The organism is Leptospira adleri (genome assembly GCF_002811985.1).
Taxonomy (GTDB): Bacteria; Spirochaetota; Leptospiria; order Leptospirales; family Leptospiraceae; genus Leptospira; species Leptospira adleri.
Genome location: NZ_NPDU01000003.1, coordinates 1 through 115343 on the forward strand (window position 1 = coordinate 1; position 115343 = coordinate 115343).

Annotated in this window: 100 protein-coding genes and 1 pseudogene (1 of these 101 running past the window's edge); 59 read left to right on the top strand and 42 right to left on the bottom strand. The window is 44.4% G+C overall.

Annotated elements, in window-relative coordinates; all coding sequences use genetic code 11:
• The 3 genes from CH376_RS01640 to CH376_RS01650 all read right to left on the bottom strand — a co-directional run.
• A partial coding sequence (locus CH376_RS01640; protein ID WP_133124659.1) for a TonB-dependent receptor plug domain-containing protein occupies window positions 1-1168 on the bottom strand: 1168 nt, incomplete at its 3' end.
• A gap of 13 nt (window positions 1169-1181) precedes the next feature.
• The gene (locus CH376_RS01645; protein ID WP_100786495.1) at window positions 1182-1883 is read right to left on the bottom strand and encodes an HmuY family protein; all 702 of its coding nucleotides are present in this window, start codon (window positions 1881-1883) and stop codon (window positions 1182-1184) included.
• Between the two features lie 19 nt (window positions 1884-1902).
• The gene (locus CH376_RS01650; RefSeq protein ID WP_100786496.1) at window positions 1903-2487 is read right to left on the bottom strand and encodes an LIC20153 family lipoprotein; all 585 of its coding nucleotides are present in this window, start codon (window positions 2485-2487) and stop codon (window positions 1903-1905) included.
• Window positions 2488-2684: 197 nt separating this feature from the next.
• Between CH376_RS01650 and CH376_RS01655 the strand changes: the two genes are divergently transcribed.
• Window positions 2685-3422 (top strand): leucine-rich repeat domain-containing protein, encoded by a 738-nt coding sequence (locus CH376_RS01655; RefSeq protein WP_167883197.1) that lies wholly within the window; start codon window positions 2685-2687, stop codon window positions 3420-3422.
• 12 nt (window positions 3423-3434) lie between these two features.
• On the opposite strand, the gene CH376_RS01660 is transcribed toward CH376_RS01655, so the two are convergent.
• The gene (locus tag CH376_RS01660) at window positions 3435-4175 is read right to left on the bottom strand and encodes a hypothetical protein (RefSeq protein WP_100786613.1); all 741 of its coding nucleotides are present in this window, start codon (window positions 4173-4175) and stop codon (window positions 3435-3437) included.
• Between the two features lie 218 nt (window positions 4176-4393).
• On the opposite strand from CH376_RS01660, the gene CH376_RS01665 reads away from it, so the two are divergent.
• Window positions 4394-5938 (top strand): peptidase M30, encoded by a 1545-nt coding sequence (locus CH376_RS01665; protein WP_100786497.1) that lies wholly within the window; start codon window positions 4394-4396, stop codon window positions 5936-5938.
• A 366-nt stretch (window positions 5939-6304) separates the two neighbouring features.
• Here the strand turns inward: CH376_RS01665 and CH376_RS01670 are convergent, their stop codons facing one another.
• The 4 genes from CH376_RS01670 to queA all read right to left on the bottom strand — a co-directional run bounded on the left by CH376_RS01670 (window position 6305) and on the right by queA (window position 11131).
• Window positions 6305-6613, bottom strand: coding sequence for a YbaB/EbfC family nucleoid-associated protein (locus CH376_RS01670; RefSeq protein ID WP_100786498.1), 309 nt, complete (start codon window positions 6611-6613; stop codon window positions 6305-6307).
• Window positions 6614-6739: 126 nt separating this feature from the next.
• Window positions 6740-8131 carry a hypothetical protein gene (locus CH376_RS01675; RefSeq protein ID WP_100786499.1) on the bottom strand — a complete coding sequence of 464 codons (1392 nt, stop codon included), beginning with the start codon at window positions 8129-8131 and terminating at the stop codon, window positions 6740-6742.
• A gap of 295 nt (window positions 8132-8426) precedes the next feature.
• Window positions 8427-10049 carry an AAA family ATPase gene (locus tag CH376_RS01680; protein ID WP_100786500.1) on the bottom strand — a complete coding sequence of 541 codons (1623 nt, stop codon included), beginning with the start codon at window positions 10047-10049 and terminating at the stop codon, window positions 8427-8429.
• A 44-nt stretch (window positions 10050-10093) separates the two neighbouring features.
• Window positions 10094-11131: a tRNA preQ1(34) S-adenosylmethionine ribosyltransferase-isomerase QueA gene (gene queA / locus CH376_RS01685; RefSeq protein ID WP_100786501.1), complete on the bottom strand. Its 1038-nt coding sequence runs from the start codon at window positions 11129-11131 to the stop codon at window positions 10094-10096.
• 140 nt (window positions 11132-11271) lie between these two features.
• Here queA and CH376_RS01690 point away from each other — a divergent pair, with 140 nt between their 5' ends.
• From CH376_RS01690 to CH376_RS01730, 9 genes are all read left to right on the top strand, one after another.
• Window positions 11272-12639, top strand: a complete 1368-nt coding sequence (locus CH376_RS01690) for a glycosyltransferase family 87 protein (protein ID WP_100786502.1) — start codon at window positions 11272-11274, stop codon at window positions 12637-12639.
• A 14-nt stretch (window positions 12640-12653) separates the two neighbouring features.
• Window positions 12654-13805 (top strand): glycosyltransferase family 4 protein, encoded by a 1152-nt coding sequence (locus CH376_RS01695; RefSeq protein WP_100786503.1) that lies wholly within the window; start codon window positions 12654-12656, stop codon window positions 13803-13805.
• Window positions 13802-14404: an LIC20162 family protein gene (locus CH376_RS01700; RefSeq protein ID WP_100786504.1), complete on the top strand. Its 603-nt coding sequence runs from the start codon at window positions 13802-13804 to the stop codon at window positions 14402-14404. Before CH376_RS01695 ends, CH376_RS01700 begins: the two co-directional genes overlap by 4 nt.
• 9 nt (window positions 14405-14413) lie before the next feature.
• Complete coding sequence (locus tag CH376_RS01705; protein WP_100786505.1) at window positions 14414-15793, top strand: hypothetical protein; 1380 nt, start codon at window positions 14414-14416, stop codon at window positions 15791-15793.
• A 97-nt stretch (window positions 15794-15890) separates the two neighbouring features.
• Window positions 15891-17306, top strand: coding sequence for an MBOAT family O-acyltransferase (locus tag CH376_RS01710; RefSeq protein WP_100786506.1), 1416 nt, complete (start codon window positions 15891-15893; stop codon window positions 17304-17306).
• 15 nt (window positions 17307-17321) lie between these two features.
• Entirely contained in the window at window positions 17322-18482 is a 1161-nt protein-coding gene (locus CH376_RS01715) for an SGNH/GDSL hydrolase family protein (RefSeq protein ID WP_100786507.1), read from the top strand.
• Window positions 18479-19876 (top strand): MBOAT family O-acyltransferase, encoded by a 1398-nt coding sequence (locus tag CH376_RS01720; RefSeq protein ID WP_100786508.1) that lies wholly within the window; start codon window positions 18479-18481, stop codon window positions 19874-19876. Before CH376_RS01715 ends, CH376_RS01720 begins: the two co-directional genes overlap by 4 nt.
• Before the next feature lie 9 nt (window positions 19877-19885).
• A complete protein-coding gene (locus CH376_RS01725) occupies window positions 19886-20953 on the top strand; it encodes a DUF1574 domain-containing protein (RefSeq protein ID WP_100786509.1) in 1068 nt (355 codons plus the stop codon).
• Entirely contained in the window at window positions 20950-21294 is a 345-nt protein-coding gene (locus tag CH376_RS01730; RefSeq protein ID WP_100786510.1) for a nucleotide pyrophosphohydrolase, read from the top strand. Before CH376_RS01725 ends, CH376_RS01730 begins: the two co-directional genes overlap by 4 nt.
• Here CH376_RS01730 and CH376_RS01735 read toward each other — a convergent pair whose 3' ends face one another.
• A complete protein-coding gene (locus CH376_RS01735) occupies window positions 21295-21708 on the bottom strand; it encodes an ExbD/TolR family protein (protein WP_100786511.1) in 414 nt (137 codons plus the stop codon). It abuts the gene before it with no gap.
• Window positions 21705-22229 (bottom strand): MotA/TolQ/ExbB proton channel family protein, encoded by a 525-nt coding sequence (locus tag CH376_RS01740; protein WP_100786512.1) that lies wholly within the window; start codon window positions 22227-22229, stop codon window positions 21705-21707. The genes CH376_RS01735 and CH376_RS01740 overlap by 4 nt, the downstream gene beginning before the upstream one ends.
• A 163-nt stretch (window positions 22230-22392) precedes the next feature.
• Here CH376_RS01740 and ubiE point away from each other — a divergent pair, with 163 nt between their 5' ends.
• The 3 genes from ubiE (at window position 22393) to CH376_RS01760 (ending at window position 26760) form a co-directional block, all read left to right on the top strand.
• Entirely contained in the window at window positions 22393-23133 is a 741-nt protein-coding gene (gene ubiE / locus CH376_RS01745; RefSeq protein ID WP_100786513.1) for a bifunctional demethylmenaquinone methyltransferase/2-methoxy-6-polyprenyl-1,4-benzoquinol methylase UbiE, read from the top strand.
• Window positions 23134-23624: 491 nt separating this feature from the next.
• The gene (locus CH376_RS01755; protein ID WP_100786614.1) at window positions 23625-25322 is read left to right on the top strand and encodes an LruC domain-containing protein; all 1698 of its coding nucleotides are present in this window, start codon (window positions 23625-23627) and stop codon (window positions 25320-25322) included.
• A gap of 43 nt (window positions 25323-25365) precedes the next feature.
• Entirely contained in the window at window positions 25366-26760 is a 1395-nt protein-coding gene (locus CH376_RS01760; protein ID WP_100786515.1) for a PrsW family glutamic-type intramembrane protease, read from the top strand.
• On the opposite strand, the gene CH376_RS01765 is transcribed toward CH376_RS01760, so the two are convergent.
• The 3 genes from CH376_RS01765 to rpmG form a co-directional block, all read right to left on the bottom strand.
• Complete coding sequence (locus CH376_RS01765; RefSeq protein ID WP_100786516.1) at window positions 26743-28806, bottom strand: hypothetical protein; 2064 nt, start codon at window positions 28804-28806, stop codon at window positions 26743-26745. The genes CH376_RS01760 and CH376_RS01765 overlap by 18 nt on opposite strands.
• Window positions 28807-29016: 210 nt before the next feature.
• Window positions 29017-29475, bottom strand: a complete 459-nt coding sequence (locus CH376_RS01770; RefSeq protein ID WP_100786517.1) for a TraR/DksA family transcriptional regulator — start codon at window positions 29473-29475, stop codon at window positions 29017-29019.
• Window positions 29476-29493: 18 nt separating this feature from the next.
• The gene (gene rpmG, locus CH376_RS01775; RefSeq protein ID WP_001206796.1) at window positions 29494-29658 is read right to left on the bottom strand and encodes a 50S ribosomal protein L33; all 165 of its coding nucleotides are present in this window, start codon (window positions 29656-29658) and stop codon (window positions 29494-29496) included.
• A gap of 280 nt (window positions 29659-29938) precedes the next feature.
• Here rpmG and CH376_RS01785 point away from each other — a divergent pair, with 280 nt between their 5' ends.
• Window positions 29939-31033 carry a helix-turn-helix transcriptional regulator gene (locus CH376_RS01785; protein WP_100786519.1) on the top strand — a complete coding sequence of 365 codons (1095 nt, stop codon included), beginning with the start codon at window positions 29939-29941 and terminating at the stop codon, window positions 31031-31033.
• A 987-nt stretch (window positions 31034-32020) separates the two neighbouring features.
• Here CH376_RS01785 and CH376_RS01800 read toward each other — a convergent pair.
• From CH376_RS01800 to CH376_RS01820, 4 genes are all read right to left on the bottom strand, one after another.
• Window positions 32021-32971: a bile acid:sodium symporter family protein gene (locus CH376_RS01800; RefSeq protein ID WP_100786522.1), complete on the bottom strand. Its 951-nt coding sequence runs from the start codon at window positions 32969-32971 to the stop codon at window positions 32021-32023.
• A 398-nt stretch (window positions 32972-33369) separates the two neighbouring features.
• On the bottom strand, window positions 33370-34527 hold the full coding sequence (locus CH376_RS01810) for an aminotransferase class V-fold PLP-dependent enzyme (RefSeq protein WP_100786524.1): 1158 nt from the start codon (window positions 34525-34527) through the stop codon (window positions 33370-33372).
• Between the two features lie 9 nt (window positions 34528-34536).
• Window positions 34537-35397 (bottom strand): ferritin-like domain-containing protein, encoded by an 861-nt coding sequence (locus tag CH376_RS01815; RefSeq protein ID WP_100786525.1) that lies wholly within the window; start codon window positions 35395-35397, stop codon window positions 34537-34539.
• A 61-nt stretch (window positions 35398-35458) separates the two neighbouring features.
• Window positions 35459-36085, bottom strand: coding sequence for a lysoplasmalogenase (locus tag CH376_RS01820; RefSeq protein WP_100786615.1), 627 nt, complete (start codon window positions 36083-36085; stop codon window positions 35459-35461).
• Window positions 36086-36172: 87 nt separating this feature from the next.
• Between CH376_RS01820 and CH376_RS01825 the strand changes: the two genes are divergently transcribed.
• The 19 genes from CH376_RS01825 (at window position 36173) to CH376_RS01920 (ending at window position 56646) form a co-directional block, all read left to right on the top strand.
• Entirely contained in the window at window positions 36173-37165 is a 993-nt protein-coding gene (locus tag CH376_RS01825) for a TerC family protein (protein ID WP_100786526.1), read from the top strand.
• Window positions 37166-37255: 90 nt separating this feature from the next.
• Window positions 37256-39142, top strand: a complete 1887-nt coding sequence (locus tag CH376_RS01830) for a methylmalonyl-CoA mutase family protein (protein WP_100786527.1) — start codon at window positions 37256-37258, stop codon at window positions 39140-39142.
• A complete protein-coding gene (scpA, locus tag CH376_RS01835) occupies window positions 39139-41337 on the top strand; it encodes a methylmalonyl-CoA mutase (protein WP_100786528.1) in 2199 nt (732 codons plus the stop codon). The genes CH376_RS01830 and scpA overlap by 4 nt, the downstream gene beginning before the upstream one ends.
• Window positions 41338-41350: 13 nt before the next feature.
• Entirely contained in the window at window positions 41351-42400 is a 1050-nt protein-coding gene (meaB, locus tag CH376_RS01840) for a methylmalonyl Co-A mutase-associated GTPase MeaB (protein ID WP_100786529.1), read from the top strand.
• A gap of 305 nt (window positions 42401-42705) precedes the next feature.
• On the top strand, window positions 42706-43086 hold the full coding sequence (locus CH376_RS01845; RefSeq protein ID WP_100786530.1) for an LIC20211 family lipoprotein: 381 nt from the start codon (window positions 42706-42708) through the stop codon (window positions 43084-43086).
• Entirely contained in the window at window positions 43055-43693 is a 639-nt protein-coding gene (locus tag CH376_RS01850) for a hypothetical protein (protein WP_100786531.1), read from the top strand. The genes CH376_RS01845 and CH376_RS01850 overlap by 32 nt, the downstream gene beginning before the upstream one ends.
• 61 nt (window positions 43694-43754) lie before the next feature.
• A complete protein-coding gene (locus CH376_RS01855; RefSeq protein WP_100786617.1) occupies window positions 43755-44063 on the top strand; it encodes a hypothetical protein in 309 nt (102 codons plus the stop codon).
• A gap of 11 nt (window positions 44064-44074) precedes the next feature.
• Window positions 44075-46603, top strand: a complete 2529-nt coding sequence (locus tag CH376_RS01860; protein ID WP_100786616.1) for a TonB-dependent receptor plug domain-containing protein — start codon at window positions 44075-44077, stop codon at window positions 46601-46603.
• 65 nt (window positions 46604-46668) lie between these two features.
• Window positions 46669-47118 (top strand): hypothetical protein, encoded by a 450-nt coding sequence (locus tag CH376_RS01865; RefSeq protein WP_420843516.1) that lies wholly within the window; start codon window positions 46669-46671, stop codon window positions 47116-47118.
• Between the two features lie 65 nt (window positions 47119-47183).
• Window positions 47184-47798: a MotA/TolQ/ExbB proton channel family protein gene (locus tag CH376_RS01870; RefSeq protein ID WP_100786533.1), complete on the top strand. Its 615-nt coding sequence runs from the start codon at window positions 47184-47186 to the stop codon at window positions 47796-47798.
• Between the two features lie 17 nt (window positions 47799-47815).
• On the top strand, window positions 47816-48220 hold the full coding sequence (locus tag CH376_RS01875) for an ExbD/TolR family protein (RefSeq protein WP_100786534.1): 405 nt from the start codon (window positions 47816-47818) through the stop codon (window positions 48218-48220).
• 18 nt (window positions 48221-48238) lie between these two features.
• A complete protein-coding gene (locus CH376_RS01880) occupies window positions 48239-48877 on the top strand; it encodes an energy transducer TonB (protein ID WP_100786535.1) in 639 nt (212 codons plus the stop codon).
• A 53-nt stretch (window positions 48878-48930) separates the two neighbouring features.
• Entirely contained in the window at window positions 48931-49533 is a 603-nt protein-coding gene (locus CH376_RS01885; RefSeq protein WP_100786536.1) for an SCO family protein, read from the top strand.
• A gap of 12 nt (window positions 49534-49545) precedes the next feature.
• The gene (locus CH376_RS01890; RefSeq protein ID WP_100786537.1) at window positions 49546-51138 is read left to right on the top strand and encodes a methyl-accepting chemotaxis protein; all 1593 of its coding nucleotides are present in this window, start codon (window positions 49546-49548) and stop codon (window positions 51136-51138) included.
• Between the two features lie 76 nt (window positions 51139-51214).
• Window positions 51215-51673 (top strand): LIC_20196 family exoprotein, encoded by a 459-nt coding sequence (locus CH376_RS01895; protein ID WP_100786538.1) that lies wholly within the window; start codon window positions 51215-51217, stop codon window positions 51671-51673.
• Between the two features lie 9 nt (window positions 51674-51682).
• Window positions 51683-54082, top strand: a complete 2400-nt coding sequence (locus CH376_RS01900; RefSeq protein WP_100786539.1) for a C1 family peptidase — start codon at window positions 51683-51685, stop codon at window positions 54080-54082.
• Between the two features lie 1109 nt (window positions 54083-55191).
• The gene (locus CH376_RS01910; protein WP_100786618.1) at window positions 55192-55749 is read left to right on the top strand and encodes a dihydrofolate reductase family protein; all 558 of its coding nucleotides are present in this window, start codon (window positions 55192-55194) and stop codon (window positions 55747-55749) included.
• A 248-nt stretch (window positions 55750-55997) separates the two neighbouring features.
• Window positions 55998-56258 (top strand): ribbon-helix-helix protein, CopG family, encoded by a 261-nt coding sequence (locus CH376_RS01915; RefSeq protein ID WP_100786541.1) that lies wholly within the window; start codon window positions 55998-56000, stop codon window positions 56256-56258.
• On the top strand, window positions 56236-56646 hold the full coding sequence (locus CH376_RS01920) for a type II toxin-antitoxin system VapC family toxin (protein ID WP_100786542.1): 411 nt from the start codon (window positions 56236-56238) through the stop codon (window positions 56644-56646). The genes CH376_RS01915 and CH376_RS01920 overlap by 23 nt, the downstream gene beginning before the upstream one ends.
• Before the next feature lie 206 nt (window positions 56647-56852).
• On the opposite strand, the gene CH376_RS01925 is transcribed toward CH376_RS01920, so the two are convergent.
• The 3 genes from CH376_RS01925 to CH376_RS01935 form a co-directional block, all read right to left on the bottom strand.
• On the bottom strand, window positions 56853-58205 hold the full coding sequence (locus CH376_RS01925; protein ID WP_100786543.1) for an EAL domain-containing protein: 1353 nt from the start codon (window positions 58203-58205) through the stop codon (window positions 56853-56855).
• 127 nt (window positions 58206-58332) lie between these two features.
• The gene (locus tag CH376_RS01930) at window positions 58333-59751 is read right to left on the bottom strand and encodes a UTP--glucose-1-phosphate uridylyltransferase (RefSeq protein WP_100786544.1); all 1419 of its coding nucleotides are present in this window, start codon (window positions 59749-59751) and stop codon (window positions 58333-58335) included.
• Entirely contained in the window at window positions 59739-60146 is a 408-nt protein-coding gene (locus CH376_RS01935) for a hypothetical protein (RefSeq protein WP_100786545.1), read from the bottom strand. Before CH376_RS01935 ends, CH376_RS01930 begins: the two co-directional genes overlap by 13 nt.
• A 51-nt stretch (window positions 60147-60197) precedes the next feature.
• On the opposite strand from CH376_RS01935, the pseudogene CH376_RS01940 reads away from it, so the two are divergent.
• Window positions 60198-60885 (top strand): annotated as a pseudogene (locus CH376_RS01940) (lipase family protein); the annotation flags it as partial.
• Between the two features lie 184 nt (window positions 60886-61069).
• Here CH376_RS01940 and CH376_RS01945 read toward each other — a convergent pair.
• From CH376_RS01945 to CH376_RS01955, 3 genes are read right to left on the bottom strand one after another with little or no spacing between them, the layout of a single operon-like run.
• Window positions 61070-61636 (bottom strand): FlgO family outer membrane protein, encoded by a 567-nt coding sequence (locus CH376_RS01945; RefSeq protein ID WP_100786547.1) that lies wholly within the window; start codon window positions 61634-61636, stop codon window positions 61070-61072.
• Window positions 61633-63765 carry a 7TM diverse intracellular signaling domain-containing protein gene (locus CH376_RS01950; RefSeq protein ID WP_100786548.1) on the bottom strand — a complete coding sequence of 711 codons (2133 nt, stop codon included), beginning with the start codon at window positions 63763-63765 and terminating at the stop codon, window positions 61633-61635. The genes CH376_RS01945 and CH376_RS01950 overlap by 4 nt, the downstream gene beginning before the upstream one ends.
• Window positions 63762-64988 (bottom strand): TraB/GumN family protein, encoded by a 1227-nt coding sequence (locus tag CH376_RS01955; RefSeq protein WP_100786619.1) that lies wholly within the window; start codon window positions 64986-64988, stop codon window positions 63762-63764. The genes CH376_RS01950 and CH376_RS01955 overlap by 4 nt, the downstream gene beginning before the upstream one ends.
• 298 nt (window positions 64989-65286) lie before the next feature.
• On the opposite strand from CH376_RS01955, the gene CH376_RS01960 reads away from it, so the two are divergent.
• The 4 genes from CH376_RS01960 (at window position 65287) to CH376_RS01975 (ending at window position 68204) form a co-directional block, all read left to right on the top strand.
• Window positions 65287-65793, top strand: a complete 507-nt coding sequence (locus CH376_RS01960; protein WP_100786549.1) for a chemotaxis protein CheD — start codon at window positions 65287-65289, stop codon at window positions 65791-65793.
• A gap of 6 nt (window positions 65794-65799) precedes the next feature.
• Window positions 65800-66651, top strand: coding sequence for an HDOD domain-containing protein (locus CH376_RS01965; RefSeq protein WP_100786550.1), 852 nt, complete (start codon window positions 65800-65802; stop codon window positions 66649-66651).
• Complete coding sequence (locus CH376_RS01970; protein ID WP_100786551.1) at window positions 66648-67187, top strand: shikimate kinase; 540 nt, start codon at window positions 66648-66650, stop codon at window positions 67185-67187. The genes CH376_RS01965 and CH376_RS01970 overlap by 4 nt, the downstream gene beginning before the upstream one ends.
• A 120-nt stretch (window positions 67188-67307) precedes the next feature.
• The gene (locus tag CH376_RS01975) at window positions 67308-68204 is read left to right on the top strand and encodes a tyrosine-type recombinase/integrase (RefSeq protein WP_100786552.1); all 897 of its coding nucleotides are present in this window, start codon (window positions 67308-67310) and stop codon (window positions 68202-68204) included.
• Window positions 68205-68420: 216 nt separating this feature from the next.
• Here the strand turns inward: CH376_RS01975 and CH376_RS01980 are convergent, their stop codons facing one another.
• From CH376_RS01980 to CH376_RS01995, 4 genes are all read right to left on the bottom strand, one after another.
• Complete coding sequence (locus CH376_RS01980) at window positions 68421-69854, bottom strand: MFS transporter (RefSeq protein WP_243394769.1); 1434 nt, start codon at window positions 69852-69854, stop codon at window positions 68421-68423.
• Window positions 69855-69977: 123 nt separating this feature from the next.
• Entirely contained in the window at window positions 69978-70784 is an 807-nt protein-coding gene (locus tag CH376_RS01985; protein ID WP_100786555.1) for an SDR family oxidoreductase, read from the bottom strand.
• 12 nt (window positions 70785-70796) lie between these two features.
• The gene (locus CH376_RS01990) at window positions 70797-71900 is read right to left on the bottom strand and encodes an MBL fold metallo-hydrolase (protein ID WP_100786556.1); all 1104 of its coding nucleotides are present in this window, start codon (window positions 71898-71900) and stop codon (window positions 70797-70799) included.
• 57 nt (window positions 71901-71957) lie between these two features.
• Window positions 71958-72326: a hypothetical protein gene (locus tag CH376_RS01995; RefSeq protein WP_100786557.1), complete on the bottom strand. Its 369-nt coding sequence runs from the start codon at window positions 72324-72326 to the stop codon at window positions 71958-71960.
• A 411-nt stretch (window positions 72327-72737) separates the two neighbouring features.
• Here CH376_RS01995 and CH376_RS02000 point away from each other — a divergent pair, with 411 nt between their 5' ends.
• Window positions 72738-73982, top strand: a complete 1245-nt coding sequence (locus CH376_RS02000) for a hypothetical protein (protein WP_100786558.1) — start codon at window positions 72738-72740, stop codon at window positions 73980-73982.
• Window positions 73983-73997: 15 nt separating this feature from the next.
• On the opposite strand, the gene CH376_RS02005 is transcribed toward CH376_RS02000, so the two are convergent.
• Window positions 73998-76172, bottom strand: coding sequence for a 7TM diverse intracellular signaling domain-containing protein (locus CH376_RS02005; protein WP_100786620.1), 2175 nt, complete (start codon window positions 76170-76172; stop codon window positions 73998-74000).
• A 204-nt stretch (window positions 76173-76376) separates the two neighbouring features.
• Between CH376_RS02005 and CH376_RS02010 the strand changes: the two genes are divergently transcribed.
• The 3 genes from CH376_RS02010 (at window position 76377) to CH376_RS02025 (ending at window position 79863) form a co-directional block, all read left to right on the top strand.
• The gene (locus tag CH376_RS02010) at window positions 76377-76856 is read left to right on the top strand and encodes a peroxiredoxin (RefSeq protein ID WP_100786559.1); all 480 of its coding nucleotides are present in this window, start codon (window positions 76377-76379) and stop codon (window positions 76854-76856) included.
• Window positions 76857-78578 (top strand): M61 family metallopeptidase, encoded by a 1722-nt coding sequence (locus CH376_RS02015; protein ID WP_100786560.1) that lies wholly within the window; start codon window positions 76857-76859, stop codon window positions 78576-78578. It abuts the gene before it with no gap.
• Window positions 78579-79023: 445 nt separating this feature from the next.
• A complete protein-coding gene (locus CH376_RS02025; protein WP_243394770.1) occupies window positions 79024-79863 on the top strand; it encodes an SDR family oxidoreductase in 840 nt (279 codons plus the stop codon).
• Between the two features lie 72 nt (window positions 79864-79935).
• Here the strand turns inward: CH376_RS02025 and CH376_RS02030 are convergent, their stop codons facing one another.
• Window positions 79936-80691: an SDR family NAD(P)-dependent oxidoreductase gene (locus tag CH376_RS02030; protein WP_100786562.1), complete on the bottom strand. Its 756-nt coding sequence runs from the start codon at window positions 80689-80691 to the stop codon at window positions 79936-79938.
• Window positions 80692-80769: 78 nt separating this feature from the next.
• Here CH376_RS02030 and argB point away from each other — a divergent pair, with 78 nt between their 5' ends.
• From argB to CH376_RS24140, 3 genes are all read left to right on the top strand, one after another.
• A complete protein-coding gene (gene argB, locus CH376_RS02035) occupies window positions 80770-81642 on the top strand; it encodes an acetylglutamate kinase (protein WP_100786563.1) in 873 nt (290 codons plus the stop codon).
• 275 nt (window positions 81643-81917) lie between these two features.
• Window positions 81918-83666, top strand: a complete 1749-nt coding sequence (locus CH376_RS02045; RefSeq protein WP_100786565.1) for a SpoIIE family protein phosphatase — start codon at window positions 81918-81920, stop codon at window positions 83664-83666.
• Window positions 83667-83742: 76 nt separating this feature from the next.
• Window positions 83743-83886 carry a hypothetical protein gene (locus CH376_RS24140; protein ID WP_165781787.1) on the top strand — a complete coding sequence of 48 codons (144 nt, stop codon included), beginning with the start codon at window positions 83743-83745 and terminating at the stop codon, window positions 83884-83886.
• A gap of 310 nt (window positions 83887-84196) precedes the next feature.
• Here CH376_RS24140 and CH376_RS02050 read toward each other — a convergent pair whose 3' ends face one another.
• The gene (locus tag CH376_RS02050; protein ID WP_100786566.1) at window positions 84197-85492 is read right to left on the bottom strand and encodes an ATP-dependent 6-phosphofructokinase; all 1296 of its coding nucleotides are present in this window, start codon (window positions 85490-85492) and stop codon (window positions 84197-84199) included.
• A 109-nt stretch (window positions 85493-85601) separates the two neighbouring features.
• Here CH376_RS02050 and CH376_RS02055 point away from each other — a divergent pair, with 109 nt between their 5' ends.
• The gene (locus tag CH376_RS02055) at window positions 85602-86546 is read left to right on the top strand and encodes an LIC_20087 family outer membrane protein (protein ID WP_100786567.1); all 945 of its coding nucleotides are present in this window, start codon (window positions 85602-85604) and stop codon (window positions 86544-86546) included.
• Window positions 86547-86984: 438 nt separating this feature from the next.
• On the opposite strand, the gene CH376_RS02060 is transcribed toward CH376_RS02055, so the two are convergent.
• From CH376_RS02060 to CH376_RS02085, 6 genes are read right to left on the bottom strand one after another with little or no spacing between them, the layout of a single operon-like run.
• A complete protein-coding gene (locus tag CH376_RS02060; RefSeq protein ID WP_100786568.1) occupies window positions 86985-87314 on the bottom strand; it encodes a hypothetical protein in 330 nt (109 codons plus the stop codon).
• Between the two features lie 48 nt (window positions 87315-87362).
• Window positions 87363-91103, bottom strand: a complete 3741-nt coding sequence (gene metH / locus CH376_RS02065) for a methionine synthase (RefSeq protein ID WP_100786569.1) — start codon at window positions 91101-91103, stop codon at window positions 87363-87365.
• A gap of 43 nt (window positions 91104-91146) precedes the next feature.
• Window positions 91147-91446, bottom strand: coding sequence for an indolepyruvate ferredoxin oxidoreductase subunit alpha (locus CH376_RS02070; protein ID WP_100786570.1), 300 nt, complete (start codon window positions 91444-91446; stop codon window positions 91147-91149).
• Between the two features lie 56 nt (window positions 91447-91502).
• A complete protein-coding gene (ahcY, locus tag CH376_RS02075; protein WP_100786571.1) occupies window positions 91503-92813 on the bottom strand; it encodes an adenosylhomocysteinase in 1311 nt (436 codons plus the stop codon).
• 1 nt (window position 92814) lies between these two features.
• Window positions 92815-93792, bottom strand: coding sequence for an ArsR/SmtB family transcription factor (locus CH376_RS02080; RefSeq protein WP_100786572.1), 978 nt, complete (start codon window positions 93790-93792; stop codon window positions 92815-92817).
• Window positions 93793-93834: 42 nt separating this feature from the next.
• Window positions 93835-94299, bottom strand: coding sequence for a DUF1564 family protein (locus CH376_RS02085; RefSeq protein WP_100786622.1), 465 nt, complete (start codon window positions 94297-94299; stop codon window positions 93835-93837).
• 192 nt (window positions 94300-94491) lie between these two features.
• On the opposite strand from CH376_RS02085, the gene CH376_RS02090 reads away from it, so the two are divergent.
• From CH376_RS02090 to chrA, 8 genes are all read left to right on the top strand, one after another.
• Window positions 94492-95070, top strand: coding sequence for a TetR/AcrR family transcriptional regulator (locus CH376_RS02090; RefSeq protein ID WP_100786573.1), 579 nt, complete (start codon window positions 94492-94494; stop codon window positions 95068-95070).
• 1 nt (window position 95071) lies between these two features.
• Window positions 95072-95515 carry an acyl-CoA thioesterase gene (locus CH376_RS02095; protein ID WP_100786574.1) on the top strand — a complete coding sequence of 148 codons (444 nt, stop codon included), beginning with the start codon at window positions 95072-95074 and terminating at the stop codon, window positions 95513-95515.
• Between the two features lie 746 nt (window positions 95516-96261).
• Complete coding sequence (locus tag CH376_RS02105) at window positions 96262-97254, top strand: LEA/WHy family protein (protein WP_100786576.1); 993 nt, start codon at window positions 96262-96264, stop codon at window positions 97252-97254.
• 164 nt (window positions 97255-97418) lie between these two features.
• Window positions 97419-97934 carry an LB099 family protein gene (locus CH376_RS02110; protein ID WP_100786577.1) on the top strand — a complete coding sequence of 172 codons (516 nt, stop codon included), beginning with the start codon at window positions 97419-97421 and terminating at the stop codon, window positions 97932-97934.
• Window positions 97935-97957: 23 nt separating this feature from the next.
• A complete protein-coding gene (locus CH376_RS02115) occupies window positions 97958-98524 on the top strand; it encodes a tetratricopeptide repeat protein (RefSeq protein WP_100786578.1) in 567 nt (188 codons plus the stop codon).
• Window positions 98525-98598: 74 nt separating this feature from the next.
• Window positions 98599-100035, top strand: coding sequence for a polysaccharide deacetylase family protein (locus tag CH376_RS02120; RefSeq protein ID WP_100786579.1), 1437 nt, complete (start codon window positions 98599-98601; stop codon window positions 100033-100035).
• Between the two features lie 42 nt (window positions 100036-100077).
• A complete protein-coding gene (locus tag CH376_RS02125) occupies window positions 100078-100824 on the top strand; it encodes a class I SAM-dependent methyltransferase (RefSeq protein ID WP_100786580.1) in 747 nt (248 codons plus the stop codon).
• A complete protein-coding gene (gene chrA, locus CH376_RS02130) occupies window positions 100821-102155 on the top strand; it encodes a chromate efflux transporter (protein ID WP_100786581.1) in 1335 nt (444 codons plus the stop codon). Before CH376_RS02125 ends, chrA begins: the two co-directional genes overlap by 4 nt.
• On the opposite strand, the gene CH376_RS02135 is transcribed toward chrA, so the two are convergent.
• Window positions 102146-105082: an adenylate/guanylate cyclase domain-containing protein gene (locus tag CH376_RS02135; RefSeq protein ID WP_100786582.1), complete on the bottom strand. Its 2937-nt coding sequence runs from the start codon at window positions 105080-105082 to the stop codon at window positions 102146-102148. The genes chrA and CH376_RS02135 overlap by 10 nt on opposite strands.
• A 482-nt stretch (window positions 105083-105564) precedes the next feature.
• On the opposite strand from CH376_RS02135, the gene CH376_RS02140 reads away from it, so the two are divergent.
• The 4 genes from CH376_RS02140 to CH376_RS02155 all read left to right on the top strand — a co-directional run bounded on the left by CH376_RS02140 (window position 105565) and on the right by CH376_RS02155 (window position 110409).
• Window positions 105565-107361 (top strand): sensor domain-containing diguanylate cyclase, encoded by a 1797-nt coding sequence (locus CH376_RS02140; RefSeq protein WP_100786583.1) that lies wholly within the window; start codon window positions 105565-105567, stop codon window positions 107359-107361.
• A gap of 209 nt (window positions 107362-107570) precedes the next feature.
• On the top strand, window positions 107571-109508 hold the full coding sequence (locus CH376_RS02145; protein WP_100786584.1) for a long-chain fatty acid--CoA ligase: 1938 nt from the start codon (window positions 107571-107573) through the stop codon (window positions 109506-109508).
• Window positions 109509-109700: 192 nt separating this feature from the next.
• Complete coding sequence (locus CH376_RS02150) at window positions 109701-110108, top strand: DoxX family protein (RefSeq protein ID WP_100786585.1); 408 nt, start codon at window positions 109701-109703, stop codon at window positions 110106-110108.
• A 61-nt stretch (window positions 110109-110169) separates the two neighbouring features.
• Entirely contained in the window at window positions 110170-110409 is a 240-nt protein-coding gene (locus CH376_RS02155; protein WP_100786586.1) for a hypothetical protein, read from the top strand.
• 111 nt (window positions 110410-110520) lie between these two features.
• On the opposite strand, the gene CH376_RS02160 is transcribed toward CH376_RS02155, so the two are convergent.
• The 5 genes from CH376_RS02160 to CH376_RS02180 all read right to left on the bottom strand — a co-directional run.
• Window positions 110521-110973, bottom strand: a complete 453-nt coding sequence (locus CH376_RS02160; protein WP_100786587.1) for a transporter — start codon at window positions 110971-110973, stop codon at window positions 110521-110523.
• A 407-nt stretch (window positions 110974-111380) separates the two neighbouring features.
• A complete protein-coding gene (locus CH376_RS02165; RefSeq protein ID WP_125231950.1) occupies window positions 111381-111785 on the bottom strand; it encodes a hypothetical protein in 405 nt (134 codons plus the stop codon).
• Window positions 111786-111845: 60 nt separating this feature from the next.
• Entirely contained in the window at window positions 111846-113390 is a 1545-nt protein-coding gene (locus tag CH376_RS02170) for an NAD(P)/FAD-dependent oxidoreductase (RefSeq protein ID WP_100786590.1), read from the bottom strand.
• 96 nt (window positions 113391-113486) lie between these two features.
• Window positions 113487-114674 carry an MFS transporter gene (locus CH376_RS02175; protein WP_100786591.1) on the bottom strand — a complete coding sequence of 396 codons (1188 nt, stop codon included), beginning with the start codon at window positions 114672-114674 and terminating at the stop codon, window positions 113487-113489.
• Between the two features lie 180 nt (window positions 114675-114854).
• Window positions 114855-115343: the end of an RNA polymerase sigma factor gene (locus tag CH376_RS02180; RefSeq protein WP_100786592.1), read on the bottom strand. Its footprint extends 744 nt past the window's final position; 489 of the gene's 1233 nt are visible here — the last part of the coding sequence; the start codon falls outside the window, past its right edge; the stop codon is at window positions 114855-114857.

The window sequence follows — 115343 nt, forward strand, 5'->3', positions numbered from 1 at the left end:
GATCGGATTCCAATTCGTTCGCAAAGGATTCTACGCCCGCGGTGATAAAATGTCTTTCGGCCGCTTCCCAGTCGAGCTGAACGGTTCCTTGAGAAGTCAATTCGGCGTTAAGTTGTTTAACGTCCAACTCGTCCGAGCCTCTTTGATTGTTATAGTATTTGTTTTCCCACTTGGAAACGTTTCCTCGGAAGGAGATCAGATTCTTTCTTCCGAAGGCGTATTCCAACGCCCCGGTCGCGAGAAAGTCGTGGGTCTTGTTGTTGCGATCGAAGACCGCCTTCGACTGGGTGACGTCGACTCCGTTTTGATCCCTGTGTTGATAAAGAATTCTTGTCTTCGCTTTGAATTTTCCGTCGGGGTTGAAGATAAGATTCATACCCGTGTTCAGATCCTGATAAGCGTTTCCGGTCGTGGCTTGAGAATCCGGAACCAATCGATAACCGGGGTTCTTGTTGTAACCAGCCGAAACGTTTCCGCTGACGAGTTCGTTTCGAAAACCCAGATTTGCGGTTGTGTTGAATTCCCCTTCCGTGTTGAAGTTTTTCCGATTTCCGTTCCCGTAAGTCGTTCTCATTTCGTAGCTGAGTTTTTTGTCGCCTTCTTTTGTGATGAGGTTGATCACGCCGCCGATCGCGTCCGCGCCGTAAAGAGCGGATGACGCGCCTTTTACGATTTCGATCCTTTCCAGATTCTGAACCTTGAAGCGGCTAAGATCGACTGCGTTATTGAGTCTTCCCGAAATTCTTTCTCCGTCGATAAGAATCAGGACATACTGTGAATCCATACCCAACATCCGCACCCGAGAACCTCCGAAAAAAGGTACCACGTCGATTCCAAGTTGGGTTTCCAAAACCTCCGCGGCGTTTCTCGCTCCGCTGGCTTCGATCTTTTTACGTGAGATTACTTCCGTCGCTACGGTGGAATCCTTGAGTCTTCTTTCTCCCCGAGAACCTGTGACTACGATTTGAGAATCTTCTTGTCCGTTTTCTTTTTGAGAATCCGGAACGTTAGTTTCGGATTTAACAGTAGTCGTGTTAGGCGATTCTTTTTCCGGAACTGAGGATTCTTTTTTTGATTTGTCGTCTTGCGCCTGAAGAGGTGATAAAAAAAGAATCAGAAAGAAGATCGAAATTCCCTTGTGTCTAAAAAGTTTGTTAATCAAGAACATGTCGATATTGAGATCAGTAAGGAATCCGTTTCCATTTTACGGTCGGATACGCGGCCGTACCTTCGGAGCTATAATAGCCCGTGACTTGGAAAAGATAGTATTCGCTTCCCGTATTGGAACGTATTACAAAAACTTTATAGTTGGGTTGTAAAAAAGCGAGCGTATAATTGAACCATTTGTTTAGGACGTCGCTTCCCACGTAATTGGTCTGAACTCCTCCGGAAGCGAGTTCGGAAACGTTTGTGTCGGGCGAAAAATTCGCGTTTGTGCATCCCAAAGCCGAAGAGGAACTTCCGGAAGCCGCGCTAAAATCGGTAATTGTAGGATTGGTCATACAAGCGCCTCCGTTTCCGGAAGAATGTGTGACTCCGCTGTTCGTCTGGAGTTTGAATCTCTGAAATCCGACGTCCCAACCTCCCGCGGAATCGGGGGCCGATATTTGTGCCATATTCGAAAAATTGAATTTAATCCAAACGTCATACGAAACCGCTCTTATCTTTGTGGTATAAGAACCGTCTCCGTTGGATTCCGTGGAAAGAATTTTAGAACTCGCCGCGTCTTCCAATTGTTTTTGAAGTGCGAGCAAGGATTGTTTGATTGCGAGTTCGTTTTCGTCGACCGCCGGATGTTGTCTCGCACAGGATAAAAACAAAAGGATCCCGAGCCCCAGACGGATTTGTTTCCAAAAAAGTTCGAGGTTCGAGATTCTTTTCATTACGAATACCGGGAAGAACTCAGTTTTTCAGGGTGATTTGAAACGTAGTCGTCGGAGGTTCCGCTGTTCTGCTCGCCAAGTAAAAGACGAAGTAGTAATCTCCTCCCTTGGTCGCGTTCAGAGTGTAGACGTAAGGACCGTCGCCGGCCGCGGCTCCGTATTGACCTTCACTCGGAGTTGTATAAGAGGATCTTGCGGAATCATAAGCCGAATCTACAAGAGGACAGGAAGCGGTGTTGTAAACCAACGGAGCGTTTGTGTTAGCGGCGGTTCCTTCGTCAAAGTCCGCGACGTTTCTTCCGCGGAAAGTGATCTGATCGCCGGCCTTTACGTTGGAAAATTTTACGGCTGCGATCGAGTGATTCACAAACGGGACTTTTCCGTAGACGAGGGTTTGAACGGAGGTTGTCGCCGTCATTGCCGGAAGACCCGCCACTCTTCCTCCTACGGTCGCGGAACAGTTGTAACCGTTAGCCGCAAGTCCCAACAAAAGGAGCGTAACCGGGTCTACGTCTTCTTTGTCGTCTTTTTTACAGTGAATTAGGGAGCCCAAGATGAGGCCGAAAATAACTGTCGTTTTTGCAATCTTTTGGAAAGTTTTCATGAATTCTCCTTCTGCCTTTTGGGAACCATTCTTAAAGTATGAAGATGAGAGTCAAACTCAATATCATTTAAAAAATAAATCTAAGGAAGAATCGGATCTAATTTTGCGATTTCGCATTACGTAGGATTTTCTTAGATTTCCGGAGAAGAATAGAATTTGGTTTCTCTTTCTTCCAACTCCGTTCTAATCGTCTCAGAATGACTCAAAGGGTTCCGGCTATTTTTTTTCGGAAGATTTCACTTTTCTCCCTTCTTACCTTTTTTCTCTCCTGCGCGGTTTTGGATAAGAATCCGATTTCAGGAGCGATTCCGGTTTTTTCGAGAGAAGGAAAGATTCTTAGATACTATCCTTATCAGGTGCGCTGGATCGGTTTTAACGAAAGTGAATTTCCGGACACCGCGAGATTGGGCGATTTTAGGAACTTGGTTTCTCTGGAAATTCTTCACCCCGAGTTCGAAAATTTGGAAGAACTGAGCGCTCTGAAAACCATCGGTTTTTTGAACGTCAACGGAACAAAGGTGAAAAATTTGAGTCCGCTTTCCAAACTTCCCCTTCTACACAGTCTTTATTTGAATCGGACATCCGTGGATGAAAAGGATCTCGCCGCCTATCCGGGTGTAGGAGCTCTTACAAAACTGGGACTCTACAAAACAAAGATCAAAGATCTTTCCTTTATCGGACCGGAGTGCAAACTCAGACAATTGGATATTCGAGAGACGGAAGTCGCCTCTTTGGAACCGATCGCCGGTTGTAAGAATCTTCTCGAGTTGAGGATCGGAAACACGAAAATTAAGGAAATCAAATATATCTATGAAATGACCGACCTTCGTTATTTGGAATGGTCCGGTTTGAAGATTTCCAAGGAAGAATTGGACTGGATCCGGATCCAACTTCCTTATCTGAAATTGGTCCCGATCTATTACGGTAATTTATAATATTCTAAAATGTCAATAGGACAAAGGGGTCGATTCTCCCGGATTTGAATAAAGAAGAATGTCTCCTTTGTTGACCGGAATTCCTTCGGCTGTGACCTGCCCCGTCGTTTCGATCGTTTCCAAGGCTCTCACCGGATAACGTTTCCCGTCTTCCTTTTCCAAAACGATCGTCGCATTTTTGCGAACGCGGGACAAACGAAGACCCCAGACTTCTAAAATTTTTCCGCCGCTTTCCAAAACGAGCGCGCTGATTCTGTTCGGATCGGAAGAGATCGCTTTTCGATATTCTCCGGAGGGTGTTCCCGGAATAAAATCCGGTTCGATGGAAATCGAATTCGGTTTTTTCGATGCAAGTTCGAAAACAAGGTGATCACAGTCGTACGCGCGCACGAGCGCCCAACGATTTCCAGATTCTCGGTTTGTAAAAACTCGACAAGATTCCGGAACGAGTTGGAATCCGGTCTTCGTGGTTTTGGCGATTCCTTCGATTCTTGTTTCTTCCCGGTTTTTGCTCAAGGTAACGCTCAACTGAGTGAAGATAAATTTCGGATTTTTTTTAGTAGGACTCGCGTCCAGGAACAACTGTCTTACAAAATAACCTTCTTCCAACTTCTGAATTTTGGAGTAGTATTCTCCCGATACGATTTTTAAAAATGAGTTCGGATCCGACTCGATTCTTTTCTCACTTGAGGAACAAAACACGACGCTGAAGATACAAATCCCCGCAAAAACCGCGGATTTTGCGTTTTTTATAAGGGGATCGACGTGGAATATTTTATCCAATGTTGATTGCTCCTGATTTGATGGAGAAAGATCCTGACAAGTTACGGGGGCAAGAGAGAATCTCAATCAAGTTTCCTGTCTTCTCCTTCCCTATAAAAAGCATGCCGGGGTCCTTTTTTACATCCTATGGACGGTTCGTTCCAAGTCAACGTTCTAGATTGTATGTCTTTTTTCGTCTAAGAATTTCGATGAAGCGGAATTCTCGAAACAATCTTGGATTTTTTTCGGGACTTCTTCTCTTTCTTTTTTTCCTCAACTCCTGTTCTTTGGAGGGCGTTTTCCCCGCGCTCTTTCCCGGCGCAAAACAAAAGTTAGGCGCTCAGTATGTCCAGGCTTTGATTCTTACCGCGATCAGTTGCAGCGGCCCCGGAAAATTCTGGGTTAGAGACATTACAAAAAATGCATCTTATTGTCTTCAGGCGAGTCTCGTGGGCGAAGGCGATACGGTTTCGGTTTACGCGGAATACGGACAGGAGCAGAATCTGGATTATAAAAGTATCGTTCGAGAATTCGATCAGAAAATTTTTCCTAAACTCGGCGCTGCGTTCGGCCCCCCTTCGGACATGGATCAAAACGGAAAAGTCCACATTCTTTTTTTGGATATTCGGGACGGAAGTAAACCCGGCGGTTCTTTTGTGGCCGGCTTTTTCGATCCTTATGATTTTCTTACGGACGATGCGCGATCGAACGTCCGTTCCAATGGAAAAGAAATTCTTTATATAGATTCGGTGCAGCTGAAGGAATTGGCGGAGAAGGATCTCGCTTCCGGAAAGTCGGACACGATGCTTTCTACGATCGCCCACGAATTCCAACACCTCATCCGATTTCAATACGAACTTCCGGATTATCTTTCCCAAAAGGTTCGAGATGAAACCTGGTTGAACGAAGGAACGAGCGAGGTAGCGAGCGATATTGCCGGTTATTCTCCGCAGATGAATCGGATCCAGTGTTATCGGGGAAACGTCGCCGGGGTTTGTGCGAGAGGTGTGAACGGTTCCACCATCTTCGGATCGGCGAACTTTTCTTCGGTCGTGGATTATTCTTTTGCGTACGCCTTTATGAAATATCTTTATACGGTCTCGGGTTCCAATCTTCAGGAAAGAAATTCTTTCTTTAAGAAAACTCTCTCGGGCGCTTCCGTCAGAGCCAAGGACGCGCAAAGTTTGGCCGAAGTTTTTCTATCTTCCTCCGCCGTGGCTTCGCTTTCCGCTTCGCAAAAGAATGATCTTGGAATTTCGGGCGAGACTTCTTTCATTCGATTGTTCGCCGCGTTTCTCTGGCTGTCGACGGGGGAAACTGCTCTTTCGGAAGCTCAATTGGGAGTGGATTCCGCGGGCGCGGCCGCCTTTAAAACGGGAATCGAATCCGTTCTTTCGGCTCTTCCCTTCCCACTTGCGAATCAAGACGGAGGGGAACTCAGAAAGTTGTATGACACACAACCTCTTCCTTTTATTCTTCCTCTTTCCAATCTCAAACCGGGGCAGTTTCATTTTATAGATCAAAACCGGAGCAACACGGGAACACAACCCGCCGTGGTTCTTTTGAAAAAGACGGTTCCTAGTTTAAAGATTTTGCAAGTAAACGCGGATCCGTATCGACTCGGTCAGGTTTCTCAATCCGTGACGAGAACCGAAGAAAAAGGAGAACCGGTTCTTCTTCCCGAAACGGACGGTCCCGAAATCATCTGTCCCCTCGAATACTTTCATTCTTCCGAGCGAAATCGAACCAACTAACTTCTTTTTTTGGGAAGAATTTCCTGAAATCTAAACCGATTTAACCGGAAACAAATCGTTCCGCGGAATACATTGAGAACGTTTTTCCGAAAACCGAAAAGTGTAGGAACTCATACATTCTCAGGAACGACTTTGCCTGGCGGTTTCAAACGGAGGACGTCCGTAATTTGTAGGAGCTCACACAAAAGATTTGAATTCTATAAAATAAAATTCTTTCCATCGTTCGGGTTTTTAACGTAAGAAGCCCGAACGAAAGTTCTTACGATCGGAACTCGAAGTCCGTTTCCGTTTGGAAACGTTTTTGAAAGAATTCGATTTCACCGAACTTAAAAAGATACGAAGAATCGAAATCGGATACGAAAAGAATCATTCCATTCCGGGAATCATACCTCTGAATTCTCCCATTCTTTCTTCCGCCGCTTTTTGCGCGAGTTCCAGAGAACGAGTCACCGCTTGTTTGATGCTTTTTTGTAAAAGTTTTTTGTCGTTTTTTGCGAGAAGTTCGTCTTCGATGAGAATCTCTTTGATGTTTAATTTTCCGTCGGAGATACAAGTAACCAGATCGTTTTTGGATTTCGCTTCGAAGGAAAGAGCCATGAGATCCTTTTCCACTTTTTTCATTTTCACGCGCATCTGATTCATCTGCTTGAGCGATTCTAACTTGTTTCCGAACATTCTTTGATTCCCTTTGAACCTATTTTATTTTTAAGAAGAATTCTTTTACACGAACTTCTTTCGTGTAGGAGCTCCTCTGCCGATCAAAATTCCGCATATAGAAAAACGGGCAACCAGAAAAGAAGTTTAGAAAGACAACTCCATTCCCAAGGAAGTGAAGTATTCGGAATAGTATTGAGAGTAAGCCGGAAGACGGAACGGTCCTACGTCGGTGTAGATCACGCCCTTGGAAAGGTTGTTCCTGAAATTCATAAAAAAGATCGCGTTTTGAAAGCCCGTCTTTCCTCGAAAGCCGGCGGAGAAAGAACGAAGAGGCTCATCCGTTTGTGTATTGATTCCCGCGTTTCTCTGAGAAAGAAGATTGTAGTAGTTGTTGCCGAGAAAGAGAGAATATCTTCCCGCTGGATCCAAAAGCATCGTAAAACCGAGAGTGGTCGCGTCCGCTTCCGGGGTCATATAAAGACCGTTGTTTTTCGTAGTCGGATCTGCGGAGTAACTATAACGGATGTTGAGAATGATTTTTGTAAAATCGATGAACATCGAAAAACGTGCCGCTTCCGGATTGTACAATCCCTTGTCTTTTTCCTTGTTCAAAACCGAAGTCTGAAACGAAAGACGACGGATCGGTTGGATGTTCGCCTGCCATTCGATCACGCGTCCGCTGCTGTTTCCCAAAGCCTGATTTCTAAGAACGGGATTGTTTCCCATATTCGGATCCGCGTTGAGCGCCTGAGAATTGGATCCGGGAGAAGAATAGAGAAAACGGCTGGAAGCCATGCTTGAATTTCCGAAGGAACTTCCGGAAACAATCTTAGTGTTGATGAAATCGTTCGGCTTAAATGAAAAACCCGCCATCGAATAACCCTGATCTTTTTGATCCGCGGTATAAGGAAGCGAGTTCCCCGTTTTTAAAATCGCATCGACTCCGGGTGCGACCGAATAACTGAGTTCAAAGTTGTCTAACGTGGATTGATTTACGCCGGTTTTATCTCCGGTTCCGAAAGGATCCGATTTTCTTCCTCGAAGGGAAGGAGCCAATTCTGAAAAAGGAGACGAAGGACGGATCGAAGAATTCAGTTGAACCTTTCCTTGTTTTCCGCCGAAAAAGCGGGCTCCGGTCCAGTTGGTATTCTGATCGCTGAAGAGAGAATCCGGTTGGTTCCAAGCAAGGGAATCTTTGGAAGGAAACGGACTCCAGCCGTTACCGAGTTTTGCAAAATTGGATCCGTGATCCTCTTGGATTTCGTAGTTTTTGCCTGATTCTCCGAGAAAGTCGATTCTGCGAGAACCCAAAATATGAAATACCTGTATATCCTCCTTCGGCTTTTCTTCTTTTCCTTTGAGGGTCGGTTGAGAATTGGAAGGAATTTCCCCGTCTTCCATCGGAAAGGAATCCATTTTCGGAAGATTCTCGGGAGTTTTTACTTGAGCGACGGAAAGGAGAACCCCAAGTCCTAACGCGGACAAACCGCTGACCAGCAAGGAGGATTGAATATTGATCGCCCCGATGAGTCTCATTTTCGTATCTTTATTTAGTATCGGCAATCGGAATCGAAGGATCACCTACAAATGCGAGTCTGGTTTTAGACGAAAAGTTCCGAAAGAATCCATGGAACGATGGATTCTTTTTTTCCGGAATCGTTCGGTTCCCATTTGAGTTTTCCAAAGTTTGAAATTGTCTTAGCGGAGCAGACAGAGCAAAAAATAATTCAAAAAAAACGCGTTTGATTCCTACCGTCCAGTTTCAAAACCGAGGGTCAGCGGGAAAGAAATTTTTTATGGAATTCTGTCACATCGACGCTTAAGGCATACCCTATTCGTGTTCTTCCTCTTTTTTCCGATCGATTCTTTCCTCTATCAAATGGAACAGACTTCCCTGAGGATATTTTCCGTTTTTGCCGAATTTTCCCGCTGGAATTCCAAAAACTTCCGGAATCAATTCCTCGACGTGAGAACAGGTGTAGATCTGGAATTTCCCTTTGTCGATCGCCTTCCGAATGTGAGCGGGAAGATTCAAGTCGCGAATATTGGAAGTCGGAATGTAAACCCTGTACTTATCTTTCGTATTTCCAACTATCTGAATCATGTCGTACCATGCCGCGATCTTCGTGTTCACCGAACCGACAGGAAGAATTTCCCCGTACTGAGAAAGAGCTCCGGTCACTGCGATGTTACACGGAATTTCCAAACCGGAAAGCGCAGAAAGAATCGCGAGCAATTCCGCACAACTCGCGGAGTCACCGTCGATCGGAGAATAGTTTTGTTCGAACAAAATCGACGCGTCCAGACCGAAGGACTGGATATGAGAGAACATTCCTTTAATATAAGATTGTAATATGAATACGCCTTTATCGTGTAAGTCGCCCGAAAGGTTCACTTCTCTTTCGATGTTGATGAAATTTCCGGAACCCAAAGCGACGCGCGCGGAGACTTGGTTCACTTGGCCGAAATCGGACAAAGAAGAATGCAGAAGAATTACGGATAAGCCGTTGATTCTTCCCGTCTTTTTCCCTTTGAGCTGGATGGATGTCAGACCTTCACGAACGCTTTCCTGATATCTTCTTTTGTGAACCGCGATTCTTTTTTCTATCGTGGGAATGGCCGATTCCACTTGAGCGCGGGAGATCGTCTTCTTTTCCTTTTTGTAAAGAACGAGAAGTTCACCCACGAACGTGCGGAGTTCCGCAAAAGAAAGGGAAAGTCTCGCTCTGCTGTCGTTCCAGCGAAGTCCGATTTCGAGTAACGCGTCCACTGCGGAAGAATCGAAGCTGGGATAACCCGGTTTTTCCCAGGAATGAATGAGTCCTCCGAAAAGCTGAAGATTCTTCTTGCTCTTCATCACAGCTTCGTAAGGAAGATGAATCTTAAAAGAAAAACTTTCGTAGAAATCGGGATCGACTCCGGTGATAAAGTCGACTTCTCCTTCTTCTCCCACGAGGATCAAACGAAAGCGAGTGTTTATCGAAGGATGAAAGCGATTCATCTCTTTGGAGCCTGTCATTTCGGGAAGAGTCAGGAAGTCGATGCTTCCGGTTTGTAAAACTCCTTTTACGAGAAAGTATAAGTTCGGATCTTCCGTAAGCGCTCTCATCGGAAGAAGCAGATAACCGCCGTCCGCTTCCACCATTTTGCCGGCGCGGTATTCGGAGTTTCCCGGAAAGCCCGCGAGAGTTAAGAATCCCGGATGGGGATCGCAGACTACTTTGATTCCTTTTTTAAGATTGGAGATGTATTCTTGAAGTAAGGTAAGGTTCGCTTCTAATGCCGGACCGGTTATGAGAATGTTGGAAAGAATGCCCGGATTTTCCAAAGCCTTCGGTAAGGAACTCAGTTCTTCTCTGTGAAACGCCAAAAAATCGGGAAGGCCGTTTTTGGGTCTTTGTTTTCCCGCGTGAAGTTTGATCTCTGCCTGAGCGGCCGTTATTCTTTTTATCACTGAAGACGATTGTTCCCTAGTTCCCTTCGGTTATCAATCATAATCTACTTTAGAATCAGCATCGCGTCTCCGTAGGAATAGAATCGAAATTCTCCTTGGATCGCTTTTTGATAGGCTTGCAAGATCAATTTTTTTCCCGCGAACGCGGAGACGAGTAAGAGAAGACTCGATCCCGGTAAGTGAAAGTTTGTGATCAATCCTTCGCAGCTTTGGAGTTTGTCGTCCGGTTGTAAAAAAAGTTCGGTCGCCCCCCGTCCGAATCGAAACGTTTTTGTCTTCGGGTCGAATGTGGATTCCAAGGCACGAAGCGTCGTGGTCCCGATGGAGATGATTCTTCTTCCTTCTTTTTTTGCGAGATTGAGAATGGAAGCGCTCGCTTCTTCCAAAAAGAATTCTTCTCGATGTAATTTTTTATTTTGAAAATTTTCTTCAGTGAGAGGTTGAAAGGTTCCGTAACCAACCGTAAGTTCCAACGTGCAGATCTGAATTTTTTTTTCTTTTAGAATTTGAAACAAGGATTCCGAAAAATGAAGACCCGCTGTAGGAGCTGCAACAGATCCCGGAGTCTTTGCAAAAAGAGTTTGATAACGAATTTCATCTTCGGAGTTCGCTTCCCTTTTTAGATACGGAGGAATCGGAATCTCGCCGATCGTTTGAAAATCCTCTTCCTGCAATTCTTTGTCCGATCTTAAAAAGACAAATTCTTCTTCTTTTCCTTCCACTTGAAAAAAACGAAGGCCGGTCTTTACGTCCTGAAGTCGGTCGCCCTTTTTTAGTTTTCGTGAATTTCGAATCTTACATCTCCAAAGTCCATCCTTGCTTTCCAAAAACATCGCCTCGTGGGTTCGGAGCGGATTCTTAAGATAAACGCGGCGTTTGCTTACTTTAGTATGATTCCCGATTAGGACGTCCCCTTCTCTCAAATAGGAAACGATGTTTTTGAACGCCTCTTCTATGTGGATTTTTTCGGATCCGACTTCGACAAGCATGAGTCTGCTTTCGTCCCGATTCCTTACCGGGTAACGTGCGATTCTATCTTCGGGCAGTTCAAATTCGAATTCTTCGAGATCGGAAAACAACATTCTAATTGCAGTGGATTTGGAGAATGTTTACGGGAGAATCTTTTTTCTGAAGGGATAAGGATTCCTTTTCCAAATCGCAAGCGGGATGTAGGAGAATTTTATTGGTTGGCTTTTCGAGTGCGATCAAAAAGTGTTTCAGAATGCAATTGAGAGACCGAAAAACCTGGATCCTTGCGGGAACGATTTTGTTTTTCTCCCTCCTCTTCATCAATGGGATTTCCAAATCGGGAAATCGTTCCGATTTCAGAGATTACTACAACGCTTCCGTTCGTTTTACGGAAGGAAATAATTTATATAATTTAGAACAGATCGACGAAATCCTTAGTAAACTGCAAACCGGGGAGATCAAAGTCGAAGAGGCGTTTACTCCGAAGGTTTTTATGCAGCTCAAGGAGATGATGGAGGGTCTTGGTTCTTATATCTATCCTCCCACGTTTGCATTTTTGTTGATCCCGATTTCCTTTCTTCCGTATCCGATCGCTTCTGCAGTTTTTTTGAGTCTGAACTTCTTGGCTCTTCTGGGTTTTTTATACATCCTTTCGATCCGACTTCCCATCAAAGGGAATTTGGTTTTTATCGTGGTTCTTTGTCTTCTCAATCTTCGCTTTTTGGAAAATCATCAGAACAACAACCAAGTCGGTTTTCTTTTGATGTTTCTGATCTTAGCTTCGGTGCATACGAAGAGAGATTGGTTGTCCGGTCTGCTGCTCGGGCTTGCGATCGTAATCAAGTTGACTCCGGGAGCCTTTGTTCTTTTCTTTTTGATGCAAAAAAGATATCGGGCCGTTCTTTATACGTTTGTGTTTTCCGTTTTTTGGATTCTTCTTCCTTGTATATACGCTCCTAGTTTTACGATAGAGATGACGTTGACTTGGAAACAGTTGATCTTGGACAACTATCTCAAGTCTCCTTTGTTCCGCGCTTGGAAGAACAATCAGAGTTTGAACGCTACTCTTGCGAAATATTTTCTCAACTACGCCGACGTTCTCAATCAATCGCAGCTCGGTTATCCTCTCGCGGAACTTTCGGAAAAAGCAGTAAAAGGAATTTATTATATTCTTTCCTTGGGTCTCGTGATTCCCTTCTTCTGGAAAGTTTTTGCAAGACGAAAGGAAGAATTGACCCTAGGATGTTTGTTCGTTTTTTCGATTGTCTTCAGCGGGATTTCCTGGGTCCACGCGTTCGTCTTTCTTTTATACCCTTCCGCAATTCTTCTCGCGCGTCTTTGGTCCTTTGTGGAAGAAAAAGTTTTGCCATTTTGGAAAAACGGTTCCGATTCTTTCTGGAAAAAATGTTCGGCTTCGGTTCGAATCTTGTTTGCAAATGATAAAGTGAGTTCTTCCTTTTTGATCGGTTCGATCGTGATTCTTCTTTGCAATCGATCCGTCATCGGAGGCGGTAAGGAAGAAAAGTTGATGATGGCTTCCTATCTTCTTTATTTTGCGGTCTTTCAATATATTCTTCTTTTATTGATTCAAGACGAACAACCGAGAACGGAAGAATCATAAAAAAAATTACGACGATGACGATTCGAACGAACGAACTCAAATACAAACCGAGGGTGGGTGTGGACGTCCGTCCTCTCGCATACGGGATCACGGGGAATTCAAGATATCTCGCCGAAGTTTTGAGAAGGCTGATCACAAACGAATCTCCTCTGGAATATTATCTCTATTCGAACAAACCGATTCATACCGTATTTTATGATATTCTTTCGAACCAAAACTCGAGATTTTTTCTAACTGGAAAACTTCCCGGTGTGGCTTGGTTGAACTGGACCATTCCAAGAAGAATCAAAAAAGATCGTCTCGATCTTTTTTGGGGGACTCTTCAATTGTTACCCTTTTCTTGCGGGAGCGCGTTGACCGCGGTCAACTATCACGATCTCAATTTTCGATCGGCTCCTGAGACGATGACGACCGCGAACTACTGGCAACACCGGATTCTTTCGCCCCGAACTTTGAAAAAAGCGGATCTCGTGTTTTGTCTTTCCGAAAACACGCGCAACGATATTCTCAAGTTCAGACCGGCGCTGGATTCTAAATTGAAGGTGGTTTATCCGGGAGTGGATTCTTTTCCGATTCTTCGTGAACCTCTTCGAAAACTTCCTGGAAACTTTTTATTTACAATCGGAACCCTCGAACCTCGTAAGAATCTAACCACTCTTGTTTCGGCGTATCGCGCTTTGAAAAAAGAGGATCCTTCTTTTCCGTATCCGCTTGTGATCGCGGGGCGTCTCGGATGGAAGTCGGAGGGCCTGACCGAATTGTTAAAAGAGGGAACCTTGGAATCGGAAGGAATTTTTTTCGTGGAAAATCCCGCTGACGAAGTCCTTGCCTGGTTGTATAGAAATTGTGTTTCCTTTTTGTTTCCTTCGATTCACGAAGGTTTCGGTCTTCCCTTGTTGGAGGCACTTCGGGAAGGAAAGATCTGCGTCGCCTCCGATATTCCTGTCTTTCATGAAATTTTGGATCGAAGTGTGGATTTGTTTGCGGAGCCCCTCGGAGTGAATTCTTGGGTTCGCGCTTTATCCGAACTCAAAAAAAGAAAATTGGAACGTCCGGAAATTTGGAACGCTTCCGATTGGACCTGGGATCGGACCGCGAAAAAAATCGAAGACGGTTTGATCGATCTCTGGAAGCACAGAAAGGAATTGCATCATCAAAAAATATGAAACAAAATGAAAAAAGAATTTATTCCGGATGGGATTCTTTAAACGCGAACGACGTTTCCTTCGGAGTTCCGGTTTATTTAAAGATCAATCCGATTCCTCCGATCCTGATTACGTTTCTCGTGGGCGGAATTCTCTACGGTTGTTATCTGCTCGGCGGTTTGTCCGCGTCGTATCTTCAGAAGTTCACGGACTTTCTTTTGATTCCTAAGGTTTTGAATCTTCCTATCTTGCAGAATCCCCTGTTGTATCGGAGTGTAGGATATCTTACATTCGGCTATATCGGTTTTGCATTTCTTCTCGACTGGGTCCGTTTTATCAACAGAACTTGTTTTATGAAAGTTTCTCTTAAGGGAGATTTTCTTTCGGTCGAAACACGCGGCTTTTTCGGAAAGGACGTGTTTCAGTGGAACCGCAGACAGAATGGGGTTCAGATCGTCCACAAAACGGGTGTTTTGCGACGACTTCTGGGTTTGGAAAGAATCTGGATCGCTGCCCCCGATCTAAGATCCGAAAGTTTCGTCTCTCAGGCGGGAATTCTATCTCCTTTCTTTTTTCGCGGCTCCAATCGAAATTTCATATCCTCCCTCTTTCAATATTAAGATTGTAGAATGTATTTTTTCTCGGGGACCAAGAGCGCGCTTCAGGACAGAATCTTTTTTTCCTTTCTGATTCTATTTATCTTTTGCGTATTTTTGTTCGATCTTCGATTCCTTTCCCGGCACTACGACTGGGATGCGATCGTCTACGCCTACAATATCAATTCGGATCTTACCTGGAGAATTTTTTATAATCCTCATCACCTCGGTTTCGAAAGTACCGGTTATCTCTATCTAAAACTCTGGAGGGAATTGTGGGGAAAAGATTCCGTGATGTTCGGGCTTCGTCTCCGGATCCTAGTTTCCGCGCTTGTTTTTCTTTTCTGTTTTATTTGGGCGTATCGAAAGATTTACTCCGACACGTTAGGCGCCCTTATCCTGGGTTTGGCGATTCATTTTTCTCAAGGGTTTTGGTTTTACGCGCAACACAACGATACACCTTTGATTCATTCCTGTCTCACCGCCCTTTTGTATCTTTCCTGCGTCTATTTTGCGAGAAAGGGTCATTCTCCGATTTCCCTTCTTGCGCTCTTTGGAATTCAGCTCTGGAGCGTTTACTTTCATCAGTCGGATATTCTATTCTTGCCTCTTGTTCCGATCTCGATTCTTCTTTCTAAGACTTGGAAAGGAAAAGAATTCGTTTTTTCGTGGAAACTTCGCTTTGTGTTCGTGTATTGTTTCGCGCTTGTAGGAGCTCTTACGCTCTCTTATCTCTACGTAGGATTTATCGTTCTCAACAGAAATCTGAGCGCGCCTTTGGACAGCGAGAAGAACTTTGCGAACTGGCTCTTCTTGTATGCGACAAAGGACAAATGGGGAAATTCTCCGGAAGCTAAAAACTACGTGATGAACTTCTATCGGGGGATCGGTGACGCGTTTCTAAACTTCGAAGGAGTGAAGAACGGACTCAGAGTGAGATTGAACTCTTGGGAGAATCGAGAGGCGCTTCCTTACAATCTAAATCTTATGTTTTGGGTTTCGATTCTTCTGATTTTCATTTTTAATATACGCAATGTTTGGAAGCGTTTTCGAATCGAGACGATTCTTTTGTCTTTCTGGCTCGTTCCTTCGATTTTATTTTATACTTGGTGGGAAGGATATTTTTTTGAATTTTGGGTGGGAACTTCGATCGGTATGATTCTTCTTGCGGGCCTTACCTTGAAATCTTTGGAATTTCGTCCTTTCCTTTTCGGAAGCCGCGCCGTTTTACACTCCTTTCTTATCATTTGGGTTCTTCTTTTGTTTCTTGTGAATTTTTCCTATTCAACGTATCCTCGTTCCTCGAAAAAATCAGTGAGTTATATCGAAGGAATCGAATTCAAACTCGAAGCGATTCTTCCGGAAAAAGTTTATCCGCCGGAAACTCCGAAGGCCGGTCTTTTCGAACGGTAAAATCCAAGCTGGAAAGGCCTTAAATTGATGTTGTAAGGATATTCTATTTTGAAAAACTGCTCTTCAGGTCTTTTAAAATACTAAATCAAGACGAACCATGCTCTTCAATTCCCTTCACTTTTTATTTTTTTTCCCCGTAGTTCTTATTCTCAATCATCTGCTCAAGGGCAAGATTCAAAGAATCTTTCTCCTAGGGGCGAGCTTTTATTTTTACATGTCTTGGCGAAAAGAATTCATCCTTCTTTTGCTCTATTCGATCGTTATCGATTATTTCGCTTCCTTAAAAATTTCGGCGTCGCCTCAAGGTTCGAAAGCGAGAAGAATTTGGTTGGTGCTTTCTCTCGTCACGAATCTCGGTTTGCTCGCCTATTTTAAGTATACGAACTTTCTTTTGGAGGTCGTGAACGATCTTACTCCGTTTGCAGGTTTTAAATTTGCGTATTACGATATCATTCTTCCGGTCGGAATTTCCTTCTACACGTTTCAGTCGATGAGTTATACGATCGACGTCTATCGCGGACAGATCGAAGCGAAAAAATCTTTTCTCGATTTCGCGTTGTATGTTTCTTTCTTTCCTCAGCTTGTGGCGGGACCGATCGTCCGCGCGCAGACGTTCTTTCGGGATTTGGATATGCCCCTTCCCGTCAATAAGGAAGACATCCAAATCGCGTTCTGTCAGATTCTGATTGGCTTTACTAGAAAAATCGTATTCGCGGATAACCTTGCGAAGGTGGTCGACTTCACTTTCAAGAATTATGCGACCTTAAATCCGATCGAAATATGGACGGGCGCGCTCGCCTTCGGTTGGCAGATCTACTTCGACTTTGCCGGTTATACGGACATCGCGATCGGAGTCGCGAGACTGTTCGGTTATAAGTTCGATCCGAACTTCAATTTCCCGATGGTCGCGAGGAATATAACGGATCATTGGTCGCGTTGGCATATTTCCTTTTCCACTTGGATCCGGGACTACATCTTCATTCCGTTAGGCGGATCCAGAGGTTCGATACTTTTTACGTATCGGAATATCTTCATCACTTGGTTCTTTGCCGGAGTTTGGCACGGCGCGGCGTATCATTACATCGGCTGGGGTTTGTGGCAGGGGATTATGATTCTCGCAAATAGGGAATACGGAAAGACCAAAGCCGCCGCGTTCTTAAATGAAAAGGGCGGAAGAATCTACGATATCGCCGCAAGAGTATTTACGATGTTTTGCCTAACGTTCGGGTTTATCATGTTCCGCGCTGAAACCATGGAAAAGGCGATTCCGATGATGAAAGCTCTCGTCTTTTGGGTGCCGGGCGGGTTTTCGTCGGTGAAAGGTTATACCAATTACACATACGGAATATTACTTTTGATTTGTTTCGTCGCCTCTTATCTTTTTGCAAAAAATAACATCGAGAAGATCGTACAAAGCCGCTGGAAGTTTATCCTATTCTTCTTGGCGAACGTATTTATGCTTTTGATTTTCGGAATCACGGAAAGCCAGAGCTTTCTCTATTTTGCGTTTTAGGAACCCATATCCGCTATGAAAGAATATCTTGCATTTTTGAAGGATTCCAAATTCTGGATTCCGCTCTTGATCCTGACTTTTTTAGAAACGGGAATGCAGTTCGGTTGTTACAGACCGTTCTTGAAGAAAAATTCTTACGCCGCAAACGTTTCCAGAATTACGAGTCATGTAATCGATAAACAAAAAGAATTCGACCCGGACATTCTCATCGTAGGAACTTCGGTCGCTTATCAAGGATTGTCTCTTCCGATTCTGAATAAGGAATTGGAACCTTTCGGAAAAAAAATTCAATCGATCGCGATTCCCGGAACCGAGTTGATCGTCCAGGATCTGGCGGTGTTAAAAGCGCTTCCGCATTTTAAAAAAGTAAAAACGGTCGTGCACGTTTTTGAAATTACCACTCCTTGGGTCGGTCAAAAAATTCTAAACCTGCACACGCTCGCGATGATCTCGGAGTTCGATCGTTTGCAAGTTTATCCTAAGATTTATGATTTCGGTTACGAAGTCAAAACGGACGATCTCGCTTATATCACCTTAAAGTCGATCGCATATAGAAGAGATATTCAGGATTTGATCTTGAGTCCTTCCAAACGGATCAAGGACATCGGCAAACGTTTTAAGAATGAGAATCCGGATCCTTGGGATTACGAGAATTCCTACAAAGAAAAAATCAGCATGTATCCGATCAAGGACGTTCCGGATTGTGTCGCTAAAACGGATCCTGCAAACGGACAACCGATTCCGGAAGGATCCGATCGATTTCACAAAAAAGCGATCTATGATACCTGTGTTTTGTCGAGCAATCCGCTCAGCAATGCGGTGGAAGACGCCGTTACAAAACAATACTTCGATCGTCTCAAAATTCTTCACGACGATATTAGAAGAATTGGAAGAGAGAACGGACAGGAAATCGAAATCATCGGAGTCATAGCTCCTTACAGCCAACTGATCCAAGAATGGAGGCTGGAAGAACGCAACCAAGTCTGGAAACGCGAATTACAACGGATCAATCCGACAAAACCTGTGCCTCTTCTCGATTATCAGACTCTTTTGGACGGACCGGACAACGGCGATTACTATTACGACTTGATCCATCTCAACAAGTTGGGAATGGAGAAGTTGAGTTTCGCGTTCGCAAAAGATTTGAGAGAAACTCTCGTTAAGGAAAAGAAATGATCTTTACCTCCACACTTTTCCTTCTTTTCTTTTTAGCGGTATATCTTTTTTACTGGGCTTACGACGGACGAAAATATAGAGAATGGGTGATCGTGATCGCCTCTCTTGTGTTTTACGCCACTTGGAGTTTACCCTTTCTTGTTCATCTATTAGCGATTCTTTATGTGAATTATCTCGCTGTTCGGAGTCTTTTTAAAAACAAAAACCTCGCCGTCCTGCGTGCGATCGTAGTTCTCGATCTGATCAACCTCGCCGTCTTCAAATATTTTTATTTCTTTACCGAGAATTTTTACTCTTGGACCCACTGGGGATTTTTGGATCAGAAAACATTCGGCTTTCAGATCATACTTCCTCTCGCCATCAGCTTCTATACGTTTCAGATCATCGCCTTTGTCGTGGACGTCTATCGGGGAAAGATTGCGGAAGATACGGGGTTTTTCCGATTCGTTCTGTTCATTCTATTCTTCCCTCAGTTGGTGGCAGGCCCGATCATGCGTCATCAGGATTTTTTCCCGATCCTGGACAAGGTAAGAATCAAACCTTCCTTTATCTACGCCGGACTTTATCTCTTGGGACTTGGGATCGCAAAAAAAATTCTAGTCGCGGATAATATCGCTTCCTTGGTGGATCCGGTTTTCCGAAATCCGAACGAATACGATAACTATTCCCTCTTCTTAGCGGTTCAAGGATTTACCTGGCAGGTTTATTGCGACTTCAGCGGTTATACGGATATCGCTAGGGGATGCGCCTTTTTGATGGGATTCAATATCCCGGTAAACTTTCGCGCTCCTTTTTTCAGTCAGAACATCCAGGATCTTTGGAGGCGTTGGCATATCACGCTCGCGACTTGGCTTCGGGATTATATCTATATTCCTCTGGGCGGATCCAGAACTTCGGAACCAAGGGTATATTTGAATCTCATCGCCACATTCACGTTAGGCGGCTTTTGGCACGGAGCGAGCTGGACCTATGTGATCTGGGGTTTTTGGCACGGAGTTTGTTTGGTGATCGATCGGCTTATGGATCGTATCGGAATTCCTAAATTGCCGGAAAAGGGTTTTGTTTGGTTCGCGATCCGCGCTTTGTTCATCTATTCCATCTTTGTCATCGGTGCGGTCTTTTTCCGTTCGCAAAACCTCGGAGATAGTTGGTATATACTGAAGAACGGTTTGCTCTGGGTCGCCGATCCCGCCAAACACGTGTTAAGAACCGATCTGGTGGCGCCTTTTTTAATCGGCGGAATTTTATTGCATACTCTGGAGTATTTCGAAAAAACTCCGAGATTCTATTATCGGCATAAGAAAACGATCGTAATCGTCTTTATGGTCGTCCTCGTTCTTCTCCTTTCCAATTACGCCGGTAAAGGACAAGACTTTATCTACTTTCAGTTTTGAGGAAGAATTATGAGCGAACAAAAAATAAAAATCATACTTCCTTTTCTCCGGAATAAACTTTTATGGATTCCTCTTTTCTGTTTTGCGTTTACGTTCGGCTTGGATCGATTTCTTTCTTCGGATCTGATTCGGCCTTATACGGAAGCCGGCGCCGAATATTACTTTTACGAGATGAAGGATCGAGTTCTATCCGCGCTCGTAAAACAAAAAGAATCCGCTACGCCGGAGGAAAAAACTCTTATCTTTTTCGGAACCTCTCACATGGGAGAATTTTCGTTGGAAACGATTCGGAAAAAAAGAAAGGATCTGATCGTTTACAATTTTTCCGCGCCGTCGGCGCCTTTTTCGTATCATAACTACAATTTGGAAAAGATCTTATCTGCGGGCGTCAAACTCGATTACGCGATTTTAGAATTTTATCCGGATTCTATGACCGATTTTTGCAATCGATATCCGTTGCGTTATTCCTACGATCTATCGTATTTTCTGCGTTATGCGAACGAATTCTCAACGAACGATTGGGATACATTTTTGAGATCGAGAGTGTTTAGAACAACGGTGTTTCCGCCTCGTTTTAAGGAAGCGATGCAAAGAATCAAGGACCCGAGTTCGAAGGAAATGATGCTCGCCATCAAAAATCTTCTGATGAACGAATCCGATAAGTTCAACGGTGGAATCCCGAACGTATTGCTTTCGAACACTCCGCCCGAAAAACTCGAGGAGGAAGCCGCGAAATACTACGACGATATCTATCGATATATAAAGATATCCGAGGTGCAAAAAGGATTCCTGTTTCACTTTCTGGAAACCGCGGAAAAAAACGGTATCAAAGTTATTCTCTGGTCCCCTCTTCTGTATTCAGGGTTGGAATCTCGGGTGAAGTCCGCGGGATTTTACCCTTCTTGGGATAAGATTCGCAACGAAGTATTAGAATTTCGGAATGTATCTCCCCTCGATATGAACGATTTTCGGGACCGGGTGAAATGTCAGAAGTTTATCGATCCTCATCACCTGAGCGGAGGATGTTATCCCGAACCTACGGAAATTCTAATCGACTACCTGGACGTTAAACGTTGAAAGAAGACGGACTTTCTTTGAACGAGGCCCAGGCAAAGGTCGACCAATGGATTCAAAACTTCGGGGTTCGTTACTTTTCGGAACTCACAAATCTTGCGATCCTGATGGAAGAAGTCGGAGAGTTTTCAAGACTCGTAGCGAGAAAATACGGAGACCAGTCCTTTAAAAAGGGAGAGGATCCGAACGGAATCCCGAAGGAGATGGGGGATATTCTTTTTGTTTTGATGTGTCTCGCCAATCAGATGGGAATTTCTTTGGAAGAAGCGCTCAAGTCCACCTTACAAAAAAATACGGAAAGAGACAAAGATCGTCACAAAGAAAATCCGAAACTTCAGTCCTGATCAATCCTTTTTGACCGCTAAATGCAATTCTTTTAATCCCGCATCCTTGAGGCTGTTCACCACGAACACAAATCTTCCGTAGTCCGCTTCCCGATCCCCGTAGATCCAAAGAACTGCGTCTTCGAATTCTTTTTTGGAAACAATTTGTTTCCATTCTTCCTCCGAAAAATCCTTTCCGGCGTAACGGAGACTTCCGTCTTTTGTGAGAAAGATTTCTTTTTTGGAGCTGACTCCTCCCGCTTCGGCGTTTGATTTCGGAAGATTTACTGGAAGTGAATGGACTTCTTTTTGAAAACTCATCGCGACCATGGCAAAAATGAGAAGAATAAAAACCACGTCCAACATACTCGTCATATCGAGCGGAGAATCATCTCCTTCGAGAAGGCTTTTTCTTTTTTTAACCCTGTCTTTCATTCGAAACGGTTTTCCGTTCCGTTTTGGATCGTGTGTTTGATTTCGATTTCGGTTCTTTGAAGAATCATCTTCAGATATTGAAATCCCAAGATAGAAGGAATGGCTACGCAAAGTCCTTGAATGGTGGTGTTGAGCGCGAGACGGATTCCTTCCGAGAAAATTTCGAGACTTACCGTTCCTGCGTTTTTCATCTCTTCAAATGCGACGGAAATTCCAATGACGGTTCCGAGAAGTCCGAGCATCGTTGCGATCCCAGCAAGGTTTCGAATCCACGCGGTCATTGCTTCGGGAACAAAAAATTCCTTCGCAAAAAAATCGTCCGGATCCTCCAAGATCGATTTGGGTTCGAAACGCGAAGAATCTTGTGTTCCATTCTTCGTTTCCGCTTGAAGATGAAACAGAATTCTTCTTTTGAGAACGGGAAGAAAGGTCCAAACTCTTAAAAAAAGTCCGACATTGATAAAGCTCACAACCAAGATGAGAAGAGTAACCCACCCTCCTTTTGCAAACAACGCGTCCACGTAAGAACCTCCAGACTTAGGATCAAATTGTCACTTCGGCTTCGTTTGTCATTCTAATCTTGATTTGGATCGAGGCGCATGACAATGCTTTTCGGGATTGGAAGACGTGAATCAAAACTCTTCTTGCCAAGCCGGAACATTTTGAAAACATTTCATTAACTCTATGTCAGAATTCAAGATGCCAGAGACCGAAGAGAAAGCGGGTTTTGTCCGGGAGAACTTCAACCGGATCGCCGAAAAATACGATCGCTTCAACGACTGGAATAGTTTTTTGCTTCACCGTCTTTGGAAAAATCGTCTGGTCAAAGAAGTTGAGAAGAATCTGGATTCGCATCTGAAGGTGATGGATCTTTGTTGCGGAACCGGCGACATTTCGGTGCGACTTGAAAATTCTCCTTCGGTCGATCATGTGACCTGTGTGGACTTCTCCGAAAATATGCTCGAGATCGCAAAAACCCGGCTTCAAAAAAAAGCGGAAGAAGGAAGAGTCGACTTTCAAGTAGGAGATGCTACAAAGCTCAAGAATTTTAAAAATTCTCAGTTTGATGCAGTTTCGATCGGTTTCGGTTTGAGAAATGTGGATGATCTTCCGAAAGCGATTTCGGAGATTCATCGGATCTTAAAGCCGGGCGGACTCTTCCTCAATCTTGACGTGGGAAAAGTGAAAAATCCTCTCATACGTTGGGCCGCAGACTTTTATTTTTTTAAGATCGTTCCGATCCTCGGTTATATTCTTTGGGGAGGTAAGAATGAGATGTTCGACTATCTTCCCGTTTCCTCGCTTTCTTATCCAAGCCAGGAAAAACTCAAATCGATCTTAGAGGAAAATGGATTTCGCGACGTGCGATTTCAAAACTTCGTTTTTGGCAACGCGGTGCTGCATATCGCCAAGAAGCCTTTTTAAAATCCGTTCTTTTCCTTTTCAAAAAAGGAGTTTTGTAGGATCCAATCCGGATCGTTCGAACGTTCCTTTGCCTTCAGAGGGAAGTTCATCCTTTACTTACTTCCAAAAAAAATTTAGGGCCGGTCCAAAAACCTAAAAATGTAGGAACTCATACTTCTCCGGAAGGATACGGGACGATGCAAAATTGCCTGTAAAACTTCGGTTTGTAGGAACTCACACAAAGAATTTGAATGGATTCAAACGAGACGATTTTTTTCGTTTTTCGAGGTATTGGGAAACTCTTATCGAATTTGAGAAGATTATGTCATGCGACAAAATGACCGCAGAAAGCCTTTTACTTTTACCTGAAATTTCGCTGGAGATTCGCGATTTTGAACCATAAATAAATCCTTTTCAATTTTCAAGAACTAGCTAAAATCATTATCTTTTGTAGTATTTTCAGCCTATTGTTTCGTCTCCTCTAAGTAACAAAGAAAATCGGGATGTATCGTATGAAAAAAATCGTTCTTCTGCTATTGATATTGAGTTTTACGGCAGATTGCAATCATAAGAAGAAAGGCGCTCTTTGGCCCTTATTAGCTTTATTGAATACGAATTCGGCTACGGCCACTTCTTCCTCCTCTTCCGGAGTGAATGCAGATACGGCCACTGCATCCAACGGCGGTACGGTCGCCATCGTTTACACCCCAGGAAGCAATCCAAGTTATCCGTCCTCTTCCGACTCGACATCTTCCGCTCCAGCGACTTCCGATGATGCGAATTCCACTCCCGGAACCGGGACCACAGCGTCTTCCTCCGGAAATTCTTCCGACGATTCCGATGTGGGTTCGAATACTCCGACAACTCCGGGAACAAATCCCGGCGCCGGAAGTAATTCCGAAAGTCCGACTTCTACGCCGCCGATCACGGGAACGATCACCGTCAGCGATAATGTAGGAACTCCAACGTTCAACTACAACACGGTGCAAACGATCCCTCTCAATCTTGTGGTAGTGGACAATCAATCGCGGCCTATTTCCGGCGCGACCGTAATCGTCTCCGACAACAATGGTAACATTCTCTTTCAGGGAGTTTCCGACAGCGTAGGTAAGGTTTCCGGAACGATCACCGTGGAAACTTCCGTCGGTCAAATCACTCTCGAAATCACCGCGGGCGGAGAATCGATTTCCAATATCATCAATCTAATCAACGTCGTCGGAATCAATCGTGAAATCAAATACGAGGTCCTTTTGCCGGTTGTTGCAGCTCCTACGGACACGGACGGAGACGGAGTTCCCGACACTCTGGATTCTTATCCTCAGGATCCGACCCGTGCTTCTTTGATCCGTATTCCGTCCGAAGGAGTCAGCACGGTCGCCTACGAGGATCTTTATCCGAGCGCCGGAGACGCGGACTTGAACGACTACGTTCTTCATATTCATAACGAAGAAGATTTGAACGCAGCCGGGGAAGTGATTCGATTGAGAGGAACCTATCAGCACGTCGCGAGAGGCGCGGGTTATAGACATACGTTTCACCTCAAACTTCCGGTTTCCGTAGGAGCTTCCTTCTCCAGAAAAGTCGTTCGAGAAGACGGAAAAGAAGTAACGGCTTTGAATACGAGAAAAGTTTCCGCTTCAGATCTGAACCAAGGAATTCAGATTCACGAGGAATCGAACAAAACCGTTTCTAATCCGAACGTGAATCCGGGCGGAGTTTTCAAACCGGGTCATATCGCTACGATAGAAGTTGTGTTCGATTCTCCCGTTAAAAAGAGCGCGCTTGGAAACTATCCTTACGATATTTTTATCAAAGTGATCAACACCGGGAAGGAAATTCACTTTTCGGGGCTTTATAAGAATTCGAACGGATCGGATCAATACCTCGATTCCAATCGTTTTCCTTGGGCGATTTTAGTGCCGGGAACTTGGAAGTATCCGTACGAAGGATTGGACATACGGAACGATTCTCAGAGCGGCTATAAGGAATTCAATCTCTGGGTCGCTTCGAACGGAACTTCCTACAAGGATTGGTATAAACATATCACCAACCAAGCTAAGGTTTTTCCGGTGCCCGAGGACGATTCCGGATTGCTCGGGTTCTTACTTTTGGGGGTTAAGGAGAATGGAATACTCGTCGCGGTTTTTCTGATGGCGGCCGGTGCGATCGCGGCGTTTCTTTTAAAAAGAAGAACGCTTTCCAGAGCTTAAACTTCAATTACGGAGGGAGCATATTCCGATAATCAAAAGGAATATGTTCCTCTTTTTAGGGTTCGAAGAATTCCTCCTCACATTTTTAAAATTCGGCACCGCGATTTTCGCCGCCGTCTTCTACTGGTTTTTTTACCGAAGCACTTATTATCACCCGGAAAGGATCAGCTTTGATCTCTCCGCGATTTTCTCCGGAGTTTTTACCGTGGGACTCGCGATCTTCCCCGAAATCCTGGCGCAAAGTTATTTAAGCGAAACTTCATATCTGGAAAGGGCTTTTTTGGGGAGTTCGCTCTTGGAGGAAGTTCCGAAATTTATCGTAATCCTCTGGTATTTTAAGGGATTGAACAAAGTTTATAATACTTCGGACGGAATCTATTTCGGATTAACGTTAGGCGCAACCTTCGGTCTTTTGGAAAATCTGCTTTATTCCCCTATTCTCGATTTTTGGCCCTTGTTTTTGCGCGCGGTGACTTCGCTCCCGATTCACACGTTTACGGGAGGAATCTACGGATACGCGGTTTTGGAATACTATCAGTCGCGACCTTCTTCTTTTAATTTCTTAGGGATTTTGTACAGTTTGATCGTCTGCTTTTTTCTGCACGGAACGTTTAATTACGTTTTGCTGATAGACGGAGATTCGATTCTTTTTTTGCCGTTTATTCTCGCGTTCGGATTTTTCATTTTGGAATATCTGCTTACGATTTCCCAAAACATACTTCCGATCGAAGTCTTACGATCGATCGGTTTGTTCAAGGACGACTATAAGGTAGTTTCCAGATTCACAAGATACGATTCCTGGTTGAGAGCCAGTCAGAGTTTGGAACAGAAGAAAGTCTCGATCCCATTCTTCAGGAATTTATCCAAGGGAAAAATCGCAGTGTCTTTGATCTTATTCTCCGTCCCTTCGATTCTATATTCAATTTATCTAAAGTATCCTGAAAAAATTCCCGTTCTTTTGGGGGGAATTCGGACTTCCGAGTTTATAGGCCTTTTTCTGGTTTATCCGATTTGGCTTTGCATTCTGATCTTATCCAGAGGGATTCTCAATCCCAAATTCTTTCGGGAAAGAATTTTGAGGATCCCTTTGTTCATCGCTGTTTCGATCGTTCAGGAACAACGAGAATATCATTCTCTCGCGTATTCCCTTTCCAAAAAAGGATTTTATTCTCCTGTGGATAAGTCCTTACAAATCGGAGATCGGGTGTATGTCACCTTTTACGTCGCTGGAAAGGAATTTCGGAATATTTTAGCGATTCCGGTTTGGTTGAACGTGAGAGACGACGACCCCGAATTTGAATCGGGCGCCGTTTTTATTTTTGTGAGTCCGCCTTGGAAACTTCTTTTTTGGAGATTGTTCGTGAGAATCAAACAACAATTACACAATCTGCAGGAACAAATCGGACATCAAAGACGCGGATCAACGCACTCGATTTAATCCGTCAAAGTCTTCCGCGAAAATTCCGAATTCGTCGATTTTCGTTTCGAAAAACGAAGCGGAAAGAATCTCCGCTCTTAAATATTTCGCTCGATCCGGTACGCTCAAGCCCACTGCGCTCGGACTCGGATACAACGGCAAGGTTTTGGATTGGATCTCGATCCAGTCCGGACCTAAGAAGGACCAGCGGACATAGACCTTATCTTCCTTCGTAATCTTTTGAGAAGCGGGAACAAACGCGCGTAAGCTGATCGGAGCTTTCCCCGCCAAAACCCAAGTGGCCCCGGAAGAAAACTCATGAAAGCGGATTCCGTTCTGATTAAGATTTTGTTTTTTAGCCATCAGTTGATAGGTCTTCAATTCCGCATAACGGAACTCGGGGCCTCTTAGATTCGGGGCGATTTGAACAAGAGAATAAAACAGATAAACCGAACCCAAGATCAGAACAAAAAGATTGAACCCGCCCCCGATGCCGCGATGGAGTTGCCTACTGAGAGGCGCGGAAGAAGTGATCAACCAAAGGCAAAAGAAAGCCGCCGCGCCGGAACTTCCGGTCCAAGGCATAAAGAAAAAACTAATCGGTAAAAGAAGAATCAGAAGTTTCCAGTGATCTCTATAAGCGATTTCTAATCCGATCCAAACCAGAAAAACGAAAGAGAAAAGAATACCGCCGTCGTGAAATAAAAAGACGAACGAGGAAAGAAAGAATTCGCGGATTCCGCCTGGAGGAACCGTGTTTACCGATCTGGAATCGATCCAGTTGAGAGCGAAACTTCCCACGCCGTTCCCGAACCAAAGAGATTCTTTCACCCAGTTCCAAGCCGCTCTGGTTTGAATCCAACCTTCTCCCCAATAAAGATCCAAAAAACGACCGAGGTTGCCCGCGGGTCCTCGGTAACCTTTGTTCCAGGAAAGATACAATTCCTGCCAAGGTTCGTAAGACCAAGAGAAAGAACCGAGCCAGATCAAAAGGACGATCCATCCAAACCAGAGGACGACGCAGGTGGGAATGTAAGACCATCTCCACCATTTGTTCCGGATCTTCGGAAAGTAATTCATAGAATAGGCGTAGAGTAAGGAAGTGAAGAGTAAGATCCAAGCGCCCGCGCTGAAATACTTTCCCAAGATGACGAAGGGAAGTATCAGACCGAAACTGAGAAGAACCGTGGTCGGAGTTCTCCAACTTCTGGAATGCAAATAATAGAAGAAGTAAGAGATCAAAAGAGGAAAAAACCAATGGAGCGAACCGACGTCGGCAAGAAAGCCCGAGACAAGAAAGGAATCTCCGATCATCGGAGTAAAAGGGATTACCGAATGACGGGTTAGCCCTTGGATTAAGAACATTAGAATATTCGCAAATACTCCCGCAAAAAGTCCCTGTCTCCAGTATTTAACGGGAGAATCGCTTTCGTGGGACGAGGATTCTTCCGCCAAGAAATAGAGGATCGCGAGCATCCAGGACCCGAAAAAATCCAAACTCAAACCGAACGCATATCGCGAACTCACTCCGGGAAGATAGACCGTGTCCAAAATTCCAAAACCTTTGAACGGCGGCGCGTTGAAATAAACGAAAAAACGTTCCAAAAGAAGAAGCGCGATAAACGCGAGTATTCCCGTTTTAGGATTCTGATAAAAAGGAAGAGACGATTTATAAGGACGATTTATATAAAAAAAACGGAATATAGGATCTTCTTCGCTTACGGTTTGAGAATGGAACGTGGAGATATACTGTCTCAAAAAAATTCCGAAAATCGCACCCGCGAACAGGCCGCTCAAAGAACCGAAGACTACCTCTTTTTCGTAAAGAAGACCTGGGAGAAGCAGGGCTCCGGCCATCGTGAACATTCTTCCCGGCTTACGATGATAAAGATTGGGGATGAATCCGAATAAAAATTGAATCAAACCGATCGCAGCGATCCCGGATCCTTCCGTTTCTCGAACGAAGAGAAAACTTCGAAAGAGGATATAAGAGAGAATGGAACAGAGGATAAGTCCGAAAAAGGTGGGAGTCCGAAGAGGTCTGAGTTTATTGAATAATCCGGGCACGAATAAAGAGGATTTTGTAAAAAGATTCAGATTTCAATCTAAAAAACGTTTTCGAAAGAGCTTTCCGATTCTTGGAAAGAAATTGATAAGATAAGAATTCCTAAAGTACTGCGGACTTAAGTCGTTTCGAACGGTGATTCTTCTTCTATAAAAAGATATGCTCGGTGAGTGAATGGAAAAGGAGGAATTCGAAAGTAAAAGTAGAACGAATCAGTCGTCCATCGAATCCATATCGGTCGGAATTTTATATGCGCCGGTAAGACTCGCCGCATTGCTTTTGCGCATAAAGCCTCCTTTCCCTTTGGAAAGAGTTTCCGCAAATTCAACCGTATATCTGGTCCAAGGAATTGCTTTGAGGCGTGCGATCGGAATTTTTTTCCCGGTTCCTTCGCAGACTCCGTAGGTTCCGTCTTCAATTTTGTCTAAAGCGACATCAATTTCACGGATTGTTTCGATTTCCGCTTCGGAAAGAACCGAACTCAGGGTCTCTTCGTTGATTTCAGAAGCGATATCGGCGATATCACCCATCTCTTTCAGGCCGGAAGGTTTGCTGTTGTCTTCCCAGTGGGCGTACTTTTCCAAGAGAGCGTTTTTCTTCTCTAGGAGGAGCTCTTTGATTTCTTGAAGAGCTTTTTTATCGTACGCGGGCGCCGGTTTTTTTGCAGTCATACCTATTTCCTGGAAATCTTAGACCTTGGTTTCCTTGTATTCGGTGTGTTTTCTGCAAAATTTGCAGAACTTTTTAGTTACCAGTTTTTCGGTTTTAGCCTTTTTATTCTTGGTGAGAAGATAAGTACTCTTTCCCTTTGAACATCCCGGTTCCTGACAAACGAGCTTGATAATTTCTCTCATTGGCGTGCTGTCTCGATTTCAATAGATTCCTCAACAGTAGACGGGAAATCCCGGATTTTCAGTCCAATTCGTTTCAAAAATTTGGTTCTTTCGTCCTGAAAACGTCGTACTGGAGGTTGTATTCTGCTAGAAAACGTGAGAGGGCTTAAAAATCAAGGAGGATTAGATAAAATTCCCGAAAAAGGAAGAGAAATTTGTTGTAGCCGGAATCGCGAAACCCGGATGCAGTTTTTTTCGATTTCGTTTGCCCAAATTTTTCCATTCTTAAAATGGACTTGTTTTGGAAATATTTTTCATCGTTCCCATTATGGCGGTTCTCGCCAACGTAAGTTGTCTCATTGAAAATATTCGTCGAGATCATCGATTTCATAAATTGATGACCGTATTCTATCTCGCGATCGGGGTTCAAAATGCAACGACCGCCCTGATCTGCGCGGCTCCCAACGAAGAGATGGGGTTGGCCTTTTGGGTGTTCAATTGTCATTCCTTCTTCATTCTCTCGCCTGTGTTGGTCGGAATGACAAGTTTCTGTACCGGAAGACGGATCCTAAATCGTTTTACGATTTTCGTTTTTGTAGTCGCACTGGTTTTTGATTTTTTCTGCTCCTCTTTTCCCCGGCTGATCATCACGGGCTTTCAATCGTTTCAATTTGGACTCGCGCCTCTCCTCTCTCCGCTCGGAGGTGTTCTCGGGATCGGAATCCACGTCCTTGCATTGTGTGTAAGCATCTACTTTTTTCTAAAACCGGTTCAGTGGAATGTATTCTTTGAAAAGCGGTTTTTTGTGGGAGTTTTTCTTTTCTGGTGGTTCGCGCTATTTACGAATTTCGTACCTTTGTTTGGAATCGACCTTCCTCCCTTGCATCCGGTTGCGGATTCAGCGCTTTCCGTGATTCTTTCGGTTTATTTGAATCGATACAATGTGGGAAAAGCGAGTTTACTTAGAATCACGGCGAACATTCTCATTTCGATCGCGATTGGAGTTACGATCGGAATGTTTTTCTGGTCCTTTTTCAAGTTCATTCCGTTTCACGAAATTTACGTCACTGCGATTTCGGCGCTTAGCGCGTGTTCGTTTATGGCGTTCCTTGTTTTTCATTCTTATAAAACCGAAGAACTCGTATCGGTTCCGAATTTGAATCTGGACGGTTACGGACTTTCCAAACAGGAGATTCGAATCTGCGAACTCATAGAAGCGGGTCACAGCCGAACTTTTATCCAACTGATCCTGAACGTTTCCAACGGAACTCTGAGAAATCATCTGAAGAATATTTACGCAAAAGTTTTGCCGGAATCAAAATCGACTTCTAAGGATCAGTTGCAGAGGTTGACCATTCTTCTTTCAAAGTTGAAAGAGAACGGAAGAATGCGTTAATACGAAGCGGCCCGGATCGATTTCAAAATAAGAATCGAAAAACGGTCCTCGCTTTCGAAGCGCGTCGAAGTGTTTTTATGGATATGTTCCTCGAATGTTTTCTCCGATCCGGAATGACAGAAGACGCAGCTCCTTTTTTCGAACCGGGATTTATCGTTCGATCGTGTTTGTAAAATTCGCAGAAGTGTTTCGCCCTCGACGAAAAAAACTTTCTTCGACGACTGTGATATCGTTTTGATTTTTTCCTCGTTTCCGATAAAACTTTTTTTAACTTCCGGTTCTCCGGCGTTCGCGCTCAATCCTGCAAACAGGAGTAAAACCGCGATTTGGCTCGTTCTAACCATTTACTCTTCGATTTCCTTTCCAATAATTATAACCGTTTTGTCCTGGCGTTTTCCAATCCCAGTTGTCATGGATTATAATTTACTTCCATGACACTTGTCATGTTTTCGGGTTTATATAGATAAAACCGGAAGAATCTCGGTTTCAATCGTATCAAAAAGCCCCGTTTCGAAGGACTTGATTGCGTTGAAAAATGGGTCGCGAGAAAGACGGACCGACTAACAAGGGAATGGCGATTTGGAACGGAAATTCTTATCTTAAAAATCGGAGAGCGGATGGGTTTTAATTGCAGTCTGAGTAACGAATGTTTTGGCTGATTGTTTTCGCTTCAATCGAAACGGTTTGTGTCTTTGAAAGTTCGCCTAACGTTCTGAATTCTTATTTAGATGGGGATGGGGAAATTGTTTCGAGTCCGTTTCGGAAAACGAAAATGGAGGATTGTTTTTTTTCTAACTTGAGAATCGCATCGAGAATGGGCTCACAAATTCGGACGGTCCATTTTTTGAAACGAAATCGGATTCGCGAAAGAAAGTTTCGAGATCGTTGCACGTCCTTTGATTTCAAACGGTGCGAATTCTAAGATGGAGAATCTGGTCGAGAAAATTCTCCCGAAAAGGAATCAACAAGAAAGTGTGATTCCTTGAATTATTTCTTTCCGTTCGGATCGGATCTTCTCCAAAGCGCGGCTAAGAGACTTCCGATGAGAGAATGGACCAAACTGGAAATCGCCGCGGGAATGGCGACTAACGGATCGGGAAAATTATTCCTTGAAAGTACTACTCCGAGTCCGGAGTTTTGCATTCCTACTTCGATGGAAATGGTTCTCGCGGTCTTTCGATTTCGGATGAATAACCAAGAGAGAACGTAACCGAAAAGGAAACCCGAAACGTGCAGGCTAACAACGGCCAAGATCAAAGTCCCAGCGGACTGTAGAATCTTTTCTCTTCCCGATCCCAAAATCGAAGATACGATCATCGTAATTAGAATTACGGCGACGAGCGGAGATACGATCTGGATCTTTTTTGAAATCTTCGGAAGATAAGAATTCAGTAATACTCCCAACGCTACCGGAAGAATCACGACTTGAAAGGTGTCGAAAAAAAGTCCTCCGGCGGAAGCCTTGACTCCCTGCCCTATCAAAAACAAAGTTAGAAGAGGAGTCATAAAAACGGAAAGAATCGTGGAGGAGGCGGTCATCGAAACGGAAAGAGCCAAGTCCCCCTTTGCGAGATAGGTTATTACGTTAGACGCCACACCTCCGGGGCAACAGGATACTACGATCAAACCCGTCGCGAGCGGCGTGGGTAGATCGAGAAGAATTCCGATTCCCCATCCGGACAAAGGCATCACCGTATATTGAAGAACAACTCCCGCAAAAACGGGGATTGGAGTTTTGAAAACGTCTTTGAAGTCCTGGGGTAAAAGTGTGATTCCCATTCCGAGCATCGTTATCCCGAGCCCGTATGTGATCCAAGGCCCGCTAAACCAGGTAAACCATTCCGGATAAAAGAAGGAAAGAATCGAACCGCTCAAAACCCATGCCGGAAACAATAGGGTCCCGATCTCGCCGATTTTTTGAAATTTGTTTGCCGCCAATGAAATCGTTTCTTCCTTTGAATTGTCTTTTTTTATTCCCTTCGAATTTGTAAGAGAAATTTTCTTCCGATTTTTTATCTAAGAATCCGTTGGAAGAATAGAAATATTTTTTTGTAAGAGTTCCTACGTTTTTCTTCGGAAACATTCCGCATCGAAAGGTCCGAGTTATCTAAAGAATCCTTTTTTGGTTCTTTTTCACAAGGAAAGCCTGAGTTTATGAAATCTTCCTTTGGAACTTTGTCAACGCGTCTAAGCGACAAAATTCGTAGGAACTCCTACTGTGTTTTAAAAGTTCCGGAAATTTTTCTTCGAGGTTTTGACTAACGTTCCATCTTGTTCTTCCGCGCCCGATTTTTGTAAGACCTCCTACATTCCGGGGTTTGAACGAACTTTGCTTTTTATTGGGAAAAATTACCGAGCAATTCCACAACTCGATCCAACTGATCTTTTCGATTGTAGATATGAGGTGAAAAACGAACCTTCCCGAGACGAAGGGCGCACATCACCCCGTTCTTCTTGAGATAAGAAACGAGTTCCTCCATCGAAATTCCTTCCTTAAAGCCGACCACGATTCCGGTTCTGTAATCCGGAAAATGATCCAGTTCCATCTGAAATCCGACGGCCTTCATTCCTTCCGAAAGATAATCAGCGAGTTCGTAGATTCTTTCCATCACCGTATGAAATCCGATTTTGTGAAGCATTTCCAGAGTGGATTGAAAGTAAACCCAGTCCAAAAAATTCCCGCTGGAGATTTCGTAACGATCCGCTCCCGGTTTGAGTTCGGCTCGATACGGCAGATAAACTTCGTCGTTGACGACGGATCCCGTTCCCTTGAAAGGAAACGCAAGCGTGTCGATCTTGTCTTGTTGGATGTACAACATTCCAAGTCCTAACGGACCTAGGAGCCATTTCCACGCGGGAAAGGCGATGTATTTCAGTTTCATCTTTCTTACATCGATCGGAACCAACCCTACTCCCTGCGCTCCGTCCAGAACGAAGTCGATTCCTTTGGAATCCAGGAAGTTTCCGATTTCTTCCAACGGAAACGGCATTCCGGTGCACCAATGAACCGCAGAAAGAGAAACGATCTTAGTATGGGAAGAAACCGCCGCTTTGAGGTTGTCCAGAAATTGATCCGGTGTGTTCGCCATAGGAATGGTTCCGATCTTGACACCTTTTTCTTTCCAGTGTTCCCAAGGATATATATTGCTCGGATATTCGTTTTCTAAGAGAAGAATTTCGTCTCCCGCTTTGAGGCGAAACCCGAGCGAAAGAAAGTTCATTCCTTCGTTTGTGTTGTGGATGACGCAGAGTTCTTCCGGATCGCAGTTGATCAGTCCGGCCACGATCTTTCGAATCGAGTTTTTTACGTTTCCGTATTTTCGAACTTCGGTCAGTACGCCCTTTCTCGCGTACCCTTCCAAATATTCTTGAACCGTTCGAATCGTCTCGGAATTGCAGGGAGTTGTCCCGCAATTGTTCAACCAGATCATCTCCTGGTTCACAGGATAGATGTCTTGGATTTCCTTCCAATCAGTGATCGCGGCGGACTGCATTCTTATGGACTACCTTTTTTTCTTAGCCTTCGCCGCCGCCTTCTTTTTCGGTGCGATCTTTTTCTTCGGAGCCGCTTTTTTAGGAACGGATTTTTTTACCGCTTTTTTCGGTTTGGCGGCGGCCTTTTTTACGGAGGTTTTCTTTTTCGGTGCGGCCTTCTTCGCTACCGGTTTACTCGCGGACTTTTTAGGAGCAGGCGCTGCCGTTTTTTTTGCTGACGCAGTCGGCGCCGGTTTTGCTACAGGGGCCGGCTTTGCAACGGAAGCGGCTTTCGGTTTTTTCGGCGCAGCCGCGGAATTCTTCGCCGGTTTTGTCTCCGCTTTTGCAACTTCTTCCGCTTGTTCGTCCCAGAAGAAAGTTCCTTGTCCGGATCCGGATTGATCGAGTCCGTTCAATTCCGTTTCTAGAAGAGATTGGTAGTTACTGTTGTAGTCCTTGAGTTTTGTAAAAAGGGATTTGATGTTTACGTCTTCGAACTTGTTCGCGAGTTTCTCGTAAAAAGAAACGCTGTTCTCCGCCTCCCGGATCGCGAGTTCAAGAGCTTCGTGTGCGTCCTTGCTTCCCGGTCCCGCGATGGTTCTTTCCACTTTGTTCATCATTCTCTGAATCGTAGAATCGTGAAACTTATGAATCGCGGTGAGTTGTTTTAAGTTCGGAAGTTCGGAACCTTCGGCTTGTTCGTACAATTCCGTAATGAATTTGATATGATCGTCCACTTCTTCGGCGAGTCTTTCGAAAAGCTCTTTAGTATTTCCGGGAGGAAGCTTTTCATAGGTGCTCATATAAAACTCGAAGTAATCCTTTTCGTGTTGAATCGCGGCCGCCACCGCTTCTAAAAATGTCGTTTCTTTTAAAGGTTTAATATTCATTTAAAGATTCTCCCGATTTCTTTGCTATCTTAGTTAAGTTACAGACTGAATCAATAATTATTTAGTTTTCTTCCACGGATTCATAGATCAGAAATTGAGCCGCGTAGTATGTCAGCATGATCCAAACTCCGATCCAAGGAATCGGAAGGGATAGAAATTTTCCCATCGCGATAAGGCTGTCCGAAGCTATGAAGATCAAGGACCCGAAGAAGGATTTCCAGTATTCCGGTTTCGGACATTCTCTGGAAGAAGCCCTCCAGCCCATTACGCAGATTGCGCTTACGTAAACGGCGACGGGCACATACAAGGACGCGCTCATTCCCGGAAGAATCCAAGTGTAGAATAAAATTCCGAAAACTGCGTACGGAATCAACCGAACGATGTGCACGGGATTCCCTACCGAAAATCCGATCGAATATAAAATCTGCGCGACCAGAAACGAGCCGAGTCCGAACACAAAGTAATTTCCGGGGAGCGCGAGGAACGAGTCTCCGAAAAGCGAAAATATCAAACCTATAAAAATGTATTTTCCGGAACGTTCTTTCCAGTTTCCTTCGAAGAGAGAGAAAAAAATCAAAATTAAGATCGGAACAATTTTTGTTCCCAGTTTGAGCGCGATTTCCCCCGGCGCAAAGTAGATCGCGAGGAAGTGTGCAACGGAAGCGATGGAGAATAACAGTAGAATCATCTGAACCTTCTTCTTGGGAATTGGGATTGTAATTTTGTACAGAGCCTGGATTCTGTCATCCAGAATCGGAAAAACAAAGAGGGATAAATGAACCAAGTAAACTCCGGAGAATTGACTTTAATTGGAATCTTTACGGTGGTCTTGGGCCTTCTCATCTATCTCGATCTCTTTGTCCTCAACAAACGAGCCCACAAAATTCCACTCAGAGAATCTGTCTATTGGTCTCTTTTCTGGTTCAGTCTCGCGATCTCATTTAGCATTCTGATTTTCGTAATGGATCACGGTCCGAACGATCCCGATGCCGGAAAAACAAAAGCGCTCGAATTCATCACAGGTTATCTTTTGGAATATTCTCTTTCCGTGGACAACCTCTTCGTCTTTATCATGGTCTTTCAGAAATTCCGGATCACGCCTCAGTATCAACCTCTGATTCTCAAATGGGGAATCATAGGAGCTCTGATCTTTCGGGCCTTTATGATTTTCGTGGGAGCGGAACTCATTTCTCTTTTCAGTTGGATCTTGTATCTTTTTGGAATTCTTCTTCTTTATACGGCGGTGAAGATGTATGTTCATAAGGAAGAAGAGGAAGACTTTCATCCGGAATCTTCTCCGATCATCAAGTTCGCGAAGAAGTTTCTTCCGATGACGCACGCGCATCACCCGGAGAAGTTCGTAGTCAAGGAACACGGAAATTATCTTTTTACATCCACGTTTATCACGTTGCTCGTCGTTGAGTTCAGCGATATCATGTTCGCGTTGGATTCTATCCCTGCGATTTTTTCGATCACGACGGATGCCTTTATCGTTTATACTTCGAATATCTTTGCGATCCTCGGACTTCGTTCCCTCTACTTTATGCTTTCGGGCGTGATGGAACTTTTCGTCTTTCTCAAAAAAGGAGTGAGCGTCTTGCTCGCCTTCGTAGGTTTAAAACTTCTTCTTCCACTTTTTTCTCCTTATGTTTTCGGACACGAGATTCATATCCCGATTCTTGTTTCCTTAGGAGTGATCGTAGGAACTCTTACACTTTCGATTTTAGCGTCCGTTCCTCATTATCTCAAAACCAAAAATGGGAATTGAGAACGGGTTTTTGACTTTACACCAGGGTTTTGCAAGGTTCCCTAGAAAGAGAACTTTGTAGGGCCTTTTCAAAAAAGAGAAACATTCAAAATGGCAAACGAGAAATTATTTACCGACTTTCCTCCGGTCACTCGGGAAGCGTGGATGGCGGTCATCCAAAAAGATCTCAAAGGCGCGGACTTTGAGAAAAAGCTGGTTTGGGAAACGACGGAAGGATTTAAGATCCAGCCCGTTTATACAAAGGAAGACATCGCTGACAAACAGTGGTTGACTTCCAATCTTCCGGGAACGTTTCCCTTCGCGAGATCTACGAGAAAGCTCGTTCAAGACTGGAGCATCCGTCAGGATTTTGATTCTTCTTCCGTCGCGGAAGCGAATCGTCTCGCAAAAGACGCCGCAAAAAACGGCGTGACCGCAATCGGATTTATCATCGAAAACAAAACTTCTCCACAGAGAGGAATCCCGGTCCATGCTTCCAAGGACTTGGAAGCTCTGATCGAAGGACTTCCCTTGGATCAAGTGACTCTTCACTTCATCGCGGAAGAAAGATCACCCGAGATTTTCTCTTGGCTTCCGAAAGGAAAAGTTCTCGTAGGCGGACTCGGATACGATCCGTTCCGGATTCTTCTCAAACACGGAAGATCGGGAAAACATTCGATTTCCGCGCTCAAGGAAATCTTAGAATCCCTCGCTTCGACCTGGCCGCATTTCCGAGGACTGAGCGTCGATTCTTCCAGTTTCCGAGACGCGGGTTCCACGATCTCCGAAGAATTGGCCTTCACGTTATCTGCCGGAGCCGAATACGTACAACAACTCCGAGAAGCGGGAATGTCCGTGGATACGATCGCGTCTCAGATGATTTTCGAATTTTCCATCGGTCCCGATTACTTTTTGGAGATCGCAAAGTTTCGCGCCGCAAGAATTTTGTGGGCCGAAATCCTGAAAGAATTCGCTCCCAAAGAAGAATCTTCCCTCCACGCGTTTTTATCCGCTCATACGTGTCGCTACAACTACAGTGCTTATGATCCGAATGTAAACATGCTTCGCGCGACGACCGAAGCGATGTCCGCTGCGATCGGCGGATGCGAAGTGATCAACGTTTCTCCTTACGACAGTATATTAAAAACTTCTGATTCTTTTTCTCTGAGAATCGCGAGAAACATTCAGCTTCTCATGAAACACGAGTCGCACGTGGACAAGGTGGTCGATCCAGCGGCGGGTTCGTATTATCTCGAATCTCTCACCGATTCGATCACAAAAAAGGCTTGGGAAATTTTCTGCGAAATCGAATCCGCCGGCGGATTCTTAGAAGCCGTAAAAAAAGGAATCGTCCAAAAGAAAATCTCCGAATCCAGAAAGAAGAAGGAAGACAACCTCGCGATCCGAAAAGAAATCCTTCTCGGAACCAATCAATATCCGAATGGAGAAGATAAAATTTCGGTGAGCAAACTCAACGTGCACGGACTTTCGGGAACGATCGAATCGGCCGCGGGAGAAATCACCTGCGAAGTGATTCCCGAATTCAGAGCGGGCGCGGGAATCGAAGAGATTCGCATCAAGACCGAAAGTTTTGCAAAGAAGAACGGAAAAACTCCGACGGTACTTTTGCTTCCGATGGGAGACTTGAAGATGAAAAAAGCGAGAGCCATCTTCTCCCAAAACTTTCTCGCCTGCGCGGGTTACAAGGTGATCGATCCGGGAAGTTATGCGACACCGAAAGAAGCCCTGCAGGGTTTGAAGGAAACGGGCGCGGACGTCGTAGTCTTTTGTTCCAGCGACGAAGAAATTTCCGGGCTTGTCGATTCCGTCTTTGCTATTCTTAGAAAACAAAACGCAAACCTACTGGGAATCGTAGCGGGAAATCCCGTGGAACAAATCGAATCTCTCAAAGCAAAAGGAATCGAATTGTTTATCCACGTAAAATCCCAACATTTAGAAACTCTGAAAAACATTCAGAAAAGGCTGGGTATCCAATGAAACGTCCGAGTTTTGATTCAAAACGTTATGCGCCACAGGGAAACGGAAAGGTTTCCAAATCCGATTGGGAAAAGGCCGCGCTTGACGAGTTAGGCTTGGGTTCCATCGATCCGAAGATCTGGAACACTCCCGAAAAAATTCCCGTAAAACCGGTTTATACCGCGGAAGATCTGGCCGGGATGGAACACCTCGACTACGGCGCGGGAATTCCTCCTTACTTACGCGGGCCTTATTCCACGATGTATGTCCAACAACCTTGGACGATCCGTCAATACGCCGGATTTTCCACTGCGGAAGAATCGAACGCGTTCTACCGTAGAAACTTGGCGGCCGGACAAAAAGGTCTTTCGGTCGCGTTCGACTTGGCGACTCACAGAGGATACGATTCCGATCACGAACGTGTGGTCGGCGACGTCGGTAAGGCCGGCGTTGCGATCGATTCAATTCTCGATATGAAAATTTTATTCGATCAGATTCCTCTGGATCAGATGTCGGTTTCGATGACGATGAACGGTGCGGTGATTCCTATATTAGCGTTTTATATTGTAGCCGCGGAAGAACAAGGCGTGAGCGCGGATAAACTTTCCGGAACGATTCAAAACGACATTCTGAAGGAGTTTATGGTTCGGAATACGTATATCTATCCGCCCGCTCCTTCGATGAAGATCATCGCCGACATTTTCAAATACACTTCGGACTTCATGCCTAAGTTCAACTCGATTTCGATTTCCGGTTATCACATGCAGGAAGCCGGAGCGACCGCGGACATAGAACTCGCCTACACTCTCGCGGACGGACTCGAATATCTTCGAACCGGGATCAAAGCGGGAATGGACGTGGATACGTTTGCGCCTCGTTTGTCTTTTTTCTGGGCGATCGGGATGAATCACTTTATGGAAATCGCAAAGATGAGAGCCGGTCGTCTTCTCTGGGCGAAACTCGTAAAACAATTCAATCCTAAGAATCTAAAGTCCCTTGCGCTCCGAACTCACTGCCAGACATCCGGCTGGAGTTTGACCGAACAAGATCCGTTCAATAACGTCGCGAGAACTTGTATCGAAGCCTTGGCGGCATCGCTCGGACATACACAGTCTCTGCACACAAACGCGCTCGACGAAGCGATTGCGCTCCCGACCGACTTCTCCGCGAGAATTGCGAGAAACACTCAGATCTTTTTGCAGGAAGAGACAAACATTCACCGCGTAGTCGATCCTTGGGGCGGTTCCTACTATGTGGAATCTTTGACTCATTCTCTCGCACACCGTGCCTGGGAACTGATCGAAGAAGTAGAAAAGTTAGGCGGAATCGCAAAGGCGATCGAAACCGGAATTCCAAAGATGAGAATCGAAGAAGCCGCCGCCCGCAAACAGGCAAAGATCGACTCGGGAAGAGACGTGATCGTCGGAGTCAACCGTTATAAGGCAGTCGAGGAAAAACCTTTAGACATATTAGATATCGATAATACTGCGGTGCGGGAATCTCAGCTACGCAGACTCGCGGAGTTAAAGAAAAATCGAAACGGCGCCGACGTGAATGCGGCTCTCGACGCGATCACAAAATGCGCCGGAGGCGGAGAAGGAAATCTTCTCGCGCTGGCGGTGGACGCGGCTCGCAAACGAGCCACCCTCGGCGAAATTTCGTACGCTATGGAAAAGGTATTCGGAAGATACCAAGCAACAATCCGATCGATCTCGGGAGTTTATTCTTCCGAAATCGAAGATGATCCCGATTTCAAACGCGCGAAAACTCTTTCGGACAAGTTTGCGACTCTCGAAGGACGTCGTCCGAGAATCATGGTAGCTAAGATGGGACAGGACGGACACGATCGCGGTGCGAAAGTGATCTCAACGAGTTTTGCCGATATGGGATTCGACGTCGATATAGGACCTCTCTTTCAAACTCCGGCGGAAGCCGCGAAACAAGCCGTGGAAAACGACGTTCACATACTCGGGGTTTCGAGTTTGGCGGCGGGTCACAAAACTCTTGTGCCGCAAGTGATCGGAGAATTGAAAAAGCTCGGAAGAGAAGACATCATGGTCATCGCCGGCGGAGTGATTCCACAACAAGATTATGATACTCTTTATAAGGCCGGAGTCACCGGAATTTTCGGACCCGGAACCAAAATTTCCAAAGCCGCCGCGGACATCTTGGAACTGTTAATTAAAGATTTAGAATCTTCTAAAGTAACAGTTTAGGAGAAAACGTCCTTTGAGCGGGTTAGAATCATCCGGGGTTTCTTCCGGCGGAGTCCGATCGACCGGAATTCGCAGAAAGGCCCTTCCCTCCGCGGAAGAATTCGTGAAGGGAATTCTTTCCGGAGATAAGATGATTCTCGCCCGAGCGATTACGCTTGTGGAAAGCTCACTCCCCGCTCACAAAGAACTCGCGGAAAAAATCATCGACGCTTGTCTTCCGCATTCCGGCAATTCCATAAGAATCGGAATCACAGGAATTCCCGGAGTCGGTAAAAGTACATTCATCGAAGCCTTCGGGATGCACGTCCTATCCCAGGAAAAAAAACTCGCCGTTCTTACGATCGATCCTTCGAGTCAGATCTCTGGAGGAAGTATTCTCGGGGATAAAACGAGAATGTTCGAGTTGTCCAAAAATCAATCCGCATTCATTAGGCCTTCTCCTTCCGGAGATTCTTTGGGAGGTGTCGCGAGAAAGACGAGAGAAACGATCTATCTCTGCGAGGCGGCGGGTTTTGATACAATCTTTGTGGAAACGGTCGGAGTCGGACAATCCGAGACCGCGGTGCATTCCATGGTCGATTTGTTTTTACTTCTTTTGATCGCCGGAGCCGGAGACGAACTTCAGGGAATCAAAAGAGGAATTATGGAAATGGCGGATCTTTTCGCAGTGACCAAAGCGGACGGAGACAACAAAACCAGAGCGGAACTGACTCGCGTCGAAACGCAATCCGCGATTCATTTTTTTCCTTCCAATGAGAACGGATGGACTCCGAAGGTGCTTTCCTGCTCCGCGGTTACGAAGGAAGGGATCTCCGAAATCTGGACGCAAATATTAGAATATGAGAAAACTCTAAAGTCCAACGGGCACTTTGAAATCCGCAGAACCGATCAGGCGAAATACTGGCTGGAAGAAACCGTATCGGAACATTTGATGGGTGATTTTTACGCTCGGATGAAGGATCTCTATCAGGACATGGAGGACAAAGTGAGCCGACACAAGATCAGTTCCTTTCAGGCGGCGGAGCGATTGATCGAAGAATATAGAAAGAGAAACCATACGTAAACCTTTCCGGACCTCTCCTGTATCGGAATTGTTCCCCAAAATCTCCTCGAATTCAGTTTGAATTTTCTTTTTTCGAACCGTATTTTTTCGAGAAACGAAACTTTTTTTCTATGAGCTTGTCATTCTTTCCCAAAAATGAAGATTAAAATGATCAGGAGAATTCGGTTCGCAGTGATCGGTTAAGAATTTATTCTTGCAAGTATATCTGGCAGATAGTATCTGGTAGATATAGATCCGACCGGAAGATTATTACATAAAAATAGCTTCTTCCGAGGAACTGATTTACCCCGTTGCAGGCAGGTATTATGAGATCGTCTCAGATTTTCGCTTTCATTCTTTGTTCATTGATTCTTTCAAATTGCGCCACTTCGTCCGCCGGAATGGCGACCAGTAACATCCCCGTAGCCGATCGTAAATATAAGGTCGTCGGTCCGGTCGAAGGTCATAAAAGTTGGAACACGTTCGACATGGCGATCCTAGGCATTCCCCTTTCGGAGCCTCCGATCGACAAGCTCGTCAATTCGATGTTAGCTGAAAAAGAGGCCGACGCTTTGATCAACATCCGTTATTGGACCGACAAATACATTCTTCTTTTTATCACCGTGAATCGTCTGCACATCAACGCTGAAGCGATCAAATTCGAGGATCAACTCAATGACCAATCCGGTAAAAAGAGAACTAAATAAAAAGATTTTTCGTTTTTTCGGAAACGGAATCTTTTTGATCCTTCTTCTTTCGATCCTCGGAAATTGTATGGGGGCCTCCCTCTTTTCTCCGGGTGGCAGAGTGCGTTCGCCAGGAATCTATGATTCTGCGACGATCATACGGACTTCCGGTTACGATATTCTGGAAGAATCCATCGGAGAATCGTCTACGTTTTTCGTGTTTGGAATGATTCCGATCACAAATCCGATCAGCATCGACTATGCGCTCAGCCAGGCGGTTCAAAAGGTTCCGGGCGGAAGAAGTATCGTAAATATCAAGGTTTGGCATGAAACCCACGTTATGTTTCCTTTGGGAACCGTATCCGTTTTAAAAGTAAAAGGAAACGTCATCGGAAACCGGGAAGAAGCGGAAAAACTAAAACTCGAACAACAAAGAAAAGACGCGGAAGCCGCAAAAAATCCTGCGGCGGAATCGAACTCCGCTCCTTCCGAAGGAATTTCGGTCGGAGGAAATAAGTCCTCCGATTCCTCCCGGGAATCCGGTGGAATCTCCGTAGGCGGAAAAAAGTCTTCAAAGTCGTCTTCTCAAGAATCCGGCGGGATTTCGGTCGGCGGTAAAAAGAATTAGTATGTTTGAATATAATAAAAAACGTAAGTTTCGAACGTTCTTATACGGGTTGTCGATCGGGATGATTTTGTTTTCTCAAAACTGCGCTCGGCCCGAGGTCGTTCATCCGAATGATTCTCAAAGTCAGATCTATGCGGCCGCGAGTTATTTGGCTCATAAATGCGGAACTCCGATTCCGGTTCCCTTCCCGATTATCGTCGAGGACGTTCAACAGAAGAACTTGGATCTTTGCAGCATCGCAATCACGAGATCGGAATGTCCTTTTGTTTCTTATCCTTTTGCCTGCGTTTTGCTCTACGTCGACAAACCCCTGGATGATATTCCTTGGTATTTCAACTTCCAGGAAGTTTTCGTAAAAACTAAATTATAGAAAGGCAGATGATGAAACTCATTCGAAATATTTTAGTCATTCTTCTTGCCTTTCCCGCAGGCGAACTCTTTGCGGAGGTCTCCTTTCGCGCTCGTATCTATTCTCGCGGCAAAAACTCCGGAGAAGCGAACGTTAGCGTTCGCGTTTCGGAAACCAAAAAATTCTATCAAACGGATGCGGAAGGTTACTTTGAAGCGATCGTTCCTTCTTCCGGAACTTATACGTTTCGGATTCTTAGAGATACGGGAATGCAAGAGATTCGTCAGGAAGTTGGAGAATCCTCGGACACGGTTTTGATCTATACGGATCCGGCTTCCGTCGGAGGAGTGAGCAGCAAGGGTGGAATCAACGTCACCGGTGAAAGGGAAAAACAGCTCATGTCCCGGACGAAACTCCGCTTTGAAGAAATCAAACGGATGCCAGGAACTTTCGGAGAACCTCTGCGTTCGATCGAAACGATTCCCGGAGTCGTTCCCGTTTCCGCTTTCGGAGGCGGTGCAAGTAACTACGTTTTCCGAGGAGCCGATCCCAATACGAATCTTTATCTCTACGACGATCTTCCGATTCTTTATCCGTTTCACTTCGACGGCTTAACCGCGACGATCAACGGAAACCTGATCAAGTCTATGGACGTTTACACGGGTGTTCTTCCCTCTAATTTTAACAACGCGCTCGGCGGGGTGATCGAAATCGAATCTCCCGATAAGGTTCAGAAAACTTCCGGAAATTTTTTGACCTCGCTCTGGGCGGCTTCTGCGAATTATCAAACCACTTTTGCGGGCGGGAAAGGTTATGTTCTCGGCGCGGTTAAGGTCGGTTATATCGACAAGACGTTTGAAACGTTAGGCAATCTTTCCGGCGGAAGTCTTCTTCCGGACGGAGTTCGTTTGCCTCGTTATACGGATTCTCAAGTAAAGATGGTCTATAACTTCAACGACCAGCATCAGATCTCATTCTATTCTTTGACCGCAAAAGACGACTTCGCGTTAAATCCTCCGGCGAAACCGCAGAACGACCCTACCAAGGATCAATTGGCCGCGTTTGCTGGCGGGAATCTTTCGGCGGGTCAGGGTTATAGAACGCAAGCGTTGCGTTATACTTGGAGAGCTTCCGAAAAATTTACGAATCGGATAACCTTTATCAGTTATGATCCGTTCGCCGATGTGAACGTTTCGCTCGGATCGATCAAAGGAAAACAAAGAGCGACCGGCGCTTACAACAGCATTCGACAAGACGCCTACTGGGATCCGAATAAATATTTCTCAGCGGAATTCGGTTCCGAGGTTCGTTTTCTCAATTACAAAACGACGGGTACTACGATCCAACAAACCGATCCTAACAATCCGGATCCGAACCCTTACGATACGGCGAGTCCCGACTTTCGAACCGTTCCCGATACCAATCGAGTCCGTAGTAAATACTTCAACGCTTATACTACGATGAAATTCAAGTTCGGCGGTCTCCTCATCGAACCGGGGGCAAGATACGATTATATTCCTTATATAAAGAATGGGGCTTTGGGTCCGAGGGCGCAGGTTTCCTACAAATTTGAAGGAATCGGGAAAGGAACTACGATTTTCGGGGGCGGAGGCGAACACTATAACTTTCCTCTGAGCACTCAATTTTCCGAACAGAGCGGAAACCCGCATTTGAAATTTCAGAAGGCGGTGAAATACGGCGGAGGGATCGATCAACAGGTCACTTCCGACTGGCAGGTCAAAGGAGAAGTTTTTAAACAAGAATTCTCCAACTTGATCGTTACCGATCCGTATATTACGGAAATCATAGGAACCAATCCGGATCAGTACGGAAAAATCACTCAACCGTATATTCTCAATAAACCTTTGAATTACTCCAATAACGGAAGCGGCCGTTCCCACGGTTACGAGTTTGTGGTCCGTAAAACCGCGGCTCCCGGAACGAGAGATTGGTTCGGTTGGATCTCCTACACTTGGTCTCAAACATTCAGAAATCCGAATATATACAAACCGGACGGAATTATGGCTCCCGTGGCCACCGGACCGGAGCAAAGATTGCTCGCTCAGTCCTATCATAACTCAAAGGAAACTCTGTACGACTACGATCGGACTCATATCATCAACGTTGTTTTCGGCTGGAGATTCAGTCAGGAATGGCAGTTCGGCGCAAGATGGTCTTATCTGACCTCCACTCCGATCACTCCGATCACAGGAGACGACGGAGGCGCATTTTCGAATCCCGCGAACGGTCAGATCATTTGGGTTCCTCAGTCTGCAAACAATCCTTATCTTGCGGATCATACGAACACAAAACGTCTCGCCGACTATCATCGTTTGGACATTCGTTTTGACAGATTCTTAAACTATGAATGGGGCTACGTAAACACTTTCTTTGAAGTCATCAACGTATATATGAGGCAAAACGTTTCGGGAGAAAATTTCGACGTTACGCGTCCTTACTCCGCGACCAACCCAAAACCGAGCCAAACGTTCGGAACCCTGACCTTGCCGGGTGGAACCGTGATTCCATTCTTCAATATCGGGATCGAGGTGAAGTTCTGATGAAAAGAAATCGACTCTTGCAATGGAAAGAATCGATCGTAAATCTGATCGTGATTCTTTTTGTAATGAATTGGGTTTGGAACTGTAACAACTTACCGAACGACGACGACAGTTTCAATCGTGATAACGAGAAAAGAGTGATCCTTCAATACTTACTCTTGCCTCCGACCGATCCGATTCAGTCCTGTGTCGCATCCTTGCAGGCGGCAAAGTCTTGTTTGGATAAGGCTCCGGATCTGCCCACTCCGCTTTCCGAAGTCGGAATCGTAACTTTGTTCAGCGGGAGCGCAGCGCTCGGGACGTATCAGAATTATTGCACGTCCTTGGTCAACTCGGCGACTTTCGTAAAATTTACGGATCGAGCCAAAGCGTGTCTTATGGACTGTAACAAGTCTTATTGGACCAATCGGAATTCTTCGGGAACCTGCAATCAAAGCGGACTGTCTCAGATAACGGGACTTTCCACCGGAACGTTTTCGTGTACAAAAACCTGTGTGAGCATTTCAGGCGAATAGACGATTGAAAACTGAGTGACTTCGTCGCCAGATTTAAAAAATAAAGATATTAGAGGATCTACATCATGACCATGTTTTTAGTTGAATACGGCGAAACTTTCATTTTTATTATTATGCTGATCGCAAGTATCGTCGCCCTCGCAGTGGGAACGGAAAGAATTTTAATCTTTCGTAAGAATCTCAAAAATACGGAAGCCATTCTCCCGGTTCTTAGCTCCGAAATTAGAAACGGAAATCTGGATTCGGTAAAATCTCTCGCTTCTGAAAATCCGGGAAATATCTACGCAAAATTTTCTCAATTCTCCGTCGAAAACATAAGCGCGGGACACGAAGGTCTTTCCGAACTTCAGGAAGGAAAAATTATCGGAGAAAGAATCGAACTCGAAAATCATCTTTCTATTTTGAACACGCTCGGAAACAACGCGCCGTTCATCGGTCTTTTAGGTACGGTCCTCGGTGTGATCAAAGCCTTCTACGGTTTGGGAACGTTAGGAAGTACCGGAGCAGAGTTTGTGATGAGAAGTATTTCCACCGCGCTTCTCGCGACCGCGGCGGGTTTGGGAGTTGCAATCCCGGTCGTAATGGCGAACAACTATTTTACCCGTAAGTTAAAAGTCATTCAGGCAAATTTGGAAATTCTTTCCAGAGAATTTCTTGCAAGCCTTTCTCGTAAAAAGTAGTTAGAGGAGATCGGACTATGGCAGGAACTACCCCATCCGGCGACGGAGACGAAATCGGCAATATCAACATCACTCCGATGGTGGACGTGATCTTGGTTCTTTTGGTTATCTTTATGGTAACCGCGAACTTTTTAAAAAAAGAATCCATCAATATCAATCTTCCCAAGGTGGAAGCGGCGGATCCCAACGTGGCGCAATCCGTACAAGTCGCTTTGACAAAAGACGGTAAAATTCTTTTGGAAGGAGCGGACACTTCGATCGAAAGGTTGAAGGCTCAATTGGAAAGAGATTCTAAGATCAGGCCGAATATGCGTCTGACTCTGTCTGCGGATTCTTCCCTGCCCTATGGAAAGATTGCGGAGACGATGGGAGTGATCCGCAGGGCGGGCGTTACTAAGATCGCCCTTTCGGTTAAACGTTAGGCGAAACAGGTAATAAGAATGGCAAGCGTTCCCGAAATCAAACAGAAGATTCTCAAATTCGGTCTATTTAAGTTTTGTCTGATCGCGTCTTTTGTTTTGCACTCGGTCACGATCGGCGCTTATTTTATTGCGACATACATTCCCGATTCCGAGATTTCTTCGGACGACTTGGTGGCTCAAGACGTGGAAGTTGACTTGGAGGAAATTCCTCCCGAACTCATCGGAGGTACGTCTTCTCCCGCTCCCGTTGAAAAACAAGATTGGGTGGAAGGTTCCAATCAAAACGCCGACGATCCGATCGACGAGGACTTGAATCCGAACGCACTTTCTGGAAACGGAACCGATAAGGACGGATTTCTTTTTTCCTACAACGGAGACAAAACTCCGACTCCGATCATCGATTTTGATCTGAGAGATTTTTTCCCCGCACAGGCTAAGTCCGCCGGAATCGTTTCCAAACAAGTCATCGTAATCGTTCAGATCGACGAGCAAGGAAACTTGCAAGGCGCTAAGGTCGCGTCCGGTAAAGCGGGATTCGGGTTTGACGAAGCGGCGATTAAGATCGTAAAGATGGCGCGCTGGAGCCCGGGTTATGTGCAAGGAAGACCGACTCGGATGTCTCATAGGGTTCCGATTTCGTTTAATCTCGAAGATTGAATTCGTAATTTCTCCCCGTCTTTTTCCGTTTCTTTTCGTCAAAAAATTATAGATTGAATTTTCACAGCTTCGTTTCCAAATCTATCTCCGCATCGATCATCGCCGGTTGTTTATATTTCGTATTAGCGGCCAATCCGTTTGTAATCGCCGATTTACAAAATGCAGGCATAGGTTTTAAGACCGATCGGGATATTCCAAAATTCAGAATTCAAAACGATAAGGATATTTATATCGCGGATTCGGATTTGAAGGGTGGGAAATATCTTATTTACTTTGGATACGGAGATTGTAGATCCGTTTGTCGGACCGGAATTTCAAAACTGGAAACCTTTCTTTCCAAGGAAGAATTTTCATCTTGGAATTTGGTGTTGATCAGCTTGGACCCGGAGAAGGACCGGGACAAAAAATCCTGGTTGAGGAAATATCTTTCCCATTGGAAAAAACAGCCGATTCTTCTTTTACCGGAAAGCCGGGAAGATTCAAAAAAAATTGCCGATCGATTTCAAGTTGTAGTGAACGACGGGTTTGGCAGCGACATCGCGCACCAAAACTCGGTTCTTATGACGGATACGAAAGGAAAAATCGCCTTTGTGATTTCAGATTTGAACGGTTTTTCCGAAACGGCGTTTCAAAAATTAAACGCCAGAGTATATTAGAGGTTTATAATTATGTCGAAAAATGAAAAGCAAAACTCGAACGCTCCCTCCCGAACGGAGGAATTGATTTCCTTCGGAGCTTCTCCGCAGCAGCAGGCTCGGGAAAAATTGCACACGGAAATGAAGTCCGCGGACCGTTTCATTTGGATTCTGCTCTTGGCTCATATCCCCGCGGCCGTATTGTTTTCCATAGGGTTCGGAACCTGGGAGTTCGCTTTGTATTCCTCTCTTGGCCTAGGAATCGCAGGTACTTTTAATTATATTTCCTTTCGGGGAACGCTTTTTAGCAGAATTCTAAATTCTTTGCTGTTGATGATCTACTCCGGAATTTTTATTCAATCCGAGTTTGGAAGAATCGAGATGCACTTTCATATATTCGGGGCTCTCGCATTTCTTCTTATATACAAGGATTGGAGGGCGATCGTGCCTGCGGCGGGTTATATCGCGGTCCATCACGGAATTCTAAACTATTGCCAGGAGTTCGGATTAAAATGGAACGAAACTCCGATCGTCATTTTTAACACGGGCGCGGGTCTGCAAGTGGTATTGATACATGCCGTATTTGTGATATTTGAATCCGGTATTCTTGTCTACTATTCGATTCTTCTCAAAGGAGAGTTCTTAGAATATTGGGAAACGTATTATACAAAGGAAGAATTTCATTCCGCCAATCTTGTCATCCAGAAATCCGTTCAGTCCAAAGTTGATTTTTTACGTGAGAACATGGCTTCTATGGCAAATAGCGCTCTTAGTGTCGTTCAGAACTCGGACGAACAGATATCGAACATCGGATTGATTGACGCAGCAATGGATAACGCTCTGAAAAATTTGGAAAAGGTTTCCAAAGCGTCCGCGCTTCAATCCGATTCTCATAAAGAATTTTCCGATCTTTACGCAACGTTCGAGGAAAAGTTTCAGGTTTTGGAAGACGAGATCGTCAATAGCAAATTCATCTTGGACAAGGCGGGACAACATACGAGACAAAGCGAAGAATCGTTGCAAAAGATGGACGACTCGATACGGAAAGTCTCGGAGAGTTATCAGGAAATGTCCCAAAGACTTAGAGTGATAAACGACATCGCGGAGAAAGTGAATCTTCTTTCTCTCAACGCTTCCATCGAAGCCGCCCGCGCCGGCGAACAAGGAAGGGGATTTGCTGTCGTCGCCGATGAAATTTCCAAACTTGCGGATCAAACCGCAAAAACTATCAAAGAGATTCACGGTTTGATTCTTACGGGCAACGAAGCGATGGATAAGAATACGGAGATCGTTCAGCACGGAACTCAGACGGTTTCTAAAGTGATCGAAGACGTAAACGAAATTATGAAAGTGACCGAATCTTTTTTTGAAACCTTAAAGGGACAAACGAAGGTCAGAGAAAAACTGAGCGGCATCTTTGATCGTGTGATTCGAAACGCAGGAGAATTGGAGGTCGTAATCAAAGAACAGTCCGGGGTCATTCAAGAAGTCCAACAATCTTCGGTTTCCATCGTAGGGGCGACGCGGTTCATTCATAAGTTGGCGATCGAATCCTCCGAGATCGCAAAAACCTGCGAGGAAGTTTCCGGAGATTTAGGCCAAGAAGCCGCCCTTTTTAAAAATTAAAAAATTTCTTGCGGATCCGATTCAGAGACCTATACTGCTCCCTTGACTGTCAATAAGACTACAGATGGAGACAAAGATGAAATTCAAAGGATCTGCTTTTATCGCTTTTCTTTTTTTAACCTTGCCGCTTTTACCGCTTTCCACTCCTCCGACTCTTGAAAATCAAATTAGAAATTCGGATTATATCGCGCTCACTCGGATTACGAACGTTCACGAGAAAAAAATCTCCGAAACCACCGTTTCCGTAACCGCGACCGTTGAAATTTTAAAACCCTGGAAGGGAGGAGAAAAACTTCCGGTGAAATTCGAAATAGGGTTTATGATTTTTCCGGAATTGCTCGGCAAATGGCTGAAAGCGGCTCCGCCGGAGGGGGACTATATTCTATTCTTAATTCAAAAGACGGTTAAAGACAGTAAAGGAAACGAATCCAAGTTGATTGCTTTATACGAACCGCATCCGTTTGCGTTCAAAGAATATTCGAGAGAAACCGAAGATCAGATCAAAGAGATCGTTCAGTCACAAAAAGGGAACTAAGCAAAGTATATGAGAATTTCAAGATATTCTATAATAATCTCCGTTCTATTTCTATCGGCTCTGACATCCGTTTTTTCCCAACCTTCCACGAAGTCGTTGGGAATGAAACAGGAATCTACCGAACTTCTTTCCTCGTTAAAGGATACGAATCCTTACGGGATCTCGCACAGGGGCCTTTCTTCCAAAGTGGATCTTTCCGATTCTATGCCGCCGGTCGGAAATCAGGGGGAACAAGGAAGTTGTGTGGCTTGGTCGACCGCGTATGCCACAAAAAGTTTTCAGGAATATATCGAAAGAAAGGGTTCGAAGGATTGGTCGCTTCGAACTCAAGACGGAAGTCCGAATTATGGGAAAATTTTTTCTCCGGCGTTTATCTACAATCAGATTAACGGTGGAAGAGACAACGGTTCTTTGATTTCCGATGCGATGAGAGTGATGGTGGAGATGGGTGCGGCTCCTTGGGATCAAATGCCCTACAATCCGGCGGATTATCGTGCGCGTCCTTCTCAGGCCGCAATTTCGGCGGCTGCCCGTTTTAAGGCGAAGGAGTTTTTGAGAGTCAAGACCACCGATCTTTCCGAAGTCAAAGCCCAACTCGCTGAAGGGAAACCGGTAGTGGCGGGTATATTAGTATATGAGAATTTCTTTAACCTCAAAGGAGATACGGTTTATAAGGAAGGTTTGGGTAAAACCTACGGAGGGCACGCGATCGCTCTTGTCGGTTACGATGATTCTAAGAATGCGGTGAAGTTTATCAATTCTTGGGGAAAGGAATGGGGAGATCAAGGATACGGATACATCGACTATCGTTGGTTTACAAAAATCTGTCAAGGCGCGTTCGTGATGGTGGATCAAGTGGAAGCCGTCGCCGATCAAGGAAAGCCGGATTCCAATACTCCGGATCCGGCTTCGGTTGCAAGCGATAACAATCCGAGTCCGCCCTCTTCGATTACCGCCTCTCAAGGAAGTTTCAGCGATAAGGTGACGATCAATTGGGAAATAGTTGCCGGCGCCGTAGGATACGAGGTCCATCGGAAGGCCCCTGGGGATTCCGGTTTTTCCAAAATCGGTCTTTCTGCGACCAATAGTTTTAACGATGACGGAGTGCAGCCGAATCTCGCGTATCGATACAGAATTCTTACGTTAACCGACACTTCCGCGTCCGATCTTTCCGCCGGCGAAGTGATAGGATTCGCAAAAACGGAAGAATTAAAACCTCCCCCAAAAGTTATAGGACTCAAGGCGACCCAAGGTCAGTATGACAATAAAGTGGAATTGGCTTGGGAACCGGCGGACGCTTCGGCTGAATACCAGATTTTTAAATACAACAAAACGCAGAAGAGGTACAACCCGATCGGAAATTCTAAGTTGAATAGTTTTACGGACACGACGGCGGCAAAAAAAGGAGTCGTTGAAATCTATGTCGTTTCCGCGAAACTAAACGGCAAGACCGGAGAACCGTCCGACGCTGCGAGCGGGTTTACGGCGCAGCCGAAAACTCCTCCTGCGAAACCGTTAGGGTTAGTGGCGACAAAAGGTTCTTATCAAAGCAAGATCGAACTCAGATGGAAGAAGGTATCGGGAGCTTCGAAGTATCTCGTGTTCCGTTATGTGAAATCCGGTTGGATCGGCGGAGGCGCTTGGGAAAAAATTTCAGAAACCGGAACTGAAGAGTTTGTGGACGAAAATCTGCCCGCACGTTATGCGTATTACTCGGTGACGGCCGTGAACGAAGAAGGAAAGAACGGCCCCTTCTCCAGTTTTGCCTATGGGTTTACGGATCCGAACAAACAAAGAGGCGTTAAACTTTCGGCTCCCGAAAATGTAAAAGGAGTCTCGGATTCGAAAACATCTAAAATCTCTCTCACCTGGGACAAGGTTAAAGAAGCATCAGAATATTATGTTTTTCGCAAGAAACGAGGTGAATCTTCCTGGACTTTCCTGGGATCTTCCGGAGATAAAAATTCTTACGTAGCGGACATCCCGGCAAAGGAGACCCTCTTTTTGTATTCCGTGACTTCCAAATCGGATCTTGGAGGAGAAAGTAGCAACTCCCTTCCCGCTTCCGCCGTGCTTTCTTCCGCTGTAGTCGCTCCGAAAAAAAGAACCTTTGGCGGAGATTCTACGCTTGAAAAGTTCAAAGGACCTTGGACTGCGATGGCTTGGGATGGAAACAACGGGGTCAGCCAGGTTCTTCTGGAAATCGAAAGTCAGGACAATGTAAACTACGTAGTGAAGTTCAATAAGAAGAAAATCTTCGAAGGAAAATACGTGGAAGAATCTCCGATCATAGACAAGGACGGTAAGTTTAAGATCGAGATCGAAAAGTCCGGAGACGCACTTTCCGTTACGATGAAAGACCAAACGATCGTGAATCAAAAGTCCAATCTTTCTTTTCTAAAGGAATAAGAAAAGAATCAAAATCGAAAAGAACGTAAAGCCGACGACCCAAGTTAAATCGGCCTTACGTCCTTGATACACCTTGATGCAGCTCGAAGTATTTTAAGAACGGAGATTTATCTCAGTATCTGCGCTCTTTGCGTTAAATCGGCTTTCGCAGAGAGTTTTACTTTCCTTCCCGAGGAGGCTGGCACAGAACTGGAGATTTCGAACGCGAAATCAGAGGCTCGGTCATCGGCAGTTTTCGAAATTACTTAAAGATTTTATGATAAAGCAACTAATGATATTCTTTTTTATCATCGTGAATTGTAATCATTATTCGAAAATTGATTTTTACGTTGATTCCTTTCAGAAACCCTTTATTGAAGATTACTTTAATAAATCGAAAATTCAATTTTCGGATAGATTTGGAGTTCTTTCCGTAGAAAAGAATAGTTTTAACGATCTAAAAATTGAAAATTTAATAATGATTCAGCTAAAGCGAATAGAGCTTTGTGTAGATAATATTAGGAATATTCAAACGACTAGAACTTCGAACGGTTCGTTTTACAAAAAACAAACACTCTTGTTAAACACAGACGGCTCTTATGGAATTTCTGAGACATCGAAATCGAGACTCGTCTTCGATCCAGGACATCCCGATGCCCTTAGAACAGGATCCAAAAAAGGTTACGTTGAGTTTCCTGATATTAACTTAGAGGAAGAATTATTCATTCTCAAAAGTCACATTTTGTTATACAATTCTTTAGCTTCATTTCTGAGCAAAGAGAAGGGAGTGATAATTCACGAAGAGAACTTTGATAGTTATGTTTCAATTTTAAATTTGATGCAAAGAAAAAAATACGACGAGGTATTTCTTCAATTAGAAACCTCGAAACCTCGAAAATGAAAAAATAGTTCGGCGCCGAGTGAGTTCCTATTGTTAGGTTCAATTCGCAAAGTACTCGCTTAAATTCTCTAATGGTTTGCGCTCCTCCGTTTGCGGTTTCTCGGCGCAATTCAAGGCGAGGTTGATCGAGATTCTTTTGATTTGTTACATGACTGCGCGTTCTTTGTTTCTTTCAGAAAATTGATCGACATTGCTTGCGTTTTTGGACGCAATCAGGATAAACAGATCTATGAGAAAAATTGTTTTTGCGATCAATATTTCTACGGATGGATATTGCGGTCACACGGATATGAACGCCGACGAAGAAGTACATAAATATTTTGCGGATCTAATGCAAACCGCAGGTCATATTCTTTATGGAAGGATAACGTATCAATTGATGATACCGTTTTGGCCCGAAATCGCCAGAGACCAATCCATGTCCAAGACGACCAACGAATTCGCTCTGGCCTTTGACTCGGTCGAGAAGGTCTTATTCTCCAGGACGTTAAAACACGTCGAGGATAGAAATAGCAGATTGGCACGAGAGGAAATCGCAGATGAAGTGGCCGCCTTGAAACGGCAGCCGGGGAAGGATATTTTCGTGGGAAGTTTGAGTATCGCCTCCCAGCTTTCGGAACTTCGTCTGATTGATGAATACCGTTTTGTCGTTCATCCGGTTCTTGTCGGGAAGGGCCCTCGGCTATTTGATACCGTAAAATTGCAGGATAATATTCAATTAGACTTTCTTGGTTCGGAAACTTTTAAATCGGGTACCATCGCGCTTCATTACAAAAAACGTCCGTGAAGTAAATTTTTCTTTCGAGTATGTTTGTCGCTTCTTCGATTGAATGGGAGGCGCGGGGTTTCTTTTTTGAAGCGCTGTGAAGGATTGCACGTGTGGTTTTGTTGGGTGGCCGGTTTCTCACTGCGGAAGCTGTGTTTTTGATGCGCTCCTTGCAGAAATCGCCTCTGCCTTGACTTTGAAAAATGGATTTTAATGAAAAGCTGAATAAAGTCCTTGCTTGTAATACTATATTGTGATACGGTAATCTTATGATCAGTTTCAGAATTCCTCCGGATTTAGAAAGAAAGTTGAATTCGTTTGCGAAATCGAAAGGAAAGAGCCGATCCGAAATTGTAAAAGAATCGATTCTTGAATATATTCGAAATCATAGTTCTAACAAAACGCCCTTTGAATTGGGTGAAGATTTATTCGGTAAATATTCTGCCGATAATGCGCAGTTATCTAAGAATCGCAAAAACGTCTTGAGAGAAATTATAAATGGCAAGAATGAAAAACGTGGCTCTTATTGATTCTGGTCCTATCATTGCATTATTCAACTCCGCAGACAATTATCACAAATCGATATTTAAGTTCTTAAAGGGATTTAAAGGCTCTTTGTTTACTACTTGGCCCGTGGTTACCGAGGTTATCTATTTGCTTTCTTTTTCTAATAACGCTCAATCTGACTTTTTGGAGTGGATAGAGCGCGGCAGTTTGCAGGTTATGGATATAACGATCGACGACTTAAAATATATAAAGAGTAGAATGCAGAAATACGCAGACTTGCCGATGGATTTGGCGGATGCCTCTTTGATGTCTATTGCGGAAAGAGACGGGATTTATAATATCATTAGTATAGATTCGGACTTCTCAATATACAAAACTTTGAAAGGTAAATATTTAACAAATTTATATTAGAATGGATCAAGGTCGACGATCTCGCGGAAATCGCCTCAACCTGTACCGAGGGGATTTTTCGATTGGGATTTCGCGTATCTGTTTCGTACTTGATTCCGGACGCGCGAGGCGCATCCCAAATTCTTTCTTGCCTTTCGAAAACGCCGGCGACTCGAACGTTGAAAAATCTGTTCGTTGTGTATAGATAAAAACGAGGAAGAGATATTTTAAGAGATCAAACCCAATTCTTTCGAAAGTTTAAAGATGTTCCCTTTCGCCTTTAGCTTTAGAAGCAGTTCTTCCGAATTCAAGATCTTATTTACGACGGACTCCGGAAGGTCCTGCATCTCTTCGAAGATTTCTTTGTATTCTCCGATCGAAATTTTTTTGCAGAAAAGATTTGCTTGGAAGTAATAGACTTGGTGAGCGATGAGAAAGTTGAGAGAGTCGATGTCTTCGAGCGCCTCCGCCGTTATGATCGCTTCCCTGTTGTCCGATAATCTTCTGCAATAATCTATAAACGCGAGGTTATCTAAGAATTTAGTTAAGTCTTGGTCCGCTTTGAATTTAAAACTGATAGGATCGAGTTTGAATTCTTTGATCATTTCTCCGAGATCCAAAACGATCTGATGACTTTGGCTTTTGACTCCGAAATCGTCCGCCGCAAAGCTGATCCCGAAATTCCAAAATCTTTTGCACACACTCTTGAGAGTGATTTCCGCTTCTTCATAGGGTTTTTCGATCAGTTCCATTCTCACGAGCGCCGGGCTGAGATTTTGGTTGAGAAGAAGATTGTGAAAACGGGTCACTTTTTCGTCGGTATCGAAGGTATCGATGAGAGTCTGCGGAGAAATATTGAACTTCAAAAGTCCGGGAGCTCCGTTACAGCACATCGTAAGTTTTTCCAAAATCAAAAGTTCGATCCGATTCAGATCCTGATCGTGGGGAATATCACGAATTAAGTCCGCATAACCGGCGTATGCTTCTCCACCCACGAAAACTTCTCCGCCTTTCATCGAATACGTATGAGCTTTGTGATTGTAGTGAATGATAGGCTGAATGACGGCGTCCGCTTTTTCTCCCGCGAAGTAATCGTTGACCCGATTGAGATAGGTCCAACTCCAGCGGATGAGATTGTCTTTCAGGTTTTTGAGCGAAGAGACTTCGAGTTCGTGAAAGATTTCGTCGACGTAAGAGATATAATTGCACTGAGTTCTTGCGATTCCGAAATCGAAGTTCATAGATCCGTTTTTGATCGAGACTTCCCTGAATCTCCCCAATACGGAATCAAAGTTTAAGAATCCGTTGGATCCGTTGATTTGAACCGGAGCGACTCCGATCAAAAGATTCTTCTTATCGCCGTAACAATAATAAGAATAGTGATTCTCCGCGCCGGGATGCAGCTCCGAAATTTTAATCGGCACCAATTGCAGAAAATCCAAAAAGGAAAGGGATTTGATATCCTGAAATCTTAGGAGAACGATCGGTTTTCCGCGATTCTCATTGATAAAGACGTTCTTAAATTGTTCAATCTCGCCTTCGTCAAAGGAGCGGATCTTCGGACTTTTAGAAGTTGTCATTTCAGCCTTTGTTTGCAAAAGATCCGTCCGTTTCCGGACACGAGTCCATCATAACAGTTGAGATATTTAGAACCGTTGATAAATCGTTCTTATAAAAAGAATCGATGGAGGATTTTCTTTGTAAAGCCTAAAAGGAATATTTTCCGGATTCGAAGTTGATGATTTTTAACTCCGAAACTTTTTTTAACTCGGGACCGTTATTCTGGATTACGACGTCCCCATCTATGTTGATTTTCCGATCAAAGAGCACCTCTCCCTGCACTTTTAGTGAAGTGCAGCGCACTAAGGAAGGAATTTCCGGAAACAATCGGTTGAAGTCTTGGATTTTCTTATAGTATTGTTCATCCAATGAAATCAGGACTTCGCCTAAGCCGGACTTTTTTCTTTCCTCTGACATCGTTATCGAATAATCGTCTAAGAGTTGATATGCGTCCGATCTTCTTACGAGATAGTCTTCGCATTTTTTTACGGGAGCGAATCGATCTCTGGGAATGATGATACCTTTTACTCGGGAAAAATTCCGAATCGCCGAACCCATCGCGGTTTCCAATTGGAATACTTCTTTTCCATCGATCTTTTTCGGATTTACGATGAGAGAGAGTTCAAAGTTTCCTTGGAGCAACCTTTCCTTAAGTGCTATAAGATTGATCCAAAGATTGTTCGTTGAAAAACTTCTAAACTTTCCCAACCCTTCAAATTCGTGCATGTGTTCCGAAGGGACCTGAGCGGTTTCCAGCAACTGATAGTTTTCCGGTTTGCCGTTTAAAATTCTTCTGTAGATCGCCCCGCCTTTTTTGTCCGCAAGGGTTTTCGGAGTCATTTCCATACAAAATTCCAAGTTTTCTCTCAGAAGATATTCCAGAATTCCCGGGTGGACGGTCGCACCGAGATTGTCCCCGTTGGAAACGAAAGCCACTTTGTAACCGTCCTCGATCAGAGTATCCAAAAGTCCGGTTTCCAGAAGAGAAATCCAGATGTCTCCGTGGCCCGGCGGACACCATTCTTCGTCGGAATTTTTGCAGCTAATCGGTGTTAGGTCCTCTTTCAAAAGACGGGGAACCTTGTGTTGTAAAAAAGAAGTCGCAAACTTTTGTTTGAATCCGATTCTTTTGAGTTCCGCCTGGCTTTCTTCCTGAGTATTAAAACTGTCCATAAGGATCAGAGGAACGGACACGTTATACTTCTTTAAAATGACTTCGGATTGTTTTGCGATGATTTCCAAAAACGACATTCCGTCTTTGAGTTCGATCAAAGATTTGGGACCGGAAAGTCCCATCGAGGTGCCGAGTCCTCCGTTCAATTTGATGACTACGAGATTTTTAAGAATATCGGGCGAGGGAGAATTCCGTTTTTCGATTTCTTCGAGCGAAATCTCGTCCTTTTGGGGATCCAGATCGCCGACTTCTTCCCAGCGAACCATTCCCGTTTCTCCGTTTCGGACTTGATCCACTTTTTTAAGAAAATCTTGGATAAACGTTTCAGACATTCCTTCGGAAAGCATTTTCCGTCTGATCAACTCTTCCGATTTTGATTTTAACGAATCCATCGCACCACCGATTTGCTATTGTATTGTTCGTCGAACTCGGTAAACTCAATCGAATATTTTTCCGTCTGATGAGTCGGTTCGTAAACGAGTTTGGCCCGAACCTCTCTTCCCTTCCCGGGAATTTCCTTCGGAGCTTCCTCGTTTTCCGCATACAGAGGAAGAAAAACTAAAAACGTGTAAATATAGACGATTCGTTCCGGAGTTTTTCTATAAACCAGAACGCCCTTTCCCGTTAGATCCTTTTTAAGAATTTTCGTATAAGGAACCGGAAACCATTTTCCCCAGACCTCTTTGAAATTTTTCTCCATGCCCGCGTGAGTCGGTATATTTGAATAGACAGAGGAAGGAAGAATGAAAAAAATCCCAAGGAAAACAATTAGCTTCTTTGTATTCATGAAAGACTCTGACAGTCTTGTCTTTTTACCCCATAACTTCAAGCCATTCTCATGAAAAAAATCATTTCCGCTTTTAGAACATTCTTCTATTTCCTTTCCGAAATTTTAGAATTTATCCTTTCTGTAATTTCATCTTTGATTCCTTCGGGGAAAGATCCCAATCTTTCCCGAGGCGATATTTATATTGTGACCGGTTTTCTTTCGGGGCCTTTGTTCTATCGAAAACTTTGCAAAGCCCTGGAAGCAAAAGGATATCAGCCGAGGGTTTTGAGAATTCCTTCCTTCTTTTTGAATACGAAAAAGGCCGTCGAAATTCTTGCAAAACAGATGGATCGGATTCCGGTAAAGTCGGTCCTGATCGCGCACAATACCGGCGGCCTTCTCACGCTCCTGCTTCCGGATCGGAGTCGTCAAAAAATCAGAGGTCTTGTGACTTTAGGGACTCCTTTTCGGGGAAGTTATCTGTTTTCGATTCTTCCGGTTTCCGGTTTGCGTTACGGATCTCCTTATTTGCAGGAACTTTTTAAAACCTTTCTTTTTATGGACCGTTTTCATCCTCTTTCGCCGATGAAAGAATTTATTTTTCTTCCTTCTTCGTCTTCGATCTACGGTGAAGAAAGAGATCTCTGGTTTGATATTCCCGGAAATTACAATCAGGTTCGTAAATCCGAAAATATCAGAACGATCTTAGAATTTTTGGTCTTCCATTATCCGAGCGACGCCGCAAAAGAAGCGGAACGCGCCGGGATGGCGGCTCTTCACGAAAAACTTGTTTCTCAGAAAAAAACGCAAAACGCCGTCAAAAAGAAAAGTGTAACAGCTCCTACATCCAAAAAAAGGATTTCAGCCGCGCCCAAAAAGACGCGGAAACCGATCTCCAAAAAAGCGGTTAAAAAGAAAACAAAACGTTAACTCTCGCTTTTCTACGGTTTGTTTAGAATTCGGTATTGATCGTAGAGAGCGTCGTTCGAATCGAAGACGCCCTCGCCTAACGCCAATATTTCGCCCGACTGCAAGGAAACGACTCTGAGCTGGATAACAAAAGTCTGATCGTTGAACTGAACGGAGCCGAGAAGAATCAAATCCACTCCGGAAAGTTTTCCGATTTCCAAGGATTTGTCCGAAAGGACCAAGCCCGATTTTTGAAACGTCTGTTCGTCGATCAATCGATTGAGCTGGGATTTTTCCACCAAAATCAATTTTCCGGGTTCGTTCATCTGTGTAAGAAGTTGTCCGGAAATATTGGAACCCAGATTTGTGACGGAGCCGTTTTCGTTTAACAAAGGAAGGATCGCTAGTTTTAAGGCATTTTTCCGATCTGGCAAGGAAGATTCCCGATTGGTCTGAATTTGTTTTTTTAAAGAGGATGAAAGTTCCTGCAAAACAACCGGAAGTTCTTTGGGAAGATTTCTTTTTCCTCCGCGACCGGGGCTCGCACAGCCGGACAAACAGAAACAAAGAAAGAATATGATAAAAACAGAATATTTCATTTGAAGTATTTAACCAAGGTCACTCGGTTCCCCGTCGAATTGAATTTTACTACGTCGAAGGTCGAAAGTGCGAACGCTATCCCTCTTGTCTGAAGGGAAGTCGAATCGTCCGTATTTGCGATCGCGTTTCTCACTGTTCTTGCGTGGTTAAAACCCTTTCCTTCGTCCGTGATTCTATAACCCACTTTTTGTCTGGAAAGAAAATATTCCACGAGAATTTTTTTATCCCTATAATACGGATCGTTTTGACGGGTAAGAATGAATTGAAAATAATTTCCCGACTTTAAGGCCCGCGCCTTGTCTTCGTTGGAGATATTCAGGTTTCCGTGTTCGATGGCGTTGATGAGCATTTCGCGCAGGCTCGTGCGGATGGAAAGCGCCATCGTGGGATCGGTGAATCGAACCAGATTGAACGTGAGTCTTTGACTTAAAAGTTCGGCGTTCTGAAGATAATTGTTAACGGAGAACACGATTCTTTCCTCGTCCAAAAATCTTCCCATCAAATCCTGATCCGGCTCGTAAGCCCTTCCTAAAATTTCGCGGCCGGAATCGTGTTCTAAAACTTGAAGACGGACCTGGAGTTCTTTCGGTTCTTTGAGATATTTTTGTAGAAAGTCGGCGCGAAAATATACCGGTTTTCTCGTATTGGAAAGTTCCTCCATTCTTTCCATCACATACAATTTTTTGAATGCGTCTTCCAGGCCTCCGGTATTGTACATCAATTCCAGAAAGTTTTTTCCGATTACGTCCGCGGGTTTAAAACCGAGAAAGGTCGAGACCGCCTTGTTTGTGCCCGTGATATTTCCGTGGGAGTCCAGATTGAAAAGGAAGTCCTCTTCTCCTTCGTATAAATTCTTATATTGAATCGCGGATTGTTCGTGTCTTAGTTTGAGAAGATTTAGATTGGTCGCTTGAGTTTCCAAATTCAGAGAAAGTTGTTTGATCCGATCCGCGAGTCCCAAAGAAAGAAGAGTCACTTCGATAGCGGATCCGATCTGAAGTCCCCACTGGGTAAAAAAATTGTCCGGAAAAATTCCGAACGCTTTCAGGGCGTATAAAAAACTGCCGAGGATCAGAACGGACCAAGCGGTCAAAAAGAATCGAGCCGGTCTGTGTCCTTTCCAAACGCACTGTAAACTATTGATCAGCAGGAGAAGCAGCATAAGGAGAAGAACAAGAATACTGGAAACTACGCTGAACGTATAACTGAAAAAACTGAGCGAGCCGACGCAGCCGAAGATACAAATCGCTATCAAAGGATAATAAAGTTTATCCGTGATCGGCGTCATCTTAGAAGATTCTAAAAAGGATTTTCCGAAAAGACAAGCCGCGAGAAAGGCGCAAAACATAAAGAAAGGAAGGCATAGATTTCCCCAATCCGGACTATTCGGCCATAAGAATTGAAAGGACAAACCGTTTAACGTCATTTGAAAAAGAATATCAAAAAAAATGAATATACTGTAATAAAGATAACTTTTGTCCCTCGTGGTGATCAGGAGAAAAAGGTTGTAAACGAACATCACGATCATCGCGCCGTAATAAAAACCGAGAGTCGTGTATTCCTTTGCGGTTTGTTCCAGATATTCCGTTCTGGAAAAAGCGCTCAGAGGAATTACTACCGAACTTTTGGATTGAATCCGGACATAGTAGTCGGTTTTGGAAAGCGGAGGTTCGCTAAGTTGAAACGGGAAATTCCGATTCTCCGCCAAACGTGTCGCAAACGGAAGTTCGTCTCCGGTGACAACCAAGGGCAGCGCCCCGTTTCTAGTCGAATACAATCGAATCGAATCGATCAGGCTGTATCCGTACTGAAGCACCCAGTTGCGGGTGCCTCGTTCTCTGTTTGCGACCGGAATCCGAATCCAAATCGCGGCTTCCGAATAACCGAGGCTGTTGTTGAAAAGAGGAATGGATTGTCCGGATCGAAATACTTTTTGAATTTCGGGAAAGGTAAGTTTCCCGGTTTTGTCTTCGTAGAAAGTGATATACGGTTGAAGATCGACGTCTTCCATAATCACGGTCGGTTCGAATTCGGAAGAATCGGAATCTTCCGCGGAAATGGAAACAACCCCGGAAAAAGCCAAAACGAAACAAAGTATGGCTTTGAGTTTCCGGAGCCGCTCGTTCATAAAAATCCTTTGATGACTCGAAAGAAATCCGCGGTTACGATAAAAGTTCCGATACTGCTTCCGATTTGAGGAAGCATAAACACGAGAAAGATACGGATCACGTTGTTCTTCCAATATCCTTTCCAGTGTTCCGAATCCTGCGCGATCCTTTCGAAATCTTCCACGAGAGGTTTGCGTAACCAAGACTCGGATAACGCGGCGACCCAACCCGGCTTGATGACGGGGTTAAAATTTCCCACGGGTGCGGCCAAAAAGGCGAGGATCACGGAAAGAGGATGAGCCAACGCGATAACGGCGCCTAACGCGGCGAGTCCGCCTTTAACCAAAATCCACCGAAGTATGAATTCTTGTCCTTGTTGTCTGCCTCCGAAATAAAAAACCGTAAGAATCAAGCCCAGGAAAATTCCGGGAACGATCAAACCCTTCCATCGATCCCAAGCGGTTTTTTGAGGAAGATGATCGAGGCCGGAAATGTCCTTGTCCTCGTGGACGTGATTCATGATTCCCTGCAAGTGACCCGCGCCGACCACCGCGAAAACTTTCTTTCCGTCGACCGATGCGTCCCGAATTCTTTGTGCGAGATAAGAATCCCTTTCGTCAATGATCACGTTTTTGATCGATTCGTAACGTTTCGGAAGTTGTGAGAATAGATCTTTGAGGACGTCGTCCGATTTCATCTCTTCGATTTTTTCCTCTGAGATTTCCTCTTTCACAAAAAGGGAAGTGAGCAGAGCGGAAAGCAAAAACATACGATTGAAAAGTCCTATGTTCCACCAAGCGCGTTTGAGCGTTGTGGAAACTTCTCTGTCGATCGGCACGATTTTAGCGCCGGTTCTTTCTCCTTCGGAGATCGCCATTCTCATTTCGTCTCCGGGACGGATGGAACCCTTGCCCAATTTTTTTTGAAACGCGGAAAGAATGAGACTGGAAAGAAGAAGATACATTTTTCGTTCTTTAAAAACTTTGAATATATCCAGTTTCTTCCAGTGTTCGGAATCCTTAACCGAACGCATTCTGGAATTGCAGAGTTCCACGCAGATCGTGTCCGGCTTTTCTTCTCGAATGATTCTTTGAACTTCGTCTATGCTTTTTTGACTGATATGAGCCGTGCCTAGAATTGTTACGGATGTTTTACCGAGTTTGAAGGACTCGATCGGTTCCGAGGTAGAATTCGTTTTTTTACTCTCGGGTTTTGTCTTTTCTTTGAGTGCTTTTTTTGCCATTCCAAAAGCAGTGTATGAAATCAGGATCGTCGCGTAAAATGAAATTCTGCTTGATTTGAATCCGAATTCTTCTCCGTTTTTAAGCGTTTGATTTTTATCCGTGGAAAACGATTCGATTTGAAAAATCTTCGAAGTCCGATGAAAAAGAAATCGTTGCTTGAGAAAAAAGCGCAACTTTCCGAATTGTGGTAATCTCGCTTTTCGAACGTCTCAAAAAAGTATTGAAGAATTCGGGACGTTACTATATTGTCTTGGATACTCTTTTAGAACGAGATATCACCCGGATAACTGGATACAAATGCTGGCAAAAGGAACGAAGGTAGTCAATATCGGAATCGCCGACCTGCAAGGCGGGCAGTCTCCCGAAATTCTAAGAACGACTCTTGGATCCTGTATCGGAGTCGTGTTTTACGCTCCGGAAAAGAAAGTCGGAGCGATGTCTCACTTCATGCTTTCGAAAGATCCGGGTGGAAAGGATTCTCAGAAGAATCCGTTCAAATACGCGGAAACCGCGATCCCTTTGTTGATCAAAAAAATGACCGAGTTGGGTTGTAATCCAGGGGAATACGGCGGACGTCTTTTCGGAGGCGCTTCGATGTTCAAAGGGGTCCAGTCCAGTTTTCTCCAGAATATCGGAGAACAGAACATTTTGACAGCGCGCGCCATATTGGAACAAAACAAAATTCCTTTGATCGTGGAAGATGTCGGAGGTAACGACGGAAGAACCATCAGCTTGTACTTGGACGACGGACGTGTCCTATTAAAGAAAGCGGGTTTTGAAAAGTACCTCTACAAGGTCAGGTAAAAGAAGATGAAAGAAAAAATAGATCAACTCTTTTTAAACGACGCCCAACTTCCTAGAATCTCCTCCGTAGTTACGAAAGTAATGCAGATGGTACAAAAGCAGGACGTTGCGATACCGGATCTCGCAAAAGAAATTTCCAACGATCCCGGCTTGACCGCAGAAGTGATCAAACTTTCCAATTCGGCGTACTATCGCGCCGCAAAGCCGATCAAAACGGTTCAAGAATCTTTAATGACTCTCGGCATCAAGACCGTAAAAGATATCATTCTACTGACCGCTTCCAAAGGAATTCTCAAAAAAGATTTAAAGGGATATCAAGTAGAAGCGGAAGATAACTGGATTCATTCCCTCACCGTCGCCGAACTATCCAAAAGAATCTGCGAACAAAAAAAGCTAAAGATCGGAACGGATCTCGCTTTTACAGGCGGACTTTTGCACAACATAGGCAAGGTCATCTTAGCCGATTTTTTTCCGGCCGTTCTGATCACACTTCGCGAAGAATTGAAAAATCATACTTCATCGTTTTCCGAACTGGAGAAAAAACATTTCGGTTATTCTCACGAGGAAGCCGGGGCCAAACTATTAGCAAAATGGAATTTCCCGAAGGAACTCGTACACGTTGCGGAGAATTACAGTCGTCCGGAGGAAGAAAAGGAATATCCGGAATTGGTTTCGGTCGTTCACGTAGCGCATACGATCTCGGTCGCAGCGGGTGTGGGAATCGATATCGCAGGATTGTCCACGCCGATTTCCAATAAAGCTTTGCAGATTTTAGGAATCAGTGATTCTGACTTGCAGATGTATTATACGGTCTTACCGGAAATACAGAAACATATCCGTGAGTTAATCCAGGCTTGAAAAAAAATTTCGCTTTGATCGGTCCGAGAGGGGTCGGTAAATCTAAGATCTCCCGAAAATTATCCAAGATCACAGGAATGCCGGTGGTTTCTACGGATATGATCGCGGTCTATGAAATCGGAGGAATCTCGATCCCCGAATTTATCCAAAAAAACGAAGGAAATTGGAGACCGTTTCGAGATCTTGAGTTTCTCATCTTAGAAAAATTAAGAACGGCGAACGGAATCATTCTGGACTGCGGAGGCGGAATCCTTTTCGACTTGGATTCGAAAGGCAATGAAATCCTGAGTTTGAGAAAAACGGAGCTCTTAAAATCCATCGCTACGGTCTTTGGTCTATCGCGTTCCACAGAAGTTCTGGTGGAAAAGATTCAAAACGATCCCACCCGACCGGCTCTCAGCGCGGTCGCCTCTTATCGCAATATCTTAGAATCTCGGCTTCCTCATTACGAAAATGTTTCCGATTATTACTGGAAAATAGATGATTTGAAGGTCGAAGAGATTTGCGACAGAATTCTCCAGAAAATCGAATATTGAATTGACACAATTTGGAAATATTTGATTTCTTTTTTTCAAAGCTACTTAAAAAAATCAAAATCTGTGGAATGACGTCTAACGAGTCGGCCCCGGATCTATGCATTTGGCAGGAAAGAAGAGATGGCAGAATTGGAACTTCCGAAAAAGAATAAGCATTCGATCGAACGACTCAGTAAAATCATTCGCCAGAGAAATTATAAGAAAGCAACCGCTTACACTTATCTCAAATACAACGTAGACTTTTTGAATTTTGCGGATAAACCCGCCGAAAAAATAACTCTCAAAGATCTCAATCGATATATGGATCACCTTAAGAAAAAGAAAGTTTCGTCGTCTACGATCCAGATCAACGTAAGTTCTCTCAAAATGTTTTTTGAAGACGTGATGAAGATGGATCTTTTTCGGGACTTTCAGAGGCCGATTCGAGAATATAACAATCCGAATGCGATCACTTTTAAAGAAATGCAGAATATTCTAAAATCTGCATCTTCCAACGCAAAACACGAACTGATGTGCGGTCTTGTGTATTTCGGAGGTCTTCGCGTGGGAGAATTGATTTCTCTCAAGTGGAATCAACTCGATCTAAAACGCAAATGGATTCAAATCAAATCGAGCGTTCTTTCTCAATCAAGAAACGTAGAAATACCTGCGGAACTTCTTACCTTGATTAAAAAATACGAAAAGGAAGCCTTAGTCTCGACCAATTCGTATCTGTTTCCCGGAAAAAGTTTGGGATCTCATACCACTTCGAGAAACGTAGAAAGAATCATTTCCGAAATCGGAAGAAACGCTGGCATCGTAAGTCCCGTGACCGTTTTTACTCTGAGACACAGCCGCGCTCTTCATCTGATCGCGGACGGATCGCCTCTCGCACAAGTAAAAGATTTTCTCGGTCATAAAACTTTGGCGAGCACCGAGTCCTACATTCCCATAAAAAAGAATCTTCGCGCCTCCGTCCGCGAAAAATCGAAACAAGACGCGCTTCGGAACATTCGTAAGAAGTTTAAAACCGGATAGATAAGTAAAGTTTCGTTTTTCAATTACGAATTCTCTTTGCGGAAGGTTTTAGGTTTCGTCGGCCGAAAGCGACTCGATCTGAAATTCTTCCTGAATCCGACCGAAAGTTAGGATGAGAGTTGCGCATCGGACGAAATGGTCAAACTTCCGAGAACTTCTTCGGTTTTTGACAAAATTCTTTTTAAAAATCGGAACGCGTCGAAAGAATCGATTTGATCATTTCGATGTCAGTATTTTTTTCCGATTCTCTCTTTTTCTCAAAAGAAGAGTTTGAATTCTTTCATGTCGTTCTTTCGTGAGAGGCATCAAAAGAAAGATCAACGCGCCTAAGATAAAAAAACTTCCGACTACGGGTCCGAAGAGAATGGAAAGCCGAAATCCAAGTTCCGGGATTTGATCGACCGATCCTTCCTGGTAGCCGATTCCGCTCAAAAGAATTCCGCCAAAACCCAAGCCGAGAGCCCGCGCCACTTTTGTCGCCATCTTCCAGAGTCCGAAAAACCAGCCTTCTCTCTTTTCTCCTGTTTTGAGTTCGTCGTAATCGACGATGTCCGCAACTAAAGAATCGAAAAGTAGAACCGCTCCCGCGAAAAAACCTCCGAAGACCGCCGCAAAAAAGATCGGGAAAATTCCCCGTTCCGGAAAGAGCGGATAAACGATTACGGTCATGATTCCCAACAAAAGAACTCCCCAAAACGCGGGCCACTTTTTGCCGAACCGATTGGAAAGATACACCCAGAGAAGGATGGATAAGATCAGACAGACTACGAAAGGAAGAAGAATCGCCAATCCGATTTCTGCTTCCGTTAAACGAATTCTATATTTGTAATATAGATTTACGATAGAAGAGTTGAAAGTCCTTCCGAACGTCGCGACGATAAACGCGAGGATCAAAGGTAAAAAATATCGGTTTTTAAAAACGGAAACGATCTTAACGAACCAAGTATGTCCGATTGAAACCTCGGGTCTTCGATTCGGATTCTGCAGAAGCGCCTCCGGTTCGGCTTGATCTCTTCCCGAAGTGGCAAAAAAAGAAATGATCGAAGTCAGGATTAGAATACAAGCGATCGTAAGAGAAGTATAGTTTCGAGTGATCAAAAGACGAGACACTTCGTTTCCGTTCGGAAACAACGCGGAATATAAGGAAGGAAGAATCAAAACCAGAATAAAGCCGATATTGCTGAAGAAAAATCTCCAACCGAAAATCCGGGTTCTTTCGGCGGGCACAAAGGTCATTTCTCCTCCGAGCGCGATATGCGGAACCGCGAGTATCGTCATCGAAGTGTTAACCAGAAGATAAACGAACAAAAGAAAAAAGAATTTTTGAGTCTGCGTCTCCAAAGAAGGAGGAGAAAACATAACGTAGACGGAGATCGCAAGAAAAATTCCTCCGCTCAGAATATAGGGTCTTCTTTTTCCGAGTTTCGTTTTCGTATGATCGGAAATGGTTCCCATAAGAGGATCCGAAACCGCGTCCCAAAGAACTGCGACCGCGAGCGCCAATCCCGATAGGGAAGCTCTGAGACCGACGGCCGTGACAAAAAATTCCAAAAGATAAATTTGAGCTAATACTTCGACGGCGGTGATTCCGACTTCGGCCGCCGCGTATCCCGCCATGATTCGTACGGGAATCGGTTTCGATTTTTCCATGAAACAGTCCGGGAAGAATTCTTCACCTAACGCTGATTTTGCGAAACGATCCGAAAGGAACGATCATACAAATCGTTTTAGAATCGAACACGATTGCGCTTCCGAAAAGAAATTCTAAATCCCTTATCCTTTTTTGTAAGCTGACTGTTTCTTTAGACCTTTCTTTTTGAGAATCGGCCCGAGGAAGGCGCTCATCGCAGGAAATAGATTCGCTATTTTTGCAAGGATTCCCCTACTTCCCGGAATCAAAACCTCCAACGGCTTCTGAGACAATACGCGACCTAGAATGATCTTTGAAACTTCTTCTGCAGTTAAGACTTTGTCTCCGGAAAACGTCATGGACGCTTGTTCAAAATCTTTCTGAAGATCCAGCATCGGAGTTTTGATCGCGTCCGGGCAAACCACCGTGACAAAGACGTTCTTTTCTTTGAGTTCCTGTGCAACCGCTAAGGAAAATCCGCGAACCGCAAATTTAGAAGTGGAATAAAGCGAGATCCCCGTAATCGGAGCGACTCCTGCGAGCGAAGCGATATTGACGATATGACCGGCCTTTGCCGCGACCATTCTTATCGCCGCTTCCCTGGTTCCGTACATTACACCTTTTGCATTGATGTCCATGTGACGATCTATCTGTGCGGCCGGAACTTCGTAGATATAACCGGGTAAAAGGTATCCTGCCACGTTTAAGAGCGCGTCGATTTTCCCCCACTTTTTGTATGCGAGATCCATCACCTTTTTCCAGTCGGAAGGAGATGTGACGTCTAACTTGGAAACGAGAACCCTCTCTTTTTCATTCTTCCATTGTGCGGAGAATTTTTTGAGTTCCTTCTCGTTGATGTCCGTGATGAGAATCGAATGTCCCGCGTCGAACGCGTCTTCGGCGATTTTTTTCCCGAGTCCGCCCGCGCAGCCGGTGATGAATAGAATCATATTCGTTTCTCCTTATGTTACCGGCGAGCCGAAGGACAATTGTCCGAAACTAAACGTAGGAGACGTTCCGGGAAACAGCCAATAACTCGTCATTTCGGAAGAAGGCATCACGTTGTAAAAGTCGGGGTTCCGTAAAGAAACTCCGGCCATTTCCTTTTCCTGAACCATCGATATGTATTGGTCCAGTCCGATCTCAAGCGTGTTTCCGTTTAAAATGACTTCCATTCCGGTTGCCTTTGCGAATTTTCTCACACCCGGAATCCGCGATTTCAAAGGAGAATAACTGTCCGCGCTCACTCCGTTTTCGCTGGAAACAAAAATTCCCTCCGGAGTATGCGCGACGAGAGAATGATTTCCGTAAGTGTGACCTGGTGTGCGAACGAGGGCGACTCCTTGTCCGAGTTCCACGTCTCCGTCTAAAACTACGATTCGATCGCTCGCAACTCCGCCGGTTCCGTTCGGACAATACCAATCGGATTGAGGGGGAAGAAGTCCTTGAACGGAGTCCCACTCTTCCCGCATCACCAAAAGTTTTGCGTTCGGGAAATATCCCTTTTCTCCGTTCGCACCCAGCCATTTACGGATGTCTTGCGTATGAAGATGATCGTAGGAAATGTAATCCACTCTTTCGGGAGAAATTCCCGCGTCTTGAAGACATTCTTCCACCGTGTTGAGGATCGGAGCGATGATCTTTTTGCCGATGGATTGAAACGGCCCGAAACTTTCCGCGAGTCTTTTGAAAAAGGGAGTTTCCGCGTTTCCGTCGAGATCGGAGGGCGAAAACAAAAGAGTTTTGATTCCTTCTCCGGTGCGATACTGAATGATGAACAATCGATTGAGAATGTGCATGTACGGAGTCGGAAGACTATAAGCGTTTAAGAGCGCATAACGCGTCGGATACGGCACCCTCACCAGATCGTAAGACCTGTAAAAGACGACCTGAGAACCGGAAAGCATCTTCTCCCGAAATTTGCGAGCTCGTTTGCGGACGTCTTCGAGTCTGTCCACGGGAAAAGGAAGGCTTCTCGAACCGACGAAGTCCGAGATCGGTTTGATAGAAGAATCCTTCTTTGGTTTTGACTTGGGAGCCGATTTGGATGCGGATGCTTTAGCCATCTCTTTTGTTTCCTCGATACCGGAACGTATCTTAATTCTTCAAATTTTGAAAGTCGATCAGAACGGTTTGTAGAGAACGATGTACGATACGAGAAGTCCTAAAAGAGGAAACCCGAACCAGAACACCTTCGCTAAGGATGGTTTTTTGTAAACGACCGTAAGAAGTCCGCCGTACGCAAGCCAAATCGCAAACTTTGCGATTACCCAACCCGGCCAAGGCCAAAGGATTCCGAGTCTTGCGAGCATTCCGAAACCGCCGAGCAAAATCAGGAAGAGTCCGATTCCGTGCGTGATTCCGATAAATTTTCGATTGGAGAATTCTTTGTTTCCTCCGTTCAACACGTGCATGGTGACTCCTCCCAAAGCGGTAAAGAGAAGAAGAATCCCGAAGATATGGATCATTTTATAGACGGTGTAGGGTATCATTTGTACCAGGTTTCCTTTGCAATCTGTAAATTATCAGAAGCCAATCTTCCGGGGCGAATTGGCCTTGGCAACGATTGTTTGAGGAAGAATTTCGCGTCAATACATCCCGATTTCTAAAAACTCACGTTCATGAATCAGTTTTTTTCAGTAGAAAAGATATCTGAATCAAATCCACAAAGAGTTTCTAAAGAACGGAATTCTCAAATTTTACGATAAAGCTATTTTTTTTAAAAGATTCTTGCAAAGTCAGCTTTTGTGATTTTTTTGGCTATAAAAAATCACAAACAAGATATTTCTCTTTCTAAAGTGAAGAATTGAGCAAGCAAAACTATTTTAAGGATGTCGGGATTTAGCCAGTTATAGGCTTCAAATTGAGAAATATTTCCGATGTGAAACGACTGAGAGGATTGAATGAATTATATTAGGAATTTGTTTTTTTTAGGTTTATTTGCGTTCAGCGTTAACAGTGTAACGGCGCAAGTTCAAGGGGACGCGCAGTCGGCGGCGGCTCCGATTTCTTCGAAAGGAAGAAATGTCGAAATGTTCTTCAGAGTCACTGATAATAACATTAACTCTGCTACCGCTAAAAACGCCATTTTAACTCAAAATTCTTTAATGGTCAATAAGGCATTCGGAGGGACTAGCTTTCTGTCCTTTCCGAGTGCGGAGAACTTTAAAGGCAAGGGCTTTGATTGGGGGATGGGAATTCAAAATGGAATTTATAAAAGTAATATTTTGGTATCCTACGCGGGGCTTAAAGCGGACGGTTTTCAAAACCTTGAATATGAAAAATCTGCATTATCCATTGGGTCCGGATCGACCGCTAGTCGGATTGCTACAACATCCTTTGATGATTATTTTTATGATAACAATAAACTAAGGACCGCACGGATTGGGTATGTGGGGGAAATTCTTCCTTGGCATGCCAACGCAAATAAGTTTCTTTCGAATATCGGATTTAGATTCGGGTTGGAATTAAATGGAAATTCCACTCAACTCAATTCTACTTATAATATTTATTCTTCGAGCCTATCGGCGACAATGGGAACGGGGGCAACAACGTCGTCCCAGCTGAACTCAATCGACTTTTTGACACAAAGAAAAATCGATTATTACGAGGCATTCGTGAACGGCGTAATCGGTTTAAGTTATACTCTCGAACTTCAGGAAAGGCACAAATTATTTTTTAGTATAGAGCACTTTGAAAGTGTCGCTAATAACGGGAAATATTCAGAGGAAGTTAAAGCATTTGTCAATCTGGGTTCTACATTCGGAGCCGGTTCTTCATCCAGCGCGACAAGTCCTCTATTGATTCCCCTTACGACAAAAGTCAAAGGTGGAGCGACTACGGAACTTGTCGGAAACAGATTTCAACTCGGTTATACGTATCAACTTACGGAATTGCTTGGTTTAAATCTTTCTTATGGATATTGGGATGCAACTCATACCGTCACCGAATCGAAAGTAAAGGAAACCGCCAATCCGTTAACTTTAATTTCTTCCATGTTCGGAAGTTCGTCCGCTTCAAGTTCAAGTGCGTCTATGAGTTCTGCGTTGTTAGGGTTTTACTTTTCGGGCGCCACGGCGTTAGGGCCGCTACCATCGACTCGCGACGTAAGATCACAGATTGCAATTGCGGCAACCTTAAGATATTAAAGAAAAGAGAACCCTTTATTTTTCAAGAAGGTGTTGAACTCCGATCCAATTTCCGATCGGAGGAATCGCAATGTATTCCTGACAACGTTTACGATAAAGGATCGAGACGATGTCTTCGGGATATACTTTGAGAGCTTGTTCGAAATTGATGAGCGCCTCTTGAAAGTCCGCGACTTTGTAAAGAATAATTCCTCTCGTGATCAACGGTAAGGTAGTGTCTTTGAGTTTCCGGATATGCGGCGCGTCCGCTTCGTAGACTTCATAGATGATGATCGGATCCGTTTTGCCTTTGACCACGACGGAATCGATTTCGCGGATCGCAAGTCCGTCGGCGATCGTCATCGAAGAAAGAGTGTTCTTCGTAATAAGGATGTCCGCGCGGTAAAGATTGGTCAGACTTTCCAAACGGGAAGCTACGTTCACGGTATCTCCGATCACGGTCGTATCGAGTCTCGAGCGGCTTCCCACGGTTCCGAGCATCAGATTTCCGGTGTTGATCCCGATTCCGATCTTCAGACCTTTGAAGTGAGAAGAATCTTTCGCTTCCGCGTTGATCATCTGAACTCTCTTTTTCATTTCGATCGCCGCGAGAATCGCTTTGTCAGCGGATGTCTTTCCATGGAGACTAACGTTCACCGCTTCACCTTCTCCCGAAAAGAGCGCGAGAATTCCGTCTCCCATAAACTTGTCCACAAACCCTTCGTGTTTCTGGACGACGGGTTCCATACTCGCGAGGTAGTCGTTGATAAATTTGAAATTTTCTTCGGGAGTCATCTGCTCTGAGATCGTAGTAAAGGATCGGATGTCCGTAAAGAGGACGCTCATCTCTTTGAGAACGGAATCTCCTAAATTGACTTCGACCGCGGAATCTTTTCCAAGAACGTTTAAGAATTGAACCGGAACAAAACGAAAAAACGCGTTCTTTTGTCTTGCGAGTTCGAGTTTCTGCTGGCTGAGTTCTATGTTGAGATCTTCGGACTGGCGATACAAAGATATAAATCTGTTCGCGAGAATCGTTGTAAGAGCTACTACAAAAAGAAAATAAGCAAAGTGAGTGAATCGGAACCCCGATTGAAAAAACATGGAATCGATCACGTCGTAAACAGCGATAAAAACCACCGTGAACATACTCGCGGCCATGACGGTTGCGTCTTTTTTTCTGAGATATACCGCTTTTCCCATAAAATAGAGTAGATAGACGAGAGTGGGAAGAATCGAAAACTGCCAGATTCTCAAACTAGTCATCGTATAACGGAAAGGCTCCATAAGGGTGACTAACGCGATTCCGAGATTGAAAATGAAAAATCCGAAAAGAATTCTCGAAAACTTCGCTCTTCCGTAGAAATAATCCTGCATAAACAATAAGAACAGCGGCGCGAGCAGAGTAACGGAGGCATATTCAATTCTTGTAATCCAAGTAGTATCGTGAATCGCCTCGAAAGCGTATGTCGTGCGGGAAAGGGAATAAACGGCCATAAAGACGCTGAAAAATCCGAAGTAGAGTGTGTAACGATCCTCCCGTCTTTTTACGTAGATGAGAAGGTGATACAAACCGAAAAAGATATAAATCGTATTGAGACAGAGGTTGACGAGCGAGGAAATTTCACCGGAAAGTTTTTGTTCTGTCGTGATCGAATAATCTCCGTCGATGTAAAAACCCAGATCCAGGTTTTTAGAAAGTGCGGTCGCAGGAGAATCTCCGATCAGGCGAAAGGTGAGGACGTTCTCCCCTTTTTTCAAAAGGCTCGAATCGATCGGTAAACGAAAATTACGAATGGTCCTTCGAACGAGCATTTCTTTTCCGGAAGGATCGAGATGAATTTCCCTGCTCAGAGAATATCCGTTCAGATAAATTTCCCAATTTTCACCGATCGATTCTAAATAAAGAAAAATGGGTTTGTAGATTTTGGTTTGTTGAAGATCCCCTTCCAAAAAGAACCGAGTTTGGAGCGTGTATTCTTTCAAACCTTCACCGATCGGAACCTCGAAGATTTCGTTCATAACGATCGGAAACGAAGTTATCTTTTTTACTCGCTCTGAAGAAGAATCGAGTCCATTCAGATTCTTACTTTGAAAACCTTCCGCGGCAAACCAGGTCCCCGTGCGAAGGTCGATCGGTTTCCAATTTTCCTGGGTTTCGGATAAAAGAAATGAAGGAAGAAATAAAAGGAAGAATAGGATCGTTTTCAAAGTTGGTTTTTCCATTTAAAGAAATCGTGATTTCTCGGTGAAGTATAGGATTAGAAGTTTAGATTGTCGAATTTTCAACATTTTTATTCCGGATTCGATTCAATTCCTCGAGTTCGTTTTGAAAAGCGGTTGCAAGTCTTCCGCTTCTCTTATTATTTCATTATCCGGATTTCCGGAGTGAAACAATTCGATGAGGAAATTTGAATGTCAGATCCAACATTAGGAACGTCTCTTCCAGCGATCAGTTTGGAAAGCACAGAAGGAAAGAGCGTGAAACTTCCCGAGGACATCGCAGGTTCTTGGACCCTACTCTATTTTTATCCGAAAGACGATACTCCGGGATGCACAAAACAAGCCTGCAGTTACAGAGATCATATCGGAGAATTTAAGAAGATCGGAGCGAAGGTCTACGGTGTGAGCTTGGACGATCTCGGATCTCATGAGAATTTTATACAAAAGTATTCTTTGAACTTCCCTTTGTTATCCGATCCGAATCATTCTTTGAGCGAGGCCCTGGGAGTCTACGGCGATCAGGAATGGAAAGGAAGAGTTTTCAAAGGGCTTTCTCGGGATTCTTTTTTGATTTCTCCGGACGGGAAAATACAAAAGGTTTGGAGAAAAGTTGACCCGACGACCACGGTGGAAGAAACTCTCCAGGAGATTTCCAAAGCAAGCGGTAAATGATTGTCTAAACTTCGCTTTTCTGTTCAAGAATACCAACTCACGGGACACTATCTTCAAGTAGAATTGGAGATGGTCGCTCCCGAAAACGAAACCGTTCTTTCTCTTCCCGTTTGGTCTCCCGGATCTTACATGGTCCGGGATTATTCCAGGCACATTCATAAACTCGAGGCCTTTGTTTCCGGAAAGAATGGAAAGTCTCTTGATATCGAGCCGATCGGTTTGGATTCCTGGAAGGTCGTTTCCGGAGGAGAGCCGTTTCGAATCCGTTACGTCGTCTACGGTTTCGATTATTCGGTTCGTTCGAATTATTTCACCACGGAATTCTGTCTTTTGCATCCCCCCGCTTTGTTTCTCTATCCTAAGAATTTTGAAATTTCCGAAATCACATTAGAAATATCGAATTCTCTTCCGTTTGAATTTTGCCATTCCGGTTTATCCGGAAAAGGGAAGAAGAGATCCGCGGCCTCTTTGGACGAATGGATGGATTCTCCGATTTTATTGTCCGGTCGTCCGGCGATATCCTTTGTTTCCGAAGATTGTGAACATGAAATCGTTCTCGAAGGAGACTTGTCGAAGTCCGTACAGAAAAATCTGATTTCCGATCTTCAAAAAATTACGGGAGAACAGATTCGTTCTTTCGGGGGATCGCCTAATTCCCGTTATCTGTTCGTTCTTATTCTTTCGGAAGGGGCTTACGGCGGACTGGAACATCTGAATTCTTCCGTGAATATGTACGATCCTCTGAAGGCGCTGAGCAAGGACGGTTATCTCAAACTTTTGGAACTTCTTTCCCACGAGTACTTTCATCTTTGGAACGTGAAACGGATCCGGCCGATCGCGCTCGGTCCTTTCGATTATCAAAAACCGAATTTGACCCGGGAGCTCTGGATCGCGGAAGGAATCACTTCTTTTTACGACGCCTATTTTTTGGTTAAGACAAGACATTTGAACGCGGAGAATTATCTAGCGAAGGTGATGGAAGATCTTCAGAGTTTGGAAAAATCCGAAGGAGAATCTTGGATGAGTTTGGAAGATTCTTCTTATTCCGCATGGACCAAGTTTTACAATCGCCCGAACGATCCGAATGCGGCGAACACCGGAATTTCGTATTACGTCAAGGGAGGAATTCTCGCGCTCGCGATGGATCTTTATCTTCTTTCGAAAACTTCCGGACAAAAATCCCTCTTGGATGTGATGAGAGAGGTCTTTCGGTTTTTTCATGTCGGCAAGAATCGCGGCTTTACGAAGCCCGAGTTTTTTGAAGCCGCAAAAAGAAGCACCGGTGTGGATCTGAAATTAGAATTCGGCGTTTATCTGGAAAAGCCGGTTCCGGTTCCGATCGAAAAATACTTTCATCAAATCGGCGTTATACGATTGGACTCGAGTCCCGGGGTGGAACTTGGTTTTGGTACAAGGGAAGAAAGAGGGAATCTCGTGATCAGCAAGATCGATTGGAAAATTTTAGATCCTTCCGTCGATCTGAGTCAAGGTGACGAATGGATTTCCCTGAACGGAATTCGGATCCATTCGGGAAATCGAAAGGATCTTTTGAAACAATTCAAGGCCGGGGATAAGATCGAACTTTTGATCGCAAGGAAAGGAAAGATCCTGAAGAGAAAGATGAAACTTTCGAAACGGTTTCAGACGAGTCAGTTCAAGTTCGAAGAACATCCGACCGAGGAGCAAAAAAAGTTGAGAGACTTTTTTTTCGGCTTGAGCTGAGTTTTGCGACGTTATCCGAAACGGCCGATAACGCTTAGCGCTTTTCTTTTTAAAATGAAACACCGACTCCAAACGTTCGACTTTGGACTTTATACTTACAGCGCGTCCCAAAACCTTATTTTTTTTGTCGGAAAGATCAAGCTGCGAGGTTCTGTCCCAGTTTTGGGACAGGTTCTTATGATCGATCGAATTTGATATACCGCGTCAATTATTGTTAAACGACAATTTCCCGATCATTTTGTGAACCTTTGTATTTCGTCGTAATCGAATTCTTATGAAAAAAATTTCGGAATCGATTTTCTTTAAAACGAAATCGTCGATTTCGAAAATCAATCGGTTTTCTCCGAAAAATATGTAAGCCGTTATAACTCCAGTCGACGAAACCGTTTCGATTTGAGAAAATCCATACCTACAAATCTTATGAAAACGAATTTCGTTTTCGCAAATGATTGAGAAAGGATGGATCATGAAGAATACGATCAAGGATAAAGTCGTTCTGATCACGGGAGCAAGCGAAGGAATCGGAAGGGAACTTTCGTATCAATTCGCGTCTCAACAAGTAAAGTTGGTTTTAGCTTCTCGAAATCTGGAAGCGCTCGAACATCTAACGCAGGAATGTCTGCAAAAAGGAGCGGAGACGATCTCCGTAAAAACCGACGTTTCCTCTTCGGAAGATTGCAAACGAATGATCGATCTTGCGATCGGCAAATTCGGAAAAATCGATATATTGATTCAATGCGCCGGAATTTCCATGAGCGCTCCGTTTGAATCCGTACAGGATCTGGGAATTTTTGAAAAGCTGATGTCCGTAAATTATCTTGGGATCGTTTATAGCTCTTATTACGCTTTGAGTCATCTCAAAAAAACCAAGGGCCTGATCGTAAACATTTCTTCTCTGCAGGGAAAAACCGGATTTCCGGGATCCACCGGATATTCTGCTTCGAAATTTGCGGTGCAGGGATTCAGCGATTCTCTTCGTATAGAATTGAAAGATACGGGCGTGGATGTGTTAGTCGTTTCTCCGGGGCCGATCGCGACTCAAATGAACTTCAGAAAATTCGACGCAAATGGAACGATTTCGAAAGAGAAGCAACAAACTCCGAAAAAAAATATCATGTCCGTGTCTACATGCGCGCGATTGATCCTGGATGCGATCGTTCGAAGAGATCGGGAACTGGTGATGACCTTCGGCGGAAAATTAATTCCCTGGGTGAAGCTCGTCGCGCCCCGATTCGTGGATCGTCTTGTCGCGAACGCGGTCGAAAAGTTTTACGCAGAGGTTTGAACGATCGATTCCCTTCCGAGACGGACAAATCGAATTCAAAAATCTTAATATGATTTATCGGGGATTACAGAATCAGACGGCGGTGATCCCTCCGTCAGCGGCCCAGTTCGCGCCGTTGATATAACCGGAATCCGGACTTAACAAAAAGAGGATCACTCTCGCAATCTCCATCGGATCCGCAATTTTCCGAGAAGGGGTCATCTCCAAAATTTTACTTCTGTGATCGTTCACTTGATCTTCTTGAATGCCCATCTTTGTTTCCATATAACCCGGACTGATTGCATTGATCGTGATCCCTAAAGGCCCCCACTCGTCCGCGAGAGAACGAACGAAGCCGATCAGGGCGTGTTTGGAAGAAGAATAAGCGACGGAGTTCGCCGATCCCTTGAGAGACAAAGAGGACGCGACGAATAAAAGCCTGCCTAAATTCAAATTTATGAATATAGGAAGAAGCCGTTTCGTGATCAGAAACGCGGATCGAATGTTTATCGAAAAAATTCGATCCCATTCTTCTTCGCTCACCTCGGTGATCCTGTGATAAGGACCTCCGTAACCCGCGCAATGAATGAATCCGTAAGGAGTCTGATTTTCGGAAGCGACGTATCTTTTCCAATTTTCCAAGGAAGAATTGAGTTCTGCATCGCGTGTAAGATCGGTCGGAATGAAAAATTCTCCTTCGAACGGATTCGAAGGACGATTCAAATCCAAATTTGTGACCGAGTAACCTTCGGAGACGAGCAACTCGACGATCGCTCTTCCCAAGCCGCCGCTTCCGCCGGTAAGAATTACATTTTTTTTATTTTCGGATTCTTTCTTTGTTACAGACACTCTTCTTGAATCTCCATTCTAACTTCTATCCCGTATTTCTGGATGACAGAGATCGGCACAAGGAATTCTCTGTTTCTCATGGAAAAACTTTTCGAAAGAGTCAATCATATCCTCGAAGCCCTCCCTTATATTACAAAGTATTCGGGCAAGACGGTTGTGATCAAATACGGCGGCGCGGCGATGGCGAAAGCCGATCTGAAAGAATCTTTTGCAAAGGATATCGTTCTTTTAAAATACGTGGGAATTCATCCCGTGATCGTTCACGGAGGCGGACCTGAAATCAATCGACTTCTGGAGAGTTTAAAAATTCCGACCGAGTTCGTACACGGACATCGGGTTACGGACGCTCAAACGATGGACGTTGTGGAAATGGTTCTTACCGGAAAGGTGAACAAACAAATCGTTTCCATGATCAATGCCCAAGGCGGAAACGCAGTGGGAATTTCCGGAAAAGACGGAAATCTTGCCAAGGCAACAAAAGCTCCGATCGAGATCGAGCTCGAAGGTAAGGAAAAACAACTCTTTGACGTGGGTCTTGTGGGAAAGATCGAAACGATCAATCCTGAAATTCTTCTCAATCTACAAAAAGAAGGATTTATTCCGGTGATATCTCCGGTGGCGGAATCCGCCTCGGGCGACAGTCTCAACATCAACGCGGACACATTTGCAGGCGAAGTCGCAGGCGCACTCAAAGCGGAGAAGTTGATTCTTCTTACGGACACGGACGGAATTTTAATCGACGGAAAACTCGCAACCGGTCTCAACCGAGGAAAGGTGAAGGAGTATATTCGAAAAGGTGAAATTTCCGGCGGAATGATTCCAAAGGTTGAATGTTGTCTCACTGCGATCGATCAGGGTGTGAGGAGAACTCATATCATCGACGGAAGAGTTCCCCATTCTATCCTAATCGAAATTTTTACGGATCAGGGGATCGGTTCTTTGATCGAGTGACGCGTTTTTGTTTGTTTCTCTTCAGGAGAATTCTTTGAAAGAATGTCTTTTCGAATCGGAATCCATTTTTCTTGCCTCTTTTGAGATGGAGAGAAAAGAAAAAATTCCAGAAACAACATTTCAAAATTTCTCCGGAGAATCAAAAAAATCATAAGAAGAGATTTTTTTTGCAATTTTGGTTCTTGTTAATTGTTAATGAAACTCCTTGACAGGGAAATCTTTCTTGTATCCAATGATTCAATTCTTTCTTTAGAACGGTCCGTTAAACCCCCTTTATGAGTGAAAGGCAATTATCCTTATCCCTAATCTCCGATATTACGGCGAGAATCAATTCGACCGACGACTTGGAAGAACTCCTCGGCATCATCATAGAAACGACAAAGGACGTCCTCAATTCGGAAGGATGTTCTCTTCTTCTTTACGATCGGGACGAAGACTGTCTTGTCTTCAACGTAGCAAAAGGAACGAAGGGAGAATCTCTTACGGAACTCAAGGTTCCTCGGGGAAAAGGAATCGCGGGAATGGTTCTGGAAACTCTGGAACCCGTGATCGTAAACGACGCCGCAAATGATCCAAGAATTTATAGAAATATCGACGAGACGGTCGGATTTGTAACGAACAATTTGATCTGCGTTCCCATGAGCACGCAGGGAGAAATTCAGGGAGTTTTGGAAGCCGTAAACTCTTTGGGAAGGGAAGAATTCACCAATAAGGACATCAAGGTTCTTCAATATCTTTCGGATCTTGCCGCGATCGCGATTCGGAATCGAAGACTCATCCGCGATTTGAAAAGCCGCGCGAACGAACTCGACTGTCTCTTTCAACTCAGCCAGGCGATCTCGAACATCGCGGAGATGGATCAATTCTTAAATCTCACCGTCCATTCGATTTCGGAAGTGATGGGAGCGGAACGGGTTTCCCTCATCTTCTTCAATCCTAAGAGCGGGAAATACGAACTCAAAAAAAGCATCGGTTTTAGTCTCGAAGAGGAAGAACATTTCATCAACGAGAAGGAAGGAGTCATCAGCAGGATTTTGGAAACCGGGGCTCCGATTCTTGTGCAAAACACGACGGCCCTAGCGGAAGAATGGGTTCGTCCCGAAAGATACAAGACCAAGTCTTTTATCTCGGTTCCGATCCGACAAGACGGGAAGATCATCGGAATTCTCAACGCCGCGGATAAAACCTCTGGAAACAGTTTCGACAACGCCGATCAAAATATTCTGAGTACGATTTCCAATCAGATCGCGGAGGCATACAATTCTCTTCTTTCCAAGGATCAAAAAGAAAAACTCAATTCGATCCGAAGAGATATGCAGATCGCTTCTCAGATCCAAGTGAATTCTTTGCCGAACATTCCGAAAAAAATCCAGGGATTGGAATTGGAGACGAGTTACATCGCGTCCAAGGAAATCGGCGGAGACTTTTACGACCTCATCTATCACAACCCCGACGAAGTGAGCGTTCTGATTGCGGACGTTTCCGGAAAAGGAATCGCCGCCGCTCTCTTTATGGAATTCTCAAAGACGATCATATCCGGCGAAGTTTCCAGAAATTCTTCGACTAGCATCAGTTTGATGAGCGCGAATCGAATCATTCAGGAAAAATCCGGGTATTTTATGTTCGTCACCGTTATGCTCGCTCGGATCAACATGGCCAAAAGAAGAATCCGATTTTCAAGCGCGGGCCACAACGAACAACTCCTCTACAAAGCAAAAGACAAAAAGGTAACGAGTCTTTCCGGGAAAGGAATGCCGCTCGGAATCAAAGAATCCGAAATCGACGAACACGAAATCGATTACGCACCGGGAGATCTTCTCATCCTTTATACGGACGGCGTGAGCGAAGCGATGAACGAATCCAACGAGATGTACGGACTCGAAAATCTCACGAAGCTCATCGAAAGAAACGGCGAAATGCCTCTCGGAGCGCTGAAAGAATTGATCATCGATACGACGGACGCGTTTCGCGGAGACGCCGCGCCTCACGACGACTACACCCTCTTTATGGTTCGTCTTCCTTAAAAAACAAATTCCTTTTCCGCAAAAGCAAATCTTCGAACAAAACCCTTTCGGGAAACATCGAAATCATCCGGTCCGCATGTTCCGTCGCAGCGGGGAAGTCGTGACCGGAAAAACATTCGGGCGTCTCCTTCCGATGGGAATCGGAAGGACCGCGCTTGGTCCGGGTTTCGTCGCAAAAGCGACTCATCCCTCGCTCGCACCGTTCTTAAAAGAAAAATAATATTCTAATATTCGCTCGGGACGCGAACGCGCCCTCCCCATCGCTGACGCATTTTCTTTTCTCAAGAAATTTTCCGAAAATCTCCGAACTTTCTAAAACGAACGAAATGTTATTTTATAAAATTCGAATCTATCTGTGTGAGCTCCTACAAATTATATCTTGTCGACTTTTTGCAAAATTTAGAATCGTCTTTTTTATTCTCTCAAATGCGTCTTTGAGTTTCTACGTTTTTCAAAGCCGAAGATAAGTCCTTTTGTCAAAGCTCGGTGGAACTGGAATGAAATTGAAGATGCGTAACGTATCGAATCGCTCATTTTGCCAACATGTGTGCCGGTTGTCCCGTGGACGCGAGGAGAGATCTCCAAAGTGTACTTCGATCCGGTTGAAGAACCTTTCTTTCCTGAATCGCGACCGAAATCGGAAGGTGTGTAAAGACGTTGTTCCACATCCCGACAACCATATCGGTTTTACCGGCCATGGCCGCGTGCACCGCGTTCTGAGCCAAAAAACCGCAAAAGACCGAATCTTCCGGATTGGCCGGAATCGAACGAATGATATAACTCGGATCGATGTATTTGATGTTCACAGGAATATTCTCTTTTTTAAAAAAGTCGGTCATCGTATCTTTCAGAAAGATTCCGATATCCTTGAGTTTTAGATTTCCCGATGGATCTCTTTCTCCCGTGGTCTCGAAAAAATGTTGTCCCGCTCCTTCGGCGGCGATGATCACTGCGTGACCTTTTTTTTGGATTCTTTTTTTGAGTTCGTCCAAGAAGGCCCCGTTGCCGTGAAGATCGAAATTTACTTCCGGGATCAGGCAATAGTTTACGTTTCGGGAGGCAAGCGCTGCGTTCACCGCGATAAAGCCGGAATGTCTTCCCATGAGTTTTACAAGACCGATTCCGTTAGGCGCTCCTTTGGCTTCCACGTGGGCGCATTCCACGGCTTCCATCGCTTTGGAAAACGCAGTAGAAAAACCGAATGTTTTTTGGACGTAGTTGATATCGTTGTCTATGGTTTTCGGAATTCCGATGACCGAAATTTCTTCTCCGCGTTTGGCGATCTCGTCCACGATCTCTCTAGCTCCTCGCAGAGTTCCGTCGCCTCCGATACAAAAGAGAACCTTGACTCCGTAAAGACTGAGAAAGTCGACCATGTCGACGGGGGATTGATTTCCCCTCGAGGAACCGAGCATGGAACCTCCTTCTTCCACGATATGCGCCACCCGCTCCGGAGTGAGTTCGATCGGCTTATGAGAATATTTTTTGACAAGACCTTGGTAGCCGAAAGGAAAACCGAGAATTCGGGAAACACCGTAACGATAGTAGAGTTCCATTACGATTCCTCGGATCACGTCGTTGATTCCGGGACAAAGACCGCCGCACGTTACGATTCCCGCGGTCACTTCCTTCGGTCGGAAAAAAATTTTTTCGCGAGGACCGGCTTGTTCGAAAAAGTCCGGGCCGCCCTCAACATAAGAATTCCAATCTTCCTTGGATTGGAAGACGGTCCTAAACAATAATCTGGAAGAATCGCTAGTATAGTATTCATAATCCGCAGGACTTGGTATGAGGCATTCGCCGAAATTTTTTATTTTTGTCTCCATTCTTACCCTCGCGTTGAATTTTAAGGAATTCCGGGAAAAATCACGTCATTTTGCAATTTTATACTGACAGTTCTGTTCTATTTCTATAGTCTTACACAGAAGAGCGTACATGAACGGAAAAAGATCCCTCATTCTATCTTTATTTTTGTTCCTTTTCGGGGTTTCCATTTTTTCCGTAGAAGACCCTTCTTTCAGTCCGTTCGAGCCTTATCACCTTTCCCGGGATTTTGATCTCAATCGTCAGAAATATCTCCAAGTGATCGCGATTCCGTATAAGGATCCGATGGAACTCAAACTGGGACCCGATTCGGATTCTTTCCAAGAGACAAAATCTCCGGCTCCGATTTTCACGGTGACTCCGGGACTTTCGTTTTCGGGAATGTTCCAACCGTTTTTATTTTCCGTGGTTCCAAGTGGAAACGTAAATTTTCTTCCCGTTTCCGAAACCGTCTTCGTAAATGATGTTCCCTCGCGTTCGGGAAAACTTCTTTCCGGAGCCTTCTCCGAGAAAAGAACGATGGATCGAATCACCGATTCCAGAAACCAGATCCAAGGTTTTGGTTTGGCGAATTGGAATGCAAATCCTCTGCAAAACGGAAGCAGTTCCGGAGTGATGTTTCTTTATATGAAACGTCATGCGGGCTTGGAAATGGATTTTAACGCAAGAATGATCGGTAACCAAGCGGGTCTTGCCGTTTTAGAATCTGCAAAGTCCACCATTGCGTTCAATTATTCCGTATTTCCCGAAATCGGCGAAAGTTCCAAGATGAATTTTTTTGTTCAGTTTTCGAGTGTGAAACGTTTTCAGGATCGGAACGGAGTTTTTTCTCTGAGCGACCCGCAAGCGAACAACGGACGCGGCTTGAAATCGTATGAATATTATCTCAATCCGGGAATTTCTTTTTCTTCCAGAAATCTAAGTTTGGAAGGTATGGTGAGAGTTCCGGTTCCGACTGCGGCTCAACTTCAATCCGGCGAACAACACCTTTGGATGCAGGAAGTTCAGGGTTTGCTCGGAATCAAATACAGTTTTTCCGAAACTTCTCCTAAGTAATCCCCCGGTTCTAATAGATCGATCGTTTGCGGTTCCGTCCGGGGCGGTTCTCTGTAAATCCGGATTTCAATTGTGTATTTGTAAGAGCTCCTACAAAAGGAACAACCAAGTCGGATTTTCAATTCTGGGGATGTTCTGATTTTTTAGTTTTGGATGCGAAGATTTGAACTTTTTTGAAAAATTGTAAGAGCTACTACAAATCCTAAATGAAACGGAGCCTCCATTCTTAGCCGAACTTCGAGGAGTGACATACGTTTTGAATATTCTGGAATTTGAATCCGTTACTTTGTAAGAGTTCCTACATTTCACGCTGTCAATCGGGGAACTTTCTCCACGACGAATTCGTTCGGTTGCGATTCTCGGCGAAGAATTACGAAAAAGGCAGAATGAATTCCTTAAAAACCGTAAGAGCTCCTACAACAAAATCGCAAGGAAGGACTATTCTAAAATCCCTTGTTTTTTGAGGGAGAACGCGAGATCCATTTTGCTGATCAGATGTTTGGCCCTTCCGAAACGAATCATCGTTTTAGGTTTCGAATTCTCTTTGGAATCGAATACTTCCAGACAGGTTTCGATCACCGGACAGGAATTGTCCGTACATCCGATCTCGGTAAGTTTTAGAATTTCATTTCCTTGGAGATGGAGTGGACCGCTGAGCCAAGAAATCAGAGTCGGGTGAAATGAAAATTCTTCGGTCGCACTTCGGGTTTCCGAAAAGACGGGTCCGTGATTGTGAACCGAAGAATGATTTGGTACCGCCGGTTTCATAACTTTCTAGTTAGACGAAAGAAAATGGATTCTTCCTTTCTCCTATCCTTATCTCGCGATCGAAATCGCAAGAGGGTCATAAGCCAGATTGGGCGCGAGCCAACGTTCCGTCTCTTCGATCGTAAATCCTTTTCGTTTGGCGTAATCTTCTATCTGATCACGGTTGATTTTCGCAACGGCAAAGTATTTGGATTGAGGATGCGCAAAATACAAACCGCTGACCGAGCTCGCCGGCCACATTGCAAAATGTTCAGTTAGAGTGATCCCCGTATTTTTTTCAGCTTGGAGAAGATCGAAAAGAACTCGCTTCTCAGTGTGATCCGGAGACGCCGGATAACCGGCTGCAGGACGAATCCCTCTATATCTTTCCCTGATCAAATCTTCCGGAGAAAGATTTTCGTCTTTTGCGTAACCCCAATATTCTTTTCGAACTTTGAAGTGTATGTATTCAGCGAACGCCTCCGCAAAACGATCGCCTAACGCTTTGGCCATGATGGAATTGTAGTCGTCAAGATTCTTCTCAAACTCTTTTGCGAATTCTTCTACACCGTGTCCGGTCGTCACCGCAAATCCTCCGATGTAGTCGATTCTTCCCGATTCCTTCGGAGCTACGTAGTCCGCCAAACAATAATTAGGTTCTGTAGCGTCCTCTTTTTGGATCTGCTGACGCAAAGTATGAAAAACCGTGAGCAATTTGGAGCGAGTTTCATCTTCGTAAACTTCGATATCGTCGTCTACGCTGTTCGCCGGAAAAATTCCGATCACGCCCTTTGTTTTGAAAAGTTTCCCTTCCGTGATTCTTTTCATCAGTTTCTGGGCGTCCGCAAAAAGTTCTCTCGCCTGTTTCCCGGTTGTTTCGCTCTCCAAGATAGCGGGGTATCTGCCTTTCAATTCCCAAGCTGTGAAGAACGGGGTCCAGTCGATAAAAGGAATCAGCGTTTCCAACGAAACTTCTTCATCGAATACTTTGATTCCGACAAACGCCGGTTTGTCGATGCGAGACGTAGACCAATCGATCGTTTCCTTGTTTTCCCTTGCTTGATCGAGAGAGACGAGTTTTCTTTCCGCTCTTGTATTGAAGTAATTTTCTCTCGCAGCGAGTTGGTCCTCTTTGATCTTTTTCGTATAGTCTTCGATAAGATCGGGATGAAGAAGTTGATTGACCACGTTTACGACCCGAGACGCGTCCACGACGTGAACCACGGGTTGATCGTACGCCGGTGCGATCTTAACCGCCGTATGTGCGGAGCTCGTAGTAGCTCCGCCGATCAAAAGAGGTACTTCAAATCCGGTGCGTTTCATCTCGGCCGCAACGTGAACCATTTCGTCCAGAGAAGGTGTGATTAAGCCGGAAAGGCCGATGATGCTCGCGTTATGCTTTCTTGCTTCTTCGAGAATTTTGTCGGCGGGAACCATCACTCCTAAATCGATCACTTCGTAGTTATTGCATGCAAGAACCACGCCGACGATATTTTTGCCGATATCGTGTACGTCTCCCTTTACGGTCGCGATTAAGAATTTAGGGCGAGACGAATCGTCCTGATTGTTTTTCTTTTCTTCCTCCATAAAAGGTAAAAGATAAGCTACGGATTTTTTCATCACACGCGCACTCTTTACCACTTGAGGAAGGAACATCTTTCCGGCTCCGAAAAGTTCTCCCACGATTTTCATTCCGTCCATAAGAGGACCTTCGATTACGGTTAACGGACGTCCGTATTTAAGGCGCGCTTCTTCAGTATCTTGATCGATGTATTCTACGATTCCTTTTACGAGGGCGTGAGAAAGTCTTTCCTCCACGGAAGTTCCTTCTCTCCAGGTCTCTTCTTTTTTCTCCGCTTTGTCTCCGGACTTTACGCTTTCCGCAAATTCTACGAGACGTTCGGTCGCGTCCGGTCTTCTGTTCAGAATTACATCTTCAACATATTCTAATAAATCTTTTGGAATTTCTTCGTAGACGGCGAGCATTCCGGCGTTTACGATCGCCATGTCCATTCCCGCTTGGATCGCATAATATAAGAATACGGAATGCATCGCCTCCCTCACCGGATTGTTTCCCCTGAAAGAGAAAGACACGTTAGACAAACCGCCGGAAACCTTTGCCCCCGGACACAGTTTTTTAATTTCACGAATGGCGTCGATGAAGTCCATCGCGTAGTTGTTATGTTCTTCGATTCCGGTTGCGACGGTAAGAATGTTCGGATCAAAGATGATGTCGACCGGGTTGAAGTCGGCTTTTGTCACGAGAAGATCATACGCGCGTTTGCATATTCTAACCTTTTCGTCTTTTGTAGCTGCCTGACCTTGTTCGTCGAAAGCCATCACGATCGCAGCGGCACCGTATCTCTGGATCTTACGCGCGTGTTCTAAGAATTTTTCCTCGCCCTCTTTCAGAGAGATCGAATTTACGATCGGTTTTCCCTGGATACACTTTAAGCCTTCCTCCAATACGCTCCACTTGGAAGAATCGATCATGAAAGGAACCTTTGCGATGTCCGGTTCCCCCGCGATGAGATTCAAAAAATGTCGCATCGAGGCTTCTCCGTCTAACAACGCTTCGTCGAAGTTGATATCGATGACGTTCGCCCCTGCTTCTACTTGTTGCAGAGCGACCGAGACCGCTTCTTCGAAATTACCTTCGATGATGAGTTTTTTAAAACGAGGAGATCCCGTTACGTTGGTCCTCTCTCCTACCAATAAAAATCCCTTGTCAGGAGTTATATTCAGAGGTTCGAGCCCCGAAAGTCTTGTCACTTCCGGAATTTCGGGAATCACTCTAGGTTTTTTCCCTTGGACCGCCTTGGCAGCTGCGGCGATATGTTCCGGAGTCGTTCCACAGCAACCCCCGGCTATGTTTAGCCAGCCGGCGCTTGCAAATTCTTGAATATATTTTCCGAATTCTTCCGGAGTCTGATCGTATCCGCCGAATGCGTTCGGAAGTCCTGCGTTCGGATAACAACTGATCATACAGGAGGATACTCGGGAGAGTTCTTCGATATACGGTCTCATCTCATCGGCGCCTAACGCGCAGTTGATTCCCACTGATAACGGTTTTGCGTGAGCGATGGAATTGTAAAACGCTTCCACGGTTTGTCCGGAAAGTGTTCTTCCGGAAGCGTCGGTAATCGTTACGGAAAGGCAAACAGGAATTCTTACTTTAAGGTCTTCGAATACTTGTTCGATCGCGAAAATGGCGGCCTTTAAATTAAGCGTATCGATATTCGTTTCAGGAAGAAGAAGATCGACTCCCGACTCAACAAGCGCGCGCGCTTGTTCGTAAAAAGTCGCGACTAATTCGTCGAAAGTAACCGCACGGAACGCCGGGTTGTTTACGTCCGGAGAAAGCGTCGCCGTTCGAGTCGTAGGTCCGATCGCACCCGCTAAAAAGCATGGGTGAGTCGGATTCGTTTTTTGGAATTTTTCGATCGCGTTACGCGCGCATTTAACAGCGGCCTTGTTCAGATCCGCAACTAAGAATTCCGTTTTATAATCGCCTTGAGAGACTTGATTGGAACTAAACGTGTTTGTTTCGAGGATATTTGCGCCGGATTCCAAAAATTTAACGTGGATGGCTTCGATCACGTCCGGTCTCGTTAAACAAAGAAGTTCGTTGTTCCCTTTGAGAGGATGTGGATGATTTTTTAGTACGTCGCCCCTGAAGTCGTCTTCGGTCAGAGGAAATCTTTGAATCATCGTTCCCATCGCTCCGTCGATGACTAAAATTTGTTTTTCGAGAAGGGAGATGAGTTCTTTCGCCTTTGGATTGGTATAGTTCTGAGCTTTCTGAGTCATGATTCGTTTCTTTATGTGTTCTGAAAAATAAAATTACGTTCTTCTAATATTCTGAATTTATACAGCCTTGGTCCTTGAGAGGGACTTTGACGTCTATGATCGCAGGAGAATGTTTTGATCTCAAGGCATTCTCCGTTATCCAGCTTTGCCAGATCGAAGGTACATCGCAATCAGGATAGATCGCTTCGACCGGACACTCCGGCCTGCACTTGTTACAATCGATGCAGACAGAAGGTTCAATGTAGAGACAATCGGTTCCTTCTCGAAACGCTTCCACGGGACAAACCGCGGCGCAATACGTATATTTGCAGTTTCTACACGGTTCTGTGACAACGTAGGCCATCGTTTATAGAAGGACCGACCTTCCGGGATCTTATATCGATCCCGGAATTTTTTCGATCAGTATCTGTAGTTCTCCGGTTTGAAAGGTCCGTTAACTGGAACTCCCAAATAGTCGGCTTGTTTCTGATTCAATTTTGTTAAACGAACTCCCAATTGTTCCAGGTGAAGAGCCGCAACTTTTTCATCCAGATGTTTTGGAAGAGTGTAAACTCCCAGTTCATACTTCGTGTTGTAGAGTTCGATCTGAGCCAATACTTGGTTTGTGAAGGAACAAGACATTACGAAAGAAGGGTGACCGGTTGCACAACCCAAGTTTACAAGACGTCCTTCCGCGAGAACGAGGATGGATTTACCGTCTGCAAAAGTGTATTTGTCCACTTGTGGTTTGATTTCTTTTTTGGTTACGCCTTTTTCTCCGTTCAGTCTGGACATCTGGATTTCGGTATCGAAGTGTCCGATGTTACAAAGAATCGCTCCGTCTTTCATCGCTTTCATGTGTTCAAGGGTGATGATGTCGTCGTTTCCTGTTGCAGTTACTACGATGTCCACTTGTTCGATGATGTCTTCCACGCGAAGAACTTGATATCCTTCCATAGAAGCCTGAAGCGCGCAGATAGGATCGATTTCGGTTACGATCACTCGAGCTCCGAAGTTACGAAGAGAAGCCGCGGAACCTTTTCCAACGTCACCGAAACCGCAAACGAGAGCCACTTTTCCGGCGAGCATAACGTCGGTCGCTCTTTTGATTCCGTCAGCGAGAGATTCGCGACATCCGTAGAGGTTGTCGAACTTCGATTTTGTTACCGAGTCGTTTACGTTGAATGCGGGAACTTTCAATTCTCCTTTTTTGAGGAGTTTGTAAAGACTCTTAACGCCCGTAGTTGTTTCTTCCGAGATCCCGCGGATTTCGCTTAACAATTGAGGATATTTTTCGTGAACGTAAGCGGTCAAATCTCCGCCGTCGTCCAGGATCATGTTTGGTCCTTTGTCTCCGAAGAAAATAGTCTGCTCGATACACCACCAATACTCTTCTTCGCTTTCCCCTTTCCATGCAAACACGGGAACACCCGCTTTTGCGACCGCCGCCGCGGCGTGATCTTGAGTTGAAAAGATGTTGCAAGAAGACCATCTCACTTCCGCTCCGAGTTCGATAAGAGTCTCGATCAGAACCGCAGTTTGAATCGTCATGTGGAGAGATCCTGCGATTCTTGCTCCAGCCAAAGGTTTTTTACCTTTGTATTCTTGTCTCAAAGCCATAAGACCCGGCATTTCTTTTTCTGCCAGGATGATTTCCTGTCTTCCCCAGTCTGCGAGAGAGAGGTCTTTTACTTTATAGCTTAGGCCTTTTTCCTGTGTAATTGCGGACATTTTAGTCCTCCTTTTTCGTTGCTTGAATGATTAATATTTTGAAAACGTTTCCGGTATCGAATTCTTCATAAGCCTTTACGGAGAAGCCGGATAACTCAAGCCAGTCTTGAAGAAGTGAATAATCAAAACCCAACCAGAGATCGGAGAAGTTATCCCTCATAAACTCTTGGTTGTGCTTTTTTAGATCCACCAAACAGAAGGTTCCGCCCGGCTTTAGCATTTTATAAATTTCGCGTATAACACCCGGTGGGTTGGAAAGATGATGAAGAACCATCGACGCTACTACGGCGTCCGCTTGTTTCGTCGCGAAAGACGCCACATTCTCCAATGGAGAATGGATCAGAGATACGTGAGAATTCCCCGCAAAGGCCACCTGCGCCTCTTCCACCATCTTTGGAGAAGAATCCACTCCGATGACTTGATCCGATTTTGTTAAGAGATATGGAATCAGACCTCCGGGTCCGCATCCTAAATCATATATTACGGAAGATGAATTCGGAAGATAGGAAAGAATTTTTTTACGATAAATGGCGGGATCTAAGACGTCTTTTTGGATCGATTCCCAATCTTGCGCTACATTATTAAAATAGAATGTATTTTTCTGATCTCTTCTGGAAAGAATTTCTGAGATTTGATTTTTATCTTCGTCTCCGAACGGTAAATCGTCTCTGTAAGTCAAAAGGAGATCCGTGATTTCCGAAGAGAAGTCGGGCGTCTTTTTCTCTTCGGGAATTCTATAATAAACCCAAGAGCCTTCTCTTTCCGGAACGAGAAAGCCCGCATCGGTCAGGATTTTGAGATGTCTCGAAACCCTAGATTGACCCATTCTCAAAACTTCCGTGATTTCTTGGACGTTCAAAGGGGATAAAGAAAGTATGTGGAGAATTCGAACCCTCGTTTCATCGGAGAGCGCCTTCAGAGCAGAAAGAATCTGTCTCGGGCGATTTCCTGAGTAGATTTTTGCTTCCAAAAGCTCCATTAGGACAGAGATATCAAGATATCTTGATATCTGCAAGGCTTTTTATGAGGAAAGAAGAAAAAGTTGCGAGTGGAAACGTTTTTGGGAAAGGAGGATTTTTTTGAGGAGGGTGATTTTTGTAAGAGCTCCTCCGAGTTCTGCTCGGGGGATTTCCTGATTACACTCCCATTGCTCCAAAATAGAAAAGAGAAGGCAACGAGAGACGCCTAAGCCTTGTGCCAGGATCCCCAATTCAACCCAGTCTTTCTCATCAGGTCGAAAATTCATCCTTGTGAGTTTTAGGCCTTTCTTTTGGTAGCTAACAGCCGGAAAACTCTTCCCTAAAAACTTTTTCCTTAAAGCTGCTTTTTGATATTTTTTTAAGAGGAAGCTCAGCTCCAGATTTAGCTTGTCTGCCCTGAGCTTTCTCATTCGAATAATTTGCTCAGGAATGAGTAAAGTCACTGGTGCACCCTTTTTTCTCAGCGATATCTCTCTCTTAGAAATAAATTCTTCTTTTGATCCCATACCGAAAACGGTTCCCCGAAGAGATTGCATGAGCCTTGAAAATAGAGTTTTTTGATTTTTTTCTAAAGAATTTGTTTTTTAATCAATGCTTCATCTGTAAGAGCTCCTACGGATAATTGTAGCGCTCTCCGTAAGACTTCCTACAAATTCTTCTTTACAATACGACCAGTCACTTTAAAAATAAGAATCCAGATGAAAATTTCGATAAAAGAAGCAGAAACAAAGAAAAAAAGAATCCTGGAAACAGGGGTTCAACTTCTTCGAAAGAATAGTCCCGATGCCGTTGGGATCCAAGAAATCGCAGACGCTTCCGGAATTCCTAAAGGTTCTTTCTACAACTACTTCAAATCCAAAGATCAGTTTCTTTTGGAAGCGCTCGAATCTTATACTCTGGACGCAATTTCCTGGAACAAGGCTGTTTTACGAGAATCGGGACATGGAGTTACTTCCCTTTTTAATCTCTATGAAAGGAAAAGTAAACTGGAGAAATCCCTTTTTTTAGAAGAAATCTCCTGCTTCATCGATGTTCTCTCCCAATATTCCTCTTCTTCGAGGCATGAACTGAGGCAAAAGCTGAAATTCTCTCTGGAAACGATTGCGCAAGCGATTTCCGAGGCTCTTCCGGTTCCAAAATCCGAGGAGCTCCTACAAAAAATCCGATTCTTAGAATCCTCCTGGAGAGGCGCAATGCTCCTCTACAGAGCGACTGGAGACGAAATCTACCTTGATCAATTCCTAACTTTTTTTCCGAAAACGATTTTAGGAGATTAGAATGAAAACACCGACCCCGACTCTGATTAGAAAGAATCATTCCACGCAGATTTCAATTCGTTGGGACGAACTGGACCCCAACCAACATGTGAACAATAAGAATTTTCAGGGTTATCTGGACGAAGCCCGAATGAGAGCGATGCGAGACTGGGGTTTTTCTATGGAAAGTCTCCGGGAACAGGGTTTTGGCCCGGTGATTCTTTCCGTTCATCTGGACTTTAAACGAGAAATATCTTATCCGGAAATCGTTCAAATAGAATCGGATCTCTTTCTCAAGTCCCCTACTCGTGCGGTCTTCGAACAGAGAATCATTTCTCAGAGTAACCAGGTTCTTTCCTGTAAAGCAAGCACGGATTGGGTGATCCTCAATCTCAATTCCAAAAGACCTTCTCCGTTTTTGGAAACTTTAGGTCTGAAAGAAGCCGCACTTTCGGGAACTTTGTAGATATTAAGAACCTTTTCCAAAATCTTTGAAGGACGGAAAAGAACCCTGTTTTATGAAATTAGAATGCTTTTTTTGTGTGAGCTCCTACAAATTAAAGTTTTTCCGTCTTTTCAAGAGATTTTAAAACGTTGTCTCCCCACTCTAAAGACGTATGAGCTCCTACATCTTTAAAAATTACGACCCGATTCCAATCTGTTTTAGAATTTTCTAAAGTTTCAAAATTGAATCTTCTTTTCTGAAGTTTTTAGAATTTCCTTTCGAATTTCTTCGATTTCTCTTATTTCTTTCTTATATTCTTTCGAGTTTTCCTTTTCGAATGCGATAGCGATTGCAGCGGAAATTCCTTCCTTTGTTCGCGCTTTTTCGGTTTTGTTTTCCTCGAAACAAAAAAGTTCTCTTCTTTCTCGGAAATAGATTCGCAACAAAGAAGGAATTGGAGTGGAAAGCGCGGTCGTGAGCCTTTTTTAAGAATTTTTTTGCGAGCGAATCGCCCAAGATCTCTTTTTTAGATTCAATTTTTATGTTTTAGATCCGAGCCTTGGCTCACATTTTAAAAGAATTTTTTCAATTCTTTCTTATAAATTCGATGATAAGAATCCGGTTTCTCCGAGGCTACGTTAGTTTGCTTGCGAAGCACGATTTCGCCGGTTTCATTTTGAGCGAAAGCCTTCCTCTTTTCTAAAATCTTACTTTTCAATCGGATTCCATTCTTCTAAATCAGTTATTTACTGAATTGGAGGATTTTTTTGAAATCTAAATTGGACCTTCTTCTTATCCCTTTTCTTTTTTTCTCCCTCTCCGGTTGCGCACAATTGCAAATGATCAAGGGTAAGATTAAAACCCCTGAAATTTCCTTTGAACGAGTCGAGATTGCGGAAATCACCCTCGAGGATATTAAACTCCTCATTCAAACCGAAGTGAGTAATCCTTATCCGATTTCCCTTCCCGCTTCCAGTCTGGATCTGGACGTAAAAATCGAAGGTACTCAGTTCAGTAAAGTGAAGCTGAGTCTGGAGGCGATTTCAGGCTCTTCTAAAAAACAACTTCCGATCGAAGTGAAACTCAAGTATTCCGATCTCGCGGCGCTCTATAAGAAAGTCCCCGGCAAAAAGGAACTCCTGATTCGTATCGAAGGAGAAGCCGGCCTTCCGATTCCGGAGAAATACAAGGTCATCGCAGGTACAGAATCGCTCAAATTCCCGTTTCAAGACGAAAGATTGATACCTGCGGTTCTTCCCAATATCGAGATCCGTAAATTTAAAATCCTCAAACCGGACGTAGCAAAGATCGCCGAATCGGCTAACAGCGAAGAGATCGCGAAGAAGGCGGTTTCTTTTTTGGACGCGCTTCTTTCTCCTAAGAATAAAAAATCTCCCGGTTCCGCGTTAAACGCCGGTCTGGAAGCTCTTGATATTTCCATCGATACGGAATTTGAATTGGTTCTAAATAATAAAGCCGCATCCGATCTTAAGTTTCAGGATCTCAACTTCGAACTCTTTCTTGAAAACGATAAGTTCTTAACCGGATCGCCGGTGAACATCGTGAATAACGGTAAAGAATCGATTCTTACGATCCGGACTAGTTTTCCTCTTAAGTCAGTTTCCAACTCGATCGCAAATGCGGTAACGAAAAGAAGTTCTTCCTTTCGTCTTTCCGGCAAAGCGTCAGTTGTATGTCCGGGTGTTTCAACCGACGCAATCGGTTTTGGTTTCACAAAGGAAGGTAACTTTCGCTGGTAAGTCTCGGATTACATCGGATGTATTTCTTTTCTAACAAATGCATTCGAGATTTTCTCTCTTCTTTCGGAAAAATGTTTTCAAGTTAAACATATTGTGATAAGAATAGTCCCTGAGTTTGAAGAGCACCAACTCTTCAGATTATGATTAAACGAGCGTAAAAAGATATGGAAATCTACGAAAAAGAAAAACGGAAACTACTTTCAGCATCAACACCGGAGCAGTACATCGAGTTATCGATTAAGTCAAAGCTTACCGGTCCAAAAAAATCTAGTATCACTTCGGAATGGCTAACGTCCACCGGATATACGATAGATGACATCAAGTATGCGAGGAACCGACATCCCTTCTGGAGAAAGAAGAGAAACCAAGGTTCTTATGAACGCAACAGCAAACGACTGGAACAACACAATTATTACCGAACGGATCAGAAGATCGTTTGGGATAAGGATAAGCTTGCGAAGTTCTTCGATCTCAACTTGAAAGGTATGACCGATCATGAGTTGGCGAGAAGTTTCAAGACTTCCATCCCCGCGGTGAATCATATCCGTCGCAAGTTTCGCTTTGCAAGTCAACTCTTGGAATTAGACAAACAAAAGCCTGTCAAAGCGGGAATTTTGAAACTCTGCGCGCACAGTGAATCCGTCTTAAAGAGATTGATTCGGGAGAAGGAAGGGAAATAAGCTTCTTTCGGAGACTTATTTGCATGAATCCTTTCGCTTCTCGATCAAAACTCTTATCGAAATCGCTGTTTTGCCTAACCTTCTTTTTGGTTTCTTCTTGTTCTTCCGAACAAGAGAAAACGGAAGAACGGGTTTCCTTTCGAGAATCGAATCCTAATCCTTTTCAGGAAGGGAATTCCAAGTTTAAAAACGGAGATTTTCCTTCAGCGATCGAGTTCTATTCGAGAGATTTGGATGCAAATCCCGACAGCCCTTCTTCTTTGAACAACCGTGGACTTGCCAAGAGTAAGTCCGGAAACGAAGAAGGAGCGATTGCGGATTATAACCAAGCGATCGAAAAAAAACAGGATTACTGGATCGCCTTTAACAATCGGGGTTTTGCAAAAATCGAAATTTCCGATTATCGAGGCGCGATCGAGGATTTTACTTCGGCAATCCGTCTGAAACCGGATTATTCCAATGCCTTCAATAACCGCGCGGTCGCGAACTGGGCGGTCAAAGAAAAGAAGAATGCATGCGAGGATTGGAAACGGGCCGAAGACTTAGGACATCGAGAAGCGTCGAAATCATTCGACAAATTCTGCAATTAAAACAATCCGGGAATCGCTTGCCGGGGAAAGAGGCTTTAAAAGACTAACCGAAGACTCTTTTCCCGGATTCCGGAATGCAAACAAAACAATTTATTTCCAAAAAAGTAAAAACCTCTCTTTCTATCCTAGGGATTCTTTCCCTTTTGATCCCGGCGATTTTGACGGCTTCTCCCGTAGACGATTTTCTCAATCCACCGAAAAAAAGAAAGATCGCCCCTTCTTCTCAAAAACCGGAATCGGAACGTTCCAACGCAGAACGCGCATCGTCTTCCGAAGATTCTCCAGAAATCGTTTCTAAAAAGACTCCGAAAGAAAAGTCGGAAGCCGCGGATGTAAACGCGGGAACTTCGAAAACGGAAGAGAAAACTCTTCGCAGGAAATCCAGAAATTCTAAGATCCAAGATAAAAAAGAAACGAAGAATTCGGAATCCTCTAAAACAAAAAAGAAGAAATATGAAGATGCACTTCCTACGGTCAAGGACGACACTCCTTCTAGTCCGAGTTATTCCACGCAAGGAATCGATTCTACTTCCGGGGGCGGAGTTCCAGTTCTTTGTTATCATCACTTAGCGCCGGAAGGCGGTCCGATGGGCGGATACAATCTTCATCCCAATCTTCTCGAGGAACAGTTTAAATTTCTCAAATCCGCAGGTTATAAACCGATTCGTTTGGACCAATTCTACGCGTATCTTTCCGGTAAAAAGCCGGCCGACTTTCCGGAAAAACCGATTCTTCTTACCTTCGACGACGGTTCCAAAACGCATCTGGAACAGTTAGTACCTCTTTTGAAGAAATACGGCTTTGTGGCTTCGATCTTTATCTACCCTACGATCATTTCTTCCGGTAAGAAGTACTACATGACCTGGGATCAACTCAAGACGGCGCTCGACAGCGGGGTTTTGGATCTGGGTTCCCATACCTTGTATCATCCGAAACTTCCTACGATGAGCCGAGCATTGATTCGCAAGCAGCTCTTGGAATCCAAACAAATCCTAGAAGCCAAAACCGGTCGAAAGGTAGTGGATCTCGCTTACCCATTCGGTCTTTTTGATCCTCGCGTCATCGAAGAAGCAAAGGAGATCGGTTATAGAATGGCCTTCACGGTCAATCCGGGAAAGAACGTTCCTGGAACCCCGGTTTATAACGTGCATCGTTCCTTGGTTCCTTGGGGACAATCTCAATCCGCGTTCAACGCGATTCTTACGATGGCCCCTCCTCCGAAGATTTCTCTATCGATCGCCGACGGTTCTTGGGTTAAAACCGGTCAAGAATTTAAGATTCATCTCGAAGGTGTGCAACCGGAATCGGTGAGTATTAAGATTAAAAGTAAGGACGTGATCGCTCAAAGCAAGTCGCCGGACTATACGATAAGAATTCCGGACTTTGCAAGAAAATCCACGTTTCTTCCCTTGATGATTCAAGCGAAGACCAAAGAGGGAAAGCAGATTCAATATCAATATCTTTTTATCAATCAAAAAGAATTCAAAAAACATCCGGACGGAGCGTTCTAAAACCCGCTTGAGCCTGCCGACGATCTCTGAAATCTTGAGACTATGGGTTTCAGAGATCATTTTTCCTCTCATTCTTCTTCTTATTCCGAATTCAGACCCCGTTATCCGAGAGAACTGTTCTCTTATTTGAAAGGTCTCGTCCCCGCAGGAAACGTTGTCTGGGATTGCGGAACCGGAAACGGACAAGCTGCGATTTCTCTCGCAGAATATTTTGAAAAGGTGATTGCGACCGATCCGAGCGCAAATCAAATCTCAAACGCGGAATCTCATCCTCGCGTGGAATATCGAGTATGCAAAGCGGAAGAATCTACATTAGGAAATCATGAAGTAGATTTGATCACGGTCGCACAAGCGTTCCATTGGTTCGACGTCGAGCCGTTTTTTAAGGAAGCTCGACGAGTCTGCAAGAAAAACGGAATTCTCGCGCTCTGGGGATACAAGATGCATCGGATTTCTCCGGAAGTGGATTTTCTGGTCGATCGACTTTACGAAGAAATAGTAGGGCCCTATTGGCCTCCCGAAAGAAAATACGTGGAGGAAGAATATAAAACGATCCCCTTTCCTTTCGAAGAAATCTCTCCTCCTTCGTTCAGCATGAAAGAAGAATGGACCGTAGAACAAGTGTTAGGTTATTTGAGAACCTGGTCCAGCGTTCAAAAATACATTCAAAAAAATGAAAATGATCCTGTGCTCGTCGTCGAATCCGATCTGAGATCCGCATGGGGAAACGTACAGACGAAAACGGTTGAATGGCCTCTTTTTTTTAGAATTGGAAAGATTTTACCTTGAATCCGTCTTGGAAAGAAACGTTTCGTTTTTGGTTTCAGTTGGGTTGGCTGAGTTTCGGCGGTCCCGCGGGCCAGATCAGCCTAATGCACAAAACGCTGGTGGAGGAGAAAAAATGGATCTCAGAAGAAAAATTCTCCCACGCATTGAATTATTGTATGCTTCTTCCCGGACCCGAGGCGCAACAACTCGCGACCTATTTGGGATGGATGCTCCATGGAATCCGCGGAGGAATTTTAGCGGGTCTGTTTTTTATCCTCCCCTCCTTGTTTATCTTTTGCGGAATTAGTATATTCTATATTTATTATGGACAAGTTTACTATGTGATCTCCTTCTTGAACGGAGTAAAGCCGGCGGTGCTTGCGATCATCCTTATCTCGTTTTCGAATTTGGTTTTAAAAAGTCTAAAGTCGAACGGACAAAAACTTTGTTTCTTGTTTACGGTCTTGGGAACGTTATTTTTTTCGATTCCTTATCCATATCTTCTTTTGTCCTCTTTGGCGTTCGGCGTGTTTTCGTTTTTTGTTTCTAAAAAGAATTCCGAACTTTCTCCGGAGATCGCAGTCTCGGGTTCGAAATCCGGAATCGTGGATCTTCAATCGAAGTTGGATCAAAGAAGAGAACAGACTTCCGAGATTCTAAAACAAATCGGCAAGGTGGGAAGTTTCGGTTTGATCCTTTGGATTTTGCCGATCCTCGCGATTCTGCTTTTGCTTAGATCGGAGTTCCGATTTTGGGAGGAATTGATTTTGTTTTTTACGAAGACCGCGCTTCTCACCTTCGGAGGAGCTTACGCGATTCTTCCCACGGTTGCCGACTTCGCCGTAAACAAGGTCGCTTGGATTTCCAACAAAGAGATGTTAGACGGACTTTCCTTCGGAGAAAGTACTCCCGGTCCTCTCGTAATGGTTTTGACGTTCATCGGTTTTTTAGCGGGCGCCAATCGTTATGGCAGCGTAACGGCCGGTCTCTTCGGTTTATTTTTGACGGCGTATTATACGTTTTTGCCTTCTTTTATTTTTATACTGGGAGGCGCCGGCATTGTGGAAAAAACGAAAGAGTCGGCTCTTTTGAAATACTCGTTGAGTTACGTTACGGCCTGCGTTTGCGCCGTGATTCTTTATCTAGGAATCTATTTTGCGAAGTCGATTCTACTTCCGGAAAAAACGGGTTTTTTTCAAACTCAAAACCCTTTGGTTCTCGTGAGTTGGCTGCCTTTGTTATGGACCGTTTTGAGTTTTGTTTTTCTCAGAATCAAAAAAGAATATTCCATTTTTTGGATATTCTTCAGCGGCCTTTTTTTTCTGGCCGCCGACGTTTGTTTTCATTTGTGAGTTCTCGTATAAACCCCGTCCCAAGTTTTTTCCGGAGGATTGAGTTTGTATTCTTCGCAACGTTCGATCAGATTTTGGGCTGCCTTATCTTTTGAACCTCTGGTAATCTGGGAACTTTCTAAAAATTCCTGGGCCAAAGACCATTCCCGATTCAGATAGGCTTCGAATCCTTTTGCGAATTCCAAAGCCGAGGCTTCGATTCTTTCAGAAACTTTATCGTGTCTTCCCACGAGTTCGTAGAGTCTGACCGGTTCGTTCTTTCCTTTGACCCGAACTACGTCCAAAAGTCTAGTGAAGAATTCGTCCTTGATTTCGTGTTGCACCGATTCTCCGATTAGGATATTGACTCCGTAGTCTTTCCCCGCGGCCTCGAGTCTCGCGGCAAGATTTACGGTATCGCCCATCATCGTATAAGCGGAGATGGAATCCGTTCCCATAAAGCCGACTTTTGCGAGTCCTGTGTTGAGTCCGATTCGAAAGGTCATTTCCTGAGCTTCCTGAATATAGGCCTTTCTCGCCTTCCACTCTTCGCGCAAAACGTCGAGTCTTTCCACCATCTCGACGGAAGCCCTTGCGGCTTTGAGACAATGGTTCTCCACTTCCACGGGCGCGTTGAAAATTCCCACGATCGCGTCCCCTATGTATTTGTCCAAAACGCCTTCGTGTTTTTTGAGGACGATCGTCATCGCGGAAAGATATTCGTTTAACAAAGACGCTAATTCGACAGAAGTTAACTTTTCGCTAATATTAGAAAAACCTGCGACGTCCGAAAAAAAAGCCGTGATTCTTTTTTCACTTCCCCGTTTTAGCGCGGCGAGATCCACCATCGCTTCGCTGACGACCACCGGGTCGATCATAGTTCCCAAAATATTCTTAATCTTTTCACGTTCTCTCAGACCGGAAACCATCGAGTTAAGCGCCACGGTAAGAGTTCCCAACTCGTCTTGACCGCCTTGTTCAAAGTGGACTTCCAGATTTCCGTGTCCGACTTCCTGTGCGTGAAAGATGATTCGTTTGATTTTCTGAACTACAAAACCGGAAATTAAAATCGCAAGAAGAATCGCGATCGCACAGATCAGCGCAGCCGTTGCGATAGCGGAATTTCTGTTTTTACGGATCATCTCCAAACCTTCGGTTCTATCGACGAGAGTTCTTGAAATCCCGGAAAGGTTTGCGGAAAGAAGATTGGAACTTACTTCTTCGGAAGTTTCGGAAAGAAGAGGTTTTGAATCCAAGCTCCACAAAATTTCCTCCGCTTCCCCTCTGGAGTTAGCGACGATTCCGTCGGAGATCAGTTTTTTCAATTGAGGCGTCGGGGTTTCGCTCTTGCCGGAATAAATCCAATCTCGGATCGCCGCCCATCTTTCCTTTGAGAGATTCTGCACTTTCGGATCTCTCAGATAATCCAGATACGATCCCGAGTTCTGGCTGAATCTTAAAACGATCAGATCCTCCAATCCCGCGTTCCTGATTTCGCCTAACGCGTCTATCAAGAGGTCCGCCTCGCTCTGGATTGGAAAGAAAACTTTGTCCTTGTTTTGTTTGGTTTTGCCGGGTTTTATTTTCTGAGCGAGCGCTTCTTGATTCTTCTTGTCTTCCGAAAATTCGTTTCTGAATTTTTCAAACTCCGCGTCCCTTTCCAGAATCAGTTTTGAATATTTAGAATAGAGATCGTTAAAACTTTTGTCTTTAAACGGAGGAACCGGAGGTTTTTTTTCTTTGAGTTCGGAAATCCTTTTTTTCAAAGGTCCTACGAGTTCCGCGACCCTTTTGGCGATGTTCGCGTCCTGTTGCAGATAACGTTTCGCGAAGTCCGGAAGTTTGTTTCTGATTTTATTCGCTCTTTCGGTGGAACTCTGATTTCTAAAGATCGGGGAATACAAAGTTTGTAATTCCATTTTTCCGACCGTGTATGCGTTCTCGTTCGTTGCAAAATTAAAATCCAAGGAAAGAACACGAGCGATCGAGTCCTTCAAATTCGCGTTCACTATCGGTAAAATTTCGTTACCGTTGATCGGTCCGTCCGGTTTAAAAATTCTCGTATCAAAAGAAGGAGTAAGATTCTCCTTCCACTGATTGGAAAGAACGGGGAACGTCTGAATTCTATACTGGGACATGTTGAGTCCGAGCTCTTCGATCTTTCTATGTTGTTTCGGAAGCGCGAGTTCCAGAATCGAATGATCGAGTTGGTTTCTTGCCTTTTCGATTCCGGTTTTGAGGAGTTCCATCTTTTGTTCGATGGGTAATCTATCCTTTTCCATCCCGCTTTCCTTTCCGCCGATCTCGTCCCACTTTTGTTTTTGTTCGTTGAGATCCGCTTCCAGTACGGCTACTTGCTGCGCCATGTTTAGAAGTTTTGAATACATCGCGTCGGAAATTCCGAGACCGTTCGGATCTTTGAGAAGATACTTCGTATTCTTTTCGAGTTCCGCGATGTCGTCTTTGGAAAGATAGACGGAATAATAAGTGTCTTTGATCGAGGACTTTTTCTCTTTTCCAAGCACTCCGAAAAGTTTCGTTTTAAATCCGAAAAGACTGACTTGTTTTTCTTCTTGAGTCACGACCTTCGTTCTATACTTTTTGAGAGCCTGACTTTGTCTTTTGACCCTTTCCCGAAAGGATTCCACACGAATCAAACTGCTGGAAATATTTTCCAATTCCAAAACGAGACCTGAAATGTAGTGTCTCGAAATCGCAGCTTCCTTTTCGTAACTTTGAGTAAGAATTTCGGTCTGCTGGTTTACGTCGATCGTGGAGAGAATAAAGACGGTAAGCGCGATTAAGGCGCCGGTAAAAAGCGCCAACTTGGCTCTGATACCTAAGTAAAGGATATGAGTGAATTCGAGAATAAATCCGAACCATCGTTTGGCTTTTTGAAGGACGGAATTTTTCTTGGGTTCGTTCGGATTGATCGGATCTTTATCCACTGCGCGTTATCCTTTTTGTGAGTATGTTCCCCGCCATTCTGTAAAACACCCGAGCTTCCAGTCACGAAATAATCTTCGAGTATAATGAAATTTCGGAGTTGGTAAATCGGAATTCTAATTTATCCGGCTTTCGGAAAACGAAACTTCTCGATTTCCAACGCGGATTCGATCGACGGCGTGCCCCAAAATTTTTTTTCCTTTGTCAGAAAGATCAAGCTGCAAGGTTCTGTCCTTTGTTCAGGGACGGGACCTTATAAAAATGCGATCGACAAACGGGAATTTTATCATCGAAGAAAAAAAATATTGACTTACTATGGAATTCGTAACCACTCCTTGCATTCTTTTTCTCGCCTTACTCCGATTTTAGGGTAATATCGAAACGGAAAAGGCCGCCGCAAAATGCCCGTTTTGCGCCTTGGGGCGGCGGAAAGTTTTTTGAGTGAATTTGCGGATTCTATCGTCTATCACATCTAATCATTTCTATGAAAGATCCAATTCTAAAAATCCGAAACAAAACGGTCGCAAATTTAAAGTTCTACTCGAAACATCTTTTCAACGTAAGACTCCGACTCATTCTCTGCGGATTTTTATTCTTCTCCCAATCGCTTTTTGGAATCGAACCCGCGTTGGTGATTCGATCCGATTTTTCGAATAAGGAATCCCTTCTCAAATCCGTATACTACGTAAGGGATCCGAATTACGTTTATCGTCCCGAGAATTTTTTCTTGGAACTTCAGAAGATTCCGGTTCAAGAAGTAAAAAATTCTACTCTCGGTTTCGGTTATGATCCGGTTCCGTATTGGCTCGTTTTCGAGATTGAAACGATGGAAGCCGTTTCAAAAGAATTCACTCTTGCTTTTCATTATCCTCATTTGGATCAAATCGATTTGTATTATCAAAGTTCGGCGGGCGCGAAAGGAGAATTTAACACGGGGGACACGCTACCGTTTTTGTCGAGACCGATCGAAAACCGTTTGTTTTTGTTTCCGGTTCCGGTTGAAAGAAAAGGAAAAATGAGGATCGTAGTTCGGGTTTTGACGGAAGGAGCGATCAGTCTTTCGATGACTTTGTACGAGAATAAGGCGAGAATCCGGGAAACAAAATACGATCTCGCGAAGGATGCGGCTTTTTTCGGAGCGCTCGCTGTGATGGCGTTCTTTAATCTATTTCTTTTTTTAGGACTTAGGGAAAAATATTTATTATATTATTCATTTCTAATACTTTCCGTTCTTTTGTATCAGATTATTCTTCCCGGTTACGCGTTCGAATGGTTTTTTCAAAACCAGCCTATCTTTATCAACCAGCTTCATCTGGAATCGATCGTCTTGATGATGGTTTTTATGGCTCTTTTTCTTTCCTCGTATCTGGAAACCAAAAAGAATTCTTCGATTCTCAACTTATTTCTGAGGATATCGCTTTGGACGGCGCTCGTTTTGGGATTTTTGATTCCGCTTCTTCCAGGACGTTATCTGATACCGTTTACTTCTTTGTTTCCTCTGCTTCAGATGACAGTGATTTTTTTAATCTCTTTTTTTAAGGCGTTGAGAGGGGACAGAAAGGCGATCATATTTTTAACGGCTTGGTTTTTCACTCTTTCAGGGGGAATCATCTTTGCTCTCAGTCGTTTCGGACTTTTCTTAAAAGAAGGACCTGCGATTCCATTCTTACAAACCGGTATCATACTCAGCGTTCTATTCTTATCTCTTGCATTGTCCGAAAGAATCCGTACGATTCGAAGAGAAAAAGAAGAAATCGAGGAATACGCCGGAAAGCTGGAGGAACTTTCTTATCTGGATCCTCTCACCCGAATTTTCAACAGAAGATACTTTGACGAACAGATTCGATCGGCGTGGAGCAGATCTTCCAGACATCATTCTCCCCTTTCTTTGCTTATGATCGACGTGGATTTTTTCAAACAATACAACGATACATACGGGCACGTGGAAGGAGACAGAGCTTTGATTGCGGTTGCGAGAGAAATTCGCGCGAGTCTTCGGAGGGCGAACGATATGGTGACTCGATACGGCGGGGAAGAATTTGCCGTGATCTTGCCCGATACTCCGATCGAAGGCGCGGTCGTCGTGGCCTTGAACATTCTTGAAAAAGTGGAAGCCCTGAATATCGTTCATCTCAAAAGCCAATTTTCTAAACTTACAGTTTCCATCGGAATTTCCTGTAACAGCGAATCTACGATTCGATCTCTTCAAGATTTAATCGCGATCGCCGACAAGAATCTCTACGACGCCAAAGAATCCGGAAGAAATCACATTCAACACTGAGTCGAAGTTTTGGTTCGAGGTGATAAGAATTTCAGTCGGGAACGAAGTCTCTTTGCGTAGGAGCTCTTACAAAAAGAAGTCTTCTGTGGTCAATTTATATCGAATGTTATTTATAATTCAGTAGTTTTGAGCCCATAGAAGAAGAAATTGTTTGTCGATCAAATTTTTTCTCGACTGAAAGGTAGGATCTCTTACAATTCTCCCCTGCTATGAAAACCAGTCAGATTCCCCCTATTCCATCCAAAACTTTATACAATGTTATGAAAGCCTCTGCGGAAAAATTCGCGGATTCGACGGCGCAATACTACAAGCCCGACGGTAAAAATTACCAACCCAATACTTTTAAGAATCTTTTTGAAACCGTCGAACAGATCGGTTCCGGTTTGATATCTCTGGGTCTCGAACCGGGAACTCCGATCGGATTGATCGCGGATTCCGGAGCTCGCTGGATTTGGTGCAGCATGGGAATCACAAACATAGGCTGTGTCGACGTTCCTCGCGGAACCGATTCCACCGAAGAAGATCTTCGTTATATTCTCAATCACGCGGAATGTTCGATCGCGTTTTTAGAAAATGAAACAGCTCTGAAAAAGATTCTCAATCAAAAGGAATCGTTTCCTCATCTGAAAAAAATCATTCTCTTCGACAGAAAAGGCGGGATCGCCGACACGAGTCCGTTCGAAGTGATTTTGTTAAGCGACTTGATTCAAAAAGGAAAGGAATGGATTCAATCTAAGGGAAAAGACGAGTTTCACAAAAGAGGATCCGCAATCAAAGAATCCGATCTCGCGACGATCGTCTACACTTCCGGAACCACGGGTAAACCGAAAGGTGTGATGCTTACGCATAAGAATATCGTTTTTAACGTTGATAGCGCTTTGGAAGGAACGGATCTGAAAATTTATCCCACCGATCGAAGTATGGCCTATCTTCCTCCTTGGCATATCGCAGAAAGACTTGTGGAAACCGTTTGTATACGCGCAGGCGGAGCCGAGGCATTTACGTCGATCTCGACCCTCAGTCAGGATCTCGCGGAGATTAAACCCACACTTCTTCTCTCGGTTCCGAGAGTTTGGGAAAGTCTTTACAATAAGATTCACGACAAAGTCCGATCCTCCTCTCCCGCACAACAGGCGTTATTCGGACTTTTCAAAGAAATCGCGGTCACATATTATAAACACATTTCCAGATTGCAGGGATTGGAATTCCATCTCACCGAACAATCCACCTTTGCCTCCCTCTGGCAAAAATTTATTTCCATCTGGATGGTACTTCTTCTCTGGCTTCCGAATCAAATCGCACAACTCGCGTTCAACAAAATTAAAAACGGATTGGGCGGAGAATTGAGATTCGCACTTTCCGGAGCCGGGGCGCTTCCTCAATATATCGATCTCTTTTTTAACGCGATCGGAATCCCGATTTTGGAAGGTTACGGGATGACTGAATTGTCCGGAATTTCAACGAGAAGAATTTTCGGCGAGATTTCGGTGGGAACTTTGGGGCGTTGTATTCCCGGAGTTCAGATCAAGTTGATGGATGAAAAGGGAAAGGAGATCACAAAACCCGGAGTCAAAGGAATCGCTTGGCACAAAGGCGACCACGTTATGAAAGGTTACTACAAAGAACCCGAAAAAACGAACGAAATTCTGAGTTCGGACGGATGGCTGAATTCGGGAGATCTTTTGTCTTGGACCACCTCCGGAGAATTAAAATATTCGGGAAGAGCCAAGGACACGATCGTACTTTTGGGCGGAGAAAATTTGGAACCGGAGCCGATCGAATTCGCCCTAGTTCGAAGTCAGTTCATTCATCAGGCGATGGTCGTGGGACACGATCAGAAAACGTTAGGCGCGTTGATAGTTCCCAACGAGGAAGCTCTGGAAAAATATCTGAAGGAACTTCGCTCAAAAATGTTAAGCGAAGTGAAGAATTTAAACGGAGATCAGGACGTCCTCAGTCTTTTTAAGAACGAGATCAAATCGCTGATATCGAACGAAAACGGATTTAAGAATTTCGAAAAAGTATCGAGTTTTCGAATTCTTGACAAGAAGTTCGAACCCGGAGACGAACTCACGCAGACTATGAAAATAAAACGAAACGTTGTGGCCGATAAGTACAAAAAAGAAATCGAAGAAATGTACAAATAAACGCGGACCTTACTCTTTTTGACAATCGCCTGTCTTTTTAAAAAAGAGCAAAGTGTTTCGATTGGATAGCCCGCTTGAATCCGGAGGACGGATGGCGGGCTTTTTTATTTTTCTATTCTTATAAAATCACGGGACCGTGTAACTCTTTCGGATCAAAAGCGAAGAACACGGAAGAGTCCAAGGAGTATTTTCTTGTCAGCATTTGATCTTTCAAAAAAAAATCTAATTCTAATCTGTTTGCGAATTCTTGTAGCTTTGATCTTTTTGCAGACCCTATTTTTCAAGTTTACCGGCGCGCCGGAATCCGTGGCGATCTTTTCGAAGTTGAACGCGGAACCTTGGGGAAGAATCGGAACTGGAGTTTTGGAATTGTTCGCTTCCGTTTTGCTTTTTGTTCCCGGTTTTGGATGGTCCGGCGCCTTGCTCGGCGTGGGACTCATGTCGGGCGCGATTCTTTCCCATCTTTTCGTGATCGGAATCGAACAAGAGAACGACGGAGGATTCTTATTCTTTCTCGCGTTGACTAGCGCGTTCTTTTGTCTTCTGCTGCTTTGGGCGGAGAGGAACCGTCTGACGGAGTTCGTAAGAAAGCGGAAGTAAAAATAAGCTTTCCTATTCTTTCCCCTTCCCTATCCTTTCTCAAAAAAGAGGAGGAATTTTCATGGGAGAAGAACAGGCGAAAATTCACGCGTTGAACAAGATCGTTTCTATCATAGATGAAAAAGCTTCTATCTACAAAAACGAAAGAAAGTCTATGCCGAACGCAAGGGCCATCGCGGAGAAGAAGTTGATTTTGGATCTAATCGACGACGGGATGAAACTGGCGAAAACGATTCAGCCCAAACCTCTGGATCTGATTAAGGACCTGGAAACGCTCAACAAACAGTTTATGAATTTATAATAAATGGATTTTAGAATGTTTCGGATACGGAAAATTTACGAAGTTCCAAAATCGATTTTCGAGCATGATACGAGCCGTTCTACTGAACGGCCTTTTGCCTTTCTCTAAAAATCATTTCGCCGCGTTCTGTCCGAAGTTGAAAAGAACAATGGAAACTAACGCGGAAAGAATGGAAAGGCAGTGAAAGAGATTGATTTTTTCCGAAAAGACGACGACTCCTACAAAAATGGACGTTGTCAGAATCGAAAGTACGGCGTATAAGATATAATACGACGCGCCGAACCGGCTATAAAGAAGATAAAATCCTAAAAACGTAAAATACAATCCGATGCCGCTGATCAAAAAATAAGTCCAGTTTTGCGAAAGATATTCTTTTAAAGTTTCCGGTTTGTAAAAGAAAAGCGAAAAGATCAAGAGTCCGATACAAACGAGAAGCGTTGGAACGAGAAAAATAAACGGCGCCGAGACCGCGGTCGATTTTTTTTGACCGTAAGCAAAGAACGCGTTTCCGACGGCTGCAATCGATGCGAATAAAAACGGATAAAATGCGAAATTGAATTTCATTCTAAGGAATCTCCGGAAGATCTTTTTCTCCATAAATGAATCTTAGAATGACAGAAGAAACAAAATTCCATCCTTTTTTCCAGTCGTCTCTGATATTCCATCCACCTACTACAACAAAAACGGAATCGCGCCTGGGGAATCTTGGCGAGGCAACGAGTGTATTGAATTTAAAGTCATTCCCCAGGTTTATAAGAGATAAACCTAAACATAAATCGGTTGTTCCAAGTCTTAGGATTGTGGGCTTTTCGATTTTGGAACGCGTAAATGTGCGAAGGAGGTTGCCGCGCGGCTCGGCGAGTTTTTGTAAGCCCTTTGCCAATCGAAGCGACAAGCGAAAGTCAAGTTAGAGGTGCATTAGAAATTTCGAAAGTAACGAGGAGATGCCGTTAGTCGCCGTATCGTACCGTTCAATGTTCCGTTTGTCGCAAAAGAGATTCAATTCGGATCGCATGATCGTGTTCTCGGTGAAGCAGCAAATACTCGCGAAGCAGTGAGAGATATTGGTTTTCCGGAATTACGTAATCAGGTCCTGTAGATTCGCCATACCAAGCATATACCTTTACATTGTGTTCGGGGATGTATTCCGTTAGTCTGTCGAATTCGTCTAAATCGGTCGGATAAACGACTCCGGACATGGAGTCCGTATTTCCGTATCCGTGACGCAAAATAGCGTATTCGGTGAGCTGATCGCAACTGCGCAAATTCCGAATCGCGTCGATCGCGGCTTTTAGCTTCGCCGAGGAAGGAATGACCGTGTATTTAAACTCTTCCTGTGCGTTGGGGTTGTAGATAACGCGAATTGACGAGTACATTTTAATGAACTTTACGCGCGAATAATTATCAAAGCAATCGGCATTTTCACCTAACTTCAATTATGCGCAAGCAAGGGCGCACCGGATTCCGTCCATTGCCGCGGACACGATTCCACCCGCATAACCAGCTCCTTCTCCGCAAGGATACAATCCCTGAATTCTTACGTGTTCCAATGTTTCCGGATTCCGAGGAATGCTTACCGGAGAGGAAGTACGCGTTTCAGGCGCGTGTACGACGGCTTCGTTCGTAAGATAACCCCGCATCGATTTGTCGAATTCTTTGAACGCGAGTTGCAGGGATCGATAGATAAAATCGGGAAGTACGTTTTTTAATTCCACGGATTTGATTCCGGGAGTGTAGGAGGTTTTCGGAAGATCGACGGAAAGTTTCCCATTTACAAAGTCTCCGAGTTTTTGTGCTGGTGCGGTTTGTCTTTTTCCTCCGGCGATCCAGGCGTTGTGTTCGATCGATTTTTGGAATTCCATGGCGGCTAACGCGCCGAATTCGGCGAAAGGTTTGAAATCTTCACGTCTTAATTCTACTACGATTCCGGAGTTCGCGGAAGGCCGTGCCCTTTTGGAAGACGACCATCCGTTCGTTACGATTTCTTCCGGTTTGGTTGCGCAAGCCGCGACGACCCCGCCGGGGCACATACAAAAGGAATAGACTCCCCTTCCGTTCACTTGTTTCACGATGCTGTAAGGAGAAGGCGGAAGAAATGGGCCGCGCGTCTCACAGCTGTACTGAATCGAATCGATCAACGATTGTTGATGTTCGACCCTGACTCCGACCGCGAGAAGTTTGAGTTCGATTTCGATTTGTTTTTGGTTTAACAATTCGAAGACGTCCCTTGCGGAATGGCCGGTGGCAAGAATTACTTTTTTTGCATATATTTTATCGCCGTTTTTGGTTTCAACTCCGACGATCCGATTTCCGTTTAATAAAAGATCCACAACCCTTTGATTAAAATGAACCTCTCCGCCGCGTTCGATTATCTTTTCGCGGATGTTTTTTACTATTTTCGGAAGTTTGTTCGTTCCTATGTGCGGATGCGCTTCGATCAAAATATCCCTGCTCGCGCCGAAGCCGACGAGGAGTTCTAAAATTTCGCGAACGTTTCCTCTTTTTTTCGATCTTGTGTAGAGTTTGCCGTCCGAATACGTTCCCGCTCCGCCTTCTCCGAAACAATAATTGGAATCTTCGTTCACGTTGTGATGAATGTTGATCTCTTTTAGATCGAGGGGACGATTTTTTACGTCCTTTCCTCTTTCCAGAAGAATCGGTTTTTTACCGGAAAGAATCAATTGAAGACAAGCGAAGAGTCCTGCGGGACCGGCGCCCACGACGATGACTTCTTCCGCGTTCGAAACGTTAGGATAATCCGGAAGAAGAATGGGCTTTTCCACGAAGTCTTCGTGAATGAAAACCAAAACCTTTAGATTGAAGTAGATCGTTTTTTGTCTCGCGTCGATCGAACGATTCACGATTTCGATATGACGGATTTCTTTAGAATCTATTTTGAGAGTTTTAGAAATAAACGTTCGAAGTTCTTCTTCCTGCCCCGCAACTTCGGGAGCAACTCGAAGTTGCAGTTCTTGTATCATATTCGGAATAGGACTTTTCTTTCAAAGGGTTCGGTTCCGACTCGAACGCGTCAATCCTTTTCCTCTTTTACTCCCAAGCTCATTATAACGCATTCTTCAATTCGAATCGGAAGGTAAAGAAGGGAGAAAGATCAAAACTAAACAAGCGATCGTATGAAGAATTCCAACGAACAAACTCAACGCGAGAAGACCGTGATTTAAAAATGGAGCGACGATCGCAGTCCCGCCCGCGGACACTGAAATTATGGAAAGAAGAATCAGGGAAGATCCTCTGTTGTCGTCTCCGTTAGCCGCTATGATCCCCTTGAGAAAACCGTTCGGACCTCGAAGCCCCAATCCGAAATTCATAATAGGAAAAATAAGAAGAATGGTGAGCGGATGATTCTGTCCGAGGAGAGAGAAGACGATCATTAAGACGGAAGACAAAAGACAAAGTCCCGTTCCGATCGAAACGAGATGTTCCGAATTTATTTTCCGATTCAAATAGGAAGAAGAAAGAACCGCGCCTATGATAAAGAATACGACTCCGATCGTCTGCATCCGTGCGAACTGATGGATATCCGAATTCATCGTCTTAACGATCACGACCGGCGCCCCGAACACAAAAACGAGAAGACCTCCTAAGTTGAGCGCCTGGCTTAGGGAATATCGTTGAAAGACTGGAGACAAAAGAAGAATCCTATACGATCCGGGTTTCGAACCGGAAGGAGGCGGCGCGTCTCCGCGGAATCGGATCGAAAAAAAGACCAGGGCGAGTATAAAGGAAAGAAAAGATGTTACAAAAAATGAATATTTCCAGTTACCGATGCTCAGAAACCACACTCCGAGAATGGGAGCGAGCGCCGGTATCAAAGACTCGACGCTTCCCAAAATCCCTAAGGCTTTGGCCGCGCCCTTTTCGTCGAAGAGGTCTTTGATAATTCCAGGAGCAAGAACCGCCGCCGCGGAAGAGGATAAACCTTGAAAAAATCGGAAGACAATCAGCAAATCTAGGTTAGGCGACAGAGTGCATAAAAAGGAAGTCAGAGAATATCCGGAGAGAGAAAAAAAGAGAAGAGAAGAAGCGCCGATCCGAGAGGAAACGTTTCCGAAAAGAAGCATCCCGAACGCGGTTCCGGCGACAAAGGACGCGATCACGAATTGAGAACTTGTTTGATCTCCTCCCAAAATTTCGGGAAGTTTGGGAATACTCGGAAGAACTAAGTCGATCCCGGAAAGACCGAGAACCGTACCAAAACCGAGAAGAATACAAACGAATAGCGGATTTTTTTTATCTTTAAACATGGAACCGTTCCTTAGAGGGATCGAAATCTAGTTTCAAAGAAAGAAGAATGTTCCTTAAAATCAATCCATAAGTTTTTGACGAAGGGATGGAAATCTGCTCTTTTATAAAACGTCAAATTCGAAAAACGCGCCGCGGAAGCGGACGGAACGATTCTAAAATTACTCTCTGAATTTTTGATTCTATCCGCGGAGAAGATCTATTTTCTTTCGAATCGAATTCTTCTCGCTTTGAGTTTTAGAAAGGGAAAGCGCTTTTTGAAAGTGAAGCTCGGATTGTTTGTCGTCAAGCGTTGTGTACAATTCTCCGAGAAGAAGAAAGAAGTAACGATTGTCTTCGAAACGAAGATTTTCCGCTTCTCGAATCGCTTCCTCTTTTCCGCGGACTTTGGAAAGCGCAAAGATGCGGTTGAGAAGGATTACGGGAGATGTTTCGATCGTAACGAGATGATCGTAGAGTCTCAGAACGTTCCTCCATTTTTCTTTCGTGTTCTCTTTTCTCGTGTGCCAATAGGCGATTCCCGCTTCGAGATGAAACTTTGAGACTTGATTCCCGCCCGTTGCCCTGTGAAGAAAAAATTCTCCTTTGGCGATCCATTCCGAGTTCCAGAGATTTGTGTTTTGTTCTCCGTATAAGATCGGCTCGCCAGTTTCGTCTAACCTCGCTTCGAA

Coding starts and splice junctions, on each gene's coding strand:
- CH376_RS01645 (WP_100786495.1), bottom strand. CDS start 1,883: ATGAAAAGAATCTCGAACCTCGAACTTTTTTGGAAACAAATCCGTCTG.
- CH376_RS01650 (WP_100786496.1), bottom strand. CDS start 2,487: ATGAAAACTTTCCAAAAGATTGCAAAAACGACAGTTATTTTCGGCCTC.
- CH376_RS01655 (WP_167883197.1), top strand. CDS start 2,685: ATGACTCAAAGGGTTCCGGCTATTTTTTTTCGGAAGATTTCACTTTTC.
- CH376_RS01665 (WP_100786497.1), top strand. CDS start 4,394: ATGAAGCGGAATTCTCGAAACAATCTTGGATTTTTTTCGGGACTTCTT.
- CH376_RS01670 (WP_100786498.1), bottom strand. CDS start 6,613: ATGTTCGGAAACAAGTTAGAATCGCTCAAGCAGATGAATCAGATGCGC.
- CH376_RS01675 (WP_100786499.1), bottom strand. CDS start 8,131: ATGAGACTCATCGGGGCGATCAATATTCAATCCTCCTTGCTGGTCAGC.
- queA (WP_100786501.1), bottom strand. CDS start 11,131: ATGTTGTTTTCCGATCTCGAAGAATTCGAATTTGAACTGCCCGAAGAT.
- CH376_RS01690 (WP_100786502.1), top strand. CDS start 11,272: ATGCAATTGAGAGACCGAAAAACCTGGATCCTTGCGGGAACGATTTTG.
- CH376_RS01695 (WP_100786503.1), top strand. CDS start 12,654: ATGACGATTCGAACGAACGAACTCAAATACAAACCGAGGGTGGGTGTG.
- CH376_RS01700 (WP_100786504.1), top strand. CDS start 13,802: ATGAAACAAAATGAAAAAAGAATTTATTCCGGATGGGATTCTTTAAAC.
- CH376_RS01705 (WP_100786505.1), top strand. CDS start 14,414: ATGTATTTTTTCTCGGGGACCAAGAGCGCGCTTCAGGACAGAATCTTT.
- CH376_RS01710 (WP_100786506.1), top strand. CDS start 15,891: ATGCTCTTCAATTCCCTTCACTTTTTATTTTTTTTCCCCGTAGTTCTT.
- CH376_RS01715 (WP_100786507.1), top strand. CDS start 17,322: ATGAAAGAATATCTTGCATTTTTGAAGGATTCCAAATTCTGGATTCCG.
- CH376_RS01720 (WP_100786508.1), top strand. CDS start 18,479: ATGATCTTTACCTCCACACTTTTCCTTCTTTTCTTTTTAGCGGTATAT.
- CH376_RS01725 (WP_100786509.1), top strand. CDS start 19,886: ATGAGCGAACAAAAAATAAAAATCATACTTCCTTTTCTCCGGAATAAA.
- CH376_RS01735 (WP_100786511.1), bottom strand. CDS start 21,708: ATGAAAGACAGGGTTAAAAAAAGAAAAAGCCTTCTCGAAGGAGATGAT.
- ubiE (WP_100786513.1), top strand. CDS start 22,393: ATGTCAGAATTCAAGATGCCAGAGACCGAAGAGAAAGCGGGTTTTGTC.
- CH376_RS01755 (WP_100786614.1), top strand. CDS start 23,625: ATGAAAAAAATCGTTCTTCTGCTATTGATATTGAGTTTTACGGCAGAT.
- CH376_RS01760 (WP_100786515.1), top strand. CDS start 25,366: ATGTTCCTCTTTTTAGGGTTCGAAGAATTCCTCCTCACATTTTTAAAA.
- CH376_RS01770 (WP_100786517.1), bottom strand. CDS start 29,475: ATGACTGCAAAAAAACCGGCGCCCGCGTACGATAAAAAAGCTCTTCAA.
- rpmG (WP_001206796.1), bottom strand. CDS start 29,658: ATGAGAGAAATTATCAAGCTCGTTTGTCAGGAACCGGGATGTTCAAAG.
- CH376_RS01810 (WP_100786524.1), bottom strand. CDS start 34,527: ATGCAGTCCGCCGCGATCACTGATTGGAAGGAAATCCAAGACATCTAT.
- CH376_RS01815 (WP_100786525.1), bottom strand. CDS start 35,397: ATGAATATTAAACCTTTAAAAGAAACGACATTTTTAGAAGCGGTGGCG.
- CH376_RS01820 (WP_100786615.1), bottom strand. CDS start 36,085: ATGATTCTACTGTTATTCTCCATCGCTTCCGTTGCACACTTCCTCGCG.
- CH376_RS01825 (WP_100786526.1), top strand. CDS start 36,173: ATGAACCAAGTAAACTCCGGAGAATTGACTTTAATTGGAATCTTTACG.
- CH376_RS01830 (WP_100786527.1), top strand. CDS start 37,256: ATGGCAAACGAGAAATTATTTACCGACTTTCCTCCGGTCACTCGGGAA.
- scpA (WP_100786528.1), top strand. CDS start 39,139: ATGAAACGTCCGAGTTTTGATTCAAAACGTTATGCGCCACAGGGAAAC.
- CH376_RS01845 (WP_100786530.1), top strand. CDS start 42,706: ATGAGATCGTCTCAGATTTTCGCTTTCATTCTTTGTTCATTGATTCTT.
- CH376_RS01850 (WP_100786531.1), top strand. CDS start 43,055: ATGACCAATCCGGTAAAAAGAGAACTAAATAAAAAGATTTTTCGTTTT.
- CH376_RS01855 (WP_100786617.1), top strand. CDS start 43,755: ATGATTTTGTTTTCTCAAAACTGCGCTCGGCCCGAGGTCGTTCATCCG.
- CH376_RS01860 (WP_100786616.1), top strand. CDS start 44,075: ATGAAACTCATTCGAAATATTTTAGTCATTCTTCTTGCCTTTCCCGCA.
- CH376_RS01865 (WP_420843516.1), top strand. CDS start 46,669: ATGAATTGGGTTTGGAACTGTAACAACTTACCGAACGACGACGACAGT.
- CH376_RS01870 (WP_100786533.1), top strand. CDS start 47,184: ATGACCATGTTTTTAGTTGAATACGGCGAAACTTTCATTTTTATTATT.
- CH376_RS01875 (WP_100786534.1), top strand. CDS start 47,816: ATGGCAGGAACTACCCCATCCGGCGACGGAGACGAAATCGGCAATATC.
- CH376_RS01880 (WP_100786535.1), top strand. CDS start 48,239: ATGGCAAGCGTTCCCGAAATCAAACAGAAGATTCTCAAATTCGGTCTA.
- CH376_RS01890 (WP_100786537.1), top strand. CDS start 49,546: ATGTCGAAAAATGAAAAGCAAAACTCGAACGCTCCCTCCCGAACGGAG.
- CH376_RS01895 (WP_100786538.1), top strand. CDS start 51,215: ATGAAATTCAAAGGATCTGCTTTTATCGCTTTTCTTTTTTTAACCTTG.
- CH376_RS01900 (WP_100786539.1), top strand. CDS start 51,683: ATGAGAATTTCAAGATATTCTATAATAATCTCCGTTCTATTTCTATCG.
- CH376_RS01910 (WP_100786618.1), top strand. CDS start 55,192: ATGAGAAAAATTGTTTTTGCGATCAATATTTCTACGGATGGATATTGC.
- CH376_RS01915 (WP_100786541.1), top strand. CDS start 55,998: ATGATCAGTTTCAGAATTCCTCCGGATTTAGAAAGAAAGTTGAATTCG.
- CH376_RS01920 (WP_100786542.1), top strand. CDS start 56,236: ATGAAAAACGTGGCTCTTATTGATTCTGGTCCTATCATTGCATTATTC.
- CH376_RS01925 (WP_100786543.1), bottom strand. CDS start 58,205: ATGACAACTTCTAAAAGTCCGAAGATCCGCTCCTTTGACGAAGGCGAG.
- CH376_RS01930 (WP_100786544.1), bottom strand. CDS start 59,751: ATGGATTCGTTAAAATCAAAATCGGAAGAGTTGATCAGACGGAAAATG.
- CH376_RS01935 (WP_100786545.1), bottom strand. CDS start 60,146: ATGAATACAAAGAAGCTAATTGTTTTCCTTGGGATTTTTTTCATTCTT.
- CH376_RS01945 (WP_100786547.1), bottom strand. CDS start 61,636: ATGAAATATTCTGTTTTTATCATATTCTTTCTTTGTTTCTGTTTGTCC.
- CH376_RS01950 (WP_100786548.1), bottom strand. CDS start 63,765: ATGAACGAGCGGCTCCGGAAACTCAAAGCCATACTTTGTTTCGTTTTG.
- CH376_RS01955 (WP_100786619.1), bottom strand. CDS start 64,988: ATGGCAAAAAAAGCACTCAAAGAAAAGACAAAACCCGAGAGTAAAAAA.
- CH376_RS01960 (WP_100786549.1), top strand. CDS start 65,287: ATGCTGGCAAAAGGAACGAAGGTAGTCAATATCGGAATCGCCGACCTG.
- CH376_RS01965 (WP_100786550.1), top strand. CDS start 65,800: ATGAAAGAAAAAATAGATCAACTCTTTTTAAACGACGCCCAACTTCCT.
- CH376_RS01975 (WP_100786552.1), top strand. CDS start 67,308: ATGGCAGAATTGGAACTTCCGAAAAAGAATAAGCATTCGATCGAACGA.
- CH376_RS01980 (WP_243394769.1), bottom strand. CDS start 69,854: ATGGAAAAATCGAAACCGATTCCCGTACGAATCATGGCGGGATACGCG.
- CH376_RS01985 (WP_100786555.1), bottom strand. CDS start 70,784: ATGATTCTATTCATCACCGGCTGCGCGGGCGGACTCGGGAAAAAAATC.
- CH376_RS01990 (WP_100786556.1), bottom strand. CDS start 71,900: ATGGCTAAAGCATCCGCATCCAAATCGGCTCCCAAGTCAAAACCAAAG.
- CH376_RS01995 (WP_100786557.1), bottom strand. CDS start 72,326: ATGATACCCTACACCGTCTATAAAATGATCCATATCTTCGGGATTCTT.
- CH376_RS02000 (WP_100786558.1), top strand. CDS start 72,738: ATGAATTATATTAGGAATTTGTTTTTTTTAGGTTTATTTGCGTTCAGC.
- CH376_RS02010 (WP_100786559.1), top strand. CDS start 76,377: ATGTCAGATCCAACATTAGGAACGTCTCTTCCAGCGATCAGTTTGGAA.
- CH376_RS02025 (WP_243394770.1), top strand. CDS start 79,024: ATGATTGAGAAAGGATGGATCATGAAGAATACGATCAAGGATAAAGTC.
- argB (WP_100786563.1), top strand. CDS start 80,770: ATGGAAAAACTTTTCGAAAGAGTCAATCATATCCTCGAAGCCCTCCCT.
- CH376_RS02045 (WP_100786565.1), top strand. CDS start 81,918: ATGAGTGAAAGGCAATTATCCTTATCCCTAATCTCCGATATTACGGCG.
- CH376_RS24140 (WP_165781787.1), top strand. CDS start 83,743: ATGTTCCGTCGCAGCGGGGAAGTCGTGACCGGAAAAACATTCGGGCGT.
- CH376_RS02050 (WP_100786566.1), bottom strand. CDS start 85,492: ATGGAGACAAAAATAAAAAATTTCGGCGAATGCCTCATACCAAGTCCT.
- CH376_RS02055 (WP_100786567.1), top strand. CDS start 85,602: ATGAACGGAAAAAGATCCCTCATTCTATCTTTATTTTTGTTCCTTTTC.
- CH376_RS02060 (WP_100786568.1), bottom strand. CDS start 87,314: ATGAAACCGGCGGTACCAAATCATTCTTCGGTTCACAATCACGGACCC.
- metH (WP_100786569.1), bottom strand. CDS start 91,103: ATGACTCAGAAAGCTCAGAACTATACCAATCCAAAGGCGAAAGAACTC.
- CH376_RS02070 (WP_100786570.1), bottom strand. CDS start 91,446: ATGGCCTACGTTGTCACAGAACCGTGTAGAAACTGCAAATATACGTAT.
- ahcY (WP_100786571.1), bottom strand. CDS start 92,813: ATGTCCGCAATTACACAGGAAAAAGGCCTAAGCTATAAAGTAAAAGAC.
- CH376_RS02080 (WP_100786572.1), bottom strand. CDS start 93,792: ATGGAGCTTTTGGAAGCAAAAATCTACTCAGGAAATCGCCCGAGACAG.
- CH376_RS02085 (WP_100786622.1), bottom strand. CDS start 94,299: ATGGGATCAAAAGAAGAATTTATTTCTAAGAGAGAGATATCGCTGAGA.
- CH376_RS02090 (WP_100786573.1), top strand. CDS start 94,492: ATGAAAATTTCGATAAAAGAAGCAGAAACAAAGAAAAAAAGAATCCTG.
- CH376_RS02095 (WP_100786574.1), top strand. CDS start 95,072: ATGAAAACACCGACCCCGACTCTGATTAGAAAGAATCATTCCACGCAG.
- CH376_RS02110 (WP_100786577.1), top strand. CDS start 97,419: ATGGAAATCTACGAAAAAGAAAAACGGAAACTACTTTCAGCATCAACA.
- CH376_RS02115 (WP_100786578.1), top strand. CDS start 97,958: ATGAATCCTTTCGCTTCTCGATCAAAACTCTTATCGAAATCGCTGTTT.
- CH376_RS02120 (WP_100786579.1), top strand. CDS start 98,599: ATGCAAACAAAACAATTTATTTCCAAAAAAGTAAAAACCTCTCTTTCT.
- CH376_RS02125 (WP_100786580.1), top strand. CDS start 100,078: ATGGGTTTCAGAGATCATTTTTCCTCTCATTCTTCTTCTTATTCCGAA.
- CH376_RS02140 (WP_100786583.1), top strand. CDS start 105,565: ATGAAAGATCCAATTCTAAAAATCCGAAACAAAACGGTCGCAAATTTA.
- CH376_RS02145 (WP_100786584.1), top strand. CDS start 107,571: ATGAAAACCAGTCAGATTCCCCCTATTCCATCCAAAACTTTATACAAT.
- CH376_RS02155 (WP_100786586.1), top strand. CDS start 110,170: ATGGGAGAAGAACAGGCGAAAATTCACGCGTTGAACAAGATCGTTTCT.
- CH376_RS02160 (WP_100786587.1), bottom strand. CDS start 110,973: ATGAAATTCAATTTCGCATTTTATCCGTTTTTATTCGCATCGATTGCA.
- CH376_RS02165 (WP_125231950.1), bottom strand. CDS start 111,785: ATGTACTCGTCAATTCGCGTTATCTACAACCCCAACGCACAGGAAGAG.
- CH376_RS02170 (WP_100786590.1), bottom strand. CDS start 113,390: ATGATACAAGAACTGCAACTTCGAGTTGCTCCCGAAGTTGCGGGGCAG.
- CH376_RS02175 (WP_100786591.1), bottom strand. CDS start 114,674: ATGTTTAAAGATAAAAAAAATCCGCTATTCGTTTGTATTCTTCTCGGT.